General features: G+C 63.4%; 100 protein-coding genes, 2 pseudogenes and 1 riboswitch (1 of these 103 running past the window's edge). Of the genes and pseudogenes, 50 read left to right on the top strand and 52 right to left on the bottom strand.

Annotation, left to right across the window (positions count from 1 at the left end):
• The 5 genes in view from mdcE to mdcA are tightly spaced (at most 1 nt apart) and all read right to left on the bottom strand, a layout consistent with a single transcriptional unit that may run on beyond the window.
• Positions 1–687, bottom strand: the 5' portion of a protein-coding gene (gene mdcE, locus QQL85_RS21240; RefSeq protein ID WP_284356123.1) for a biotin-independent malonate decarboxylase subunit gamma. It extends 105 nt beyond the left edge of the window; 687 of the gene's 792 nt are visible here — the first part of the coding sequence; its start codon is at positions 685–687; its stop codon lies beyond the left edge, outside the window.
• On the bottom strand, positions 684–1,532 hold the full coding sequence (locus tag QQL85_RS21235; RefSeq protein ID WP_284356124.1) for a biotin-independent malonate decarboxylase subunit beta: 849 nt from the start codon (positions 1,530–1,532) through the stop codon (positions 684–686). Before QQL85_RS21235 ends, mdcE begins: the two co-directional genes overlap by 4 nt.
• On the bottom strand, positions 1,525–1,824 hold the full coding sequence (locus tag QQL85_RS21230; protein ID WP_016713945.1) for a malonate decarboxylase subunit delta: 300 nt from the start codon (positions 1,822–1,824) through the stop codon (positions 1,525–1,527). The genes QQL85_RS21235 and QQL85_RS21230 overlap by 8 nt, the downstream gene beginning before the upstream one ends.
• 1 nt (position 1,825) lies before the next feature.
• On the bottom strand, positions 1,826–2,782 hold the full coding sequence (locus tag QQL85_RS21225) for a triphosphoribosyl-dephospho-CoA synthase (RefSeq protein WP_284356125.1): 957 nt from the start codon (positions 2,780–2,782) through the stop codon (positions 1,826–1,828).
• The gene (mdcA, locus tag QQL85_RS21220; RefSeq protein ID WP_284356126.1) at positions 2,782–4,443 is read right to left on the bottom strand and encodes a malonate decarboxylase subunit alpha; all 1,662 of its coding nucleotides are present in this window, start codon (positions 4,441–4,443) and stop codon (positions 2,782–2,784) included. The genes QQL85_RS21225 and mdcA overlap by 1 nt, the downstream gene beginning before the upstream one ends.
• A gap of 259 nt (positions 4,444–4,702) precedes the next feature.
• Between mdcA and QQL85_RS21215 the strand changes: the two genes are divergently transcribed.
• Both QQL85_RS21215 and QQL85_RS21210 read left to right on the top strand, forming a co-directional pair.
• Entirely contained in the window at positions 4,703–5,773 is a 1,071-nt protein-coding gene (locus tag QQL85_RS21215; protein ID WP_284356127.1) for an enoyl-CoA hydratase/isomerase family protein, read from the top strand.
• 16 nt (positions 5,774–5,789) lie between these two features.
• Positions 5,790–6,941, top strand: coding sequence for an acyl-CoA dehydrogenase family protein (locus tag QQL85_RS21210; RefSeq protein WP_284356128.1), 1,152 nt, complete (start codon positions 5,790–5,792; stop codon positions 6,939–6,941).
• A gap of 171 nt (positions 6,942–7,112) precedes the next feature.
• On the opposite strand, the gene QQL85_RS21205 is transcribed toward QQL85_RS21210, so the two are convergent.
• Complete coding sequence (locus tag QQL85_RS21205) at positions 7,113–8,045, bottom strand: LysR family transcriptional regulator (protein ID WP_284356129.1); 933 nt, start codon at positions 8,043–8,045, stop codon at positions 7,113–7,115.
• A gap of 126 nt (positions 8,046–8,171) precedes the next feature.
• Here QQL85_RS21205 and QQL85_RS21200 point away from each other — a divergent pair, with 126 nt between their 5' ends.
• The gene (locus QQL85_RS21200) at positions 8,172–8,435 is read left to right on the top strand and encodes a DUF2790 domain-containing protein (RefSeq protein WP_284356130.1); all 264 of its coding nucleotides are present in this window, start codon (positions 8,172–8,174) and stop codon (positions 8,433–8,435) included.
• Position 8,436: 1 nt separating this feature from the next.
• Here QQL85_RS21200 and QQL85_RS21195 read toward each other — a convergent pair whose 3' ends face one another.
• Positions 8,437–9,129 (bottom strand): tRNA (adenine(22)-N(1))-methyltransferase, encoded by a 693-nt coding sequence (locus tag QQL85_RS21195; RefSeq protein WP_284356131.1) that lies wholly within the window; start codon positions 9,127–9,129, stop codon positions 8,437–8,439.
• Positions 9,130–9,266: 137 nt separating this feature from the next.
• Between QQL85_RS21195 and QQL85_RS21190 the strand changes: the two genes are divergently transcribed.
• The 3 genes from QQL85_RS21190 (at position 9,267) to QQL85_RS21180 (ending at position 12,618) form a co-directional block, all read left to right on the top strand.
• On the top strand, positions 9,267–9,647 hold the full coding sequence (locus tag QQL85_RS21190) for a RidA family protein (protein ID WP_284356132.1): 381 nt from the start codon (positions 9,267–9,269) through the stop codon (positions 9,645–9,647).
• 205 nt (positions 9,648–9,852) lie between these two features.
• Positions 9,853–11,853 (top strand): peptidase U32 family protein, encoded by a 2,001-nt coding sequence (locus tag QQL85_RS21185; protein WP_284356133.1) that lies wholly within the window; start codon positions 9,853–9,855, stop codon positions 11,851–11,853.
• Positions 11,854–12,060: 207 nt separating this feature from the next.
• A complete protein-coding gene (locus QQL85_RS21180) occupies positions 12,061–12,618 on the top strand; it encodes a TetR/AcrR family transcriptional regulator (protein WP_284356134.1) in 558 nt (185 codons plus the stop codon).
• Positions 12,619–12,725: 107 nt separating this feature from the next.
• Here the strand turns inward: QQL85_RS21180 and QQL85_RS21175 are convergent, their stop codons facing one another.
• The 4 genes from QQL85_RS21175 to QQL85_RS21160 all read right to left on the bottom strand — a co-directional run bounded on the left by QQL85_RS21175 (position 12,726) and on the right by QQL85_RS21160 (position 19,886).
• On the bottom strand, positions 12,726–14,129 hold the full coding sequence (locus QQL85_RS21175; RefSeq protein ID WP_284356135.1) for an efflux transporter outer membrane subunit: 1,404 nt from the start codon (positions 14,127–14,129) through the stop codon (positions 12,726–12,728).
• Positions 14,129–17,260 carry an efflux RND transporter permease subunit gene (locus QQL85_RS21170; protein ID WP_284356136.1) on the bottom strand — a complete coding sequence of 1,044 codons (3,132 nt, stop codon included), beginning with the start codon at positions 17,258–17,260 and terminating at the stop codon, positions 14,129–14,131. The genes QQL85_RS21175 and QQL85_RS21170 overlap by 1 nt, the downstream gene beginning before the upstream one ends.
• 15 nt (positions 17,261–17,275) lie before the next feature.
• Positions 17,276–18,418 (bottom strand): MexC family multidrug efflux RND transporter periplasmic adaptor subunit, encoded by a 1,143-nt coding sequence (locus tag QQL85_RS21165; RefSeq protein WP_284356137.1) that lies wholly within the window; start codon positions 18,416–18,418, stop codon positions 17,276–17,278.
• Between the two features lie 142 nt (positions 18,419–18,560).
• The gene (locus tag QQL85_RS21160) at positions 18,561–19,886 is read right to left on the bottom strand and encodes a sigma-54 dependent transcriptional regulator (protein WP_060496949.1); all 1,326 of its coding nucleotides are present in this window, start codon (positions 19,884–19,886) and stop codon (positions 18,561–18,563) included.
• A 343-nt stretch (positions 19,887–20,229) separates the two neighbouring features.
• Between QQL85_RS21160 and QQL85_RS21155 the strand changes: the two genes are divergently transcribed.
• Positions 20,230–20,496 (top strand): hypothetical protein, encoded by a 267-nt coding sequence (locus QQL85_RS21155; RefSeq protein WP_013972506.1) that lies wholly within the window; start codon positions 20,230–20,232, stop codon positions 20,494–20,496.
• Positions 20,497–20,602: 106 nt separating this feature from the next.
• Here the strand turns inward: QQL85_RS21155 and QQL85_RS21150 are convergent, their stop codons facing one another.
• The 4 genes from QQL85_RS21150 to cobW form a co-directional block, all read right to left on the bottom strand.
• Complete coding sequence (locus QQL85_RS21150; RefSeq protein ID WP_284356138.1) at positions 20,603–21,169, bottom strand: vWA domain-containing protein; 567 nt, start codon at positions 21,167–21,169, stop codon at positions 20,603–20,605.
• A gap of 101 nt (positions 21,170–21,270) precedes the next feature.
• Positions 21,271–22,281, bottom strand: a complete 1,011-nt coding sequence (locus tag QQL85_RS21145; protein ID WP_284356139.1) for an ATP-binding protein — start codon at positions 22,279–22,281, stop codon at positions 21,271–21,273.
• Between the two features lies 1 nt (position 22,282).
• Positions 22,283–26,044: a cobaltochelatase subunit CobN gene (cobN, locus tag QQL85_RS21140; protein ID WP_284356140.1), complete on the bottom strand. Its 3,762-nt coding sequence runs from the start codon at positions 26,042–26,044 to the stop codon at positions 22,283–22,285.
• 3 nt (positions 26,045–26,047) lie between these two features.
• Positions 26,048–27,115 carry a cobalamin biosynthesis protein CobW gene (gene cobW / locus QQL85_RS21135; RefSeq protein WP_284356141.1) on the bottom strand — a complete coding sequence of 356 codons (1,068 nt, stop codon included), beginning with the start codon at positions 27,113–27,115 and terminating at the stop codon, positions 26,048–26,050.
• Between the two features lie 100 nt (positions 27,116–27,215).
• Positions 27,216–27,429: riboswitch (cobalamin riboswitch) on the bottom strand.
• A gap of 101 nt (positions 27,430–27,530) precedes the next feature.
• Between cobW and QQL85_RS21130 the strand changes: the two genes are divergently transcribed.
• The 4 genes from QQL85_RS21130 to QQL85_RS21115 all read left to right on the top strand — a co-directional run bounded on the left by QQL85_RS21130 (position 27,531) and on the right by QQL85_RS21115 (position 31,321).
• A complete protein-coding gene (locus QQL85_RS21130; RefSeq protein ID WP_284356142.1) occupies positions 27,531–27,908 on the top strand; it encodes a glyoxalase superfamily protein in 378 nt (125 codons plus the stop codon).
• Positions 27,905–28,264 (top strand): hypothetical protein, encoded by a 360-nt coding sequence (locus QQL85_RS21125; protein ID WP_284356143.1) that lies wholly within the window; start codon positions 27,905–27,907, stop codon positions 28,262–28,264. The genes QQL85_RS21130 and QQL85_RS21125 overlap by 4 nt, the downstream gene beginning before the upstream one ends.
• Positions 28,265–28,587: 323 nt before the next feature.
• Positions 28,588–30,165 carry an ATP-binding cassette domain-containing protein gene (locus QQL85_RS21120; RefSeq protein WP_284356144.1) on the top strand — a complete coding sequence of 526 codons (1,578 nt, stop codon included), beginning with the start codon at positions 28,588–28,590 and terminating at the stop codon, positions 30,163–30,165.
• A 136-nt stretch (positions 30,166–30,301) separates the two neighbouring features.
• Positions 30,302–31,321 (top strand): branched-chain amino acid aminotransferase, encoded by a 1,020-nt coding sequence (locus QQL85_RS21115; RefSeq protein WP_284356145.1) that lies wholly within the window; start codon positions 30,302–30,304, stop codon positions 31,319–31,321.
• Between the two features lie 72 nt (positions 31,322–31,393).
• Here QQL85_RS21115 and QQL85_RS21110 read toward each other — a convergent pair whose 3' ends face one another.
• From QQL85_RS21110 to QQL85_RS21075, 8 genes are all read right to left on the bottom strand, one after another.
• Complete coding sequence (locus QQL85_RS21110; RefSeq protein WP_284356146.1) at positions 31,394–33,091, bottom strand: phosphoethanolamine transferase; 1,698 nt, start codon at positions 33,089–33,091, stop codon at positions 31,394–31,396.
• A gap of 33 nt (positions 33,092–33,124) precedes the next feature.
• A complete protein-coding gene (locus QQL85_RS21105) occupies positions 33,125–33,448 on the bottom strand; it encodes a hypothetical protein (RefSeq protein ID WP_284356147.1) in 324 nt (107 codons plus the stop codon).
• Between the two features lie 277 nt (positions 33,449–33,725).
• Positions 33,726–35,078, bottom strand: coding sequence for a sensor histidine kinase (locus QQL85_RS21100; protein WP_284356148.1), 1,353 nt, complete (start codon positions 35,076–35,078; stop codon positions 33,726–33,728).
• Complete coding sequence (locus tag QQL85_RS21095; protein ID WP_284356149.1) at positions 35,054–35,719, bottom strand: response regulator; 666 nt, start codon at positions 35,717–35,719, stop codon at positions 35,054–35,056. Before QQL85_RS21095 ends, QQL85_RS21100 begins: the two co-directional genes overlap by 25 nt.
• A gap of 67 nt (positions 35,720–35,786) precedes the next feature.
• Positions 35,787–36,206, bottom strand: a complete 420-nt coding sequence (locus QQL85_RS21090; RefSeq protein WP_284356150.1) for a hypothetical protein — start codon at positions 36,204–36,206, stop codon at positions 35,787–35,789.
• An 18-nt stretch (positions 36,207–36,224) separates the two neighbouring features.
• Positions 36,225–36,989, bottom strand: a complete 765-nt coding sequence (locus QQL85_RS21085; protein ID WP_284356151.1) for a COG4705 family protein — start codon at positions 36,987–36,989, stop codon at positions 36,225–36,227.
• A 117-nt stretch (positions 36,990–37,106) separates the two neighbouring features.
• Positions 37,107–39,167 carry a TonB-dependent receptor gene (locus QQL85_RS21080; protein WP_284356152.1) on the bottom strand — a complete coding sequence of 687 codons (2,061 nt, stop codon included), beginning with the start codon at positions 39,165–39,167 and terminating at the stop codon, positions 37,107–37,109.
• Positions 39,168–39,354: 187 nt separating this feature from the next.
• On the bottom strand, positions 39,355–39,795 hold the full coding sequence (locus QQL85_RS21075; protein WP_110742349.1) for a multidrug/biocide efflux PACE transporter: 441 nt from the start codon (positions 39,793–39,795) through the stop codon (positions 39,355–39,357).
• 92 nt (positions 39,796–39,887) lie between these two features.
• Between QQL85_RS21075 and QQL85_RS21070 the strand changes: the two genes are divergently transcribed.
• The 4 genes from QQL85_RS21070 to QQL85_RS21055 all read left to right on the top strand — a co-directional run bounded on the left by QQL85_RS21070 (position 39,888) and on the right by QQL85_RS21055 (position 45,837).
• A complete protein-coding gene (locus tag QQL85_RS21070; protein WP_284356153.1) occupies positions 39,888–40,742 on the top strand; it encodes a LysR family transcriptional regulator in 855 nt (284 codons plus the stop codon).
• Positions 40,743–40,888: 146 nt separating this feature from the next.
• Complete coding sequence (gene capB / locus QQL85_RS21065) at positions 40,889–42,634, top strand: caprolactamase subunit beta (RefSeq protein WP_284356154.1); 1,746 nt, start codon at positions 40,889–40,891, stop codon at positions 42,632–42,634.
• A 13-nt stretch (positions 42,635–42,647) separates the two neighbouring features.
• Positions 42,648–44,732: a caprolactamase subunit alpha gene (gene capA / locus QQL85_RS21060; RefSeq protein ID WP_284356155.1), complete on the top strand. Its 2,085-nt coding sequence runs from the start codon at positions 42,648–42,650 to the stop codon at positions 44,730–44,732.
• A 148-nt stretch (positions 44,733–44,880) separates the two neighbouring features.
• Entirely contained in the window at positions 44,881–45,837 is a 957-nt protein-coding gene (locus QQL85_RS21055; RefSeq protein WP_284356156.1) for a helix-turn-helix domain-containing protein, read from the top strand.
• Between the two features lie 33 nt (positions 45,838–45,870).
• On the opposite strand, the gene QQL85_RS21050 is transcribed toward QQL85_RS21055, so the two are convergent.
• From QQL85_RS21050 to QQL85_RS21040, 3 genes are all read right to left on the bottom strand, one after another.
• Positions 45,871–46,764, bottom strand: coding sequence for a DUF2950 domain-containing protein (locus QQL85_RS21050; RefSeq protein ID WP_284356157.1), 894 nt, complete (start codon positions 46,762–46,764; stop codon positions 45,871–45,873).
• Positions 46,761–48,140 (bottom strand): DUF3300 domain-containing protein, encoded by a 1,380-nt coding sequence (locus QQL85_RS21045; protein WP_284356158.1) that lies wholly within the window; start codon positions 48,138–48,140, stop codon positions 46,761–46,763. Before QQL85_RS21045 ends, QQL85_RS21050 begins: the two co-directional genes overlap by 4 nt.
• 149 nt (positions 48,141–48,289) lie before the next feature.
• Complete coding sequence (locus QQL85_RS21040) at positions 48,290–48,949, bottom strand: hypothetical protein (protein WP_284356159.1); 660 nt, start codon at positions 48,947–48,949, stop codon at positions 48,290–48,292.
• A 120-nt stretch (positions 48,950–49,069) separates the two neighbouring features.
• On the opposite strand from QQL85_RS21040, the gene QQL85_RS21035 reads away from it, so the two are divergent.
• Both QQL85_RS21035 and QQL85_RS26835 read left to right on the top strand, forming a co-directional pair.
• On the top strand, positions 49,070–49,321 hold the full coding sequence (locus QQL85_RS21035) for a hypothetical protein (RefSeq protein WP_284356160.1): 252 nt from the start codon (positions 49,070–49,072) through the stop codon (positions 49,319–49,321).
• A 49-nt stretch (positions 49,322–49,370) separates the two neighbouring features.
• A pseudogene (locus tag QQL85_RS26835) lies at positions 49,371–49,523 on the top strand (TorF family putative porin); the annotation flags it as partial.
• Here the strand turns inward: QQL85_RS26835 and QQL85_RS21030 are convergent.
• Both QQL85_RS21030 and QQL85_RS21025 read right to left on the bottom strand, forming a co-directional pair.
• Positions 49,520–50,392, bottom strand: coding sequence for a DMT family transporter (locus QQL85_RS21030; protein WP_284356161.1), 873 nt, complete (start codon positions 50,390–50,392; stop codon positions 49,520–49,522). The pseudogene QQL85_RS26835 and the gene QQL85_RS21030 sit on opposite strands and share 4 nt — an antisense overlap.
• A gap of 100 nt (positions 50,393–50,492) precedes the next feature.
• Positions 50,493–50,903: a RidA family protein gene (locus QQL85_RS21025; protein ID WP_284356162.1), complete on the bottom strand. Its 411-nt coding sequence runs from the start codon at positions 50,901–50,903 to the stop codon at positions 50,493–50,495.
• A 189-nt stretch (positions 50,904–51,092) separates the two neighbouring features.
• Between QQL85_RS21025 and QQL85_RS21020 the strand changes: the two genes are divergently transcribed.
• On the top strand, positions 51,093–51,419 hold the full coding sequence (locus QQL85_RS21020; RefSeq protein ID WP_284356163.1) for a hypothetical protein: 327 nt from the start codon (positions 51,093–51,095) through the stop codon (positions 51,417–51,419).
• 44 nt (positions 51,420–51,463) lie between these two features.
• Here the strand turns inward: QQL85_RS21020 and QQL85_RS21015 are convergent, their stop codons facing one another.
• The gene (locus QQL85_RS21015) at positions 51,464–51,676 is read right to left on the bottom strand and encodes a PLDc N-terminal domain-containing protein (RefSeq protein WP_105947535.1); all 213 of its coding nucleotides are present in this window, start codon (positions 51,674–51,676) and stop codon (positions 51,464–51,466) included.
• 214 nt (positions 51,677–51,890) lie between these two features.
• Between QQL85_RS21015 and QQL85_RS21010 the strand changes: the two genes are divergently transcribed.
• Entirely contained in the window at positions 51,891–52,898 is a 1,008-nt protein-coding gene (locus tag QQL85_RS21010; protein ID WP_284356164.1) for a GlxA family transcriptional regulator, read from the top strand.
• A 7-nt stretch (positions 52,899–52,905) separates the two neighbouring features.
• On the opposite strand, the gene QQL85_RS21005 is transcribed toward QQL85_RS21010, so the two are convergent.
• Both QQL85_RS21005 and QQL85_RS21000 read right to left on the bottom strand, forming a co-directional pair.
• The gene (locus QQL85_RS21005) at positions 52,906–53,577 is read right to left on the bottom strand and encodes a TetR/AcrR family transcriptional regulator (protein WP_284356165.1); all 672 of its coding nucleotides are present in this window, start codon (positions 53,575–53,577) and stop codon (positions 52,906–52,908) included.
• A gap of 138 nt (positions 53,578–53,715) precedes the next feature.
• Positions 53,716–54,597 (bottom strand): hypothetical protein, encoded by an 882-nt coding sequence (locus QQL85_RS21000; RefSeq protein WP_284356166.1) that lies wholly within the window; start codon positions 54,595–54,597, stop codon positions 53,716–53,718.
• A 196-nt stretch (positions 54,598–54,793) separates the two neighbouring features.
• Between QQL85_RS21000 and QQL85_RS20995 the strand changes: the two genes are divergently transcribed.
• From QQL85_RS20995 to QQL85_RS20975, 5 genes are all read left to right on the top strand, one after another.
• Positions 54,794–55,774: an aliphatic sulfonate ABC transporter substrate-binding protein gene (locus QQL85_RS20995; RefSeq protein ID WP_284356167.1), complete on the top strand. Its 981-nt coding sequence runs from the start codon at positions 54,794–54,796 to the stop codon at positions 55,772–55,774.
• 16 nt (positions 55,775–55,790) lie between these two features.
• Entirely contained in the window at positions 55,791–57,155 is a 1,365-nt protein-coding gene (locus tag QQL85_RS20990) for an LLM class flavin-dependent oxidoreductase (RefSeq protein ID WP_284356168.1), read from the top strand.
• 133 nt (positions 57,156–57,288) lie between these two features.
• Entirely contained in the window at positions 57,289–58,125 is an 837-nt protein-coding gene (locus QQL85_RS20985; protein WP_016499386.1) for a bifunctional allantoicase/(S)-ureidoglycine aminohydrolase, read from the top strand.
• 90 nt (positions 58,126–58,215) lie between these two features.
• The gene (locus QQL85_RS20980) at positions 58,216–58,815 is read left to right on the top strand and encodes an START domain-containing protein (RefSeq protein ID WP_284356169.1); all 600 of its coding nucleotides are present in this window, start codon (positions 58,216–58,218) and stop codon (positions 58,813–58,815) included.
• Positions 58,816–58,946: 131 nt separating this feature from the next.
• Positions 58,947–59,882, top strand: a complete 936-nt coding sequence (locus tag QQL85_RS20975) for a LysR substrate-binding domain-containing protein (RefSeq protein WP_284356170.1) — start codon at positions 58,947–58,949, stop codon at positions 59,880–59,882.
• 17 nt (positions 59,883–59,899) lie between these two features.
• Here the strand turns inward: QQL85_RS20975 and QQL85_RS20970 are convergent, their stop codons facing one another.
• Together QQL85_RS20970 and QQL85_RS20965 are read right to left on the bottom strand one after the other, a co-directional pair.
• Positions 59,900–61,318: an amino acid permease gene (locus QQL85_RS20970; protein ID WP_284356171.1), complete on the bottom strand. Its 1,419-nt coding sequence runs from the start codon at positions 61,316–61,318 to the stop codon at positions 59,900–59,902.
• A gap of 341 nt (positions 61,319–61,659) precedes the next feature.
• Entirely contained in the window at positions 61,660–62,082 is a 423-nt protein-coding gene (locus QQL85_RS20965) for an Lrp/AsnC family transcriptional regulator (RefSeq protein WP_012272037.1), read from the bottom strand.
• A 185-nt stretch (positions 62,083–62,267) separates the two neighbouring features.
• Between QQL85_RS20965 and QQL85_RS20960 the strand changes: the two genes are divergently transcribed.
• Positions 62,268–63,320 carry an ornithine cyclodeaminase gene (locus tag QQL85_RS20960; RefSeq protein WP_284356172.1) on the top strand — a complete coding sequence of 351 codons (1,053 nt, stop codon included), beginning with the start codon at positions 62,268–62,270 and terminating at the stop codon, positions 63,318–63,320.
• Between the two features lie 26 nt (positions 63,321–63,346).
• Positions 63,347–64,285: a citrulline utilization hydrolase CtlX gene (ctlX, locus tag QQL85_RS20955; protein WP_434482155.1), complete on the top strand. Its 939-nt coding sequence runs from the start codon at positions 63,347–63,349 to the stop codon at positions 64,283–64,285.
• 40 nt (positions 64,286–64,325) lie between these two features.
• Here ctlX and QQL85_RS20950 read toward each other — a convergent pair whose 3' ends face one another.
• The 3 genes from QQL85_RS20950 to pobA form a co-directional block, all read right to left on the bottom strand.
• Positions 64,326–65,207 carry a LysR substrate-binding domain-containing protein gene (locus QQL85_RS20950; RefSeq protein ID WP_284356173.1) on the bottom strand — a complete coding sequence of 294 codons (882 nt, stop codon included), beginning with the start codon at positions 65,205–65,207 and terminating at the stop codon, positions 64,326–64,328.
• 44 nt (positions 65,208–65,251) lie between these two features.
• Positions 65,252–67,042 (bottom strand): gamma-glutamyltransferase, encoded by a 1,791-nt coding sequence (ggt, locus tag QQL85_RS20945; RefSeq protein ID WP_284356174.1) that lies wholly within the window; start codon positions 67,040–67,042, stop codon positions 65,252–65,254.
• Positions 67,043–67,103: 61 nt separating this feature from the next.
• A complete protein-coding gene (gene pobA, locus QQL85_RS20940; protein WP_284356175.1) occupies positions 67,104–68,291 on the bottom strand; it encodes a 4-hydroxybenzoate 3-monooxygenase in 1,188 nt (395 codons plus the stop codon).
• Positions 68,292–68,465: 174 nt separating this feature from the next.
• On the opposite strand from pobA, the gene QQL85_RS20935 reads away from it, so the two are divergent.
• From QQL85_RS20935 to QQL85_RS20905, 7 genes are all read left to right on the top strand, one after another.
• A complete protein-coding gene (locus QQL85_RS20935) occupies positions 68,466–69,344 on the top strand; it encodes a helix-turn-helix domain-containing protein (RefSeq protein ID WP_284356176.1) in 879 nt (292 codons plus the stop codon).
• Between the two features lie 72 nt (positions 69,345–69,416).
• Entirely contained in the window at positions 69,417–69,815 is a 399-nt protein-coding gene (locus QQL85_RS20930) for a MerR family transcriptional regulator (RefSeq protein WP_019099730.1), read from the top strand.
• Between the two features lie 19 nt (positions 69,816–69,834).
• Complete coding sequence (locus QQL85_RS20925) at positions 69,835–70,734, top strand: hydroxymethylglutaryl-CoA lyase (RefSeq protein ID WP_284356177.1); 900 nt, start codon at positions 69,835–69,837, stop codon at positions 70,732–70,734.
• A 636-nt stretch (positions 70,735–71,370) separates the two neighbouring features.
• Entirely contained in the window at positions 71,371–71,610 is a 240-nt protein-coding gene (locus tag QQL85_RS20920; RefSeq protein WP_284356178.1) for a DUF3203 family protein, read from the top strand.
• Between the two features lie 121 nt (positions 71,611–71,731).
• A complete protein-coding gene (gene ccoG, locus QQL85_RS20915; protein ID WP_284356179.1) occupies positions 71,732–73,135 on the top strand; it encodes a cytochrome c oxidase accessory protein CcoG in 1,404 nt (467 codons plus the stop codon).
• A 50-nt stretch (positions 73,136–73,185) separates the two neighbouring features.
• Entirely contained in the window at positions 73,186–74,595 is a 1,410-nt protein-coding gene (mapR, locus tag QQL85_RS20910; RefSeq protein ID WP_284356180.1) for a GntR family transcriptional regulator MpaR, read from the top strand.
• 122 nt (positions 74,596–74,717) lie between these two features.
• The gene (locus QQL85_RS20905; RefSeq protein WP_284356181.1) at positions 74,718–76,784 is read left to right on the top strand and encodes a hybrid sensor histidine kinase/response regulator; all 2,067 of its coding nucleotides are present in this window, start codon (positions 74,718–74,720) and stop codon (positions 76,782–76,784) included.
• Positions 76,785–76,792: 8 nt separating this feature from the next.
• Here the strand turns inward: QQL85_RS20905 and QQL85_RS20900 are convergent.
• The 6 genes and pseudogenes from QQL85_RS20900 to QQL85_RS20875 form a co-directional block, all read right to left on the bottom strand.
• Positions 76,793–77,332 (bottom strand): annotated as a pseudogene (locus tag QQL85_RS20900) (SDR family oxidoreductase); the annotation flags it as partial.
• Between the two features lie 53 nt (positions 77,333–77,385).
• A complete protein-coding gene (locus QQL85_RS20895; RefSeq protein ID WP_284356182.1) occupies positions 77,386–78,921 on the bottom strand; it encodes a DHA2 family efflux MFS transporter permease subunit in 1,536 nt (511 codons plus the stop codon).
• Positions 78,918–80,111 (bottom strand): HlyD family efflux transporter periplasmic adaptor subunit, encoded by a 1,194-nt coding sequence (locus QQL85_RS20890; RefSeq protein ID WP_284356183.1) that lies wholly within the window; start codon positions 80,109–80,111, stop codon positions 78,918–78,920. Before QQL85_RS20890 ends, QQL85_RS20895 begins: the two co-directional genes overlap by 4 nt.
• 30 nt (positions 80,112–80,141) lie before the next feature.
• Positions 80,142–80,615 carry a MarR family winged helix-turn-helix transcriptional regulator gene (locus QQL85_RS20885; protein ID WP_284356184.1) on the bottom strand — a complete coding sequence of 158 codons (474 nt, stop codon included), beginning with the start codon at positions 80,613–80,615 and terminating at the stop codon, positions 80,142–80,144.
• A gap of 125 nt (positions 80,616–80,740) precedes the next feature.
• Positions 80,741–81,373, bottom strand: a complete 633-nt coding sequence (locus tag QQL85_RS20880) for a response regulator transcription factor (RefSeq protein WP_284356185.1) — start codon at positions 81,371–81,373, stop codon at positions 80,741–80,743.
• A gap of 9 nt (positions 81,374–81,382) precedes the next feature.
• Positions 81,383–82,789 (bottom strand): sensor histidine kinase, encoded by a 1,407-nt coding sequence (locus QQL85_RS20875; RefSeq protein ID WP_284356186.1) that lies wholly within the window; start codon positions 82,787–82,789, stop codon positions 81,383–81,385.
• Between the two features lie 195 nt (positions 82,790–82,984).
• Between QQL85_RS20875 and QQL85_RS20870 the strand changes: the two genes are divergently transcribed.
• From QQL85_RS20870 to QQL85_RS20860, 3 genes are all read left to right on the top strand, one after another.
• The gene (locus QQL85_RS20870; RefSeq protein WP_284356187.1) at positions 82,985–84,607 is read left to right on the top strand and encodes an acyl-CoA synthetase; all 1,623 of its coding nucleotides are present in this window, start codon (positions 82,985–82,987) and stop codon (positions 84,605–84,607) included.
• Positions 84,608–84,742: 135 nt separating this feature from the next.
• Positions 84,743–86,512, top strand: a complete 1,770-nt coding sequence (locus QQL85_RS20865) for an acyl-CoA dehydrogenase C-terminal domain-containing protein (protein WP_284356188.1) — start codon at positions 84,743–84,745, stop codon at positions 86,510–86,512.
• Between the two features lie 181 nt (positions 86,513–86,693).
• Positions 86,694–87,701: a FecR family protein gene (locus QQL85_RS20860; RefSeq protein ID WP_284356189.1), complete on the top strand. Its 1,008-nt coding sequence runs from the start codon at positions 86,694–86,696 to the stop codon at positions 87,699–87,701.
• Between the two features lie 13 nt (positions 87,702–87,714).
• Here QQL85_RS20860 and QQL85_RS20855 read toward each other — a convergent pair whose 3' ends face one another.
• Positions 87,715–89,034: a Na+/H+ antiporter family protein gene (locus QQL85_RS20855; protein WP_284356190.1), complete on the bottom strand. Its 1,320-nt coding sequence runs from the start codon at positions 89,032–89,034 to the stop codon at positions 87,715–87,717.
• A gap of 325 nt (positions 89,035–89,359) precedes the next feature.
• Here QQL85_RS20855 and QQL85_RS20850 point away from each other — a divergent pair, with 325 nt between their 5' ends.
• From QQL85_RS20850 to QQL85_RS20820, 7 genes are all read left to right on the top strand, one after another.
• On the top strand, positions 89,360–91,504 hold the full coding sequence (locus tag QQL85_RS20850; RefSeq protein WP_284356191.1) for a methyl-accepting chemotaxis protein: 2,145 nt from the start codon (positions 89,360–89,362) through the stop codon (positions 91,502–91,504).
• A 97-nt stretch (positions 91,505–91,601) separates the two neighbouring features.
• Positions 91,602–92,618 (top strand): ABC transporter substrate-binding protein, encoded by a 1,017-nt coding sequence (locus QQL85_RS20845; RefSeq protein ID WP_284356192.1) that lies wholly within the window; start codon positions 91,602–91,604, stop codon positions 92,616–92,618.
• The gene (locus QQL85_RS20840) at positions 92,615–93,463 is read left to right on the top strand and encodes an ABC transporter permease (protein WP_284356193.1); all 849 of its coding nucleotides are present in this window, start codon (positions 92,615–92,617) and stop codon (positions 93,461–93,463) included. Before QQL85_RS20845 ends, QQL85_RS20840 begins: the two co-directional genes overlap by 4 nt.
• Before the next feature lie 70 nt (positions 93,464–93,533).
• Positions 93,534–94,397, top strand: a complete 864-nt coding sequence (locus tag QQL85_RS20835; RefSeq protein ID WP_284356194.1) for a LysR family transcriptional regulator — start codon at positions 93,534–93,536, stop codon at positions 94,395–94,397.
• Positions 94,398–94,520: 123 nt separating this feature from the next.
• A complete protein-coding gene (locus QQL85_RS20830; protein WP_284356195.1) occupies positions 94,521–95,438 on the top strand; it encodes an AEC family transporter in 918 nt (305 codons plus the stop codon).
• A 34-nt stretch (positions 95,439–95,472) separates the two neighbouring features.
• A complete protein-coding gene (locus QQL85_RS20825) occupies positions 95,473–96,084 on the top strand; it encodes a cell wall hydrolase (protein ID WP_284356196.1) in 612 nt (203 codons plus the stop codon).
• Positions 96,085–96,291: 207 nt separating this feature from the next.
• Positions 96,292–97,143, top strand: a complete 852-nt coding sequence (locus tag QQL85_RS20820; protein ID WP_284356197.1) for a CAP domain-containing protein — start codon at positions 96,292–96,294, stop codon at positions 97,141–97,143.
• A gap of 58 nt (positions 97,144–97,201) precedes the next feature.
• On the opposite strand, the gene QQL85_RS20815 is transcribed toward QQL85_RS20820, so the two are convergent.
• Complete coding sequence (locus QQL85_RS20815) at positions 97,202–98,170, bottom strand: GlxA family transcriptional regulator (protein ID WP_284356198.1); 969 nt, start codon at positions 98,168–98,170, stop codon at positions 97,202–97,204.
• Positions 98,171–98,275: 105 nt separating this feature from the next.
• Between QQL85_RS20815 and QQL85_RS20810 the strand changes: the two genes are divergently transcribed.
• Complete coding sequence (locus tag QQL85_RS20810) at positions 98,276–98,887, top strand: LysE family translocator (protein ID WP_284356199.1); 612 nt, start codon at positions 98,276–98,278, stop codon at positions 98,885–98,887.
• Between the two features lie 9 nt (positions 98,888–98,896).
• Here QQL85_RS20810 and QQL85_RS20805 read toward each other — a convergent pair whose 3' ends face one another.
• Complete coding sequence (locus tag QQL85_RS20805; protein WP_284356200.1) at positions 98,897–100,096, bottom strand: MFS transporter; 1,200 nt, start codon at positions 100,094–100,096, stop codon at positions 98,897–98,899.
• A 111-nt stretch (positions 100,097–100,207) separates the two neighbouring features.
• Positions 100,208–101,107: a LysR family transcriptional regulator gene (locus QQL85_RS20800; protein WP_284356201.1), complete on the bottom strand. Its 900-nt coding sequence runs from the start codon at positions 101,105–101,107 to the stop codon at positions 100,208–100,210.
• A gap of 117 nt (positions 101,108–101,224) precedes the next feature.
• Here QQL85_RS20800 and QQL85_RS20795 point away from each other — a divergent pair, with 117 nt between their 5' ends.
• The 3 genes from QQL85_RS20795 (at position 101,225) to QQL85_RS20785 (ending at position 105,608) form a co-directional block, all read left to right on the top strand.
• A complete protein-coding gene (locus QQL85_RS20795) occupies positions 101,225–101,575 on the top strand; it encodes a cupin domain-containing protein (RefSeq protein ID WP_284356202.1) in 351 nt (116 codons plus the stop codon).
• A gap of 219 nt (positions 101,576–101,794) precedes the next feature.
• Positions 101,795–104,212 (top strand): glucose/quinate/shikimate family membrane-bound PQQ-dependent dehydrogenase, encoded by a 2,418-nt coding sequence (locus QQL85_RS20790; RefSeq protein ID WP_284356203.1) that lies wholly within the window; start codon positions 101,795–101,797, stop codon positions 104,210–104,212.
• 127 nt (positions 104,213–104,339) lie between these two features.
• Complete coding sequence (locus QQL85_RS20785; protein WP_284356204.1) at positions 104,340–105,608, top strand: carbohydrate porin; 1,269 nt, start codon at positions 104,340–104,342, stop codon at positions 105,606–105,608.
• A gap of 119 nt (positions 105,609–105,727) precedes the next feature.
• Here the strand turns inward: QQL85_RS20785 and argE are convergent, their stop codons facing one another.
• A complete protein-coding gene (gene argE, locus QQL85_RS20780; protein ID WP_284356205.1) occupies positions 105,728–106,888 on the bottom strand; it encodes an acetylornithine deacetylase in 1,161 nt (386 codons plus the stop codon).
• Complete coding sequence (locus tag QQL85_RS20775; protein ID WP_284356206.1) at positions 106,881–107,558, bottom strand: DUF1028 domain-containing protein; 678 nt, start codon at positions 107,556–107,558, stop codon at positions 106,881–106,883. Before QQL85_RS20775 ends, argE begins: the two co-directional genes overlap by 8 nt.
• Positions 107,559–107,861: 303 nt before the next feature.
• On the opposite strand from QQL85_RS20775, the gene QQL85_RS20770 reads away from it, so the two are divergent.
• Both QQL85_RS20770 and QQL85_RS20765 read left to right on the top strand, forming a co-directional pair.
• The gene (locus QQL85_RS20770; protein ID WP_284356207.1) at positions 107,862–109,181 is read left to right on the top strand and encodes a flavin-containing monooxygenase; all 1,320 of its coding nucleotides are present in this window, start codon (positions 107,862–107,864) and stop codon (positions 109,179–109,181) included.
• Positions 109,181–109,597, top strand: coding sequence for a RidA family protein (locus tag QQL85_RS20765; RefSeq protein ID WP_012271993.1), 417 nt, complete (start codon positions 109,181–109,183; stop codon positions 109,595–109,597). Before QQL85_RS20770 ends, QQL85_RS20765 begins: the two co-directional genes overlap by 1 nt.
• On the opposite strand, the gene QQL85_RS20760 is transcribed toward QQL85_RS20765, so the two are convergent.
• The 4 genes from QQL85_RS20760 to QQL85_RS20745 are packed head-to-tail and all read right to left on the bottom strand — an operon-like array spanning position 109,588 to position 113,369.
• Positions 109,588–110,418 carry a sugar phosphate isomerase/epimerase family protein gene (locus QQL85_RS20760; RefSeq protein ID WP_284356208.1) on the bottom strand — a complete coding sequence of 277 codons (831 nt, stop codon included), beginning with the start codon at positions 110,416–110,418 and terminating at the stop codon, positions 109,588–109,590. The genes QQL85_RS20765 and QQL85_RS20760 overlap by 10 nt on opposite strands.
• The gene (locus QQL85_RS20755; protein ID WP_284356209.1) at positions 110,415–111,155 is read right to left on the bottom strand and encodes an SDR family NAD(P)-dependent oxidoreductase; all 741 of its coding nucleotides are present in this window, start codon (positions 111,153–111,155) and stop codon (positions 110,415–110,417) included. Before QQL85_RS20755 ends, QQL85_RS20760 begins: the two co-directional genes overlap by 4 nt.
• Positions 111,152–112,501, bottom strand: coding sequence for an MFS transporter (locus QQL85_RS20750; RefSeq protein ID WP_284356210.1), 1,350 nt, complete (start codon positions 112,499–112,501; stop codon positions 111,152–111,154). Before QQL85_RS20750 ends, QQL85_RS20755 begins: the two co-directional genes overlap by 4 nt.
• Positions 112,502–112,541: 40 nt before the next feature.
• Positions 112,542–113,369, bottom strand: a complete 828-nt coding sequence (locus QQL85_RS20745; RefSeq protein ID WP_284356211.1) for an amidohydrolase family protein — start codon at positions 113,367–113,369, stop codon at positions 112,542–112,544.
• Positions 113,370–113,515: 146 nt separating this feature from the next.
• Between QQL85_RS20745 and QQL85_RS20740 the strand changes: the two genes are divergently transcribed.
• Entirely contained in the window at positions 113,516–114,454 is a 939-nt protein-coding gene (locus QQL85_RS20740; protein WP_284356212.1) for a LysR family transcriptional regulator, read from the top strand.
• Positions 114,455–114,629: the final 175 nt, after the last annotated feature.

The following is a 114,629-nucleotide window of genomic DNA, read 5'->3' as shown; positions in this document are numbered from 1 at the left end:
GCGTACGGCATCGGCCAGGCAAGCACGCACTTGCACGATGTCGGCAGCGCTCGGGGCTTCTGCGCTTTCCACCGTCAGGCGGCGCCACAACAAGCCAAGGGAGGCATAGCTGTTCAGGTCGTAGGCCATGGGTGGAACCTCGGCGGCCAGCGCTTCCAGCTGCTCGACGCTACGCAGGGTAATCCGCGCTGCTGCCGCCTTGCCCATGGCGTGTATCATCACCCCGGCATCGTCCAGAGCGATCAGACGCTGGGCCTGATAGCCATGAGCCAGGAAGGCACCGGACATGGCCTTGCCAACCAGCAAGCCGATCACCGGGTGCCCGGCCAGCCGCGCCTGGGCATAGGCCTGCACGGCACCGGCCAAGGCCTGGTGGATACCCAAGGCCTCCTCACGGCGGCCATAGGCCTGGCTGGGTACATCGATCACCGCGACAATGGCCCGCTTCTGCCCGTCGCGGTCAGCCTCCACCGCCTCGCTCACGGCCTTGGCCAGGCCCCAGCCTTCCAGCAGGCCGACCTCGCCCGAGCGTGCACGGGGGAACGGGTTTCCAGCATCTGGCACCACGGCGATGAAGCGCGCCAGGCGGTTGTCCAGTTCGCCATCGATCACCCGCAACGACGCGGGGTAACCAGGCAAAGCTTGCCCGCCGGCCAGGCCCGGCAGCCAGTTCAGGGCACGGTTCATTGGGCTTCTCCTTGATAAAGGGCGCGTACGGCAGCGGCATCCAGTTGCGGGCAGTCATCGCCCAGCCGGGCCAGCCTGTCGAGGAACCAGACATGCTGGTTGGCGCGATCTCTGGAAGGTGCCTCCAGCAGTTGCAGCAAGCGTTCGCGCAGCGCGTCGATGTCGTCGGCCACATAGCCGTCCACCAATCCGCTGGCATGGCGCTGCTCACCACCGCTCAGGCTCCAGATGAAGGGGCGATCCTTGGCGTCGTACTCGCCAATGCCGGCTTCCTGCTCGATCACTTGCGGGCCGTTGAGGCCCAGGCGGGCTTCGCGGGTGACCAGCAAGTGGCTGCACAGGCCGGCGGCGATGGACATGCCGCCAAAGCAGCCGACCGAACCTGCGATCACGCCGATCACAGGTTGCCAGGCCCGCAGTTCGACAATAGCGGCCTGAATCTCGGCAATGGCTGCCAGGCCCAGGTTGGCCTCTTGCAGGCGCACCCCGCCCGTTTCCAGTAGCAACACGGCGCACATGGGGATGCCGTTGCGGTTGTCTTCGATGGCCAGCTCCAGCGCACCGGCGATCTTTGCACCGCCCACCTCACCCATGCTGCCGCCTTGGAAACCACCTTCGATGGCAGCAACCACAGCATTGCGCCCGTTCAGCCGACCTTTGGCGATCACCACGCCATCATCAGCCTGGGGCACGATGCCTTGGCGCGGCAGCCAGGGTGACATCAGCCGGTCGAACGGCCCCAGCAGTTCACGGAAGCTGCCCGGATCGAGCATGGCGCGCGCACGCTGGCGGGCGCCCAGTTCGACAAAGCTGCGGCTCTGCAGCAAGCGTTCGGTGTCAGTCATGGGCAATCTCCTCGAAGCCTTGCTCAAGGCGTAGGCGCACCACACCAGGGGTGGCGCCAAAGTCATGGATGTCGATGTTCACGGCCGGCCAGGCGCGGCCCTCGAACAGGCGCTGGAACAGTTGCGCCCAGCGGGCAGCACTGCCGTTGACCGAGGTGACCACCTGGATCTGCAGGCTGCCGGCAGTGCCAGGTTCGATCAGCACCTCCAGGTCGCCGGAGCTGACGCAGCCCACCAGCGTGCGGCCACGGCCCGGTTCAGCGGCGGGGAATTGAAAATTCAGGGTTTCCATGTCACAGGCTCCCGGCTTTATCGAGGAACAGGCAGGCGGCCAGCAAATCGGCGGCGCCGCCCGGTGAGGCGTTCAGGTGCAGCAGGTGCTGGTCCAGCTCGCGCAGTTGCCGGCGCCCGGCCAGGGTGGCGCTGCCGCCTTCGGCCAGTACGGCCAGCGCGCCTTGCTGCACGGTGGCCAGACCGGATGGACCGCTACGCCAGAGCACGCAGGTGTCGCTGAGTACGGCCATGATCGCCAGCAGCGCGTCGAGCCGGGCGTGCTGCTCACTGGCACCGGCGGCGCGGCTACGTTGCAGTTGTGGCAGGCCGTGGCCGATGACGGCGGGGAAGCCTTGCTGCGCCTGCTCGCGGGCGCCGCCAGCGCCATAGCGGCGGCGGACCTGCTGGCCATGGCTGTCTTGCGGGGCCATGGCCGGGTCGTCCAGCAGTGCGAGGCGCCCGGCGCGGGCGGCCAGGGTGTTGGCGTCGGCCTGGGGGTCGAGAGCTGTGGCCGCTACCAGCAGGCCGAGTGCCCAGATGGCGCCGCGGTGGGTGTTGACCCCGCCAGTGGTGGCGAGCATGGCGACCTCGCCTTCGCGGCCGAGTTGGCCGAGCGAGGCGCGCAGGGGCTGGCTGATTTCACCGAAGGTTTGGGCGGCTTCGGCCATTTGCCGCAGGCATGGCCACAGTGACAGCGCCGAAGCGTGCATCAGGGACAGGGACATGTCGGGGTGGGCGCCGTTGCTGCGGCGGTCTACCAGGCCAGGTTTGGGGGACAGGTCGGCTTCGTCGATCAGGGCTTCTACGGCCAGGTCGGCCAGGTGATCTGCCACTGAGATTTCGGTTGCCTGAGCGGGCCTCTTCGCGGGCAACCCCGCTCCCACAGGGACCGCGCCAGCCTCGTGGGCGGCGGTAAACCTGTGGGAGCGAGCGTGCTCGCGAAGCGGCACATGCGGTTGCAAGTCGAGTGCGTTCATCACCAGCTCCTGAACCGTGCAGGCGGGTTGTAGAGGCCGCCGGACCACTCGACCAGGTCAGCAATGCTGCGTGCTGCCAGCAGTTCTCGGCTGGCATCGGTGCGGCGGATGCCGAGGTCTTCGGGCAAGGCGATCAGGCCCTGTTGGCGCATGCGCAGGGTGTCTTTCGGGTCGTGCCGCAAGCCGATGGCGGTGACCCCGGCCACGGCGGCGATCATCTGCTGGCGTTCTTCCAGGCTGCGGGCCTTGTACAGATAGGCAATGCCCTCCTCGGTCAGCAAGTGGGTGACGTCGTCGCCGTAGATCATCACCGGCGCCAGGGGCATGCCCGCTTTTTTGGCCACGTCCACGGCATCGAGGGTTTCCACGAAGGTGGGCTTGCCGCCTTCCTGGTAGGTCTCGACCATTTGCACCACCAGCTTGCGGCCGCGCTCCAGCAGGGTTTCCGGCACCGTCATGTCGAGCCAGGCCGGGGTCGCGTGGCGCCTGCCACGCGGGTCGTGGCCCATGTTTGGCGCACCGCCAAAGCCGGCCAGGCGACCACGCGTCACGGTCGAGGAATGGCCATCGCCATCCACTTGCAAGGTGGCACCAATGAACAGGTCGACGGCGTACTGCCCTGCCAGCTGGCACATCATGCGGTTGGAGCGCATCGAGCCATCGCGGCCAGTGAAGAACACGTCCGGGCGCTGGGCGATGTAGTCCTCCATGCCCAGCTCGGTGCCAAAGCAATGCACGCTTTGCACCCAGCCGGTCTCGATGGCCGGAATCAGGGTTGGGTGCGGGTTGAGCGTCCAGTTGCGGCAGACCTTGCCCTTCAGGCCCAAGGACTCGCCGTAGGTGGGCAGGATCAGCTCGATGGCGGCGGTATTGAAGCCAATGCCATGGTTCAGCGATTGCACCTGATGCTTTTCGTAGATGCCGCGAATGGCCATCATCGCCATCAGCACATGCACCGGTTTGATATGGCGCGGGTCACGGGTGAACAACGGTTCTATATAGAATGGCTGGTCGGCGACCACCACGAAATCGACCCACGATGCCGGGATGTCGACGCGTGGCAGATCATCCACGCGGTCCACCAACTGGTTGACCTGGGCAATGACGATACCGTCGCTGAACGCGGCCGGCTCAACCAGTGCCGGGGTGTCTTCGGTGCTGGGGCCGGTGTACAGGTTACCGTCGCGGTCGGCCATGAAGCCGGCCACCAGGGTGACGTTGGGGATCAGGTCGACCAACAGCCGCGAGTAAAGCTCGATGTAAGTGTGGATGGCGCCGACTTCGAGCAGGCCATCTTCCAGCAGTTGGCCGATGCGCAGGCTCTGCGGGCCGGCGAAGGAAAAGTCGAGCTTGCGGGCAATGCCGCGTTCGAACAGGTCCAGGTGCTCGGCGCGGCTGACGCTGGGCATGATCATGTGCAGGTCGTGCAGGCGCCCGGGGTCGACCTTGGCCAGCGCGCGTGAGAGAAAATCGGCCTGCTTCTGGTTGTTGCCTTCCAGTACCACCCGGTCACCGGGGGCCAACAACAACTCCAGCGCTTCGACGATACGTTCGGTGGGCAGCACCACGCCATCGGCGAGGTGGCGGACTCGGTCGAGACGGCGCTGCTTTTCGGCACGCCGGCGCGACCATTGCGGCGGTGGGTTCTGAGTTATTGTCATGGTGACTCCACAGGTTCGCTGTCGTGGAGGTCACCTTAGGGCCGGGTTGACCAACGGATCAATCAAGCTACGGGCGTGTTCGTTACGGTCAGCGTAATGAATGAAGGTGATGGTGACTGAAACTGCATACAGCAAAAATGCACGGTGCCCCTGCATAATTGTCGATTGTGCAAGGCAAATTCGCATGACAGGATCCTGCGATCCTCCAGCGAACTCCAGACTTCACTCGGAAAATCAATAACAAAGCAGGGAGAACGCAATGACTGCGCACGCTCAAACCTCGGCGACCGATCATGTACTGGCCGAGGTCCGCAACCAGGTCGGCCATCTGACACTCAACCGCCCCGCCGGCCTCAATGCCCTGACCCTGGACATGGTCCGTAGCCTGCGTCAGCACCTCGACCAGTGGGCCGAAGACCCGCATGTACGCGCCGTGGTACTGCGCGGCGAAGGCCCCAAAGGCTTCTGTGCCGGGGGCGATATCCGCTCGCTGCACGACAGCTTCAAAGCCGGCGACACGCTGCATGAAACCTTCTTCGTCGAGGAATACGCCCTCGACCTGATCATTCACCGCTACCACAAGCCGGTGCTGGTGCTGATGGACGGCTTCACCCTGGGTGGTGGCATGGGCCTGGCCCAGGGCTGCGACCTGCGTGTGGTCACAGAGCGCAGCCGGCTGGGCATGCCTGAAGTCGGCATCGGTTACTTCCCCGATGTGGGTGGCAGCTACTTCCTGTCGCGCATCCCCGGTGAGCTGGGCACCTACTTGGGCGTCAGCGGCGCACCAATCCAGGCGGCCGACGCGCTGTATTGCGGCCTGGCCGACTGGTACCTGGCCAGTGACCAGCTCGCTGCCCTCGACCAGGGCCTGGACCAGTTGCGCTTTGGTGACAACCCGCTCAAGGACTTGCAGAACTTGTTGGCCAAGCTTGGCACTCAGGCGCTTGACGATGCGCCGCTGGAAACACTGCGCCCGGTGATCGATCACTTCTTTGCCCTGCCCACCGTGCAAGCCATTGTGGAACAGCTGCGTGCGGTCAGCATCGGCGACAGCCATGCCTGGGCCATGGCCACCGCCGACCAGCTGGAAAGCCGCTCGCCGCTGGCGATGGCGGTTACGCTGGAGATGTTGCGCCGTGGCCGCCACCTGGGCCTGGACGACTGCTTCGCCATGGAACTGCACCTGGACCGCCAGTGGTTCCGGCACGGCGACATCATCGAAGGGGTGCGCGCCCTGATCATCGACAAGGACAAGCAGCCCCGCTGGAACCCGCCGACCCTGGCCGCGCTGCAGCAGCAGCGGGTTGACCAATTCTTCGAAGGCCTGTGAGCCCGGGAGTACACAGATGCAAGACCTGGAACTGAGCGAAGAACAAATCATGATCCGCGACATGGCCCGGGACTTTGCCCGTGGCGAGATCGCCCCACATGCCCAGGCCTGGGAAAAGGCCGGCTGGATCGACGATGGCGTGGTGCGCAAGATGGGCGAACTGGGCCTGCTGGGCATGGTGGTGCCCGAGGACTTCGGCGGCAGCTACACCGACTACGTCGCCTACGCCCTGGCCGTGGAGGAAATTGCTGCGGGCTGCGGCGCCACCGGGGCGATGATGAGCATTCACAACTCGGTAGGTTGCGGCCCGCTGCTGGCCTACGGGTCTGCCGAACAGCAAGAGCAATGGCTGCCACGCCTGGCCACCGGCGAGGTGATCGGCTGCTTCTGCCTGACCGAGCCGCAGGCCGGCTCCGAGGCGCACAACCTGCGCACCCGCGCCGAGTTGGTCAACGGCGAGTGGGTCATCAATGGCGCTAAACAATTCGTCAGCAATGCCCGCCGCGCCGGCTTGGCCATCGTCTTCGCGGTGACCGACCCGGAGCTGGGCAAGAAGGGTTTATCGGCGTTCCTGGTGCCCACCGACAACCCAGGGTTCAAGGTAGACCGCAGCGAGCACAAGATGGGCATCCGTGCCTCGGATACCTGCGCGGTTACCTTCGACAACTGCCGTATCCCCGCTGCCAATATCCTCGGCGAACGCGGCAAAGGCCTGGCCATTGCCCTGTCCAACCTGGAAGGCGGCCGCATCGGCATCGCCGCCCAGGCATTGGGCATTGCCCGTGCTGCGTTCGAGGCGGCGTTGGTGTACTCGCGTGACCGCGTGCAGTTCGGCAAGCCGATCAACGAGCACCAGAGCATCGCCAACCTGCTGGCTGACATGCAGGTGCAGGTGAACGCCGCACGTTTGCTGATCCTGCATGCCGCTCGCCTGCGCAGCGCCGGCAAGCCGTGCCTGTCGGAAGCGTCACAGGCCAAGCTGTTCGCGTCGGAAATGGCCGAGCGGGTGTGTTCGATGGCGATCCAGGTGCATGGCGGGTATGGCTACCTGGAGGATTACCCGGTGGAGCGGTACTACCGGGATGCGCGGATTACGCAGATTTATGAAGGGTCGAGCGAAATCCAGCGCATGCTGATTGCGCGGGAGTTGAAGCATTACCCGCTGTAGCTGAAAGGCAACACGGTCATTGTGGGAGCGGGCTTGCCCGCGAATCAGGCAACACGGTGGATGGCACCGGCAAAGCCGGTGTTCGCGGGCAAGCCCGCTCCCACAGGTACAGCGCAAGCTTTAGGTTTTGCGCAATCCTGTAGGCGACAGGCTTACGAAAGCGTCACTCGCCTACCGCCAATACCGCGCATCATCCACCACCTTCGCATGCCCCTCGAACAACGCCGGCAGCTGCTCCTTGAGGTAGTCGATCCACGTCCGCACCTTGGCATCCAGGTAGTGCCGTGACGGGTACATCGCATACAGCGCACTTTCGCGCAGGCGGTACGGCGCCAGCAGCCGGCACAAGCGCCCCTGCTCGATCGCCTGGCTGGCGGTATAGAACGGCAACAGGCCAATACCCATGCCCAACTCGCTGGCCACCAGCATGGCGTCGGCGACGTTCGTGGAGAAACTGTCGTTCGGCGCGATCACACACTGGTCAACCCCTTGCGGGAATACCCAGTCGCCTTCATACATCGGGTAGGCCATGCGCAGGCAGCGGTGGCTGTGCAAGTCTTCGGGGCGTTCTGGCACACCATAGGTTTCCAGGTAAGCGGGGGCCGCGCAGGGGATGCTGAAAATGTTGCCCAACGGCACGGCAATCAGCTGCGAATCCGGCAGCGCACCGTCCACGGTAATCACCACATCGTGTCCTTCAGCCAGCGGGTCGGGGTTGCGCTGGGACAGGGTCAATTCGATTACCACTTCCGGGCACAGCGCGTTGTAGCCCGCCACAAGCGGCATCAACAACAGACCCAGCCCGTGCGGGCAATGCAAGCGCAGTCGCCCGCGAGGCGTGAGGTGCGCGCCACGCGCCTCGCCCACCGCTTCTTCGGTCAGCAGCATGATCTGCCGCGCACGCTCAAGAAACCGCTCGCCCGCCTCGCTCATGCGCAGACGCCGGGTGGTGCGGTGCAGCAGGCGGGTCTGTAGCTGGTTTTCCAATTCCGCGACGATGCGCGAAACCTGCGCCGCAGAGATGTCCAGGGCATTGGCGGCCGCAGCGAAGCTGCCACATTCCACCACACGGGCGAAGGTACGCATGGCATGCAGCATGTCCATGAGGGTGTGCTCCTTGTTCAGTCTTATTCTTGCGTTACAGGCAGGAATCTATCACGGACTAGCCCATTTATTGTGGATGACCAATGAATACATCATGAGTCATACATTGAAGAACAGGAGCCTGCCATGAAACGTTCGATCGCTGTAATTGCCGTTGCCGCTGCCCTCGCCTCGTTCGGTGCCTTTGCCGATGCAGGCAACAGCCAACCGGTCAGCAGCAGCAACTACGCGTACGGCATGCCGCTGGATGTGGCCAAAGTGATCTCCATCACACCAGCCAGCAATGCCGCCGACTGCCAGGTGGGCACTGCGCACATGGTGTACGTCGACCATCAAGGCCAGAAACGCGAAGTGGACTACCGCGAAATGGGCAACTGTTCGCAGCAGTGAATCAGGCCAGCACCTGGGTGATCCAGGCCACCTGCAGATTGAAGTCGTCGATCTTTACCTGAGGCACCGCATCGCGGGCACGTTCGAAGTTGGCCAGGGTTTGCTGCTTCTGCTTGAGCATGCGCCGCCACTTGACCAGAAACGCCTCGCTTTTCTCCTGCATCAGCACTGGGCCGAAGTACAGCTGTTCCCCGGTGTACGCAGCCTCGCCCGGCTCGGCAACGATGATCTCGTAGTCGAAGCGGTTTTCCCGCAGCAGTTCTTCGCTGACGATGCGGTAACCGTTACCCACCAGCCATTCGCGCAGCTCGCGCTCAGCGCCATTGGGCTGCAGCACCAGGCGCGTGACGCCAGCCAGGCGCTGCTTGCCGGCCTCAAGGATCTCGCACATGGTTTCGCCACCCATGCCGCAGATGCTGACCACCGAAATACGGTCGCTGGGCTCTACCGCTGCCAGGCCATCGGCCAGGCGCACGGTGATGCGGCCTTCCAGGCCGTTCCTGCGCACTTTGCGCTGGGCCGACGCGAATGGCGTCTGTGCCACTTCACCCGCTACCCCGGCCTCGATCACGCCACGCAACATCAACGCCACCGGCAGGTAGCCATGGTCCGAGCCGATGTCGGCCAAGCGTGCGCCCTGCGGCACATGGGCTGCCACGCGCTCCAGGCGTCTGGACAAAGTCTGTTCGTTCAACGTAAGCCCCTGGCTTTGCAATAGGCCGCGATTCTGACGGCGAACGCCGCGCATTTCAAACACAGGGGCGCCCTCGACCCGCCCGCGCTGCTCGCGTAGGCTTGCACGTTTCCTTCCGTAGCAAGGCAAAACACACCATGGCAAACGCAGACATCATCTACACCCCGGACCCGGACGACGAGTCGATTTCGTCCGACGTCGCCGAGTACAACGGCGTACTGGTCACCACCCAGATCCCGACCCATGCCGACGGCAGCCTGGAACTGGGCGGTATCGTCGAGCAAAGCGAATGCACCCTGCAGGCGCTGAAAGTGGCGTTGGAGAAGGCCGGCAGCGGCATGGACCGCGTGCTGCACCTGACCATCTACCTGACCGACATGGCCGACCGTGCCGCGTTCAACGAGGTGTACCAGCGCTTCTTCAGCAAGCCATGGCCGGTGCGCGCCGCCGTGGGGGTAGCCTCCCTGGCGTTCGAAGGCATGCGCGTCGAAGTAACCGCAATGGCCGCCAAGCGCTGATCTACCTGCAAGGGCCCTATCGCCGGCAAGCCAGCTCCCACCTTGACGGCATCGGCCTCAAGCCATATGCAATCCCTGTGGGAGCTGGCTTGCCGGCGATAGGGCCGCTACAAGCAATACACCTCCCGGCACCCCGATGATGCCGCCAGCCCGTTTCGCCGCTACAATGCCCGCCTAAACCGTGACAGCCCGAAAATATAACGACATGTCCCTTCCAAAGAATCACCTGGAACTGCTCAGCCCTGCCCGTGACGTGGCCATCGCCCGTGAAGCGATCCTGCACGGCGCTGACGCCATCTACATCGGCGGCCCAAGCTTTGGTGCGCGCCACAACGCCTGCAACGAGGTCAGCGAGATCGCCGAACTGGTCGAGTTCGCCCGTCGCTACCATGCACGCGTGTTCACCACCATCAACACCATCCTCCACGACAACGAGCTGGAACCGGCACGCAAGCTGATCCACCAGCTGTACGACGCCGGTGTCGACGCGCTGATCGTGCAGGACCTGGGGGTGATGGAACTGGATATCCCGCCGATCGAGCTGCACGCCAGTACCCAGACAGACATCCGTACCCTGGAACGGGCCAAGTTCCTCGACCAGGCCGGCTTCTCGCAACTGGTGCTGGCCCGCGAGCTGAACCTGCAGCAAATTCGCGCCATCGCCGCCGAAACCGATGCTGCCATCGAGTTCTTCATCCACGGTGCGCTGTGTGTGGCCTTCTCCGGCCAGTGCAACATCTCCCACGCGCAAACCGGCCGCAGCGCCAACCGTGGCGACTGCTCGCAGGCCTGCCGCCTGCCCTACACCCTGAAGGATGACCAGGGCCGCGTGGTGGCGTTCGAGAAGCACCTGCTGTCGATGAAGGACAACAACCAGACCGCCAACCTGGCCGACCTGGTCGATGCCGGCGTGCGCTCGTTCAAGATCGAGGGCCGCTACAAGGACATGGGCTATGTGAAGAACATCACGGCCCACTACCGCAAAGAGCTCGACGCCATCCTCGAAGGCCGCCCGGCCTATGCCCGTGCATCCAGCGGCCGTACCGAGCACTTCTTCCTGCCCGACCCGGACAAGACCTTCCACCGCGGCAGCACCGACTACTTCGTCACTGACCGCAAGGTCGATATCGGCGCCTTCGACTCGCCAACCTTCACCGGTCTGCCGGTGGGCGTGGTGGAAAAGGTCGGCAAGCGTGACATGCAAGTGGTCACCGACGTACCGCTGACCAACGGCGACGGCCTCAACGTGCTGGTGAAGCGCGAAGTGGTGGGCTTCCGTGCCAACATCGCCGAACCACGCGGCGAGTTCGAGGAAGACGGCCACAAGCGTTACCGCTACCGCGTCGAGCCCAACGAAATGCCCGACGGCCTGCACAAGCTGCGGCCCAACCACCCGCTGTCGCGCAACCTCGACCACAACTGGCAGCAGGCCCTGCAACGCACCTCGTCCGAGCGGCGGGTTGGCGTAGAGTGGCATGCCGTGCTGCGCGAGCAGCGCCTGATGCTGACCCTGAGCAGTGAAGAGGGCGTGAGCGTGCAGGTGGCGCTGGATGGCCCGTTCGGCGCGGCCAACAAACCGCAGCAGGCGCTGGACCAGTTGCACGACCTGCTCGGTCAGCTGGGCACTACGATGTACCACGCCGACAGCATCCAGCTGGATGCCCCGCAGGCGTACTTCATCCCCAACTCGCAGCTCAAGGCCCTGCGCCGCGAAGCCATCGAGGCACTGACCGAAGCGCGGATCAAGGCGCACCCGCGTGGCGGGCGCAAGGCCGAGACCACGCCACCACCGGTGTACCCCGAGTCGCACCTGTCGTTCCTGGCCAACGTGTACAACCAGAAGGCCCGCGACTTCTACCACCGCCACGGCGTGCAACTGATCGACGCGGCCTACGAGGCCCATGAAGAGCACGGCGAAGTGCCGGTGATGATCACCAAGCATTGCCTGCGCTTCTCCTTCAACCTGTGCCCCAAGCAGGCCAAGGGCGTAACCGGCGTGCGCACCAAGGTGGCACCGATGCAGCTGATCCAGGGTGACGAAGTGCTGACCCTGAAGTTCGACTGCAAACCGTGCGAAATGCATGTGGTCGGCAAGATGAAGAGCCACATCATCGACCTGCCGACGCCAGGCAGCGCGGTGGCCCAGGTGGTAGGGCATATCAGCCCGGAAGACCTGCTGAAAACCATCCCGCGCGGGCCGCATTGATCTTCGATCTGTACGGGCCTCTTCGCGGCTAAAGCCGCTCCCACAGGGAAATCACAGCATTTGAAGCGGTGAAAATCCCTGTAGGAGCGGCTTTAGCCGCGAAAGGGCCCGGAAAGATACAAAAAGGTCTCATATGAGACCTTTCCACTTGATCCCCCACCTGATTTCTGCACAATAATTGCCATGCGACCCACGCGAGGCATAGCGATGCACCCCACTCCCCACGACGAACGCCTGCTCAAGGCCCTCGCCCACGCCATTGTGGTCCACCCACGCGCCACCCTGAAGGAGCTGGCCGAAACCGCCGGTGTCAGTAAAGCCACCCTGCATCGCTTCTGCGGCACCCGCGACAACCTGGTGACCCTGCTTGAAAACCACGGCGAACAGGTGCTCAACCAGGTGATCGACAATGCCGCCCTGCACACGGCCGAGCCCTTGGCCGCCGTGCGGCACCTGATTGCCGAACACCTCAAGCACCGCGAAATGCTGGTGTTCCTGATGTTCCAGTACCGCCCCGACACCTTGCTGGGCGACAGCGAAGACCGCCGCTGGCTCGCCTACACCCAGGCGATGGATGCGTTTTTCCTGCGCGCGCAGCAGATGGGCGTGCTGCGTATCGACATCAGCGCGGCCGTGTTTACCGAGATGTTTATCACCCAGATCTACGGCATGGTCGATGCCGAGCGGCGTGGGCGTGCCGCCAGTGCCAATTCGGCACAGGCGTTGGAGCAGCTGTTCCTGCAAGGTGCGCTGGCCAGGCCCTGAAAGCCAAGGTGGCACGGGCCCTGAGCGGCCTCAAGCGCAAAAAAAGGCCCCTGAGCACAAGTCCCAGGGGCCAAAACGGTTGGATCATCCAACCAAAGGAGCCGTTGTCAGCCGCGCTCAGGCCACCCACCGCCCAGGGCACGGAACAGGTCCACCAGCGCCAGCTGCCGCTGCGTACTCACCTCGATGAACGCCGCCTCGTTCACAAAATCACTACGCTGCGCATCCAGGTAGCGCAGGTGGCTATCGATCCCGCCCTCGTAACGCGCCTTGGCCAGGGCCAGGGTGGCACGGCTGGTGTCGGCCAGGGTTCGCCGCGCCACTTCCTCGCGGCGCAGGGTATCGGTGGCCGCCAGGGCATCTGCCACTTCACGAAACGCCTGCTGAATTGTCCCTTCGTACGCGGCTACTGCCGAATCCTTGCGCGCTTCGGCCAGGCTCAACCCCGCCCGGTTGCGCCCGGCATCGAAGATGGGCAGCGACACCTGAGGCATGAAGCTCCAACTGCGCGAACCGCCGTCAAACAGCCCAGACACCTGGGTACTCGACGTCCCCAGGCTGCCGGTGAGGCTGATACGCGGGAAGAACGCCGCCCGCGCCGCGCCAATGTCGGCATTGCGCGCCCGCAGGCGGTGCTCGGCGGCGAGGATGTCCGGCCGCCGCTCAAGCAGCGCCGAGGGCGCACCGGGGACGATGTCCTGCAGTACGCTCGGCGCGGCCTGGCGCTCGGTCGGCAACGCCTTGGTCAGCTCACGGTTGCCCACCAGCAGCACGAGCGCGTTATAGGCCTGGCGTTGCTGGCGCAGATTGCTCTCCTGCTCGGCGCGGGATTGCTCGACCAGGCCAAGCGCCTCCTGATGGTCCAGGGCCGTGGCGGCACCTGCGGTACGACGCTGGCCAATCAGCGCGAGCGAGTCCTCGCGGCTGGCCAGGGTCTGCCGGGTCAGCGCCAGGCGCCGCTCGCTGCCGTCGAGGCTCAGGTAGGCCTGACTTACCTCGGCAATCAAGGCGATGCGCGCCGCACGGCCAGCTTCTTCGGTAGCCAGGTATTGCTCCAGCGCCGCATCACTCAGGCTCTTCACCCGGCCAAACAGGTCGACTTCGTATTCAGGCAGCGACAGCCCGACCTGATATGTACTGGCAACCCCTTCGCCCCCCTCACTGGCCAGCGTGGCAGGCTGGTGCTGGCGGTTACCTGAAGCCACGCCGCTCAACCCCGGCATGCGCTCAGCACGCTGGATGCGGTATTGCGCCCGCGCCTGGTCAATGTCCAGCAGGGACTGACGCAGCGAGCGGTTGTTGTCCAACGCCGCGCTCACCAGCTGGCGCAACGTCGGGTCAACGATAAACGCCTGCCAGTCCAGCTGGCCCACCTGCTGCCCCGGAAGGTGGGCGGCATCGCGCCACTGGCTGGCCACCGGCGCCTCGGGCCGCTGGTAGGTGGGTGCCAGGGAACAACCGCTGGCCAGCACCGCCAGGGTGAAGGGTACTAACAGATTACGCAGGGCCATCACTCCAGCACCTCGGCAGGTTGGGCCTGCTGCGCTGGCTTGCGCTTGAGCCGCGACAGCACCCAGACAAAACAGATCGGCACGAACACCACCCCCAACAACGTCGCGCTAAGCATGCCGCCAATCACCCCGGTGCCAATCGCCCGCTGGCTGGCGGCACCGGCACCACTGGCGATGGCCAGGGGCACCACGCCGAGAATGAACGCCATCGACGTCATCACGATTGGCCGGAAGCGCAGGCGTGCAGCCTCGATGGCAGCGTCACGCAGGCTGTAGCCCTTCTCCCAAAGCTCTTTGGCGAACTCGACGATCAGGATGGCGTTCTTCGCTGCCAGGCCGATGATGGTGATCAAGCCGACCTTGAAATACACGTCGTTGGGCATGCCGGTGACCATTACCGCCAGCACAGCCCCCAGCGCACCGATCGGCACGATGAGCATCACCGTCAGCGGGATCGCCCAGCTTTCGTACAGCGCCACCAGCAGCAGAAACACCACCAGGATGGCCAAGGCGAACAGGCTGCTGGCCTGGCCACTGGAAACCTTTTCCTGGTACGACAGGCCCGTCCAGGCGTAGCCGATCCCCGGCGGCAGCTCGCTGACCAGGCGCTCCATCTCGGCCATGGCCTGGCCGGTGCTGTAGCCCGCTGCGGCATCACCGGAAATACGGATGGACGGGTAGCCGTTGTACCGCACGATCTGTACCGGACCTTCTTCCCAGTGGGTGCTGACAAAGCTGCTGAACGGCACCTGCTGGCCATCGGCGTTGGGGGCGTACAGGCGCAGTACGCTTTCTGGCGTCATGCGCTCGCCCTGCTCGGCCTGCACCACCACCCGCTGTTGCCGGCCGGCGTTGGTGAAGTCGTTGATCACCGCCGAGCCAAAGGCAGTGGCCAGGGTGTTGTTGATGGTTTCGAAGGTGACGCCCAAGGCGCGGGCCTTCTCCCGATCAATGTCAACCCGCAGCTGCGGGGCCTCGGCCAAGCCTTCCATCATCGCGTAGAGGATGATCGGGTTGCCGTTGGCCTCACCAAGCACCTTGTCACGCGCCGCCAGCAAGGCGTCACGGCCAAGGCCGCCTCGGTCGAGCAGGCGCAAGGCAAAACCACCCGCGTTACCCAGGCCATCGATGGGTGGCGGGTTGACCGCCATGATCGCGCCATCGCCGTAACCGGCGAACTGAGCATTGATCGCTTGGGTTTCGGCGTCCACCGATTGCGCGGCGCTGCGCACAGACCAGTCCTTGTAGGTGGGGAACGCCAGGGCGGCATTTTCACCCATGCCCGAGAAACTGAAACCACTGACCATGAACGCCGACGCCAGTGCCTCACGCGACATCAGGAACTGCTCCAGGGCTTGCCCGGTCGCGTCGGTGCGCACACGGCTGGCCCCCGGCGGCAATTGCACGTCAACAATCGCATAGCCCTGGTCTTCCACCGGCACGAAGGATTCCGGCAGGCGCAGGTAGCAGTAACCGAGCACTGCCAATAGGCCAGCATACACCAGCATGTAGCGGCCGGCACGGCGCACCAGCGCATTGTTCATCACCGAGTAGCGTTCGGTCAGCCGCGCAAAGCCACGGTTGAAAGCACCGAAGAAGCCACCCTTCTCATGGTGCCCGGGTGCCACCGGCTTGAGCAACGTAGCGCACAAGGCAGGTGTGAAGGTAAGCGCGAGAAAGCCCGAGAACAGGATCGACACCGCCAGCGACAGAGAAAACTGCTGGTAGATCACCCCCACCGAGCCGGACATGAACGCCAACGGCATGAACACCGCCGACAGCACCAGGGTGATGCCGATGATCGCGCCAGACACCTGCCCCATGGCCTTGACGGTGGCGTCGGCCGGCGACAGCCCCTCCTCGGCCATGATCCGCTCAACGTTCTCCACCACCACGATGGCGTCATCGACCAGGATGCCAATGGCCAGCACCATGCCGAACATGGTCATCATGTTCACCGAGAAGCCCAGCAGCTTCATCACCATCAGCGTACCCAGCAGGCACACCGGCACCACGATCGACGGGATCAGCGTGTAACGGATGTTCTGCAGGAACAGGAACATCACCAGGAACACCAGCACCATGGCTTCGAGCAAGGTGTGGATGACCTTCTCGATGGCCACGTCGACAAACCGCGAGGTGTCGTAGGGCACCGAATACTCGACACCTTCGGGGAAGAACGCGCTTAGCTCGGCCAGGCGCTCCTTGACCCGCTCGGCGGTTTTCAGGGCATTGGCACCCGGTGCCAGCTGCACGGCGCCAGCCACCGCCGGCTTGCCATTCAGGCGCGAGGAAAAGTTGTAGCTTTCCATGCCCACTTCCAGGCGGGCGACGTCGGCCAGGCGCACCAGCGAACCGTCCGGGTTGGCGCGCAGCACCACACGGCCGAATGCCTGTGGGTCGTCCAGCGTGCCGTGCACCGCCAGGGTGGCGGTCAGTTCCTGCTGGCTGCTGCCTGGCGCGCTGCCAAAGCTGCCGGCCGGCACCTGCACGTTCTGGCCGCGGATGGCATTGCTCACGTCATCGATAGACAGCCCGTAGCCCACCAGTTTCTGTGGGTCGACCCACACGCGCATGGCCGCTTCTGACGAGAAGAACTGCAACTTGCCCACGCCCGGTACCCGACGCAGCTCGTTGTTGATATTGCGCGCAGCGTAGTCACCCAGCGCCGTGGTGTCGGCCTGGCCTGCGCCATCCTTGTAGCTGAGGGCATAGATCAGCAAAAAGCCGGCGCTGGTCTGCTCTACCTGGATGCCTTGGGTGATCACCGCCTGCGGCATGCGCGCTTCGGCCTTTTTCAGACGGTTCTGCACATCGACCTGGGCCAGCTCCGGGTCGGTACCCGGCTCAAAAGTGACCACCACTTCGGCCATGCCGTTGGAGTTGTTGGTGGACTCGAAATACAGCAGGTTCCTGGCGCCGTTCAGCGACTCTTCGATGATGCTGGTGACCGAATCCACCAGCACCTTGGCCGACGCCCCCGGGTAGGTGGCGGTAATGGTGATTTGTGGCGGCGCCACGTTGGGGTACTGGGCCACCGGCAGCGTAGGGATTACCAACAGCCCGGCCAGCGAAATGAACAGCGCCACGACCCAGGCGAAGTTCGGCCGTTTGATGAAGAACTTGGACATCGCGTTACCCTCGCCTCAACGCACTGCGGCTTGTTGCGCCGGGGCCGGTGTTACCGGCATGCCCGGGGCCAGGCCAGCAGGGCTGCCTACGATCACCTGGTCACCTGGGCGCAGGCCCTCGGTAACCTGCCAACGGGCGCCGTGCATGGCGCCGGTGCGTACACTGCGTGCTTCGGCAACCCCACCAATGCCCACCAGCATTACCCGCGCCTCGCCGTCGTTACCGCGCTGGATGGCGCGCTGCGGCACCAGAATGGCCTGGTTGTCGGTGCCTTGGGGGGTGCGCACGCGCACATACATGCCCGGCAGCAGGATGCCGTCAGCATTGTCGAAGCGACCGCGCAGGGTGACCTGGCCGGTGCCGCGGTCCACGGCGATGTCGGTGAACATCAGCGCGCCCTGGCGCTCGTAGTCGGTGCCTTCCACCCGGGCCGTCAGGGCCTGCTGGTCACCGGCGGCCAGCGCGCCGTCCTTCAGCGCCTGGCGCAAGCGCAGGGCATCGGCAGCGGACTGGGTGAAATCGACGTAGATCGGGTGCAGTTGCTGCACGCGCGCCATCAGCGTGGCATCGCCCTGCCCGACCAGCGCACCTTCGGTGACCAGTGCCCGGCCGATACGGCCAGAGATCGGCGCCTTGACCGTGGCGTAGCCCAGGTTCAGGCGCGCAGTCTCGACATCGGCCTGGGCCGAACGCACGGCGGCCTGGCCACTGCGCAGGTCGGCGCTGGCGGTGTCGAAGTCCTGCTGGCTGACCGCCTCGATCTTTACCAGCGGCTCATAGCGGCGCACCCGTGCCTGGGCTTCGAGCATCACCGACCGGGCCCGTGCCAGATCGGCTTCGGCGCGGGCCAGTGCGGCCTTGAATGGCGCCGGATCGATCTGGAACAGCACGTCGCCAGCCTTGACATCGGCGCCCTCCTCAAAGCGCTTGTGCAGAACGATGCCGGCTACCCGGGCGCGCACCTCGGCCACCCGCATGGGTTCGACCCGGCCCGGCAGGGTTGCCGCCAGGGTCAGTGGTTCGCTGGCGACCGTAACGGTCTGCACCGGAAAGGCCGTTTGGGCCGCAGACGGCGGCGCTTTTGCATCGCCGCAGCCGGCCAGGACGACTGCCGCCGCCAGGCAGCTGGCCATTCCTATTGCACGCAAGTTGCTCATGATTCACCCGAGCTTGAGATGGAAAAACGGCCCGGATGATAGGAGGGATAATCAAATGAGTCAATTTTGTCTCATTTGATACTTTGTTAATAATTGTGAAACCTGAAATTCGCGCGAAACGCATTGAAGATCCTGTCTTCAGTCAGCGAATCTGATGCTTGTGCAACAGCCGGTAGAACGTCGGCCGTGAAATCCCCAGCACCTTGGCCGCCACACTCAGGTTGTCACTGTGCCGGTTCAGCACATCGCACAGTGCCTGGCGTTCGGCCCGGTGCTTGTACTCTTCCAGCGTACCCAGCGGCTGTTGCTCCTGGTCGAGCAGCTGCAGCCCCAGGTCCTGCGCCTCGATCTGCCGCCCTTCGGCCAGCACCAGGCCACGGCGCACGCGGTTGGCCAGCTCGCGCACATTGCCCGGCCAGTCATGCCGGCCCATCGCCGCCAGGGCGTGGTCGCTGAACGAGCGCGGCCGGCGCCCGGTCTCCAGGCTGTAGAAATGAGCAAAGTGGCTGGCCAGCATCGAGAGGTCGCCATGCCGGTCGCGCAACGGCGCGGTCACCACCTGCAGCACGTTCAGGCGGTAATACAGGTCTTCGCGAAAGCGCCCTTGCTCGATGGCCCGTTCCAGGTCCACATGGGTGGCCGCAAGCACCCGCACATCCACCGGAATCGGCTGGCTACCGCCCACCCGCTCGATGTGCTTTTCCTGCAGAAAACGCAGCAGGTTGGCCTGCAACTCCAGCGGCAAGTCACCGATTTCATCGAGAAACAACGTGCCCCCATGGGCCGCTTCGATGCGCCCGGCCTTGCGCTGGTGCGCACCGGTGAAGGCGCCCTTCTCATGGCCGAACAGTTCGGACTGGATCAGGTGCTCGGGAATAGCCCCGCAGTTGATGGCAACGAAGGGCTGCTCGCTGCGTTGCGACTGGCGGTGCAGGGTGCGCGCCACCAGTTCCTTGCCGGTACCGCTTTCACCTCGGATCAGCACCGGCGACTCGGTGGGCGCCAGTTTGCCCAGCAATTTGCGTAGCTCACGGATCGGCCGGCTTTCGCCGAGCAGTTCGTGGGTGGCCTCATCCACCTTCACCGCCCCTTTGCCACGCAAGCGCGCCATGCCGAACGCTCGGCCAAGGGTGACCTGCACGCGGGAAACGTCGAATGGCAGGGTGTGGAAGTCGAAGAACCATTCGCAGACAAAATCGCCCACGGCCGGCATGCGCAGTTGTTCGGCACTGAGCACGGCAATCCATTCGGTATTGCTGCGTTTGATCATGTCCTTGACCGCATCAGGGTGCCTGAGGTGCGAAGCCTGCAAGCGCAACAGGCCAACATCACAAGGATGGTCCAACGCCCCCCCGAGCACGCAGCTGTCCACATCCCAGCCTGCGCTGCGCAGGCCAGGCAACAATCGGTGGCAGTCGTCGCAGGGGTCGACGATAAGCAAACGGCGTTGAGCGGCAAGCTGTTGCATAACCGATCCTTGGCGCCAGTTTTTGGTTTTATGAAGTAAAACAGCAAGTTGTGGCGCCCGATTAACAGTAGCAACGAAGTTGACGGTTCCCAGTACCGTCTGTCTGCCGACGCATTTTTTTACAAAGTGTCACGCGAATTTTCGCGCTTTATTGACATCACATGGGGGCGCAGGCAAGAACGGACTCGACCCTGACAAAAAAATTTACATCCTTTGTGTGACTTGCCCCCGGACAACGAGCATCAGTACACATAACCCCGCGCTGCACTTCGCGATAATGTGAGGCGACTTTGAAGCAACGCGGACTTAACTTCGATGTTTGGGACCATAGAGAGACCGAACCATGAATGCCCCGCTCCGTGTCAACGAAGCACTGCTGATTGCCGACCACGCCTTCGAACCTTTCCAGTGCGTAGCCTGGGATGCACCCAACGGTACTGGTGAGCTGAGCCTGGCAGTGATCGACCGGACCAGCACCCGCATCGGCAGCAAGCAAGTGTCCTCGCGTATCTATTCCGACCCGGCCCAGTGGGCCAGCCTGATCGAGGAAGTGCGCGCCGAACTGTGCGAGAAAGGCTACGACCTGCAACCGTGGTCGATGCCGAAGTAATATCACCTGGCAATCCAAGTGCGTGCAACGCCACGCACTTGTTCGAATATAAAGTTGCTGTTCAGGCAACTTTTTCTGTGGCGACATAGTGTCGCGCCCATACTGTTCAGCCCAGGACGTTGAATTGTTGCAAGTGCTGGTAATCGGCCTGCAACTGTTCAGCCAGACGCTGTGCTCGCCCAAGACGAACAGGTGCAAGCTCCATATCCACCAACAACGTCGCACAGGGCATGGGCTCTACTGCATTCCAGTGCTGCAGGCGACCATCGGTAAATATCAGGCAACGCACGGCCTCAGCCGGGTGAGCGCGCTGCCGCGCTTTTAGCCAGTGCCGGGCCTGTTCCAGTGCGGCGATCAAGGGTGTACCGCCACCGGCACCCAAGGCTTGTAGCCAGGGTTGCAAGGCGGCCGAGGCCTTCAAGCCGTGGCGCTGCCACTGTGGCGTGCGCCCGCTGGCGGTAAGCAGCGCAAGCCGTGCGCGCTGGCGGTAGGCTTGGTCGAACAGCGCGGCCAGCAGCCCTTTGGTCTGCGCCAGCGCCTGATGACGACGGGTGGAGGCCGAAGCATCGACGATCACCAGCCACAGCTCTGCGGGCCTGGCCTGGCGTTGCTGCCAGCAAAGGTCCTGGCGCAACCGTGGACGCCCCTTGAGCAAGGTCGGCAGCCAGGCCACCCGGCCGGCCGCCGCACTGCGCGCCCGGCCACGGCTGGCACCGTTCTGCTTGCCTGCGCCCGCTTTGGCATCCGTCCCTTTGGCGGGTCGTTGGGGGATGCTCAGGGCTTTTTTGCCCAGCTCGGCACCTCGCGGCGGGCACCGCTGGCCACCGGCTGCGCCGGCAACGCCCCCCAGTCGCCCTGCCCGCCCTGTTCGCCTGGGTTGCTGGTACCCGGCTGATCAGGCTGTTGCGGCGCCGATGGCGGATTGGCCTGGGGCGCCACTTGGCGGCGATGGCGCAAGGCAAACTCGGCCACCGCTTCGACATCCGTTTCTTCGATAGCCGCACCACCGCGCCAGGCGCAGTGGGCGCGCGCAGCACGTAGCCACACCAGGTCCGCGCGCAGGCCGTCGACCCCGGCGGCATAGCAGCGTTCAGTGATCCACGAAAGCGCCTGATCGTCCAGGGCTATGCCGGTCAAGGCCTGGCGCGCCGCCTGGCAGCGTTCGCGCAGCTGCGCCTGGGCCGTAGCCCATTGCGCGCAAAAGGCCTGCGGGTCGCTGTCGAAGGCCAGGCGACGCCGAATGATCTGCTGGCGCGCTACGGGTTCAGGCAAGCCTTCCAGGGCCACGTTCAGGCCAAAACGGTCGAGCAACTGCGGGCGCAGTTCGCCCTCTTCCGGGTTCATGGTGCCGATCAGTACGAAACGGGCACTGTGCCGGTGCGAGATGCCGTCACGCTCGATACGGTTGGTGCCACTGGCCGCCACGTCGAGCAGCAGGTCGACCAGGGTGTCAGGCAGCAGGTTGACCTCATCGACATACAGCACGCCACCGTCGGCCTGGGCCAGCACGCCCGGAGAGAACTGCGCTTTGCCCTGCCCCAGCGCGGCATCCAGGTCGAGGGTGCCGACCAGCCGTTCCTCGCTGGCACCCAGCGGCAGGGTGACGAACGGGCCCTCGCCTAGCAGGTCGGCCAAGCCACGCGCCAACGTACTCTTGGCCATGCCGCGTGGCCCTTCGATCAGCACACCACCGATTTTCGGGTCGATGGCCGTCAGGCACAGCGCCAGTTTGAGGTCGTCTGCACCGACCACCGCGGCCAGCGGGAATTGTACGGGTTCACTCATTTCAAGCCTGTTCCTCGCCGTCGAGCAGTTGCTCCTCAAGGGCTTCGCGATACTCACCCGGCGCTTGCCACAGGCCCCGCTGCTGGGCCTCCAACAGGCGCTCGGTCAGGTCGCGCAGGGCCTCGGGGTTGTGCTCGCGCATGAAGTCGCGGGTCGCCGGGTCGAGCACATAGGCATCGGCGAGCCCCTGGTAATGATGGTCGTCGATCAGGTGCGTGGTGGCATCAAAGGCGAACAGGTTGTCGACCGTCGCCGCCATCTCGAAGGCGCCCTTGTAACCGTGCCGCTTGGCCCCGTCGATCCACTTCGGGTTCAGCGCACGAGCGCGGATGACCCGGTTCAACTCTTCCTTGAGGGTGCGGATGCGTGGCCGGTCAGCCTGGCTATGGTCACCGTGGTAGCTGGCCACTGCCGAGCCGGACAACGTTTCCGACGCGGCCAGCATGCCGCCCTGGAACTGGTAGTAATCGTTCGAATCGAGCAGGTCGTGCTCGTGGTTGTCCTGGTTCTGCAGCACCGCCTGCACCTTGGCCAGGCGGTGGGCGAACTGGGCGCGGGCCGGGGTGCCGTCGTCGCTGGCTCCGTAGGCGTAACCGCCATGATTGAGGTAGACCTCGGCCAAGTCGTCGCGGCTGTTCCACAGGCGCCCGTCGATGGCGTTCTGCACCCCGGCACCATAAGCACCGGGCTTGGCCCCGAACACCCGCCAGCCCGCCTGGCGCGCGGCCTGCTCGGCGCCCACGCCTTGCGCTTGCAGCGTGGCACGCTCACTGCGTACGCGGGCGGCCAGGGGGTTGAGGTCGTCGGGTTCATCCAGCGCGGCCACTGCCTGCACGGCGGCATCGAACAGGCGAATAAGGTTGCCGAACGCATCACGGAAGAAACCGGAAACGCGCAAGGTCACATCCACGCGTGGGCGGTCCAGCAGGCTCAGCGGCAGGATTTCGAAGTCGTCGACACGCTGGCTGCCAGTGGCCCACACTGGCCGCACGCCCATCAATGCCATGGCCTGAGCGATGTCGTCGCCGCCTGTACGCATGGTCGCCGTGCCCCACACCGACAGGCCGAGCTGGCGCAGGTGGTCGCCGTGGTCCTGCAGGTGCCGCTCCAGGATCAGGTTGGCCGAGGCGAAGCCCAGGCGCCAGGCCGTGGTGGTGGGCAGGTTGCGCACGTCCACGGTGTAGAAGTTGCGGCCGGTGGGCAGCACGTCGAGGCGCCCTCGGCTGGGCGCTCCGCTAGGGCCGGCCGGTACGAAGCGACCGGCAAGCGCCGCCAGCAGGCCGTTCATTTCAGCGGCGCCGCAGGCATCCAGATTGGGGGCTACCGCTTCACACAAGGCCTGCACCACGTCATGCACCGGCTGCCATTCGCTCTGGTCAGATAACGGTGCATTGCCTTCCAGTGCCTGCCCGATCACTTGCAGCGCCAACAATTCAAGGCGCTCACGGGTATCCCCACTCGTACGCCAAGGGTCGCAGCTCATGGCCTGCAACTGCTCTGGGCGTGCGCCCTGCCACAGTTGCCCAAGCTCGCAATCGAGCGGGTCGAAGCCTGGCACCAAGGCCTTGGCCAAGGCGCGCAACAGGCTGGCATTGCCGCCACGACCGTCGCCCCGCTCGACCCGCAGCAGCGCCAGCAAGGTATCCAGGCGCAGCCGCCCTTCAGGCGACTGGCCGAACACATGCAGGCCATCGCGAATCTGCGATTCCTTCAGGTCGCACAGGTAGGTGTCCAGGCGCGGCAGCCAGACAGCGGCATCGTCCAGCTGGCCTTCCAGCTGCAGCTCGCGGTCGATGTGGTTGGCCTTGACCAGCTCCAGAATGTCGCGCTGCAACTCGCGCGCGCGCCGTGGGTCGAGCATCTGTGCTTCATAGAATTCGTCGGCCAGTTGCTCCAGGTGGCGCAGCGGCCCATAGGTTTCGGCACGGGTCAGCGGCGGCATCAGGTGATCGATAATCACCGCCTGCGTTCGGCGCTTGGCCTGGGCCCCCTCGCCCGGGTCGTTGACGATGAACGGGTAGATGTTTGGCAGTGGACCGAGCAAGGCATCCGGCCAACACTGCGCCGACAAGCCGACGCCCTTGCCGGGCAGCCATTCGAGGTTGCCGTGCTTGCCGACGTGAATCACCGCGTCGGCGGCAAAGGCATGGCGCAGCCAGAAATGAAATGCCAGGTAGCCATGCGGCGGCACCAGATCGGGGTCGTGGTAGACCGCGCTCGGGTCTACTTGGTAGCCCCGGGCCGGCTGAATGCCGACAAACGTCAGGCCATAACGCAGGCCGGCCACCATCAGCCGACCGCTGCGGTACATCGGGTCCTGCTCGGGCGGCCCCCAGCGTTCCAGCACGGCCTGGCGGTTGGCCTCGGGCAGGCGCTCGAAGGCGGCTTGATAGTCGGCCAGGCTCAGACTCTGGGCGCAGGGGCGCAGGTCGAGGTGGTCAAGGTCGTTGGTTACGCCGCCAAGCAGTTGGTGGATCAGTTGTGTGCCACTGCTCGGCAATTCGGCCAGCGGATAGCCCTCGGCCTGCAGCGCCTTGAGAATGTTCAAGGCGGCGGCAGGCGTGTCCAGGCCAACGCCGTTGCCAATGCGGCCATCGCGGGTCGGGTAGTTGGCCAACACGAGGGCCACGCGCTTCTGGGCATTGGGCAAGCGTGCCAGCTCGACCCAGCGTCGGGCCAGCTCGGCGACGAAGTCCATACGTTCGGGGTGGGCGCGGTAGCACACCACGTCGGACTGGCTGCGCTCACTGCGCCAGGCCATGTCCTTGAAACTGACCGGTCGGGTGATGATGCGCCCGTCCAGTTCGGGCAAGGCAATGTGCATGGCCAGGTCGCGCGCGCCCAGGCCCTGCTCGCTGGCTTCCCAGCCCGGCTGGTTGTCCTGCGCGCAAATGGCCTGCAACACCGGGATGTCGCGGCGGAACGGGCGCAGGTTGGGGCGTTCTGGGCTGGACAGGGCAAAGCCTGTGGTGTTGACCAGCACCTCGGCGCCGACCTCGTCCAGCCAGGTTTCGACCTGCTCCAGGCAGGCGCTTTCCTTGAGGCTGGCCACCGCGATCGGCAACGGGTTCAGCCCGGCGGCCTGAAGGCGCTGGCAGAACACGTCGATGAATGCGGTGTTGGCGGCCTGCAGGTGCGAGCGGTAGAACAGCAGCGGCGCCACCGGGTGCTCGGGGTGCCAGTGCGGGTACCAGTCTTCCAGCGTGGCGCTGCCCTTGGCCGGGTGGTACACCGCCGTGCGCGGCAAGGGCTGCGGCTCGTCCCAGGCATAGTCACGGCCCAGCCAGTGACTGGCCAGGCAGTTGAACAAGTTGATGGCGTTGGCCTTGCCGCCCTGGCGCAAGTAGTGCCAGAGGCGCTCGGCCTGCTCGCCCCTGACGGTGCCCAGGCCGGTCAGCTCGGGGTCCGGGCGGTCGTCGCCCGGCACCAGAATCAGCTGCACGCCACGCGCGGCCAGCTCAACCAGTTGCTCGACGCCATAACGCCAATAGCCGACGCCGCCGTGCAGCGACACCAGGATGACCTTGGCATGGCGCAACACCTGGTCGACATACAGGTCGACCGAGGCGTGGTTCTGCACCTGCATCGGGTTGGCCAGGCGCAGGCTGGGGAAATCGTCTGGCAATTGCTCGGCAGTATCGGCGAGCAAGGCCAGGTGTGAATCGCCGCTGCAGAGAATCACCAGCTCGGCGGGTGTCTGGCCGAGGTCGGCAATACTGTCATCCGGCACGAAGCCGCCGGGCTGGGTCCGCAGCAGGTGCATGGGTCAGGCGCCCAGGGCCTGGCGCAGGCGCGCTTCCAGCAGGGCAGCGTCAAGGTCCTGGCCGATCAGCACCAGGCGGGTGATGCGCGGCTCGTCAGCACGCCAGGCGCGGTCGAAGTGCTTGTCGAAACGGGTACCCACGCCTTGCACCAGCAGGCGCATCGGCTTGCCCGGGATGGCGGCAAAGCCTTTGGCACGCAGGACGCCGAACTCCACCACCAACTGGGTCAGGGCGTCGAGCAGCAGGCTTTCGTCGGCTTCTGGCAGGTCGATGGAGATGGAGTCGAAGGCATCGTGGTCATGATCGTCATGGTCGTCACCGTCGTGGTGCGAGTCATGGTGGGTACGGCGGCCATCGATGTGAGCTTCGGACTCCGCGCCCACGCCCAGCAGCACGTCTAGTGGCAGTTTGCCGCTACTGGCTTCGATCACCTTGACGGCCAGCGGCAGCTCTTCGGCCACTTCAGCACGGACCTTGGCCAGGCCTTCGGCGTCGATCAGGTCAGCCTTGTTCAGTACCACCAGGTCGGCGCTGGCCAACTGGTCGGCGAACAGTTCGTGCAGTGGCGATTCATGGTCCAGGTTGGGGTCAAGCTTGCGCTGGGCATCGACCTGGTCTGGGTAGGCGGCAAAGGTGCCGGCGGCCACGGCCGGGCTGTCGACCACAGTGATGACCGCATCGACGGTGCAGGCGTTGCGGATTTCTGGCCACTGGAAGGCTTGCACCAGCGGTTTGGGCAGGGCCAGGCCGCTGGTTTCGATCAGGATGTGGTCCAGGTCGCCACGGCGCGCCACCAGCTCGCGCATCACCGGGAAGAACTCTTCCTGTACGGTGCAGCACAGGCAGCCGTTGGCCAACTCGTAGACGCGGCCGCTGGCTTCTTCTTCAGTGCAACCGATGCTGCACTGCTTGAGGATTTCGCCGTCGATGCCCAGCTCGCCGAACTCGTTGACGATGACCGCGATGCGGCGGCCCTGGGCGTTGTCGAGCATGTGGCGCAGCAAGGTGGTCTTGCCCGAGCCGAGGAAGCCGGTGACGATGGTGACGGGGAGCTTGGCCAGTGTTTTCATGTCGCATTGCCCTTGGCAGTGTGGCGCGGGCATGCAGGACGACAACCGCGGACCAAGACGGCCGGGCTTGTTCGCCACCGGATCACCCCGCCCGGTTTAAAGTCGAAAACGTGACGAGGCAGGTCTCCTGGCTCGCACCGTTCCATAGGCCTGACAAACAGCAGGCGGTGGCGGGATGACGCCTTCCCGCGCGCAGGCGCAGTGGCTGTGTCGATCCGTTGTCGGTGCTTACAGTTGCGGGGGCAGCCGCGGCTTGTACCGCGTTCCCGTCTTAGCTCCGGCCTGGCCGAAGAACCTCGAAGTGGCAAGGCTACGCAGTGGCTGGCGGGTGGTCAACCGTTGCGCAGCGCTGGCTGACCACAAGGCATGTAACTGCGCTACAGTGGCGCCTTCATCCACGGTCAAGGACGCCCCCATGCAGCTCGCCCCCGCCATACCGGTACTGCGCATCTTCTCGGTCGACAAGGCCAAGGAGTTCTACCTCGATTTCCTCGGTTTCAGCCTGGACTGGGAGCACCGCTTCAGCCCGGACCTACCCCTGTATGTGCAGATTCACCGCGACGGGCTGATTTTGCACCTTTCAGAGCACCACGGTGATGCCTGCCCCGGCTCCACCGTGTTCGCCCGCATCGACGATCTGCGCGCGCTGGAGCGTGAACTGCAGGATAAACAGTACGGCTACGCCCGCCCCGAAGCCGAGCGCCTGGACTGGGGCCTGCAGATGCAGGTGTATGACCCGTTTGGCAACCGCCTGCGTTTTTGCCAGCAGATCGATGACGAGGCCAACCCTTGAAAGCGTTGGGCAAGCGCGAAATGGCCCGGCTGGAGCGGGAACTGGTGGCGTGCCTGACCGAAGCCTGCGAAACCGCCAAGGCGGAAATCATCGGTTTCAGCTGGCTTACCCACCGGCTCGATCCCGAGGACTTTCCGGGCAGCCTGCGCATTACATGGGTGTTCGAGCAAGAGGCCGACAAAACCGCTGCCGTGGCAGGCGACGCGAAGGCACGCATGCTGGCGCTGACCAGCCAAGCGTTGAAGCAGGCGGAAATACAACTGGATCACCCTGCCTGGCATGTGCGCTTCGACAGTGAAGAGGCCTGCGCGCGCGGCCACGCCGGCGACTGGGGTAGGCGCTTGGCTGGGCGTTAAACCGAGTAAAGCACCCGCAAGCACTGCATTACCCTGTGGGAGCGGGCTTGCCCGCGAAGCATGCGACGCGGTGTATGGCACCGGCTTCGCCGGTGTTCGCGGCGGTTCGACGCCTCGACAAGCCCGCTCCCACAGGATCCGAGGCGCGCTCACGGGCGACGACCAATACTCAAGCTTTACCCGTAACCTCCAGTTCGTTAGGCTCTACATTCCCCAACAAAGAGGTGTTCGTCCAATGCGCCATTGATGCCGCCGTCCTTCCGACGGCCAGTCTTCAGCCTCCGGTTCGCTCCGGAGATGTCGCGGCATTTGTGGAGTTGTGCATGACGAACACGTCAATCCTGACGCTGGACAGCGTCTCCCTGACCTTGCCTGATGGCAGGCAGCTGTTTACCGACCTCAACGAAACCTTTGACCGCCGCCGCACTGGCCTGGTCGGGCGCAATGGTGTGGGCAAGAGTTTGCTCGGTCAGATTCTGGCCGGCCAGCACGAACCGAGCAGCGGCCATTGTCGACGCCTTGGCCGTATTCACCTGCTGAACCAGCAGGTGATCGAGCAGAGCGCCACGGTTGCCGACCTGGCCCAGGCCGGCACGCTGATCGCAGCGCTGGAGCGTATCGAGCAAGGCAGCATCGCCCCCCAGGATTTCGACACCGTTGGCGAGCGCTGGGATATCCGCGAGCAATTGCAGGCGCACCTGCAGCGCCACGGTCTGGGCCAACTCGGCTGGCACCAGCCCGCCAACAGCCTGAGCGGTGGCCAGGCCATGCGCGTGGCGCTGATTGGCGCGTGGCTGAGCAATGCCGACTACCTGATTCTCGACGAACCCAGCAATCACCTGGACAGCGAAGCCCGCGCCCAGCTGCTGGGCATGATCGAAGCCTGGGACCGGGGCCTGCTGGTGATCAGCCACGACCGCAGCCTGCTGGCGCACCTGGTGCGTATCGTCGAGCTATCCAGCCTGGGGTTGCAGGCCTATGGCGGCAATTACAGCTTCTATACAGAACAAAAGGCCAGCCAGACGACCCAGGCCCAGCAGCAACTCGCCCGGTTGAAGCAGGCACAGCAACGCCAGGCCCGTGAACTGCAACGCCAGCGCGAAGACCTGGAGCGCCATCAGGCCCGGGCCGGACGCCAGGCCAGACACGCCAATCAGGCCAGGATTCTGGTCGATCGTCAGCAGGAGCGCAGCCAGGTCACGGCGGGCAAGCAGCGCCGCGACCACGGCGAAGCCCGGCAGGCCCTGCATGACCAAGTGCGCGATGCCGCCCGCAGGGTCGAGCAGGACAGCGCCATTACCCTGCATGCCCCCACACCTCAGCGCCATGCAGGCCGCGAAGTGCTGGCCCTCCAGGCGCTTCGCCTGCCGCGTGGCACCCGCAAACCGCTCGACCTGCGCGTATGCCTGGGCCAGCGGGTGGGTTTGGTCGGTGCCAATGGCAGCGGCAAGTCCACCCTGCTCAGGCTGCTGAACGGGGAATTACCGGCATCGCCCGACAACGTGCGCCTCACGGGCGAGACGGCCCTGCTCGACCAGCATTGCAGCACGCTATGCGGCCACAGCAGTGTGCTCGACCACCTGGGCAAGGCCAACCCGGCAATGGCCCAGGGTGAATTACGCAGCCGCCTGGCGCAGCTTGGGCTGGATGCGGCCCGTATCGAACTGCCCAGCAGCCTGCTCAGCGGCGGAGAACGGATGAAGGCGGCACTGGCCGCCGTGCTGTACCGCGAAAGGCCGCTCGACCTGTTACTGCTGGACGAACCCGGCAACCATCTGGACCTGCCGTCACTGGCAGCACTGGAGCGCATGCTCGGGCAGTTTGGCGGGGCGCTCATGGTGGCATCCCATGATGCAGTACTGCTGCAAAACCTGGCGCTGGATGAGTACCTGCAGTTGTAGATGCCGAAAAAAATGCATCGCAGGCTATCAATTCGTGACTGGCCGTTCCCGATCTGCCACGGATGTATTATGGTGGCGTGGTGCGCATATAACAGCAGCCCGAGCGATCGGGCACTTGCAAGACAATGAGGGTGTCATGAGCAACGAAAGCATTAATTGGGACAAGCTGGGTTTCGACTACATCAAGACCGACAAACGCTACCTGTCCGTATGGCGCAATGGCGAGTGGGACAAGGGCACCCTGACCGAAGACAACGTACTGCACATCAGTGAGGGTTCCACTGCCCTGCACTACGGCCAGCAGTGCTTCGAGGGCCTGAAGGCCTACCGTTGCAAGGACGGCTCGATCAACCTGTTCCGCCCGGACCAGAACGCCGCCCGTATGCAGCGCAGCTGCGCCCGCCTGCTGATGCCGCATGTGCCCACCGATGTGTTCATCGAAGCGTGCAAGCAAGTGGTCAAGGCCAACGAAAAGTTCGTGCCGCCGCACGGCAAAGGCGCCCTCTACCTGCGCCCGTTCGTGATCGGCACCGGCGACAACATTGGCGTGCGCACCGCCCCCGAGTTCATCTTCTCGGTATTCGCCATCCCGGTTGGCTCGTACTTCAAGGGCGGCATGAAGCCGCACAACTTCCAGATCTCCAGCTTCGACCGTGCCGCCCCACAAGGCACCGGTGCGGCCAAGGTCGGTGGCAACTACGCCGCCAGCCTGCAGCCAGGCGCTGAAGCCAAGAAGGCCAACTTCGCCGACGCCATCTACCTCGACCCGCTGACCCACACCAAAATCGAAGAAGTCGGTTCGGCCAACTTCTTCGGCATCACCGCCAACAACGAGTTCGTTACGCCGAAGTCGGCCTCGGTGCTGCCAGGCATCACCCGCCTGTCGCTGATGGAACTGGCGCAATCGCGCCTGGGCCTGACCGTGATCGAAGGCGATGTCGAAATCGACAACCTGAGCCGCTTCATTGAAGCCGGCGCTTGCGGTACTGCAGCGGTGATCACCCCGATCGGTGGTATCGAGTACAACGGCAAGCTGCATGTGTTCCACGACCTGGAAAAGGTTGGCCCGGTTACCCAAAAGCTCTACAACGAGCTGACCGGTATCCAGAGCGGTGACGTTGAAGCACCGGCAGGCTGGATCGTCAAAGTCGCCTGAGGCGCTTAAGCGGTATGAAAAACGGGGCATGCCAGCAATGGCATGCCCCGTTTTCTTGCCTGCTTACCTGAGTCACTGTTCCGCAACCGGGCCACTGGCAGGCAGCTCACCCGTCAAATGGCCAGCCTGGCATGGCTGAAACATGTCGAGTTGCTCGCGATAAGCGCTGGTTTGCACATCCATCAAGCCCAGAACGGAATGGAACAGGTTGTCATGGGACAACGGTTCGGCACTGCGCTGTGCCATGCAGGCGTAAGAAATTCCACGGCGCACGGCCATCTGCGCAGAGAGCCAGAGCACCATGGGAACGTGGGTCTGCTCCTGAGGCGCCATGGCGTAAGGCAGCCCATGCAGGTACACACCTTTTTCCCCCAGTGACTCACCGTGGTCCGATACATACAGCATCGCGCTGTCGAAGCGTGAAGTATTACGCTTGAGCACATCAATCACTTGCGCCAGCACATGGTCGGAATAAAGCAGTGTGTTGTCATAGGCATTGCGTATCGCCTGGTCTTCACACTGGTCTAGCTGATTGTCACTGCAAACCGGGGTAAAACGCTGGAACGCTGCGGGGTAACGCTTGTAATACGCGGGCCCATGGCTGCCCTTCATGTGCAACACCACAACCGTGTTCTCGTTGCGTTGGTCCAGGTAGCCTTGAAGCCCCGAGAGCAACACCTCATCAAAACACTCCCCCGTTGCACAATGTTGGGCGATATCCGCATGGGAGACATCCTCATTCGGAACACGATCACAGGCACCTTTGCAACCGGAGTTGTTGTCACGCCACAGCACGTTGACGCCGGCACGCTGCAGTATATCCAGCAGCCCTTCTCGCCGGTCGGCATATTTATTGTTCCAGGCCTCGCGCCCAAGGTCCTGGAACATGCAGGGCACAGAAATGGCAGTGGCCGTGCCGCATGAACTGACATTGCCAAAGCTCAGGACCTGCCGGGCCGCCAGCTCAGGGTTGGTTTCACGCGTGTATCCGTTGAGCGAAAAGTTCATCGCCCTGGCCGTCTCACCGACGACCAGAACCAGCAACTTCTTGCGCCCTGTTGCATCCACTTCGACACGTTGCTGCGCGTCGGTGCCAACCTGCACGAATGCCATGGGTTTGGCGAAAGCACGTTTGCTGTAGCTGTGCACAGCACCCAGTACGTTCGAGGGCACCAGTATCAGGCGAACTTCCCGGTTGTTATGTAGCAGCGACGCATAGGATTGATACTGCGTGGCCAGGATAACGCCAATCAATGCGATCACCACCCCCAGGCTGCACAAGCGCCAGGCAGCCTGCTTGCGCCAATTGGGGCGGGCAAGTGGCAAACGGTAGAGGACGATGATCGGCAAGACCGCCGTAGCCAGCAACCACACAAGCAGCCCAGGGCTTAGCAAGTCGCGAGCTTCTGCCACATCAGTCTGAAACAGGTTCATCAACATGCCGGCATCTATGACAACGCCGTAGCGGGAGACAAAGTAGCTTGCCACTGAGGCGACACCGATCAGCACCGCGATCATGGGCCGCAACAAGCGCCCCCAGCACAACGCCCAGAGGATGATGAAGTGCCATCCCACCACGAAAAGCGGCAAGCTGAGCAAGAACAACGGATTGCCGTTTTCAAAACCGTCAATCGCCCGCCACACGGTCGACCAGAATACCGAGTTTACGGCCAACGTCATCCACAGTGCAGTCAGCAGTAACACCCATACAGGATTGATTTGCACTTTCAATTTCGGACCATTCTCAACTTCGGCCACGTCCTTTTTCATAAAGCGCCACCACTCCCTTAACGCATTTTATTTTTAGCAATGAGATGAAAGCATTCGTCTGCGAACAGCCACACAGACTTTGTGAATAAAAAAAGCCCCCCACGGGAATAGAAGCCCGACACACAGCATTGCCAGCAGCAAGGTATTGCGCTCTAGCAACCGCCCGTAATCCAACGCGGCGCAGGACAGCACCAGCCCCAGAGCCAGCAACGTCAGTGCATCGGCCTTGGCCGCATAGCGTCGTGCTGTGTGGCGGCTCGGAAAGTAACCGGCCAGCCAAAGAAATACCCATGTAACAATGGACGCCATGAATACCAGAAGAAAAAGCAAGCGATAACTAAACATGGCTTCAGGCATGGTCTTTTCTCCGCGCGCTCAAGCGCGCTGGTTATTATTTATCGACCTGCGTATAAAAAACGCGTGAAAAAAAACGTGCTCACATCATGGTGATGTATAGGCTAGGATAACTTCGAGCAGGCGGGTGGACTAAGCGCAAAGGATGAGCAGCGGAAGAGGTAAGTATTAGTCTAACTAAGGTATTCACGAGCAGGCACTCCTTGTGCTGACCCTTCCCTGGCTAAGAACCTTAATCTAGCAGCTTTCCAGCGATTGGGAGGGCCTACAACCGACAGTGTCAGTTACTATTGCATGCCCAATGTAAACAAACGCGCCAGCCCTTGCGGCTGGCTTCATCGGTGTACCCCACCTTCACTTCCCCTCCGGAGCGTTGCACGATGGTTTGCACAATTGACAGCCCCAGGCCAGCACCCTCCTCGGTGGTATCAACGCCGCGATAGAAGGGGTCGAAGACGCGCCCCCACTCTGCTGGGGCAATGCCTGGCCCATCGTCACGCACACACAGCATCACCTGGCCAGCGCCCTGCTCCACATGCAGATCTACATGGCCTGCTACTGGGGTATGGCGAATGGCATTCTCAACCAGGTTCTTGATGACGGCCCTCAATTCAATTTCTCGCATGGGCAAGTAGACATCTTCACCTTCCAGGCCGATGTCGATCTGTTTCTGTTCGGCCAATGGCAGCAGGTCCTCCAGCACCAGCCGGCAGGCTTCATGCACTGACACAGCCCCTGGCGGCATATCGCCAAGCTGAGCACTTGCCAGCGCCAACAGTTGTTCGATGAGCTTGCGGCTCCTGCCGATGCCCAGGCGCAGTTGGGCCACTTGTGCCTGGGCGCGCGGTGACAGCGTTTCGGGCTCAAGGCCTTCGGCCTGAAGCGAGAGCGCAGTAAGGGGGGTACGCAGTTCGTGGGCCGCATCGGCGACAAAACGCTTCTGGCTTTCAAGGGTTCGCGCCACCCGCGCCAGCAGCCGGTTTATCGCCTGTACGAATGGGCGTATCTCGTTGGCCAGCATACGCTCATCGATGGGGCGTAAATCCTGCTCATCCCGGGTATCCAGCATTGTCGCCAATGCCCCGACAGGCCTGAACAGCTCGCGAATCAAGTTGGACACCACGAGCAGCAAGATGGGGAACAGCATGGCAAATGGCAACAATGCGCGCCACGCGCTCTCGCGGGCATCGCGGTTGCGGCTGTCAATTTCCTGCGCCACGGCAAAGCGCTTACCGGACTGATCTTTACTCACCAATACGCGAAAGGGCTCATTGCCTACGGTGACAGTAGACAAGCCGTCGGCCACAGCGCCCGGCAAGGGCAAAGGCAGCTGGCTGTCATCCACATGGCTGACCGCGAGGCCATCGGACAGATACTGGATGACAATACGGGTTTCTTCATCGTCGCCCGCCGCAGGCTGCAGGCTGGCCGGGTAATGAAATGCCAGGCCTTGACGCATATACAAGGCAGCAACCTGGCGCAGGCTGTTGTCCTGCAGTTCCAGCGCCTCATCGTAGGCCGAGAAGTAGCTGAATGCCCCACTCAACGTCGCCACCAGCAGAATCGCAACCGACAACGCCACCGACAGGCGCAGTTGCAGGGACTGACTCAGCCGTCTTTTGAAACCCTCCATCCCAGCCCCCTGATATTACTGATCACATCCTTGCCCAGTTTGCGTCGCAATGCATGGATGATGAACTCCACGGCATTGCTTTCCACCTCGTTCCCCCAGCCGTACAGCCGGTCTTCAAGCTCGCCACGCGACAAAATCGCCCCTGGGCGAATCAGCAAGGCCTGGAGCAAGGCAAATTCGCGGTTGGAGAGCTGGACCGGCTGCTCATCCAGGACGCGAGCGCATTTGCTGACCGGATCCAGGCTGAGTGTGCCGTTACCCAGCTGTGGCGCCGCACGGCCTCCTTTACGGCGCATCACGGCGCGCATCCTGGCAAGCAGCTCTGCCATTTCGAAAGGTTTTTGCAGAAAGTCATCCGCCCCGCCATCCAACCCACGCACGCGGTCATCCAGCCCCGAGCGTGCGGTAATGATCAGCAGCGGCACTGGGTTGTCGGCGGCCCGCAGACGTTGCAGCAATTGCAGGCCATCTTGCCCAGGCAACCCCAGGTCGAGCAGCACTTGGTCATAGGGCTGCGTGCGCAAGGCCGCTTCGGCCGCCAGCCCGTCCGCCACCCAATCCACGGCATAACCCGCCGCCGCCAGCGCGTCCTGCAGTGCCTGGGCGATCATGGCGTCATCCTCGACCAGTAAAACGCGCATTGGCTTCCCCGATGTGAGCATGTGAGGGAACAATAGCCAAGTGCAAGGCCATTGCCACCTGCGTGCTTCAGCCTTGTCGCTGCCCTTGCAAGCTGTCGAATGCTTTCATGAGGGTGTCCATGGCAGCCTTGCAGTCGCTTTGTTGGGGTTGGCCGGCGCGCAGTGCGTCCAACGCCCGATCAATCGCTTTGTCCAGAACATGCCAGTCGCTTGCGGCGCGTGGTTTGATGCCGGCTTCGGCGTCATCCCAGCTTTTTTCCAGGTCCTTGATACGTGCCTTGGCCGCTGGCAGGTCCTGTGCGTCGACCTTGGCCGCCACATCCTCGGCAATGGCCCGGAATGCGCTCAGGTCACCCAACCGGGTCGGCGCGTGAACGCCTGAGGCTACGCGTTGCGCTTCATCTGGCTTGGAACACCCTTGGGCCAGCAGGACACCCGCCGCACAGGCGATAGCCGCCATGGTTTTGCTAAAACGGTTCGAAATCATGGGTAACGACCTCAATTATCAACGGGCGAGTCGCTTGGACTGTTCGGCACTGAACTGGGCAGCAGCGACCAGGATGAAGATGACACAAAGGAAAATCGCACTGGTCCAGGTAGCACCCATACCGAGCCCACCATAATCATGGGACTGAGTCAGCAAGTCGCCCAAGGAGGCCCCTAACGGCCGCGTCAGAATGTAGGCCACCCAGAAAACCAGGACCGTGTTGCCCCCCAGGCGCCAGACGACCAGGCACACAGCAATGAGCGCTGCAAAGATCACCGTGCCGATATCAAAACCAAGCCCAAGCGCCTCGGTTGCGAGATCACCGCCTGCAGTGCCCAGTGCGAAGGTACAAAGCACAGTGCTCCAATAGAAAAACTCGCGCCTGGGCGTCACGATTTCGCGTATGGAAAGGTTGCGTTCCACCGCGTACCAGACCGCAAAATTGGCCGCCAGCAGCACCGAGAAAACAGCCGTGCTGGCGTAAAGGCTGACGTCCAGTTCGTCCGTCAGGATGTCGGTAATCTGGGTACCCAGGATGCTCACCAGCACCACGCAAAGCCAGTAGATCCAGGGCTCACATGTGCGTTTGCGCACCTGCAAGGCCAGCGCACCCGCTAGCAGCACGGCCATTACCGCACTGGTGATGACCAGCCCCCAACCGATGTCGACGGCAAGGAAGTCGGCGAAGGTCTCGCCGACCGTGGTGGACATGATTTTGATCACCCAGAAGGACAGCGTCACTTCTGGTACTTTGTTGAGCCAACCTTTGCTTGAAAGATTCATCGGGCGTAACTCCTCAGGTCCCGTCAGGGGGCTGAGCGGGAGGTTACGGATGAATACTTAGATGAGCCTGAGCGTTGCAAACGGGGCGCGAGCGCGTGTTGCCTCGCGCCCAGAGCCTTACAGGTCGTAACGCAGGGCCAGGCCGACAGTGCGAGGCGCACCGACGTCGAGAATGTCGCCGCTACGGTTGTTGGTGATGTATTCCTTATCGAAGGCATTCTTCACGAAACCAGACACCGAAATGTTGCGAGTGACCTTGTACTCGGTGTTGAAGTTGACCAACCAGTAGTTGTCGCTACGGCGCTCGTCAAGGACGTGGCCAGCAGCATCGAACTCATACTCCGAAGGCGCGGTGCTCTGGTAGACGACATCGGTGTTCAAGCTCAGGCGGTCGTTCCAGCGGTAGGTGCCGCCCAACGACACCTTGTATTTGGGCGAATAGAGGAAGTCTTCACCGCTCATGTCACGACCATCGCCGGTGACGAAGTCCTTGTACTTGCCTGCTGTCACGGCAGCCCCCAGGTTCAGGGTCAGCTGTTCGCTGAAATCCTTTTCGACAAAGACCTCCAGGCCTTTGATATCGCTGCTCCCGGCATTGAAGATGTGGGCGAACTGGGTATCCGGGTCAAGCACACTGACCTGCTGGTCCTTCCAGTCGGTGTAATACAGGTTGGCCCGTGCTCGCAGGCTCTTGTCGAGGAACGCGCCACGGTAAGACAGCTCGTAGTTGGTGGTGTATTCCGGGTCGTAAGCCTCGTGGCCGCCACCGGCCCGCACGTTCACGCCACCGCCGCGGTAGCCCTTCTGTACCATCAAGCCCATGTACTGGTCTGCGGCCAGCTCATAGTCGATACCGAGTTTGGGAAGCACGGCATCGAACGACTTGCTCACCTTGCCAGTGCTGGAGAAGTCGTCCTGGTCGATGTCGGTGTCATTGGTTTCGTGGTCGTAGCGCAGCCCTGTAATCAGCGTCCAGCGCGGGACGAACGTCCAGTTGATCTCGCCGAATACGGCCTTGTTCTCGATTTTGGTGTCGCCTTTGGCGGTACCGAACAGTTCGTCGTCGAACAACAAGCGATCATGGAAGTTGTTGGTGTTGTGGCCGTAATAGGCCCCGACGAAGCTCTTCACGGTCTCCGACGCGTAGTTCAGCCGCAGTTCCTGACTGAATAAATCTCCGTCCTGCTTGCGCAGAATGACCTGGTTATCGATAGCCGTCTGATCGAAGTCCAACCGCGCACTGTAATCAGAGCTTGTATTGGCCGTCAGGCTGGTCAGCGACCAGTTGTCATCCAGGCGATAATCGACCTTCGCGCTTACGGTGTCCTGCTTGAGGTCGTCGAACGCCTGGGTGTTGGACGACATCTTGTAATAACGCACCCGGTCGTTCTCGCGCACCACCGAATTGTCGCCCTGACGATGTTCGTTGTGTGCATAGGTCAGCAGCACTTCCAGGTCTTCATTGGGCAGGATCAGCACCTTGCCGCGACCGTTGGTCGAACGGTTGGGGTTGGCATCGTCATTGCGCGCGACGTTGTCGATATAGCCATCGCCTTCGGTGTAATCCAGGGCGATACGCCCAGCGATCTTGCCATCGACGATCGCCCCGCCACCGGCCACAGCGGCACCACGTTCGCCGTAGTTGCCGACACTGGTTTGCGCCGAGAAGCTTGGCGTGAAGGTCGGGTTGCGGGTCTGGATGACCACCGCACCGGCCAATGAGTTGCGGCCTTGGGTGGTCGATTGCGGGCCGAGGAACACCTCCACCTGCTCGGCGTCCCAGATGTGCGTCGGGGTGAACGTCAATGCACGGTTCGGCTGCACGGCACCGTCTACGAATACGGATACCGCGCCATTGAGCGTGGCCGGCCCCTGGTCGTCGAAGCCTGAAACCGGCACCCCACGAATCCCCCAGTTTTCGTTACCGGCCTGCGTGTACACCCCCGGTGTGCGGGCGAATACATCGGCCAGGTCTTGGTCGGCCTTCTCACGCAGTTGCTGCTCGGTCACCACAACCACGCTGGACTGTGTCTGCTCCAGGGTACGGTTTATTTTTTCCCCCGTGACCGTGATCGGTGTCAACTCCACGGCGCCGGTCGAGTCGTCTGCCCATGCGCTGTTAGATAAGCAGACCGCCGAACCTACCGCCCACGCGATTGCATTTTTCTTGAATTCCACGCCCAGCTCCCTTGCGACAGATTTTTATGGTTTTTCTTGCGTTCTGAACGCTGCATTTCTGCAATTCGGCGGGAGTCTAATGCAAAAAAAATAACAAATAAATACGAATGATAGAGCCTCTCATTAACATCAGGCGTGATACCACTCAAGCGCGAAAAAACAGGTAATGAATGCGCGAGGTTCGTGCTCACCTAGACAATGCGGCACTGCGGCGCTGCATCACCAGGTGCCGGGCTTTGTCGAACGCCCAGTTGTACAGCACGGTGTAGGGCAGGATGATCACGAAGAAGCCCAGCTCCACCATGAACGCCTGCAACAGCGAGATATCCAGCATCCACGCCGCCACCGGCAAGCACCACACCACCAGCCCTGCCTCAAAGCCCAAACCGTGCACAAAACGCGCACTGGCCTTCCAGTGGATACGCTCGGTCTGCACCCAGCGATCGACCAGCGCGTTGTAAACCATGTTCCACAGCATGGCGATTACCGACAGGGTGACCGCCAAGGCCCCCGCCGTCGCCAGCGATTTACCCATTACCCAGGACAACAGCGGCGCGCACAACAACACCGCGAACACTTCGTAGCCAACGGCGTGAACCAGGCGTTCGGTGAAAGACACGTTTTTCATTGCAAAATCCATCCATTGCGTGAGTCGTGCTTTCTATTTTCTTTGGTAAAACTGATACTCGCGACATAGCTACCATCGGTTTTATCAATACTATGCGCTACTCACCCGAAGCTCTGGTTGCCTTTGTCGAAGCCGCGTCGCTGGGTTCGTTTTCCGCAGCGGCGCGCAAATTGCGCAAAAGCCAGTCCACCGTCAGCATTGCCATTGCCAATTTCGAGGCTGATATCGGCTGCCCACTGTTCGACCGGGGTGGCCGCCACCCCACGCTGAATGAGGCAGGCCGACAGGTGCTGAGCCATGTGGAGGCCATTCTTGATGCCAGCGCACAGCTCGATGCCTTGGCGGTGCGGCTGGCGGAAAACGTGGAGCCACTGGTGTCGGTGGTGATGTCGGACAGCTACAGCGTCACCTTTCAGGGCGCGGTAATGGCCCGCTTCGCCCAGCAGTACCCGCACACCGAACTGCGCTGCGGCCCGGCGGAGGACGCTGATGTGATCGACATGATCCAGCAGGGTATGGCCCATGTCGGCATTCTTGCCACGCAGCCCAGCTACCCCGCCGACGTTGCCGTGGCCCGCTTGCCCGAGCAGGCAGAGTTCGGCGTGTATGTGGCCAGCGGGCACCCACTGGCGGGCCTTGAGAGGGTGCAAACGAAACACCTGGAAAACGCGCGGCAGCTGTACATCAAGACCTATGCCCCCAGCCTGCACCATGGCCGCGGCCAGGCTTGGTCCGCACCCGATTACCTGACCCTGCTGGAGTTCGCCGTGCGCGGGTTTGGCTGGGCCGAGCTGCCGAGGGCGCTGGTGGCACGGTTTGGCACTGAGTTGGTGGAGTTGCAGCTAGCGGGTTACCCGCGCCGTGTCGATATGGATGTGGCCTGGTCGAGCCGACGGGCGTTGGGGCCGGCGGGGCAATGGCTGGTACGGCAGATGCTGGGGCGGTAGCCCTCCTTCGCACCCCTTGTGCACCAAAACGCAAGATCCAGTACACCCAACGACAAGCCTTCCTCCCACCCTCCCGCGTAGCCTGTCACCACGCGCCGCCCCGCTGCGGCACGCACCCAAAGCACAAGAACAAACGTTGGTGACCTATGCAGACAGTAGATCCGATCACCCTTGCGGTTGTCCGGGGTGCGCTGGAAACAGCGCAACGCGAAATGACCCTGACCCTGGAAAAGACCGGCCGGTCCAGTGTGTTCAACCTGGCCCATGACTATTCCAACTCGCTGTTCGACCACCTGCCGGAAATGATCCTGCAGGGCCAGGACATCCCCATTCACCTAGGCTCGCTGATTCCGGCCATGAAGTGCGTGGCCGAATTCTTTGGCGACGACATCGCCGAGGGCGATGTGATCTACCACAACGACCCGGCCTACAAGGGCAGCCATATTCTCGACTGCTGCATGTACAAACCGGTGTACTACCAAGGTGAGCTGGTGTTCTGGACCGTGTGCAAGGGCCACCTGACCGACATCGGCGGCCCGGTGCCGGCCGGCTACAACCCCGATGCCAAGGAGATCTACGCCGAGGGCCTGCGTATTCCACCCGTCAAGCTGTGGGAAAAAGGCAAACGCCGCGAAGACGTGATCAACTTCATGCTCACCAACATGCGCGCACGCCCCTACCAGGAAGGCGACCTCAATGCCCAGTACGGCGCCTGCAAAGTGGGCGAGCGGCACTTGCTGGAGCTGCTCGACAAGTACGGCGTGGCCCAGGTGCGTGCCTGCATCGCCGAGCTGAAGAACATGGCCGACCGGCACATGCGCGCACTGTTGCGCGACGTGCCGGACGGTGACTACAGCGGCACCGCCGTGCTCGAAGATGCCGGCCATGGCCTGGGCGAGCTGGCCATCACCGCCCATGTGCAGATTCGCGGTGACCAGGCCCATGTGCGCATCGAAAGCCCGCCACAAGTGCCCTACTTCATCAACTCCTACGAGGGCAACTCGGTGTCGGGCGTGTACCTGGGGCTGATGATGTTCGCCCAGGTAGCGCCGCCCTACAACGAAGGCCTTTACCGCTGCGTCACGGTCGATGTCGGGCCCAAGGGTACCCTGTGCAACGCCGAAGAACCGGCACCTCACGTCAACTGCACCACCACGCCGATGGAAACCTTGGCCGATGCCGTGCGTACTGCGCTGGAGCAAGCCTCGCCACAACGGGTAACGGCCTCCTGGGGGCATACCAGCGGCATCAACATCGCCGGCCACGACCCGCGCAATGGCAACAGCGAGTATGTGACCATGGTGCTGGCCTCGATCATTGCCGGTGCCGGTGCCAACAAGGTGATGGATGGCTGGCACGCCTGCGGCCCGCTGTGCTGTTTCGGCGCGCTGATGAGCGGCGACATCGAGCTGCTCGAACATGCCTACCCGGTGCTCATCCACCGTTACAGCCTGATGGCCGACAGTGGCGGCGCTGGCGAATTTCGCGGTGGTTCGGGCACCCGGCTGGAGATCGAGCCGCTGGACCACGCCATGACCGTGGTCGGCTTCGGCGAAGGCCGGCAACTGCCCACCGCCGGTGCCGCCGGGGCACGCAATGCCCTGCTGGCGCCCAAACTGGGCCGGTTGATCCACCGCCACGCCGATGGCAGCGAAGACCACTACACGCAAAACCCGATGCTCACCCTGCAGCCCGGCGAACGCATCATCAACATCAACCCGGGTGGCGGTGGTTATGGCGACCCGCTGCGCCGCCCCATTGCCGCCGTACTGCAAGACCTGCGCAACGGCCTGGTCTCGCCCCAGGGCGCCGCCCTGGAGTACGGCGTGGTCGTCGATCCCGACGGCCAGCTGGATGAACCCGCAACCCGCCTTGCCCGCGCCCCGCACTGACCGGAGACCCATCATGCGCAACCAATATCGCCTGGGCATCGACGCCGGCGGCACCTTCACTGATTTCATCCTGGCCGACCGCGACGGCGGCGTGCAGCTGTTCAAGGCCCCGTCCACACCGCAGGACGGCACCCTGGCCATTCGTGCCGGCCTGGCGCAGATCGCTGACGCCACCGGCCGCAGCCCGGCCGAGCTGATCGCCCACTGTGACCTGTGCATCAACGGCACTACCGTGGCCCTCAACGCGCTGATCGAGCGCACCGGGGTCAAGGTTGGCCTGCTCTGCACCGAAGGCCATGAGGACAGCCTGGAAATCCGCCTGGGGCACAAGGAAGAGGGCCACCGCTACGACGCCCATTACCCGCCGGCACACATGCTTGCCCCACGCCACCTGCGCCGCCCGATCGGTGGCCGTATCCTCGGCGATGGCCGAGAGCACAGCCCGCTGGACGAACGCGCCATCCACGCCGCCATCGACTACTTCCGTGCCGAAGGCGTAGAGGCCGTGGCCATTTCCTTCCTGTGGTCGGTGCGCAACCCCAGCCACGAGCAGCGTGCCGCCGAGCTGGTGCGGGCAGCCCTGCCCGGGGTGTTCGTCTGCACGGGCTGCGAGGTGTTCCCGCAGATTCGCGAGTACACCCGCACCTCCACCACGGTGGTCAACGCCTACCTCAGCCCGGTGATGGCGCGCTATGTGGCGCGCATCGACAGCCTGTTCCACGAGCTTGGCGCACAGCAGCCTGTGCGCTACTTCCAGTCCAACGGTGGCCTGGCGCCAGGGCACCTGATGCGTGAGCGCGCGGTCAATGCCATCAACTCCGGCCCCGCCTCGGCGCCACAGGCGGGGCTGGCGGTGGCGCGGCCGTTCGGTATCGACAACGTCATTACCGTGGACATGGGCGGCACGTCGTTCGACATCACCCTGACCAACGCCGGGCGCACCAACTTCAGCAAGGACGTGGACTTCCTGCGTCAGCGCATCGGCGTGCCGATGATCCAGGTGGAAACGCTAGGTGCTGGCGGCGGCTCCATCGCCCACCTGGACGAGTTCGGCATGCTGCAGGTCGGCCCGCGCAGTGCCGGCGCCATGCCGGGGCCGGTGTGCTATGGCAAAGGTGGTACCGAGCCCACGGTAACCGACGCCAACCTGGCGCTGGGCTACCTTCCGGATGGTGCATTGCTGGGCGGCAGCATTCGCCTGAACCGCCAGGCAGCACTGGATGCCATTCGCAGCAAAATCGCCGAGCCACTGGGCATCAGTGTGGAGCGTGCCGCATTCGGCATCACCACATTGGTCAACCTGAACATGGTCAACGGCATTCGCCGCGTGTCCATCGAACGCGGCCACGACCCACGCGACTTCGCCCTGATCGGCGCAGGCGGTGCGGCGGGCATGCATGTGGTGCGCCTGGCCGAGGAAATCGGCATGCAGACCGTGTTGATCCCCAAGGTGGCATCGGGCTTGTGTGCATTCGGCCAGATCCTGTCCGACGTGCGTTACGACCAGCTCACCAGCCTGTCGATGCGCCTGGACGCCGGGCATGTAAACCTGGCACAGCTCAACCAGGCCCTCGCCGAATTGCGCCAGCAAGGCTTGGCCAACCTGCGCGAAGACGGCTTTGGCGACCAGGCCAGCAGCTGCCACTACACCCTGGAAATGCGCTACCTGGGGCAGATCCATGAATGCAGCGTGGAGCTGGTGCAGCATGCCCTGGATGACGCGGGCCTGGCCGCGCTGATCAGCCGCTTCCACAGCCGCCACCAGACCCTGTACTCGTACAGCGAGCCCGACAGCCCGGTGGAACTGGTAAACCTGGAGTGCTCGGTGATCGGCCACCTGCCGCGCCCACCGCAGCCTGAGCTACAGGGCCCGGCCGAGCCACCGGCAGCTATCCCGGAAAGCGTCCGCCCGATGCTGTTCAGTGCCGACGGTGAATGGCAGCCCACGGCAGTGTTCAACGGCAACCGCCTGCTGCCGGGGCAGACCGTGCAGGGCCCCTGCGTGATCGAGGAAGACACCACCAACATCGTCCTGCCACCTGGCTGGCTGGCGCGCCTGGAGCCTTCGGCCACTTACCTGGTGACACGCGGGGCTTGATCAAACGGTCGGCATGCGCCGATCATGGGCCTGAAAGCCGCCTGGCAGCCTCGCGCTGCCGGGCGGTTTGCACAATAACAAGAGCTGCTTGAGTAGCTTGCCTGCAGTTCCTTTTTTCAATGCTGCCCTCTTTGAAAAAGGACCCACCATGCCCACAGAACTCTCGACCCACGGCTGGGCGCAGCCGGAGCGCCAGGCGCGCTGGGCCGAAGCCATCAGTGACACTTATTTCCCGTTGAGCCTGGCGTTTGCCGCCGAGCAGCCGTTCGATGGCCACCTGCAACGCTGGAGCACGCCCAGCACACCGCTCAGCCTGTCACGTCTGCGCTCCAGCAAGCTGGGCTATTCACGCAGCAAGGCCCATATTGGCCAGGACCATGAAGCGTTCTATCTGGTGACCGTACCGCGCAGCTGCGAAGTGCACTTCGAACAGGACGGCCACCCGCTCAGCTGCAGCCCGGGCGGATTCATCGTCGAGCGCGGCGACGCACCCTACCGCTTCCATTACGGCGCACAGAACGACCTGTGGGTGCTCAAACTGCCCGAGCGGGCACTCAAGGCCAACCTGCTGGGGCACAGACGCTACACCCGGCATTGCTTCGATGCCAGCCAGGGCCTGGGGCGTATCTTCGTCGAGCAGCTGGACCTGTGCGCCCGCCATTTCGATGCCAGCCCTGCGGCTGCCCGGCATTTACTGCTGGAACAGGCCTCGGCCACCCTGCTGCTGGCCCTGCAACAGGACGAACGCGTCCTCGGCAGCGAAGGCAGTAACCTCAGCGCCCTGCACCTGACGCGGGTCGAGCAGCATGTGCTGCAACACCTGGGGGACCCCGAACTCACACCACAAACCATCGCCAGCGCCTGCGGGCTGTCGTTGCGTTACCTGCACAAGCTGTTCGCGATCACGCCCTATACCCTTGGCGAGTGGGTACGCCTGCAGCGCCTGGAGGCCGTGTACCGGCAACTGCGCGACCCGCATTGCCACCTGGCCATTGGCGAACTGGCGTTCCGCTGGGGCTTTGCCGACCAAGCGCAGTTCACCCGTGCGTTTCGCCAAAAATATGGGTGTACCGCGCGGGAGGTCAGGGCTGCGTGTACGCACTGAACGGTGTGAGCGGCAGTCACTGCGCGACTGGGATCAGTCTCCGGCCGCCACGTCCACCACCTTCCAGCTGTCATCCGGGTCAAAGCGCTTCATCTCCTTGGCCAGCCTGTCCCCATGTGGCCCGAGGTCTTTCTCGAACACCTGGCCGTCATGGCTGATCATGAAGCTCATCACCCCGGTGTCGTCGTACTTGGCCGGCCACGCGACCATGGCAAAACCGCGGCTCATCTGGTTGCCGATCAGGTAGCTGTAAGCACCACCAGGGGCGGAGGGGCCTTGTGCGTCGAGGATGCGGAAATGGTAGCCATACCAGGCATCGCCAACCACATCCTGGCCGAACAGTGGGCCCAGCGGGCTTACCTCGTCGTCGCCATCATCCTCCCAGTACAGCCCGTCATGCTTGCCGGGCTCGCTGAAAATCTTCTGTGCGTATTCCAGCGCACCATTACCGTTGTGGTCCTGAGTGGCGTAGTCCATTTGCGCGTCGTGATAGGCCAGCAGCGACTGCAATACCCCCAGTTCGTTGCGACCGATGCGCCGGGCACGGATTTCGGCGCTGCCGGCCTTGAGGTCAAACCTCCAGCCCTGGCTGCTTTTGGTCAGCGGAATGGGCAAGGTCCAGTGATCACTGCCCACCGCCAGGATGGCCTTGCTCTCGCCTGCCATGTCGATACTGTGCTGCGCACGATACTGCTCCAGGAAGGTGTCCACGTCACTGCGCTGTACACCACCACGCGGTATGTAGGTGCGCCAATCATCACCCAGCAACTGGGCCAGTCGGGCTTCATCAGCCTTTTCCGCGCCCAGCGCCGCAACGAAGGACTCCACAGCCTTCTCCGGCGTCGGAAAGGTTTCTTGAGCAGCCGCCAAGCAGGACCAGGCCAAGCTTGCAATAAACAGCAACCCTGCAAAAGCTGGACGGTTCATCGACGGCCACCTCCGCCGCGACGCATGGGCGCACTGGGCCGGGAGATCTGGTGTCCAGCGGCACGTGAGGTGTTCGGGCGCTGAGCGAAGGACTGGCTCGTGCGACCACGGTTAGCCTGCATGTTGGTACGCGAAGGCGAGCGCACGCCATCGAACGCATTGTTACGCGCCCGGCCGGCGGTATTGGAGGGCCGGTTCTGGGCCACTTGTCGGGCTTGGGCTGTTCGGGGCTCCTGCCGGCGGTCGGCGACCCTCGGGTTGTCGGCACGCGATTGCATACGGTTACCCACTGCGTTGCCCGTCTGCGCCTCGCGCATTTGCTGACGCGCCTGGCGATTGCTGGTGGCAGGCCGTTCGATACCGGCCCGGTCCATCGAAGCCCTGGCCTTGTCCCGTGCCTGGGCGCGCTGTACGTCGTCGCCACGGAAGGCTGTGCGCTGGCTGGCACCGTCCAACTGACGACCATACTGCTGGCGGCTGCGGGCATCACGGTAAGGGACGCCATCGCGGTTGGCCGCGTTGTGCTGCCATTTGTTCTGGTTGTTGGTGATGCGGTTGTTGGCGTTGATGTTGTTGTAACGGTTGACGTCGATATCGATGTCATTGTTGCCCCAGTCACAGTCACCCCATAGCGAGGCCACAATCGCCACGCCGGTCCCGAAAGCCAGGCCGGCCACCAGCGCGGAACCGGGGTAGTACATGGGTGGCGGTGGGTAGTAAACAGGCGGCGAGGCCGGGTAGGCCCAGGTGCCATAGACAGTGGTCGGGTTGTAGCTGGGCACATACACCACCTGCGGGTCGGCCGGCTGGATGATGATAGTGGACGGCGGACTGCTGGCAGCCGGTGTCGCCGGGGCGGCCTGCACGGTCACGTTCTGGTACTGGTTGCTTTGCAGGTTGCCGGCAGCCTGCGCCTGGTGGCGCAGGCGCTGCACAGCGCTCATGACATCGTCGGGCTGCGCCAGGAAGGCGTCACCCAGGCGCTGCACCCACACCGCGTCCTGGCCCAGGGTCGCCAGCAACTGCGGGAAAGCCACCAGCGCTTGCACACTCGGGTCCCAGGGCTGCTTCGCCACTTGTTTGACCGCGTCGTCACCCGAGGCTTTGGGGTTGGCCTTGGACCAGGTCACCGCTTCACTCACCTGCCCCGGGTAGGTGGCCGCCATCAGTACCTGGGCGAGCAGCGCATCGGGATACAAGGCAACCGGTGCCAGCATCTGGTCCAGTTGCTCCTGGGTGAACACTGAGTCCTTGGCCGCGACCGTGTCGGCTTGCGGGGCTGGGTCGGGCGCGGGCACGTCTTGCGCCAGCGCCGGGCCGGATGCCGCGTGCAGGCACAGAAGCGCCGACAGGAAAGCAAACAATGGCATACGCATCGCTTTTCCCCATGAGGTCAGATCGCGTGGGTTAAGGGTAGCAATGACGATGCTTTTGACCAGAAGTGGGGCGCAAACTTTTCGCGCTCCAAGGGAGGATGAACTGCTACTTCTGGCGCTATGGCCCCTCCAGGGCTGTGACGGGCTGCTCACCCCCCCAAAGCAATGATCGCCAGGATCAACAACGCCCCGACGCCCGCCAGTACCACACCCGTCAACTGGGTGCGGCCACCCGAGTAGCGTGCCAGCAGCCAGCCCGCCAGGTAAAGCATGGCCAGGGCGACAAGGTGCGACACACGGATCGCTGTGGCGGTGGTGTCGATCAGCAAGAACGGGATGACCATCGGGAACGTCGCCAGCACCACCAACAGGAACGTGGCCAAGGCGGCTTTGACATCATCCAGGCCCAGGCGTGGCGGCATCGGACGGGCGACATCGCGCAGCATACGCGCACGCAGCATCTCGAGCCCATCTTCATCCAGTGCCAGGCTGACGCGTTCGGGCAGCGCATCGTCAATCAACCTGCGCCCCTGGCTGCTTTGCGCAGCCTGCAGGCGGGCCAGCAAGGTACGGCTGCGGGTGCGCTCGGTCCAGGTGCGTAACAGGTAGATGACCGCATCGGCCAGGCCCCAGGCCAGGTTGCAGCCGAACGCGGCAACCAGCATCAGCCGCGCATCTTCGCGCCCTGCCGTGGCCACACTCAGCGAGCCAATGAAGGTCATGGCCATCAACAAGCCGAAGATGACTTCAGTAATGCGGTCGATCGGCTCCAGAACGCCCCATTTACGCGGTTGTTCATCTCGCCCCATCACGCTCTCCCCTCCGTCGATAGTCACTATCGAGAATGGCAATTTCTACCCGGCGCCGTGGCCGAATAACCTTGCTCCATCGACTCGCCGCCCACGACCCTGGCCCCTGGAGCTACCCCAATGAACACCCTGGCCCGCCTGCTGACCGCCACCTTTGCCGTTTTATCCATCGCTGTCATCAGCGGCTGTGCCACCCACCCTGAATTGCGCCCGTATACTGCCGAGGAAACTCGCCAACTGCAGCTGGAGTCGTTGCAGCGCCGGGGCCTTTCCCTGGACGACTACGAGCAGCAACGGCGGGTGATCCAGCGTGCCGGCAACCTGCCAGTGGTAACCGAAGCCGCCGATGCAGACCGTTCGACCAAAAGCTGAGTGGCGCAGGCATACGAGGTGGGGTTGATCCATTATAGTCAGCCGAATATCGCTGGAGCTGTCGCGGCCCTGACTTGGCATCGACCTGAACCTGATCTACCGCAACTCCAACCTCAGTGGCGGCGGTTGCGATGCGTATTCGGGCATCAACACCTATTGCGACAGCGTGGTCACGCTCAAAGCGCAGCGCCGTTTCTTCTAACGGCGCGGTGCAAGCGCCAGGGCGATACCGCCCAGCACCACCGCACACGCGGTCAGCAAGCGCAATGACAAAGGCTCGCCAATCAGGACAACGCCACCCAGCGCGGCAATCACCGGCACACTGAGTTGCAGGGTCGCGGCCTGTTGCGCACTGACCTGCCTGACCACGCCATACCACACGGCGTAGCCGGCGCCAGAAGCCAGCACACCGGAGCCCAATGCATACAACAAGCCGAGCGAGGTGAGGTGCGGGCCGGCCCCCAGCAATAGCATCGGTAACAGCAGCACCAGGCAAGGCAGGCTGCGGGTAAAATTGCCGGCGGTATCGGCCAACGGCCTGGGGGAGCCTTTGCCCAGCAGTGTGTAAACACCCCAGGCCACGCCGGACAATGCCATCAGCAAGGCACTGGCCAACGGCGGCGCAGCGGCGCCGGGTAACAGCAGCACCAGCAGGCCAGCAAACGCGATCAGCATGCCCAGCAGCATACGCGCCGTGATGTGTTCGCCCTTGTACCAGGCAAAGCCGAACATGGTGATTTGCACAGCGCCGAACAGCAGCAGCGCACCGGCTCCTGCCCCCAGTTGCAGGTAGGCGGCAGAGAACAGGAACGCGTACAGGAACAGGGCCAGGCCGCCACGCCAGCTACCGCCCATGGCCAACGCCGGTTTGCGCAGGCGGATGAGCAGCAGCAGGAACAATGCACCACTGGCCAGACGCACAACGGTGAAAGACGCCGGGTCGATCGCCCCATCCTTCAGCGCCAGCCGGCAGAACACCGAATTGGCGGCGAAGGCCACCAGGCTGAAAAGTGCAGGCCAGAGCCAGGCTTTAGCCCTGCGGTCGGTAAGCGCGGTGGTGCCGGTGCTCATGGTGTGGTCACCTTTGAGGGTTCATTGTCGTTATAGCGGCCCTGCTTGTACCGATATACAACAAAGTGTTTCCACGGCGCCAGCGCCGCTTGACCCAGCGCTACAGCGCTGCCACAGCCTCGATTTCCACCAGCATGCCGTCCAGCGCCAGCCGGGGCACCGGGATCAGGGTGCAGGTCGGTTTCATGTGGGGGCCCCATGCGCTGTCCGCCTCCGCTACCCATTGGCGCAGGCGCGCTTCGGAATGTTCCACAATCAGCAGGGTCAGCTTGAACACCTGGGCCAGGCTGGCGCCTTTCGACACCAACGCCAGCTCCAGGTTGGCCAGCGCCTGGCGGGCCTGTTCGGCAAACAGGGGCGACAGCTGGCCATCGCTGCCCTCTCCGCCCTGGCCGGCGATGAACAACAGTCGGCTGCCGGCGCGTACCTCGGCGACGTGGGAATAGGCATTGCCACTGGGATCGTAAAGGCCCTCAGGGTTGCTCAACTGGAACACGGTTGGATGGGTCACGGCATGCCCTCGATCGGATGAAAGAGTGGCGGAGTATCGGACCTTAAGTTAACTCGAGGTCAAGCACAGCGTAGGACGTTTCGCACAGAAGGCGAACTGATGTGAACCACGCGTCTGTTTGCGCGGCAGTCGTCTCGCGCTAGATTGCTAGCCCCGGCATGGAGGCCTGTACCCAACAAGGAAAAGCGCATGAGTAATTTTGATTTCCAGCTGGCCTATACCATCAAACCGCACAACCCCGCCCGCGATGAAGCCGATGCCGCGCAAGCGCGCCTGCACCTACGCGAAAAGCTCGGCCTGGACACCGTTGAGCACATTGAGACCACCTTGCTCGGGATGGTCGCACTCAAGGGCTCCACCCTCGCAGACCGCAAGCGTGAAGCTAAAAAGCTGATTCATGAGCATATTCATAAAGGGCTCGAGGAACTGCGTGTGCTGTCTACCGTGAAGTTCTATGGCTGCCTGATGGTGGATGGGCTGGGCCCCGCCATACGCTTCGACATCCTGCCCAAGTGAGCCTCGCAGGCATCAGGCGCCCCCGCGCCTGATGCCGGACACCGTCATTTTTCCTGCAGTACCGCCCTGCCCTTCACCGCCCGCGGCCCGCGCCATGCCCAGAACAGCAACCCGGGAAATGGCGCGTACACCACGAAGACGACCCACAGCATCTTGCGTTCAGCGCGCCGGTCACTGCCGATGATGTGCCAGATGGCCCACACCTCCAGCAGGATGACGAAGGCTGCGATGATGATCCAGATCGTTCCGATTTCCATGAGCGCTCTCCCATTTGGCATGTAATGGGTTGGGTTTCAGCAAGCGCCGAGGGTTCAGATTGATTTGACACCGCCGTGAAGGTCGGCGCTTCGCAACCTTCACCGCAAGCGATTGCCTGAACACGACCTGAAATACGACACGCCCACCCGGGAGATTGTCTTTCCCCCGGCCAGCCGCCACACTCTGCGGGCCAGCCAGGAAGCGGAGACCAGAGTGCCCACGCCACGTCAGTTCAGCAAGAAGACCAGTACCAGCAACATGCTGCGGCTGAAATCCACCAGCGCCAATGCTCAGGCCCCGTACAGGGTCGACTTCGTCCTGCTCGAACATTTCTCGATGGCCAGCTTTACCGTCGCGATGGATGTGCTGGTCACCGCCAACCTGCTGCGGGCCGACAGCTTCCAGTTCACCCCATTGTCACTGGACGGAGACCGGGTACTCAGCGACCTGGGACTGGAGCTGGTAGCCACCGAGCTGTCCGCCGAGGCGCTGAAGGAGCTGGACTTGCTGGTGATCTGCGGCGGCCTGCGCACGCCACTGAAGTACCCGGAGCTCGACCGCCTGCTGGGCGACAGCGCCGCCCACGGCATGGCTTTGGGCGGCCTGTGGAACGGCGCCTGGTTCCTTGGCCGCGCTGGGGTGCTGGACGACTACGGTTGCAGCATCCACCCCGAGCAGCGCGCCAGCCTGTCCGAGCGCAGCCCGCAAACCCGCATCACCCCGGCCAGCTTTACCCTCGACCGCGACCGCCTCAGCGCCGCCAGCCCCAATGGTGCCATGGAGCTGATGCTGGGCCTGGTGCGCCGGCTGTATGGTGATGGCCTGGCAGAAGGCGTGGAGGAAATCCTGTCATTCTCCGGAGCGCGCTACCGTCAGGTCGGGCCGGGGGCGAAAAAATCCATGAGCCTGCACCTGCGCACCATCGTCGAACTGATGGAAAACAACCTGGAGGAAACCCTCAGCCTCGACCAACTGGCCGCCTACAGCGGGCGCTCGCGGCGGCAGATCGACCGGCTGTTCCAGGCCCAGCTGGGCACGTCGCCGCGCCGCTACTACATGGAGCTGCGCATCACCAAAAGCCGCCGTCTGCTGCAGTACTCCGACCTGTCGGTCATGGAAGTGGCAGTGGCCTGCGGGTTTGTTTCGGTGTCGCACTTCAGCAAGTGCTATGCGGCGTACTTCGGCTACCCGCCATCGCGGGAGCAGCGGCTCGGCGAGTAAGCGCCGCTCAGGCGCGTATATAACGCAGCACGGCGTCGCAGATCATGGCTTTGTGGCGCAGCTTGATCTCGTCATCAGACAGGTCGATCTGGAAGATTTCGCCAAAGGTATGGCGGTTCGACACCCGGTAGAAGCAGAACGCGCTCATCAGCATGTGCAGGTCGATCACTTCGATACCGCCACGGAAAACCCCTTCCTGCACACCACGGCGCAGGGTGTTGCCCAAGGCTTCGAGCACCAGGCTGCTCATTTCGCGAATGGCCGGAGACTGCTTGACGTACTCGCCATAGTGGATGTTTTCAGTGCAGATGATGCGCACGAAATCGACGTTGCGGTCGTGGTGATCGAAGGTGAACTCCACCAGCCGACGGATCGCCTGCTCGGCCGGCAGCGACTCCAGGTCAAGGCTTTGCTCGGTCTTGCGGATATCGCCATACAGCTTGATCAGGCACTCGCAGTACAACTGCTCCTTGCTGCCGAAGTAGTAGTAGATCATGCGCTTGGAGGTGGCAGTGCGCTCGGCAATGGCGTCGACACGAGCGCCGGCCAGCCCTTGCTGGACGAACTCGTTGATGGCCGCCTGGAGGATGTCCTCGCGCGTTTTCTCGGGGTTGTTCTTGCGCGTTCTGCGCACCCCTTCGGTTTCAGGCTGGCCGAGGCCAACTACGGAATCACTCATACCCACTCACAGGCTATTTATTGGAATGAGGGGGATTATCCGTGAGCGCGGCCATGCAGGGAAGCGCGCTGTTGGTCGGGTAGCCATAAAGCTTCACGGGTGGCTGGCCTTGAAGTCTTTCACTGCAACCCGCTGGCATCACTCCCGTTGGGCAGTATTGCGCTCCAGCGGCGGGGTCAGGTGCAGCACGCGGTTGCGCCCACCTTCGGCCAGCAGGTAACCGCCTTTGCCATCCGCCACGATCGACTGCGGCGCTTTGAGGAAGGTCAGCACGGTGTGCTGAACGCCGTCAGCATCAACGCGCAGCAGCCGCGCACGGTGGGTGTTGTCTTCGCTGATCCACAAACCGCGCGAGTCACAGTACAGGAACGTCGGGTTGCGCAGGCCTTCGACCACCACCTGGTCGTTGCCATCGTCGGACAAGGCACGGACCTTGCCATTGGCCTTTTCGGTGTAGAGCAAACGGCCTTCGCAACGGGTGAGCCCTTCGGTTTCGGTGAGGCCGGAGCGCAGCACAGTGAGCTGACCGCTGCTCCAGTCATAGCGCATCAAGCGGCCATTGCCCTTTCGGTCTTCGATGGCATACAGGTGGTCGCCGTCATTCCACAAGCCTTGCACACTTTCGCCGTCGAACAGGTGGGTCACCTGACCATCGCGGGCGAGGCTGACAGGTGCCTGGCCGCCTTCCTGACTGAACACCCAACCCCCTTGAGCCGCCACCATGCCGTCGGGCTTGGACAGGTTATCGATCACCACTACCCGGTCGCCAGTCGCGGTGATTTTGAGGATGCTGCCACGGCCATCATCCAGCTCGCGGCTGACCAGCAGGCTGCCATCGGCTTGCGGCAGCAGCGAGGCGGCTTTGGTCACATCGCGGTGCAGTACCTCGACATCCCAGCCTGAGGCAGCCTGAACCGGGTAGAAGCTCTGCCAGGCGAAAAAGCCCAAGGTGGCGGTAAGCAGGCCGGTGGTGGCAGTCAGGGCGATGCGGGTGCTGCGCTTGCGCAGGATGTGCGGCATGTAGGGCTCCTCGGGAATGTCCGGATGCTAGCAAGCGAATGTGAAAAAAATGTCGAACGATTGCAAACCGTTACAAAACAAAAGGATATAAAAATAACAAAACAATCTAACGAAACGGAATATAAAAATTGAAAGCCAAACGCCACCTCCTTAGTCTGGGCACATCGATTACCCCCCAGATTCAAGGAGTAACCCCATGCCCATCCGTGCCTTCTCCCCCCTGCGCCGTCTGTTGATCGGCGGCCTGTTGGCCAGTGTCGCCAGCGCCCTGCTGCCTGGGTCGCAGGCCCTTGCCGACGACGACAAGACCTTGCGCATCGGCTACCAGAAGTTCAACAGCATCAACATCCTCAAAGGCAGCGGCGCCCTGGAAAAGGCCCTGGCGCCGCAAGGCGTGAAAGTCAGCTGGCACGAATTTGCCGCCGGCCCGCAGTTGCTCGAAGCACTGAGCACGGGTGCCATCGACCTGGGCCACGCCGCCGACGCCCCGTCAGTGTTCGCCCAGGCCGCAGGCAAACCGGTGGTGTACCTGGCCGCCGAACAACCTTACCCACGCGGCATCGGCCTGGTGGTGCGCGAGCAGGACCACCTGGCCAGCGTGCAGGACCTGAAAGGCAAGCGCGTGGCCACCGGCCGCGGCTGGAACGCGCAGTACCTCCTGGCCGTGGCCCTGGAGCAGGCAGGCCTTACCTACAAGGACATCACCCCCGCCTACGTCAACAACGCCGCCGATGCCGTGGCTGCCCTGCAGTCCGGCAGTGTCCAGGCCGTAACCCTGTGGGACCCGTTCCTCGCCGCAGCCGAAAGCCAGCCGGGCCTGAAGAACCTGCGAGACGGCAGCGGCCTGTCCAACAACCGCACCTTCTACCTGTCCACCGCCAGCTATGCCGACCAGCACCGCGCGCTGCTGAAAACCTTCTTCAGCGAACTGGGCAAGGTCAGCCAGTGGGCCAACGCCAAGCCTGCCGAGGTCGCCGCGCTGCTGGCCCCGCAACTGGGCATCAGTGCCAACGTGCTGGAAGTGGCCAGCGAGCGCCGTAACTACAACGCCGTAGCCATCACCCCACAGATCGTCGCCGAACAACAGAAACTGGCCGACACCTTCCAGGGCCTGGGCCTGATTCCACACAAGCTGCAGGTAGCCGATGCGGTCTACCCGGCTTCCGTGTTGCCTTGAGCGGAGCGCAGCCACCATGCCCCGCCCGATCCGCTTCAACGCTTTCAGCATGAACGCCGCCAGCCACCAGTCCCCCGGTCTGTGGCGCCATCCACGCAACACCAGTGTAGCGTTCAACCGCCTGAGCTACTGGACCGACCTGGCCCGCCTGTTGGAGCGCGGCCTGTTCGACGCCCTGTTCATTGCCGATGTGCTGGGTATTTACGACGTGTACCAGGGCGGGCCCGAAGCCGCCTTGCGCGGTGGCGTACAGGTGCCGGTCAACGACCCGCTACTGCTGGTGCCGGCCATGGCCGGGGTTACCGAGCACTTGGGGTTCGGCGTTACCTTCTCGCTGACCTACGAACACCCCTACCCGTTCGCCCGGCGCATGTCCACGCTCGACCACCTGAGCAATGGCCGGGTCGGCTGGAATATCGTCACCGGCTACCTCGACAGCGCTGCACGCAACCTCGGCCTGGCCCGCCAACTGGGCCATGACCAGCGCTACGACTTGGCCGAGGAATACCTGCAGGTACTTTACAAGCTGTGGGAAAAGAGCTGGGACGATGACGCCGTACTGCTGGAGCGCGACAGCGGGCGCTACATCGAGCCAACCCGCGTGCACCCCATCAACCATCACGGTGAACACTTCCAGGTGCCCGGCATGCACCTGTGCCAGCCGTCACCGCAGCGCACGCCGGTGCTGTTCCAGGCCGGCGCTTCGGCACGCGGCCAGCAGTTTGCCGCGCGCCACGCCGAATGCGTGTTCATCAGCGGCCCGACGCCCACGGTGTTGCGCCGCTACGCCGACGGCATTCGCCAGGCCAGCGAGGCCGCCGGCCGAGGCCGTGATGAAGTGCTGATCTATGCCCAGGCGCTGTTGATCGTCGCCCCCACCCGGGAAGAGGCCGAGGCCCGCTTCACGCAATACCGTCGCTATGTCGACCTGGACGCCGCCCTGGCACTGTTGTCAGGCTGGACCGGCATCGACTTTGCCGGCCTCGACCCCGACGCGCTGATCGAGTACGTCGAAAATGATGCAGGCCGCGCAGCCCTGGCGGCCTTTACCGCCGCCGACCCGAACCGCCGCTGGACCGTTCGCGAGGCCGCCGAGTTCGTTGGCCTGGGCGGTCGCGGACCGGTGCTGATCGGCACAGCCAGCGAGGTTGCCGAGCAGCTTGAAAGCTGGCTGGACCAAACCGGCATCGATGGCTTCAACCTGACGTATGCCGTGCAGCCAGACGACCTGGCCAATGTCGTCGATTTGCTGGTGCCCGAGCTGCAACGCCGTGGCCGCTACCCGTCGAGTTATGCCGAAGGCACCCTGCGCCACAAACTCTTCGGCCAAGGTGACTACCTGCCGGAACGACACGCTGGGCGCCAGGTCGACATTCAGTGATCAAATACCGGGTATTCCAACATTTAATTTGTGGATGGCATGCGCTCGACCCTATTCTGTCGACACATCCCCTGCGCCGCACCGGCCGGTGCGGTTCACGGCATGGGGAGAGAACAACAAGTCGAGATCGTCCATGTCGAACCATTCGTACTTCGCCCCCCACGGTGGGCACCCAGCTCAAACCGAGCTGCTGACTGACCGTGCCATGTTCACCGAAGCCTATGCCGTCATCCCTAAAGGCGTGATGCGTGACATCGTCACCAGCCACCTGCCGTTCTGGGACAAGATGCGCATGTGGGTCATTGCCCGCCCGCTGACCGGTTTTGCCGAAACCTTCTCCCAGTACATTGTCGAACTGGCGCCGGAAGGCGGCAGCGAGCGCCCAGAGCTGGACCCGAACGCCGAAGCCGTGGTGTTCATCGTCGAAGGCGAGCTGGACATCACCGTCGAAGGCAAGCACCACACCCTGGTACCGGGCGGCTACGCCTTCCTGGCCCCGGGCGCCGAGTGGAGCCTGCGCAACAACAGCAAGTCCAACGTCACCTTCCACTGGCTGCGCAAGCACTACCAGAAAGTTGAAGGCCTGGACGTACCGGAATCCTTCGTCACCCACCGTGACAATGCCACCGTCATCGAAATGCCGGGCACCGAAGGCCGCTGGAAAACCACGCGCTTCGTCGACATGGCCGACATGCGCCACGACATGCATGTGAACATCGTTACCTTCCAGCCGGGCGGTGTGATTCCGTTCGCTGAAACCCATGTGATGGAACACGGCCTGTATGTGCTGGAAGGCAAGGCGGTGTATCGCCTGAACCAGGACTGGGTCGAAGTGGAAGCTGGCGACTTCATGTGGCTGCGTGCCTTCTGCCCGCAAGCCTGCTACGCCGGCGGCCCAGGCAACTTCAGCTACCTGCTGTACAAAGACGTGAACCGTCATGTGCACCTGACGCTGAACCCTAAGCGCTAAGCTCAGGCTGATGCCCGCGAGCCCGCCAACCTGGCGGGCTTTCTGTTTGCCGCGCATACTCAAACACCCACCTTCCGCACGGTACCGGCCATGAACCGCTGCCTGCTGCTCGCCGCCCTGTTGCTATGCACCCCTGCCCCGGCCGCCGATGACTGGAACCTCGCCTACGACCGCGAGGGCATCCGCGTGTATCTCAGTGGCGTAGCCGATTCGCCTTACCAACAATTTCGTGGTGTGAGCACCATGAAAGCCAGCGTGCGCACGCTCACTGACCTGCAGGAGAACCTGCGGGTGGCCTGCAAGTGGCTGTATGCCTGCGACCAGATGCGCCTGCTGGACGTGGACGGTGCCAATACCTGGGTGTACCTGACCACCAACCTGCCCTGGCCGACCATGCCACGCGACATTGTGCTGAAGGTGACCAGCGAACGCCTGGATGACGGCACGCTGCTGCGTCACCTGAGCGCCGAGCCCGACAAGATTCCCAAGGTTGACGGCCTGATCCGGGTGCAGCATCTGAACGGCGAGTGGCGGATGAAACCACTGGGTGAGCGCGAGACAGAGGTGACGTACCAGTTGCAGGCCGACCCGGCCGGCGATGTGCCGGGATGGTTGGCCAACCGCTTTGTGGTGGATGCGCCGGTGGTGACGCTGCGCACATTACGGGCTGTTGCTGAGCGCCAGCCTTGAGATGTCACCAGGCCTGCGCGGGCCGCTCCTACAACTGACCGCGTTAACGCTTGAGCTACCGCCATCGCGCTTTTTCTGCCACTGTGCCCGCGCGGCGCGGACCAGCGCGTCGCGCCTTGCCAGGACGTCGCATGAAAACACAAGAAAACGGCAACACGCACAAGGGCTATCGGCGCATCATTCCTTCAATGACTGCACTGCTCGAATTCGAGGCGGTAGCCCGTCACAACAGTTTCACCCTGGCCGCCCAGGAACTGGGGGTCACGCAGGCGGCTGTCAGCAAGCAAGTCAGGCAACTCGAGGAAAACCTCGGCCGCCAACTGTTCCAGCGCCTGCATCGCGGCATTCGCCTGACCAGTGAAGGCCAGGCGCTGTTCACAGTGATTTCCGAGTCCATGCAGAAGATCGCCTCGGTGTTCGACCGCCTCAGCGACGGCGACAGCGAGCAGGAGCTGGTGCTCAGTTCCACCGCCACTTTCTCCCAATTACGCGTGATGCCGCGCCTGGGCCGCTTGCGCAGCGCCCTGCCCCAGGTGCGCCTGCGCCTGGCCACGCAGATGTTTACCGGCGACCTGCGCAACCACGATGTCGACCTGCTGGTGCGCTTTGGCAATGGCCGCTGGGAAGATGGCATCGCCCTGCACTTGTTCGATGAAGAGATATTCCCGGTGTGCTCCCCGGCCTGGCTGGCACGCAACCCGCTACCTGAGTCGCTGGAGGCGCTGTACCGTGCCGACCTGCTGGATGCCGATGCCACCACCGAAGGCTGGATGACCTGGCCCACCTGGTTCCGCGCGCTGGGTGGCAACCCGCCAAAGCTGCAATACAACCTGCGCTGCCAGCTGTACACCGACACCATCCAGGGGGCATTGCACGGGCATGGAGTGGCATTGGGCTGGGGGCGGATGCTCGATCATCTGCTCGCGTCCGGCGAACTGGTGCGTTTGACCGAGCTTGTGGTGCGGCCTCGCGAGGCCTATTACCTGGTCGTGCCTCATGGGCGCACCACCACCCCGACGATCCTGGGGCTGGTGGACTGGCTGCGTGACCATCAGCCAGCCACCTGAACAAGAGACCCGAAACCCTAGGTGGCGCTAACGGTCTGTGGTACAGCGCACGCCTTGGCCCGGCGTCGGTAGGCCAGCAACAGGCCCGCATACCACAGCGGCATGATGTACAACGCAGTGCGGGTATCAGGTTCCAGCGCCAGCAGGCACAGCACGAAGACCAGGAACAGCTGCGACAGCGCGGCAGTGACCTTGCCGCCTGGCAGCTTGAACGTCGACTGCGCATGCGCCTGCGGGTTTTGCCGACGGTAGGCGAAGTAGGACAGCAGGATCAGCGACCAGGTGACGATGATCATCACCGCAGAAATGGTCGACACCAGGGTAAACACCGTCATCACTTCCGGAATGACGAACAGCAGCGTCAGTGCTATCGCCATGCACACCCCCGAAAACACCAACGCACGCACCGGGGTACCCGAGCCGGACAACCGCCCGAACGCCACTGGCGCCTGCTGCTGGTGCGACAGGCCGTAGAGCATCCGCGAACCCGAGTAGATGCCACTGTTGGCCGACGAGGCGGCGGAGGTCAGCACCACGAAGTTGATGATGCCAGCGGCAGCCGGCAACCCGCCCAGCAGGAACAACTCAACGAACGGGCTGCGATTAGCCGGCACGTTGGCCCAGGAAATGACGCTGATGATGCATACCAAAGAACAGATGTAGAACAGCAGGATGCGCACAGGAATGGTGTTGATGGCCTTGGGCAAGGTCTTTTCCGGATCTTTGGCCTCTGCCGCCGCGGTGCCGATCAGCTCGGTGCCGACGAAGGAGAAAATGGCAATCTGGAAACCGGCGAGAAAGCCCAGGATGCCATGCGGCATGACCACGCCCGGCGCCACCAGGTGGCTGAACGAGGCGGTTACCCCGGTCGGCGAAGTGTAGGACGTAGCGATCATGACCAAGCCGGCCACTACCAGCAGCACGATGGCCACGATCTTGATAAGGCCGAACCAGAACTCCACCTCGCCAAACGCCTTCACCGCCAGCATGTTCAGCCCAAGCAACAGGAACATGGTGGCGAATGCAGGTAGCCAGGTGGGCACGTCCGGGTACCAGTACTGCACGAACCCTGCCACGACCACCACATCGCCCACTGCCGCTACCACCCAGCTGAGCCAGTACGACCAGCTGAGTATGTAGCCGGCCCGTGGCCCCAGGTAGTTGTGCACCAGGTCGGCGAACGACTCCATCTGCAGGTTGGCCAGCAGCATTTCGCCCATGGCCCGCATGATGCAGAACACAAAAAAGCCGATGATGGCATACACCAGGATGATCGAAGTGCCGGACAGCGCAATGATCTTGCCCGAGCCCATGAACAACCCAGTACCAATTGCGCCACTGATCGAAATAAGCTGTATGTGCCGGTTTTCCAGCCGTCGTTTGAGCACTCGGCCATCGTCCGGCGCGGTGCTTTGCGCGTTGCACGTTTGATGCATAATCGACCTCTTATTCTTTTTTTGTAAAACTTCCACGCCCCGCGCCGCACCAAATAAATTGGCACTGAAGTGCAGGTTACATGTCGTTGAAAATAATGAAAGCGCAGGGAATGACAAAGATTGAAACTAACGCCCGATGCAACTTCTCAGCGGACTTTCTTATTCTTGAACGCACCTCGATAGTGCGCCTGAAACGGTCCCGCGAAAGCCGTTTCATTTTGCCAGCGGCCACGGTCAAGCGGAACGCTACAGAATGCACACCGCCAACGGGATTTTGTGCAGTGTGAAAAGCCCGGGTGACAGTTTGCGCAATGCGCCTGTCAAAACGCCTGACCCACCAGTCACATCTTGTAGGTCGAGAGCAGGATGCTGGTCTCGGTATTCTCGATGTGCGGGATCGACCGAATGGTGTTCAGCGCCCGGTCGAACGCTTCGAGGGTGTCGGCGCGCAGCTCTGCCATCAGGTCCCAGCGGCCATTGGTGGTATGAATGGCCACCACGTTGGGATGCCCGCGCAGCGCGTGCTTGACCTCTGCGGCGTGGTGGCCGCTGATGCCGATGCTGGTGATTGCCCGCACGCCCTGCTCCAACGCATCGGAGCGCAGGCGTACCGTGTAGCCAATGATCACGCCCTGCTCTTCGAGCCGGGTAATGCGGTTTTGCACGGTTGCCCGGGCCACCTTGAGCTTCTTCGCCAGGGTCAACACTGGGGTACGTGCATTGTCGCGTAACAGCGCAATCAGTTCCCGATCGATCGTATCCATAACGCCTGCCAAATAATCAGATTGCTACTTTGGGGTAGCAGATTGTCTAGAAAGTTGATGAAACTGGCAACCTGCATTCTTCCGATTGACGCAACCTTTCATCAAAATGTTCACGCCACTTCAACAATCTTAAGCGTGCACCCTGCAGTGACCGGGGTGACAGCGCAATAACAAGGTGCAAGAGCATGACGTATTTCATTGATGTTCCAACCATGTCGGACTTGGTACATGACATTGGCGTAGCGCCGTTCATGGGTGAACTGGCGGAGGCCATACGTGAAGACTTCAAGCGTTGGCAGGAGTTTGACAAGTCCGCGCGTGTTGCCAGCCATTCGGAAGTGGGCGTGATCGAACTGATGCCGGTCGCCGACAACAGCCGCTATGCCTTCAAATACGTCAACGGCCACCCGGCCAATACTGCGCGTAACCTGCACACGGTGATGGCCTTTGGCGTACTCGCCGATGTCGACACCGGTTACCCGGTGCTGCTGTCCGAACTGACCATCGCCACCGCCCTGCGCACCGCCGCCACCTCGCTGATGGCCGCACAGGCACTGGCCCGGCCGAACTCGCGCAAGATGGCGCTGATTGGCAACGGCGCACAAAGCGAATTCCAGGCGCTTGCCTTCCATAAGCACCTGGGTATCGAAGAAATTGCCGCCTACGACACCGACCCGCTGGCTACCGCCAAGCTGATCGCCAACCTCAAGGAATACAGCGGCCTCACGATCCGCCGGGCCGGCTCGGTAGCCGAAGCCGTGAAAGGCGCGGATATCGTCACCACAGTCACCGCCGACAAGGCCTACGCCACCATCATCACCCCCGACATGCTCGAACCCGGCATGCACCTGAATGCCGTGGGTGGCGACTGCCCAGGCAAGACCGAGCTGCACGCTGATGTACTGCGCAAGGCCCGCGTATTCGTCGAGTACGAACCACAAACCCGTATTGAAGGTGACATCCAGCAACTGCCGGCGGACTTCCCTGTCGTCGACCTGTGGCGTGTACTGCGCGGCGAAACCGAGGGCCGTCAGAGCGACAGCCAGATCACCGTGTTCGACTCGGTGGGCTTCGCCCTGGAAGACTACACCGTACTACGGTATGTATTACAGCAAGCCGAAAAACGCGGTTTGGGCTCGAAAATCGACCTGGTGCCGTGGGTGGAAGACGATCCGAAAGACCTGTTCAGCCACACGCGTGGCCGCGCTGCCAAAAACCGCATCCGACGCGTTGCCTAACCCAGCTCTTGAACCGGTATATCCACATGGCATTTCCAACGCGTTCGATTCAAGCCCCGGCAGCAGTGGTCATGGTCAGGCCACATGCGTTCACCCCCAACCCGGAAACCGCAGCCGACAACTCGTTCCAGCGCAGCAGCCCCGACATCGCGGCGCAGGCCTTGGCCGATGTGGCACGCGATGAAGTCACCCAGGCCGCTGGCAAGCTGGAAGCCGAAGGGGTGCGCGTGCACCTGTTCGACGACTTTGGCGAGCACAACACCCCGGACTCGGTATTCCCCAACAACTGGTTCTCCACCCACCCAGGGGGGCATATCGCGATTTACTCGATGTACTCGCGCAACCGCCGCCGCGAACGACGTGCGGATGTGATCGAGATGCTCAAGCATGAGTACCGGGTGCAGGATGTGATCGACTATTCCGGGCTGGAGCAGGACGAGCTGTTCCTTGAAGGGACCGGCGCCATGGTGTTCGACCACCTGTCTCGGGTGGCCTACACCGCGCGCTCCAACCGCGCTGACCCGATTGCCCTCGAGCGCTTCAGCACGCATTTCAACTTCGAGCCGATGGTGTTCGACACGGCCGACGAGCAAGGTACGCCGATCTACCACACCAACGTGCTGATGTGCGTGGCGACCGAGTTCGCGCTGGTGGGCTTTGAGACCTTCACCAACAAGGCGCGGGCTGAGGAAGTGCGGATGCGGCTGATCGAGTCGGGCCGTGATGTGATTGACCTGAGCAACCAACAGATCAGCCAGTTTGCCGGTAACGCCATCGAGCTGTCCGGGCGTGACGGGCGTATTCTGGCGCTATCACGCAAGGCCTTCGACAGCCTGACCGATGAGCAGCGCCAGCGCATCGAGCGCTCGGCACGGCTGGTGCCGCTGGATGTGCCGACCATCGAGATGGCCGGTGGCTCGGTGCGCTGCATGATTGCGGGCATTCACCTGTCGCCCAGAAGCTAGCGTCGATGCTGCGATGGGCCGCAAGGCGGCCCCAATAGCGTCAGATTCCGCCGCCTGCCAGCAGTTGCGTCATCACCTCGGCCAACGCCTTGATCATCACATCCGCCGTCGGCCGATGCACGATGACGATTTCGTAACTGTCGACCTCTGGCAGCCCTTGCCCCACACCCAGCACCCGATGTTCAGCCGTTGCCGCCCTTGGCGGCAGCAGGCTGATGCCCATGCCATCGGCGACCGCAGCCTGGATACCGCTGAGGCTGGAACTGGTGAAACTGATGCGCCAGCGCCGCCCCATGCCTTCGATGGCGTTGATCATGTCTTCGCGGTACAGGCCGCGTGGGGGGAAGGTCACCAGCGGGATCGGGTCCAGCTCGAAGGCAGGCGTACGCGCACTGTCGATCCATTGCAGGCGCTCGGGCCAACAGGCCACGCCCTCGCGGGTGTTGCGCCGCTGTTTGAGCAGTACCAGGTCGAGCTCACCGTTGTCGTAAGCCTGGCTGAGGTCGCGACACAGGCCACTGGTGACTTCCAGCTTCACTTGCGGATGCAGACGGCTGAAGGCCGATAGCGCATTGGTGGTACGCCCGCCAACGAAGTCCTCGGGCACGCCAAGTCGCACGGTGATGCCCACCATCGCCCCAGCCAAAGCCTCGAGCATCTGGTCGTTCAAGGCCAGCATGTGCCGGGCATAGCCGAGCAAGGTTTGCCCGGCGTCGGTGGGCAGCACATCGCGGTTGCCACGCACCAGCAAACGGTGGCCGACCATGTCTTCAAGGCGGCGTACCTTCTGGCTGATGGTCGATTGGGTCGAGTGCAGGCGGGCGGCAGCGGTGGTGAAGCTGCCGCAATCGGCCACCACCACAATGGCGCGCAGCAGGTCGAGGTCGAACAGAGCCCTATTCGATTTCACGCTAATGGACATCTTGGTATTCAACTGCTGAATGACAAGACTCCGTTCTATCACGGCTAATCGCCAAGGGCCACACCTTCACGCCGCGGGTCGGCCCCGCCCGACCAACCCGCGCCACTGCGTTGGATGATCTGCATGCCGCTGGTCATGGTCATGGGTGTTACCTCGTGCCCCCAGGCCGCCAGCTGGCGGATCAGGGCCGGGCTGGTCAGCCCTGCTTCCACCTCGGTGCCAGCATTCCGGCTGCCAAAGTTGGGCAGCCCTGCGGCCTGTTGCGGGTCGAGCTGCCAATCCAGCAAGCCAACCAAAGCCTTGTTCACATAGCCGATGATCTGCGAGCCGCCTGGTGAACCCAGGCTGGCCACCAGATCGCCCGAGGTTCGCGAGAACACCAGGGTTGGCGCCATGGCCGACAGCGGTCGCTTACCCGGCTGCACCCGGTTGGCCACGGGTTTGCCGTGCTCCTGCGCAATGAACGAGAAGTCAGTGAGGTGGTTGTTGAGCAGGAAGCCCTTGACCATCAGGTGCGAACCGAACGCCGCCTCCACCGACGTGGTCATCGCCAAGGCCTGGCCGCTGCCATCCACCGCGCTGAGGTGCGAGGTGGAAATGCGCAATGGCGAGCGATCTGGGGCCAGGGCCAAGTCGGCGCCCTGGGGTTGGCCCGGGCGAGCGCGCTTCATGCTGTGCTCGCCAATCTGCGCTGCACGGCTGGCCAGGTAGTGGGGGGCGGTCAGGGCCTTGACCGGGACCGGGACATAATCGCTGTCGGCCAGGTATTGGGCGCGGTCGGCATAAGCCAGGCGCTCGGCCTCGGCGATCAGGTGCACGGCCAGTGGTGATGCCTCCAGGCCAGCCGGGGATGCCTTCGCAAGCGGGCGCAACGCTGCCAGATCGCGCTGTGGCGTGGCGCGCTGCACGGCGTCGAGAATGCCCAAGGTCTGCAACACCGTCACCCCGCCCGAAGACGGCGGCGGCATGCCGCAGATGCGCCACGCCTTGTAAGGGCCGCATACCGGCTCGCGCGCTTTGGCCTGGTACTGCTGCAAGTCCTGCAACGAGAGGTAACCGGCATTGGCATGGCTGCGCACCTTGGCCACGATCGCTTCGGCAATCTCGCCGGTATAGAACGCGTCAGGGCCTTGCGCGGCAATCTGGTCGAAGGCATCTGCAAGTTCGGGGTTACGCAGGATCGTTCCCACCGCCAGCGGCCTGCCCTGCTCATTCAGGAAGTAGCGGGCCATGGCCGGTGACCGGACAATGAACGGGTCACCGGCCAGCAGGGTGTGAAGACGCTCGGACACCGGGAAACCGTTGCGAGCCAGCGCGATGGCCGGCGCAAACAGATCGCGCCAGGGCAGCTTGCCGTGCTGATCGTGGGCCAGTTTCAGGGCGCGTAGAACACCCGGCACACCCACCGAACGCCCACCAATCTGCGCCGCCCTGAAGGGCATCGGCTTGCCGTCGGCTTGCAGGAATAGCCCTTCCGTCACAGCTGCCGGCGCTGCCTCGCGGCCATCGAACGCTTGCACGCGTTTGCCGTCCCAATAGAGGATGAACGCCCCGCCGCCAATACCGCTGGATTGAGGTTCGACCAGGGTCAGCACCATCTGCATCGCGATGGCCGCGTCGATGGCACTGCCACCGGCGCGCAGTACCTGCCGCCCCGCCTCGCTGGCCAGCGGATTGGCTGCGGCAACCATGTGACGGCTGGCCTGCACCGGCTGCAGGCCGGTGCGGTAGCCGGAGGCCAGTTCGGGAGGCGCGGGCAGCACCTGGTCGGCACAGGCCCAGCCACTGGCGGCTGCCAGGCAAAGGGCGCTGATCAGGGGCGCGGAGAAATACATCGGCATGCTTCCTGAGAACTTCAAAAGCCCCGAAGATACAGTGTCGTACCCCTGAAAAAAACTAAGCCACCTCCTCGAATGGCAGCCCCACATAGTTCTCGGCGATGTTCACCAACCCCGCTGGCGAGGTCAGAAAGTACTCGCGGTCGGCCTCCTGCATCTTCTGGTCCCAGGCGTCTTTGTGGCTACCAAAGTCGTGCAGCAACTGGGTCATGAACCAGCTGAAGCGCTCGCCTTTCCACACACGGCGCAGGGCCAGCGGGGAATACTGCTGCAGCAGGTCGGTGCGCCCTTCGCGGTAAACCTTGACCAGAATGCGATACAGGTAGTTCACGTCCGACGCCGCCAGGTTCAGGCCCTTGGCACCGGTAGGCGGAACGATGTGCGCGGCATCACCGACCAGGAACAGGTGGCCATACTGCATCGGTTCGACCACCAGGCTGCGCAGCGGCGCGATGCTTTTCTCCAGCGCCGGGCCGGTGACCAGGCGCGCGGCCACGTCTTCGGGCAGTCGCGCTTTAAGCTCATCCCAGAAGCGCTCGTCGGACCACGCCTCCACCTGCTCTTCCAGCGGTACTTGCAGGTAGTAGCGGCTGCGGGTTTGCGAACGCTGGCTGCACAACACGAAACCGCGCGCGTGGTGGGCGTAGATAAGCTCGTGGTTAACCGGCGGCGTATCCGACAACAAGCCCAGCCAGCCAAACGGATAGACCCGCTCGTACTGTTTCAACACACCTTCGGGAATGCTCTGCCGCGACACACCATGGAAGCCGTCACAACCGGCGATGTAGTCGCAGTCCAGCCGGTGCACCTGGCCCTCTTTCTCGTAGGTCAGGTAAGGCTTCTCGCCCTTCAGTTCATGCGGCTGGACGTTGCTGGCTGAATAGATGATCGGCGCACCACTGGCTTCACGGGCCTGCATCAGGTCACGGGTCACTTCGGTCTGCCCATACACCATGACGGTCTTGCCACCCGTCAAGGCTTTCAGGTCCAGCCGTTGACGGCGACCACCCACCAGCAACTCCACACCTTCGTGCACCAGGCCCTCACGGTCCATGCGCTCGGCCACACCGGCTTCGCGCAGCAGGTCGACAGTGCCTTGCTCCAGCACCCCGGCGCGGATGCGGCCAAGTATGTATTCGGGCGCCTGGCGCTCGACGATGACGTTATCGATGCCGGCCTTGTGCAGCAGTTGGCCCAGCAGCAGGCCAGACGGACCTGCACCAATAATTGCAACCTGAGTTTTCATTGTTGTTGTCTCTGTTCGTACGATGCCGGCCCAGGACTGGCAGTGAGGCGGCATCGGCTGTTAGGGTTTACCCTTGCATTTTTACTGGCAAAAAACGCGACTGAAGTGTGCTATTCCATGCAAAACCTGCACTTTTATAAAAAACGTTCGATTAGCGGACAGGTCACTCCCCCGATGAAATCCACCCTCCCCGGCGTCCCGTTGTTCAAGCTGTATGGCGAAAACCAGGCCTGGCCCGGCACCGACTTGCTGCACTGCGAGTCGATCCCCGCACGCAGCCGCCTGCACCACTGGGAGATCAAGCCGCACCAGCATGCCGAGCTGTTCCAGTTGCTGTATGTACAGCGCGGCCAGGCCCAGGTGGAAATCGAGGGGTTGCGCAGCGCCATCGACGAGGCGGCGATCCAGGTGGTACCGCCGATGACCGTGCATGGCTTTCGTTTCAGCGCCGATATCCAGGGCTATGTGCTTACCTTCGGCACCGCGCTGGTGGCGAACCTGGAACAGCGCCTGGGCATGCCACTGGCGGTGCTGGCGCAACCTGCGTGCTACCCGCTTGGGCATGACCGCGTGCACCTGCGCAGCCTGATCGACACCTTGCAGCGGGAGTACCAGGGCAATGCCCCGGCGCGCGCGGCCATGCTCGAAGCATTGGTGACCGCGCTGATGGTGTGGATCAATCGCCGCCAGCAGCTGGGGCAAGCGCCGCGTAACCGGGATGAACGTGACCGGCAGTTGCTGGGGCAGTACCTGCGGCTGGTCGAGGCGCATTACCGTGAGCACCTGTCGGTAGAGGCGTTTGCCGCGCGGCTGAACGTTCCAAGCCTGCAACTGAACCAGCTGTGCAGGGCCTTGAGCGGGCAGACGGCGTTGCAGGTGGTGCACCAGCGGTTGCTGCTGGAGGCGCGGCGTAACCTGATTTATACGCGGATGAGTATCGGGCAGTTGTCGGATAGCCTGGGATTCACCGACCCGACGTACTTTGCCCGGTGGTTCAAGCGGTTGACTGGGGAGACGCCTAACGGGTACCGGCGCGCGGCGCAGCCGGACTGATTGCGGCAGGCTGCTTGACGTAAACGTCAACCTGCCTTCAGGATACCCGCATACCCCACGCCGAGCCCCAGCATGAGCACCCAGACCTACAGCATCTCCGACCTGTCCCGCGAGCTGGACATCACCACCCGGGCCATCCGCTTCTATGAAGAGCAGGGCCTGCTGAGCCCCGAACGCCGTGGCCTGGAGCGAATCTATTCGGCCCGCGACAAGGTCAGCCTCAAGCTCATCCTGCGCGGCAAGCGCATCGGTTTCTCACTGGCCGAGTGCCGCGAGCTGATCGAGCTGTACGACCCCACCAGCGGCAACCTTAAACAGCTCAACAGCATGCTGGCGAAAATCGCCGAACGCCGCGCCCAGCTGGAGCAGCAGATGCTCGACATTCACCAGATGCAACTGGAACTGGACACCGCCCAGGAGCGTTGCGAACAAGCCCTGGCCGCCACCTTGAACAACAAAGACAACCGCTGAACGCCACAGGAAACCCGCCATGTCCTTGCCCAAACACGTCCGCCTGGTCGAAGTCGGCCCCCGCGACGGCCTGCAGAACGAAGCCCAGCCCATCAGCGTTGCCGACAAGGTGCGCCTGGTCAACGACCTTACCGAAGCAGGCCTTGCCTATATAGAAGTGGGCAGCTTCGTCTCGCCCAAGTGGGTGCCGCAAATGGCCGGCTCTGCCGAGGTGTTCGCCGGTATCCACCAGCGACCGGGTGTTACCTACGCAGCGCTGGCGCCGAACCTGCGTGGTTTCGAGGACGCGCTGGCGGCCGGGGTGAAGGAGGTGGCGGTGTTCGCTGCCGCCTCCGAAGCGTTCTCGCAGCGCAACATCAACTGTTCGATCAGCGACAGTCTCAAGCGCTTCGAACCGATCATGGAAGCTGCGCGCAGCCAGGGTGTACGCGTGCGCGGCTATGTATCGTGCGTACTCGGCTGCCCTTATGAAGGCAAGGTCAGCGCCGAACAGGTCGCCCAGGTGGCCCGCGCACTGCACGACATGGGCTGCTACGAAGTGTCGCTGGGTGACACTATCGGCACCGGCACTGCCGGCGATACCCGGCGCCTGTTCGAGGTGGTCTCTGCCCAGGTGCCGCGCGAGCAACTGGCCGGGCACTTCCACGACACCTATGGCCAGGCCCTGGCTAACGTCTATGCCAGCCTGCTCGAAGGCATCAGCGTGTTCGACAGCTCGGTGGCCGGGCTGGGTGGCTGCCCTTACGCCAAGGGTGCTACCGGCAACATCGCCAGCGAAGATGTGGTGTACCTGCTGCAAGGGCTGGGTATTGAAACAGGCATCGACCTCGACCGGCTGATCGCCGCTGGCCAGCGCATCAGCAGCGTGCTGGGCCGCGCCAATGGGTCGCGGGTAGCACGGGCGCGCAGCGCGCAATAAGTCATACGGGTGTCACACAGGTGTGGGTGAAGTGTTACCGCCCCCACGTTTCACAGCAAAAAATCGGGTAACAGGGAAACAAATCGGCAGAATTTCAGGCCGAGCGATTTAGAGTAAAATAGCTAAACTGCTGATTTTAAAGGGTTTTTAAAAGTTGGCACGCACCCTGCTATATCTCTGGTACAAGAACAATAAAAATGTGACACCCAATAAAAACAACAGGTAACGGCTCTGACATAACAAGAACAACACGGCAGAGGCGTAGCAAGCAGATTTTTTTGGAGTAGACACGCTTTTCAGGGGTACGCCCCGCGGTCTGGCACAGAACAATAAAACTACCTTGAGGTAGCGGCAGCCAGGTTCGGATCAGCCATGATGAAAGCAGGTCAGCGCTCAAAAAAATACGTTTGCTCTTGACCCCGCATGGGGGTCACCCGCTACACCAGGACAGGCTGACAAAAACAACAAAAGGCCAGTCCCAATAATAAAAAAAGAGCAAGCAACAACGCTTTGAGGGGAGCTTCGGCTCCCCTCAGTGCTTCTCGCCCCCCTCCTTCCTTCTCCTTTCAGCCTTCTGATGCAGCAACCCGCCTTGCATTGTGGTCCACCCTGTAACCCTGCAAGGAGGACAACACCATGCCAGTAGAAATCGACGAAACCACCCGCCGCTGCACCCTGATCGGCGAGAACCAGCGCATCGAGGGCGATGGCCCTGATATCGAAATCGTCACCGACGAGCACCTGCGCATGTCAGTGGCCCTACTCGCAGGCCAGCGCGTACCCATCACCGAAGCCGAGGCCGATGCGCTGACCGTGGCGGGTGCGGTGGATAGCCGCAGGCATCTGAAGGCCAGCGTGCCAGGCTCGGTAATCTAAGGCTTGGCGGCTGAAGGCGGGCAATCTGATATGGTTTTTATCGCAAAATCTGAGCCTGTGCTGATAACAGCCTCAGGGCCATAGTGCTCATGCCTGATTGAGGCCTGATGAGCACCGAGCCATGAACAATAGAATCCCTTTCACAGAGATCGCCCCCACCCCAGCCAGCTTCCGACCGCGACACGCCGACAGCGGCATTCACACCCGCAGCTTCACCGGGCTGTACCGCAACCTGCGCATCGGCTTTGCTGGCGCTCTGTTCGTGCTGTTCTTCGGCACCGCCTGGCTGAACTGGAACGGCCGCCAGGCCGTGTTGTGGGACCTGGCCAACAGCAAATTCCACATCTTTGGCGCGACCTTCTGGCCACAGGACTTCATCCTGTTGTCAGCGCTGCTGATCATCTGCGCCTTCGGCCTGTTCGCCATCACCGTGTACGCCGGCCGCGTGTGGTGTGGCTACAGCTGCCCGCAGAGCACCTGGACGTGGCTGTTCATGTGGTGCGAAAAGGTCACCGAAGGTGACCGCAACCAGCGCATCAAGCTGGCCGCCGCGCCCTGGAGCCTGAACAAACTGGGGCGCCGCACACTGAAACACAGCCTGTGGTTGGTCATCGGTATCCTCACCGGGCTGACCTTCGTCGGCTACTTCACCCCGATTCGCCCGCTGGCCGCTGAACTGCTCACGTTGCAACTGGGCGGCGTGGCGCTGTTCTGGGTGCTGTTCTTCACCGCCGCCACTTACATCAATGCCGGCCTGCTGCGTGAAGCGGTGTGCCTGCACATGTGCCCGTATGCGCGCTTCCAGAGCGTGATGTTCGACAAGGACACCCTGGCGGTCGCCTATGACCCACGGCGCGGTGAAGCCCGTGGCCCGCGCAAGAAGGGCAGCGACGTCCAGGCCCAAGGCCTGGGGGACTGCATCGACTGTACGCTGTGCGTGCAGGTGTGCCCCACGGGCATTGATATCCGCGATGGCTTGCAGATGGCGTGCATCGGTTGCGCAGCGTGCATCGACGCCTGTGACGGGGTGATGGACAAGATGGGCTACGCGCGTGGCCTGATTGGCTACAAGTCCGAGCACAGCCTGCAAGGCGGTACCACTCACTGGCTGCGCCCCCGCCTGCTTGGCTACGCCGCCGCGCTGGTGGTAATGATCGCGGCGCTGGTGGTGGCCTTGCAGTTGCGCCCGATGGTTTCGCTGGATGTGATCAAGGACCGTGGCCTGTTCCGCGAGAATGCCCAAGGCCAGATCGAGAACATCTACCTGCTCAAGGTCATCAACAAGACCGAACGCACCCAGCATTATGAGCTGCGCCTGCTGGACGCCGACGGCTTCACCTTGCAAGGCAACACGGCATTGGTCATCCCGGCAGGCGAAATGAGTGAGCTGCCGGTGTCGGTGGCAATGCTCGCCGAGCGCCCGACCAGCAGCTCGCAAACGCTCAGCTTCGAAATCAGCGAGCGTGACGAACCCGCCATCCGCAGCGTGGCCCACAGCCGCTTCGTCGCCCCCATGAACCGTTGATCCCTTACACTGACGCCACCTTGCCTGCCAGGCTTCGACAGAAGGCCAGAATGAAACGCTACGAACGCTTTGCCGACGACATTGCCGAACTGATCCGCTCCGGGGTACTGGGCCCCGGCCAGCGTGTGCCTTCGGTGCGTTACGCCAGCCAGACCCACGGGGTCAGCCCTTCCACCGTGTTCCAGGCTTATTACCTGCTGGAGCGGCGCGGGCTGATCCGCGCCCGGCCGCGCTCAGGGTATTTTGTCAACGCCCACGCCCCGCGCCAGTTTAGCGAGCCACAGGCGTTGCAGCCGGTCAGCGAATCGACCGATGTGGACGTCAGCGCCTTGGTGTTTTCGATCCTCGACTCGATCAAGGACCCCAACACCATACCGTTCGGCTCAGCCTTCCCCAGCCCCGAACTGTTCCCGCTGCAACGCCTGTCGCGCTCGCTGGCCAGTGCCAGCCGCAGCATGGACCCGCGCATGGTGGTGACCGACCTGTCGCCCGGCAACCCGCAACTGCGCCGGCAGATTGCCCTGCGCTACATGGTCGGCGGGCTGATGCTGCCCATGGAAGAACTGCTGATCACCAACGGCGCACTGGAAGCCCTGAACCTGTGCCTGCAGGCAGTGACCCAGCCCGGCGACCTGGTAGCCATCGAAGCCCCCGCCTTCTATGCCTGTTTGCAGGTGCTGGAACGGCTCAAGCTCAAGGCCGTGGAAATTCCGGTACACCCGCGCGAAGGCATGGACCTGGGCGTACTGGCACAAACGCTGGAGAAACACCCGATCAAGGCCGTGTGGTGCATGACCAACTTCCAGAACCCTGTGGGCGCCAGCATGCCGGAAGCCAAGAAACAGGCCCTGGTGGAATTGCTCGCGCGCCATGAGGTGCCGTTGATCGAAGACGACGTGTACGCCGAGCTGTATTACTCGCAACAGGCGCCCAAACCGGCCAAGGCCTTCGACACCCAGGGCCTGGTCATGCACTGCGGCTCGTTCGCCAAAAGCCTGGCACCGGGCTACCGCATCGGCTGGGTCGCCGCCGGGCGCTTTGCACAGAAGATCGAGCGGCTGAAACTGATGACCTCGCTGTGTGCCTCGATGCCGGCCCAGGCAGCGATCGCCGACTACCTGCAGCACGGCGGCTACGACCGCCACCTGCGCAAGTTGCGCTACGCACTGGAAGGCCAGCAGGCCAACATGCTGGCGGCCATCGCTCGCCACTTCCCGGCGCAGACACGCGTCAGCCAGCCCTCCGGCGGCTACTTCCTGTGGCTGGAGCTGCCCGAGCAGATGGACGCGCTCAAACTGTTTCACATGGCCCTGGCGCAAGGCATCAGTATCGCCCCCGGGCCGATCTTCTCGCCCACCCGGCGCTTCGGCAACTGCATCCGCCTGAATTATGGAAGCCCCTGGCATGACGGCGCCGAACGGGCCATGGAAACCCTCGGGCGGATCATCCGCTCTTTCTGATCATCGAACGCCCGGCGGCCGAACGACGGCGGCCGGGCATCGCCCGTCAACTGCGCTGACCCGCTATTCGCGTGCAGGTGAACACGCTAAAGTCAGAGCCTCCCCTTTTGTCGGACGTCGGCATGCCCTCCCGCGACCTGCTCTCACTGCGCCAACAAGTCGAAGCCCTCCAGCGGCAGAACGCGCAGCTGGAATCTCAGCTTGCCAGCCTCCAGGACCACGATCAGAACTTCTATCGTTCGCTGTTCGACACCATGGACGAAGGCTTCTGCATCATCGAGTTCTGCGACGGCCCACACGGCCCGCTCAGTGATTATGTGCATGTGCTGGCCAACGCGGCCTATGCAAAGCACGCCGGCATCCCCAACGTGGTCGGGCAGAAGCTGCGCGAGATGGTGCCCGATGAGGCCGATGATTGGGTCGCCCGGTATGGTGCGGTACTGCACACAGGCGAACCCCTGCATTTCGAGCAAGAGCTGGTCGCTACCGGCCATGTGCTGTCCGTCACCACCTTTCGCGTCGAGCCTGCCGAGAAACGCCAGGTAGCCGTGCTGTTCAAGGACGTCACCGAGCGCCGGCAGGCAGAGCAAGCGCTGCAGCGCCTGAACGAAGAACTTGAACAACGGGTGAGTGCTGCGCTGGCAGAGCGACGGCTGTTTGCCGAGTTGGTCGATCACAGCGTGGTCAATGTGCATGTGGTCGACACGCAAATGCGCTGGCTGGCAGTCAACCGCCAGGCGAAGCATGATTTTCAGTTACTGTTCGGTCGCACACCTGAAGTCGGCGATTACTTGCCTGACTTGATGGGTGATGAGCCCGACGACCAGGCGCTGAGCCTGTCCATGTGGCGGCGTGCCCTGGCGGGCGAGCAGTTCGTCGAGATCGGTACCTTTGGCAAAGCGCCCAAGCAGCGCCACTTCGAACTGCGCTTCAACGCTTTGCGTGACCCGGAGGGCAACATACAAGGTGCTTTCCTGTTTGCTTATGACATCAGCGAACGGGTGCAGGAACAGGAGCGCCTGGCCAACGCCGAAGAGGCTCTGCGCCAGGCGCAAAAGATGGAGGCCGTGGGCCAGCTCAGCGGCGGCATCGCCCACGACTTCAACAACCTGCTGGGCGGCATTCTGGGTGCCCAGGAGCTGATGCGCCAACGCCTGGACCAGTCACGCTTCGACGCACTGGAACCGTTGCTGAAGCTCTCCAGCGGCTCGGCGCAACTGGCCTCTTCGCTGGTGCACCGGCTGCTGGCGTTCTCCCGCCAGCAGACCCTGCAGCCCTGCTCAACGCACATGGCAACGTTGGTGGCTGGCATGGAAGAGCTGCTGCGCCGCACCATCGGGCCGGCCATCACCCTGAGCAGCCGGTTTGCCAGCGAACTGTGGCCGACGTTCATCGACCCACCACAACTGGAAAGCGCCCTGCTCAACGTCTGCATCAACGCCCGTGACGCCATGCCTGCGGGCGGCGTGATCGATATCATCGGCGACAACCTGCAACTTGACGCGGTACAGGCCCTGGCGCTGGAACTGCCACCCGGCGAATACGTGCGGCTGAGCATCATCGACAACGGCAATGGCATGTCGGCGGAGGTGGCCAAGCGCGCCGTCGACCCGTTCTTTACCACCAAGCCCATGGGCCAGGGCACAGGCCTGGGCTTGTCGATGACCTACGGGTTCGTGCGCCAGTCGGGTGGGCAACTGCGTGTTCTGTCGACGCTGGGTGAAGGCACGCGCATCGAGCTGCTGCTGCCCCGCCACTACGAGCAACCCAAGGCACCAGCCCCCAAACCGCCGCGCACGGTACTGGAAAAAGGCAGTACGCCGGCGCGGCGTATCCTGTTGATCGAAGACCAGACGGCCTTGCGCCTGGTGGTCTGTGAAGTGCTGGAAGAACTGGGCTACCAGGTCGACGCGTTCGAGAACGGCCCTACTGCTCTCGCCCACCTGCAACGCGGCGAACGTCCGGACCTTCTGCTGAGCGATATCGGCCTGCCCGGCGGCCTGAATGGCCGCCAAGTGGCCGAACGTTGCCGCGAACGCTACCCCGAGCTGAAGGTACTGTTCATCACCGGCTACGACGAAAGCGCGGCGCTCAGTGACGGCCAGCTGCTACACGGTACGCTGGTGCTAACCAAGCCGTTTGAACTGGAGGTGCTGGCCGAGCGGGTACACAGCCTGCTTGAGGGCTGACGGGCCATTCAGCGCCCGCCGCTCAGGTCGATGAAACTGCCGGTGGAATAGGACGCTTTGTCTGAAAGCAGCCAGAGGATAGCCTCGGCCACTTCTTCAGGGCGCCCACCGCGGCCCATGGGCAAGCCAGGTTCTAGCTTGCTGACGCGGTCCGGATCGCCGGACAGCGCATGGAAGCCGGTGTGAATGTAGCCCGGGCGTACGCCATTGACCCGCACACCCTCGCCAGCCACCTCTTTGGCCAGGCCAATGGTGAAGGTATCGAGCGCGCCCTTGGAGGCGGCATAGTCGACGTACTCGTTGGGCGAACCCAGGCGCGCGGCCATCGATGACACGTTGACGATGGCCCCGCCCTGCCCGCCATGCCGCCGTGCCATGCGCAGCAGGGCGTGCTTGGCGCAGAGCATGGGGCCAACGACATTGGTTTTCATGACCTTGAGCAGGCGGAACTCGGACATATCCTCGACCCGACTTTGCTGGCCGATGGTGCCGGCGTTGTTGACCAGTGCGGTGACCGGGCCGAGCTCTTCGTCGACGCGCTGGAACAGCTAACACCGCCCCGCTCTCAAGCTTGATCTTGCTTTTGCCCTATTAGCCCGGCTCAATGCCCCGCCGACGCCGGCCCCGCCTTGGCCGTAAACGGCGGCTTGGCAAACCACACCAGCAAGATCAACGCGGCAAACACCCAGGTCATCAAGGTGAAGTAATCCACCGTCGACATCATGTACGCCTGCCCGTTGAGTATCTGCTCAAGTTGCGCATAGCTCTGCGGGTTAGCCCCACCCAGTTGCTCCAGCGTATGCCGCGTAGCCGGGTCGAACTGGCTGATGTTCTCGCTCAGGTATGCATGGTGCTGGTCCGCCCGACGAATCCAGATCCAGGTCGTCAACGACGCCGCAAAACTCCCCCCCAGCGTACGCAGGAAGGTCGCCAGCCCCGAACCATCGGCGATCTGGTGCGGCGGCAGGTCAGACAGCAGGATGCTCAAGGTCGGCATGAAGAACAACGCCACGCCAATGCCCATGAACAGCTGCACCAAGGCCACATGCTGGAAGTCCACTTCACTGGTGAACCCCGCACGCATGTAGCAGCTGGTACCGATCGCCAGGAACGCCAGCCCTGCCAGCACACGCAGGTCGAAGCGGTGTGCATACTTGCCCACGAACGGTGACATGATCACCGGCAGCAACCCGATCGGCGCCACCGCCAGGCCCGCCCAGGTAGCGGTGTAGCCCATCTGCGTCTGCAACCATTGCGGCAGGATCAGGTTGATGCCGAAGAACCCCGCATACCCCCCGACCAGCACGATGGTGCCGACACGGAAGTTGCGGTGCACGAACAGGCGCAGGTTCACCACCGGGTGGCGGTCGGTCAGTTCCCAGATCACGAACACCGCCAGGAACACCAGCGAAATCAGGCTGCCCACGATGATGAACGACGACTCGAACCAGTCCAGGTCATTGCCTTTGTCCAGCACCACCTGCAACGCGCCGACACCGATGATCAGCGTGAGCAGGCCAATGTAATCCATCGGCTGGCGGCTGGTGACCACTGGCCGGCTGCGCATCTGCTGGCGCACCACGGCGGCGGCGAACAGGCCGATGGGCACGTTGATGAAGAAGATCCACGGCCAACTGTAGCTGTCAGTAATCCAGCCCCCCAGGATCGGCCCGGCAATCGGCGCCACCACCGTGACCATCGCCAGTAACGCCAGGGCCATCCCTCGCTTGGCCGGGGGGTAGACGGCAATCAGCAAGGTCTGGGTCATCGGGTACAACGGCCCGGCGACTACGCCCTGCAATATCCGGAAACCGACCAGCTCCGGCATCGACTGGGCGATACCGCACAGGAACGAAGCCAGCACGAACAGCAGCGTGGCCCAGATGAACAGTTTCACTTCGCCAAACCGCCGGCTCAACCAACCGGTCAGCGGCAAGGCAATGGCGTTGCTCACTGCAAAAGAAGTGATAACCCAGGTGCCCTGCTCGTAACTCACCCCCAGGTTGCCGGAAATGGTCGGCAACGCCACGTTGGCGATGGTGGTGTCGAGCACCTGCATGAACGTCGCCAGCGACAGGCCGATGGTGGTCAGCAGCAGGCTCGGCGGCGTGAACTGGGCAGCGGCGTTGTTGCTCATCGCTGGGCCGTCTTGCCGGTTGCGCTGTTTTCGTGAATCAGCCGGGCGATCAGGTTATCAGCCTCGACCAGCTGGCGGTCATACACCTGGGTGGTGTAGCTGGCCTGCTGCGGCGGCTGCTGGGCCAGGGCCGGACCGCTCTGGTCGTGCAGGTCGACTTCCACCACGGTGGACAAGCCGATACGCAGCGGGTGGTCCTTGAGCTGATCGGGGCTCAGGTGAATACGCACCGGTACCCGTTGCACGATCTTGATCCAGTTACCGGTGGCGTTTTGCGCCGGCAGCAAGGCAAAGGCGCTGCCGGTACCGGCGCCAAGGCTGTCGACCGTGCCGCTGTACTTGACCTCGCTGCCATACAGGTCGGCGCTGATCTGCACCGGCTGGCCGATGCGCATGTCACGCAGCTGGGTTTCCTTGAAGTTGGCGTCGATCCACACCTGATCCAGCGGGATCACCGCCATGGTCGCGGTGCCCGGTTGCAGGCGCTGGCCCAGTTGCACGGTGCGCTTGGCAACGTAGCCGGTCACCGGTGCCACCAAGGTGGTACGGGCATGATCCAAGTAGGCCTGACGCAGGTCGGCAGCAGCGGCCATCACCTCGGGGTGCGAGGACACCACGGTGTCATCTACCAGCGCGCTGCTGGTGTTGAGTTGCTGGCGGGCACTGTTGACGGCGGCCTGGGCCACGCTTAAGTCATCACGGGCATGGGACAGTTCTTCTGCGGCAATCGCACCGCTGTCGGCCAGCACCTTGCGCCGGTTGAAGTCCTGCTGTGCCTTGCGCAGCTCGGCCTCGCGGGTTTCCAGCTGGGCCTTGAGCGAGTCGACATTGCTGTACAAGCCGCGCACCTGCCGCACACTACGCGCCAGCTTGGCTTCGGCAGACTGCAGCGCCACCTCGCTGTCGGCCGGGTCGAATTGCAGCAACACCTGGCCGGCATGGACCAGGTCGCCATCATCGGCGCCGATACTGGTAACCGTGCCGGTGACCAGTGGGGTGATCTCCACCACGTTGCCGTTGACGTAGGCATCGTCGGTACTTTCGTGCCAACGGCCGACCAAGCTATACCAGGCCCAGGTAGCGGCACCGGCAAGGCTCAGCAGCAACAGCAGGCCAAGCAGCCAGGCCTTGCGCTTGTGCGACGGCTCGGGCGCGGCGGAGGGAGTCGGGGTGTCTGCGGGAGTGGCCATGACAATACCTTGGATAATTCGTGACAGGGTTCAACGGTCGCCAAAGCGGCGGATCGTCAACGGGTCGCCAGCACCGAGCAGGACCTTGGCCAGCAAGGCTTCCAGGGTCTTGAGCTCTTCGGGGTCCAGCACGCCGCACAACTCGTTCATGGCGGCAGCACCGATCTCCGGCAGGCGGTCGGCCAGGCGCTGGCCATCGGTGGTGAGCGCCAGGCGCACCTGGCGGCGGTCGTCGGCGCAGCGGTTGCGCACGATCAGTTCCTTCTGCTCGAGGCGGTCGAGCATGCGGGTCATCGAACCGCTGTCCAGGCCCAGGTAGCGGCACAGCTCGGCCGGGGTATCTACCTGGTACTGGGTGACGATGATCAACACCTTGAACTGCGCGGCGGTGACGCCCTCGGATTCGAGGTGCCAGTCGAGAATGCGGTCCTTCAGGATCGCCGCGCGGCCGAGCAGCATGCCGATGGCGCAGGTCTGGAAGTTTTCGGGGGAGAAATGGGCCATCGGCGACTGCTCGGTTAATTGTGTGAAAATATTACTGCCTAGGCAGTGAATGTCAAAGCTTTGATTAGGTAGCTATGTAAAATTTCATGATCTGGCCTTCAGGGCGATCCCTGTGGGCGCTGTTATTACGGAGCCCGCAGACCGAGTGCCTCTACCGCCCCGCAGGCAATCGCCATGCCCACCAGTTCTGCCAAGCTGCCCGCCTGCAAGCGCTTCATCACCCGCCCCCGGTACAGGTCCACGGTCTTTACGCTGATGCCCAACTGCTCGGCAATCTCTCGGTTATTCAACCCCTGGGCCAGCGGCACGAACACGTCACGCTCACGCGGCGTCAGGCCGTCGATACGCGCCTGAACCTGGGCAAGCGCCTGGTCGCCCTGCCGCGCCCGCGCGGCATGCTCCAGCGCGGCCTGCACACTGTCGAGCAGCAACTGGTCGTTGTAAGGCTTTTCGATGAAGTCGCAGGCGCCAGCCTTGAACGCGCGCACCACGATCGGCACATCGGCATGGCCGCTGACGAAGATCACCGGCAGCGCCAGGCCGCGCTCGCGCATCGCCTGCTGCACTGCAAGCCCGCCCAGCCCCGGCATGCGCACATCCAGCAGCACGCAGGCAGGCCCATCGTCGACGCAGGCATCGAGGAATGCCTGCCCACTGGCAAACGGCAACGCCTGCAAACCTACCGATTCCAGCAGCCAGATCGTAGAGTCGCGCATCCCTTGGTCGTCATCGACCACATACACTTTTGCTTGCACCATCAACGCCCCTTATCCCCTGCTGACCGCCAGGCGGCAGCACAATACCAGACCGCCGTTGTCACCCACCCGCGCCCACAGGCTGCCGCCAAAGCCTTCGATCAGGCTGCGGCTCATGCTCAAGCCCAAGCCCAGGCCATCGGCCTTGGTGGTGGCGAACGGCGTGAAGATTTCATCCAGGCGCTCGGGCGCTACGCCCGGCCCCTGGTCAGCCACCTCGACCAGCACACCGTCGCCATCACGCACAGCGCCGAGCAGGATACGTGACGGCCGTTCGTCATGCTGCTCGCGATTGGCATCGATGGCATTGCGCAACAGGTTGAGCAGCACCTGTTCCAGCAACACCCGGTCGGCATATACCAAGGGCAGTTGCACGCTCATGCGCAGTTCGACCACCACCTGGTCGCGCGCCGCCTCCCAGGCGCAGAGGCGCATGGCTTCGCCGGCCACATCGGCCAGGTCCAGGGCCTGCAGGCGCCGTGGCCCCTTGCGCAGGAAGGCGCGCAGGCGGCGGATCACCTCAGCGGCGTGGGTGGCCTGTTCGCTGATGCGCTGCAGCCCCTGCCCTACACGCTCACGGGCCTGCGGGTCGCGTTCAATGCTCGACAAGTAGCGCAAACTGGCGTTGGCGTAATTGACCACCGCGGCCAAGGGCTGATTGATCTCGTGGGCAATGCCCGAGGCCAGTTCGCCCAAGGTGGCCAACCGGGCGCTGTGCGCCAGGCTTTCCTGGGCCTCGATACGCAAGGTGATGTCGCGGGACACGCTGACCACTTCCACCACCGTGCCGGTGTAGGTTTCGCGGATGGCCCGGCTGGCGATTTCGAACCAGCGGTAGCCGCCCGCAGCCAGGCGTACCCGGCAGGTCATGGTGTGGTAGCCGTCCTGGTCCAGGGCTGCGGCGGCCTGACGCAGCACCTGGCGGCGCTCGCGCGGGTGCAACAAGGTATGCACGGCCATGCCGCGCAGTTGTTCGGGCCACAGGCCAAGTAGACGGAAGGCCGCCGGTGAGGCATCGAGAAATCGACCATCGGGGCTGTGCCGGGAAATCAGGTCGGTGGTGTTCTCGATGATCAGCCGATACAGGCGCCGGGCGCGGCTGGCTTCGCGGGCGCCCTGGCGCTCTTCGCTGGCCTCACGACAGCGGCCCAGCACCTGCTGGCCCTGGTCATCCGGAATGAAAGACCACAGCACAGTGCGCTCACCCACCTGCACCTCGACATCGGCGATCGCCCGATGCTGGCGCAGGCAGGCACGCACCAGGGCCGCGCAGTTGGCCGGCAACCAACTGGCCAGCGCTGGGCCTTCATCGACCCAGGCCTGCAGCGCGGGGTTGAGCGCCAGCGGCGTGGCATCGCCCGCCAGCAACACGCTGGGTTGAGGGTCTTTGGCAAGCAACGGATAAGCAGTCTTGTCCACGGTAAGCGGCTCGTTGTTATAGTAGTTTTACTATATTGCTATAGTCGATATTCCTACTACCATAGCGACTCGCGTAAAACTGCGACAGAGGAAGGCGGCCTACCGTACGCCTTTCCGCACCCTGAACAGAGCTAACAATCAGCCACCGGGGGCCAAGCGCACAGGCTGCGTCTGCCTCCCTTACAGGATTACCGCATGTCGATCTATGCCCAGGGCCTGATGCCCGCTGCCGTCAACCATGTCGCCCTCACCCCGCTGAGCTTCATCGAACGCACCGCTGCCGTGTACGGCCAATATCCAGCCGTGATCCACGGTGCCATCCGCCGCAACTGGCAAGAAACCTACCAACGCTGCCGGCGCCTGGCCAGCGCGCTGGTGGGCCGTGGCATAGGCCGTGGCGACACCGTGGCGGTGATGCTGCCCAACACCCCGGCCATGCTCGAAGCCCACTTTGGCGTGCCCATGACCGGTGCCGTGCTCAATACCTTGAACGTACGCCTGGACGCCGAGGCCATTGCCTTCATGCTGCAGCACGGCGAGGCCAAGGTGCTGATTACCGACCGCGAGTTCCATGCGGTCATTGAAGCCGCCCTGGCGCTGCTCGAACACCCGCCTTTGGTAGTGGATGTGGATGACCCCGAGTACGGCGAAGGCCGTGCGGTCAGCGAGCTGGACTACGAGGCCCTGCTCGCCGAAGGCGACCCGGAATTTGCCTGGGAATGGCCGGATGACGAGTGGCAGGCCATTTCGCTCAACTACACCTCCGGCACCACCGGCAACCCCAAGGGCGTGGTCTACCACCACCGCGGCGCCTACCTCAACGCCTTGGGCAACCAGATGACCTGGGCCATGGGCCACCGCCCGGTGTACCTGTGGACCCTGCCGATGTTCCACTGCAACGGCTGGTGCTACCCCTGGACCATCACCGCCCTGGCGGGCACCCATGTGTTCTTGCGCCGGGTCGACCCGCAGAAGATCCTGACCCTGATCCGCGAACACCAGGTCAGCCACCTGTGCGGCGCACCCATCGTGCTCAACGCCCTGGTCAACATGCCCGAGGCCGCCAAGGCCGCAATAGAGCACCCGGTACAGGCCATGGTCGCCGGTGCTGCACCACCGGCCAAGGTGATCGGCGCCGTGGAGGAGATGGGCATCCAGGTGACTCATACCTACGGCCTGACCGAAGTCTACGGTCCGGTCACCGTGTGCGCCTGGCATGACGAGTGGGACGAACTGACACTGGAAGAACGCGCGCGCATCAAGTCTCGCCAAGGTGTGCGTTATCCGACCCTCGACGGCCTGATGGTCGCCGACCCGCAAACCCTTGAGCCGGTGCCGCGCGATGGCAACACGCTGGGCGAGATCTTCATGCGCGGCAACACGGTGATGAAGGGCTACCTGAAAAACCCCGAAGCCACCGCCGAGGCCTTCCGGGGCGGTTGGTTCCACACAGGCGACCTGGCGGTGTGGCATGCCGACGGTTATGTGGAGATCAAGGACCGGCTCAAGGACATCATCATTTCGGGTGGCGAGAACATCTCCACCATCGAGGTCGAGGACGCCCTGTACAAGCACCCGGCAGTGCTTGAGGCCGCCGTGGTGGCGCGCCCGGATGAAAAGTGGGGAGAGACGCCGTGCGCGTTCGTTGCCCTGAAACCAGGCCGGGAAGACACCCGTGAAGCCGACATCACCGGCTGGTGCCGCGAGCACCTGGCCGGGTTCAAGGTGCCCAAAACCGTGGTGTTTGGCGAATTGCCCAAAACCTCCACCGGCAAGATCCAGAAGTACGTGCTGCGCGACCGGGCCAAAGCCCTCTGAACGCGTAGCGGCCTCTTCGCGGGCAAGTCCACTCCCACAGGCACTGCGCAAGGCTCGAAGCTGGCGCGATCTCTGTGGGAGCGGGCTTGCCCGCGAAGAGGCCCGCCCAGACTTTCATTCTTCCATGAGCACACGATGACCACCTACTCCGCCCCCCTGCGCGACATGCGCTTTATCCTGCATGACGTGTTCAACGCCCCGACCATCTGGGCCCGCCTGCCCGCACTGGCCGAGCGTATCGACGCCGACACCGCCGACGCCATCCTCGAAGAAGCAGCCAAAGTCACCGGCCAGCTGATTGCCCCGCTCAGCCGCAACGGCGACGAGCAAGGCGTGCACTTCGAAGCAGGCCAGGTCACCACGCCAGACGGTTTCCGCGATGCCTGGCACACCTACCGCGAAGGCGGCTGGGTTGGCCTGGGTGGCAACCCTGAATATGGCGGCATGGGCATGCCGAAAATGCTTGGCGTGCTGTTTGAAGAAATGCTCTACGCCGCCGATTGCAGTTTCAGCCTGTACTCGGCCTTGAGCGCTGGCAGCTGCCTGGCCATCGATGCCCACGCCAGCAAGTCGCTCAAGGCCACTTACCTGCCGCCCCTGTACGAAGGCCGCTGGGCGGGCACCATGTGCCTGACCGAGCCCCATGCCGGCACCGACCTGGGGTTGATCCGCACGCGTGCCGAACCCCAGGCCGATGGCAGCTATCACATCAGCGGCAGCAAGATTTTCATTACCGGCGGTGAGCAAGACCTGACCGAGAACATCGTCCACCTGGTGCTTGCCAAGCTGCCGGACGCGCCGACCGGAGCCAAGGGTATTTCGCTGTTCCTGGTGCCCAAGTACCTGGTAGACGCCGATGGCCGCCTGGGCGCGCGCAACGCGGCCTGTTGCGGCTCGATCGAGCACAAGATGGGCATCAAGGCCTCTGCCACCTGCGTGATGAACTTCGACGGTGCCGAGGGCTATCTGGTGGGCGAGCCGAACAAGGGGCTGGCGGCGATGTTCACCATGATGAACTACGAGCGCCTGTCCATCGGCATCCAGGGCATCGGCTGCGCCGAAGCCTCGTACCAGAGCGCCGCCCGTTACGCCAACGAGCGCCTGCAAAGCCGCGCCGCCAGTGGCCCGCAGGCACAGGAAAAGGCTGCCGACCCCATCATCCACCATGGCGATGTAAGGCGCATGTTGCTGACCATGCGCACCCTCACCGAAGGTGGCCGGGCGTTTGCCGCCTATGTTGGTCAGCAACTGGACCTGGCGCGATATGCCGAAGACGCCGGCGAGCGTGAGCATGCCCAGTGCCTGGTGGCGCTGTTGACGCCGGTGGCCAAGGCCTTCTTCACCGACAATGGCTTGGAAAGCTGCGTGCTCGGCCAGCAGGTGTATGGCGGTCATGGCTACATCCGTGAATGGGGGCAGGAGCAGCGGGTACGCGATGTGCGCATCGCGCAGATCTATGAAGGCACCAATGGCATCCAGGCCCTCGACTTGCTCGGGCGCAAAGTACTGGCCGATGGCGGGCAGGCACTGGCCAGTTTTGCCGCCGAAGTGCGGGCCTTCAGCGTGGATGCGCCGTTGTACCGCGAAGCCCTGCAGGCAAGCCTGGCGCGGTTGGAGGCGACCAGTGCGTGGTTGCGGGCGCGTGCCGCTGAGGATGCCAACCTGGTCAGTGCGGTGGCAGTGGAGTACCTGCAACTGTTCGGGCTGACGGCGTATGCCTACATGTGGGCGCGGATGGCGGCGGCGGCGTTGGCCAGGCATGACGAGGATGCTGACTTCCATGGGGCCAAGTTGGCGTGTGCGGCGTTCTTCTTCCAGCGTGTCTTGCCACGCGGACTTGGGCTTGAAGCGAGCATTCGGGCAGGCAGTACCAGTCTTTATGCAATAACAGCCGAGCAGTTCTAAGCACTGGGGGCGCTTCACGCCCCCAGGGTTTCAGCCCGCTTTTTGTGCGCGAAGGGTTCTCAAACGTAGAAAAACCATTGCAAATCCGACGAAAAACCGTCACAACTGATAGTCATTCGCCATTACGCCGGTTCTCGGGAGCCCTCTAGCGAGGGTAGAATGCGCAAAACCCGGAGCCGCAATGAACCACGACCGCCTCAACCCCAGCCCAGACGATGCCATCACTGACGCCGCCGCGCATTGGTGTATGCGCCTGCACGCCGAAGATTGCACGGCTGGCGAGCGCGAGGCATTCGCCCGCTGGCTGGCGGCGGATCCTCGGCATGCCGAGGAATACGAGGCGATGCTGGAAATCTGGCAGACCGCCGACCTGTTGCCCCGCAACGCCACCGTCGTCGAGTTCAACCCGCCCGCCCGCCAACCGGCGCGCCCGCGCAGCTGGCGTCCGCTGGCATCTGCCGCCGCTATCGCCCTGGCCGTGCTGCCGCTGGCCGGCTGGGTGGGCTGGGAACAAGGCTGGCTGCCCAACCACTACCAGCACTTCGAAGCGGGTGACCGCATGCAGACCGTGGAGTTGAGCGACGGCAGCACGGTGCAGCTCAACCTCAATACCGAGCTGACCTACCTCAACTACAAGGACCAGCGCCAGGTCACGCTCAAGCGTGGCGAGGCGTTCTTCAAGGTGCAGCACGACAGCAGCCACCCGTTCATCGTGCATGCCGGCCGTGGCCAGACCCGCGTCACCGGCACCCAGTTCAACGTGTGGAAGTACCAGGACCAGGTCAAGGTCACCCTGGTGGAGGGTTCGGTGCTGGTGACCAGTGACGGCAGTGCCGGCGGCTACCGCCTCGGCCCAGGCATGCAGGCCAGCTACCACAAAGGCGACTTCGAGCCACAGCTGGAACAGAGCGATGACTTCGGCAACAGCCTGGCCTGGCGCAGCGGCAAGCTGGTGCTCGACAACCTGAGCCTGGAACAGGCGCTGCCAGTGATCAACCGCTACCTCGACGCGCCGCTGCTACTGGCCGATGCCAGCACTGGCCGCATCCGTATCAGCGGCATCTACAACACCCGCGAGGTGGGGCGCCTGGTCAACAACTTGCCCAAGGTGCTGCCGGTCTACCTGACCCGCAGCAAGGACGGCAGCACCGTGCTCAACCGCATCTCGCCGCCGCCCGACAAGGGCTGACACCCTCCCCGCTTTACAAGGTCATTGCTGCCAACCAGCCGAACGCCAGCAGCGGCAGGTTGTAGTGGATGAAGGTCGGTACCACGGTGTCCCAGATATGGTGGTGCTGGCCATCCACGTTCAGGCCCGAGGTTGGGCCCAGGGTCGAGTCCGAAGCCGGCGAACCGGCATCGCCCAAGGCACCCGCAGTACCGACGATGCACACGGTGGCCACTGGGTCGAAACCCAGTTGCACGCACAGCGGCACGAAGATCGCGGCCAGGATCGGCACAGTAGAGAACGACGAACCGATACCCATGGTCACCAGCAGGCCCACCAGCAGCATCAGCAAGGCACCGATGCCCTTGCTATGGTCGATCCACTGCGCCGAGGTTTCCACCAGGCTTTTCACTTCACCCGTGGCCTTCATCACATCGGCAAAGCCCGAGGCGGCAATCATGATGAAGCCGATCATGGCCATCATCTTCATGCCTTCGGTGAACAGGTCGTCGGTGTCCTTCCACTTGACGATGCCCGACAGCGAGAAGATCAGGAAGCCGACCATGGCACCGATGATCATCGAGTCCAGCAACAGCTGGACGATAAACGCTGCGGCAATGGCCAGCCCCGCCACCAGCAGTGTCAGTGGGTTGTACTGCACGCTCACCTGCTCCACCTGCTCGATGCGCGCCAGGTCGTAGTCACGCTTCTTGCGGTAGCTGATGAACACCGCCATCAGCAGGCCGGCGAGCATGCCCGCAGCCGGGATAGCCATGGCGTGGGTGACATTGACGCCACTCACATCGACCCCGGCACGGGCGACGTTGGCCAGCAGGATTTCGTTGAGGAAGATGTTGCCAAAGCCCACCGGCAGGAACATGTATGGGGTAATCAGGCCGAACGTGATCACGCAGGCGATCAGCCGGCGGTCGATGCGCAGCCGGGTCAGCACATACAGCAGCGGCGGCACCAGCAGCGGAATGAAGGCGATATGGATGGGCAGGATATTCTGCGACGACACCGCCACCACCAGCATCAGGCCGATCATCAACCATTTCACTTTGCCGCCATTGGTGTGGCCCTGGCGATCGATCATGGCCAGGGCGCGGTCAGCCAGCGCATGCGCCAGCCCGGACTTGGCGATGGCCACGGCAAAAGCACCCAGCAGCGCATAGGACAAGGCCACCGTAGCACCACCGCCCAGCCCGCCGTTGAAGGCCTTGAGCGTACCTTCGATCCCCAGACCTCCGACCAGCCCACCGACCAGGGCGCCAATGATCAGGGCGATGACCACATGCACGCGGGACAGGCTGAGTATCAGCATGATGCCGACTGCGGCGATCACTGCATTCATGGTTGGCTTACCTCATTACGACAGAAAAAAAGCGCGAACTCTGAAGCAGTGGGCAGCAGATGTCAAAAGCGCCATGTTGCGGCGCATTACCACTGCCTCGCCTGCACCATGCTTGCAGGCGCAACGCATTCCCTGTGGGAGCGGGTTCACCCGCGAAGAATCCAACTCGGTCTATGGCACCGGCTACGCCGGTGTTCGCGGGTGAACCCGCTCCCACAGGACCGCGAGCAGATCAAGAAAATTAAATTGAACGTTTGAATAAAGAAAAAAACGCGCCCGCCGACACAGTCGCTAGCCACACTCTTATTACAAGGGATCCGCCCCCATGCCTTTGCGACAACTTTCCATCCAGTGGAAGATCACCCTGCTCGCCGGTCTCTGCCTGGCCGGCATCGTCACCTTGCTTGTCGGCCTGTCGCTGTACCGCATGGACCACAGCTCGGACTTGGTCAAGGCCAGCAGCATGCAAATGCTGACCGAAGCGGCGCAGTCGCGCATCGAGTCGCAGGGTGAGGTGCAGGCCCTGAATATCCGCCGCCAGTTCATGGATGCCTACCAGTATGGTGCTGGCTTCGCCCGCCAAGTGCTGTTCCTGCGCGAGCAGGCGGAAAAGCGCTATCTCGACGCCCTCGACTTGCGCGAGGACATGACTCGCCAAGTGCGCGCCGCCCTGCAGGCCAACCCCGACCTGCTCGGCCTGTCGCTGGTGTTCGAGCCCAACGCACTGGACAGCAAGGACAGCCTGTTCGCCGGCAAGGCGGAACTGGGCAGCAACGAAACCGGGCGTTTTGCCCTGTACTGGTCGCAACCGCGCGCCGGCCAGCTGACCGCCATGGCGCTGCCCGAGCATGACATGGCCAACACCGAGATCGGCCCCAGCGGCCAGCCGGCCAACACCTGGTGGGTGTGCCCACGTACATCCGGCAAGGTGTGCGTGGTGGAGCCCTACTTCTACGAGATTGATGGCCAACAGGTGCTGATGACCAGCATCGTCTTCCCGCTGGCAGTCAACGGCAAGACCATTGCCACCCTGTCCATCGACATCAACCTCAACAGCCTGCAGGCCCTGAGCCAGGAAGCAAGCCGTAGCCTGTACGAAGGCCGCACCACGGTCGGCATCCTCAGCCCGGTCGGCCTGCTGGCCGGCTATAGCGCCGATGCCAGCAAGCTGGCTCAGCGTTTCGATCAGGTGGACCCGGCCAAGGGCGCCGAGCTGGTGCGCAAGCTGGCCGATGGCAAGATGACCATCCTGCACGACCAGCAACGCCTGAAAGTGCTGGCCGCGTTCCGGCCGATCCCCGACGCCCAGCCTTGGGGCGTGCTGCTGGATGTACCGGAAAACGCCCTGACAGGGCCCGCCGAAAAACTGAAGCAGGAACTGGACGCGCTGAATACCAGCGGCACCCTGCTTGAGCTGGGCCTGGGCCTGGCTGCAGCGATTGCCGGTCTGCTGATGGTGTGGCTCATGGCCCGTGGCGTTACCCGGCCTATCCTTGGCGTGGCCGCCATGCTCAAGGACATTGCCAGCGGCGAAGGTGACCTGACCCGCCGCCTGACCTACCAGAAGCAGGACGAGTTGGGCGAACTGGCCGGCTGGTTCAACCGCTTCCTCGACAAGCTGCAACCGACCATCGCCGAGGTCAAACGCTCGGTGCAGGCCGCCCGCGGCACCGCCGACCAGTCCTCGGCCATTGCCAGTGAAACCAGCGCCGGCATGGAACAGCAGTACCGCCAGGTCGACCAGGTGGCCACCGCCTCGCACGAAATGAGCGCCACGGCCCAGGACGTGGCCCGCAGCGCGGCCCAGGCCGCGCAAGCTGCCCGCGACGCCGACCAGGCCACCCGTGAAGGCCTGGCGGTGATCGACCGCACCACCACCCGCATCGATGCCCTGGCCGCCAACATGAGCGACGCCATGGCCGAGGTCCAGGGCCTGGCGCAAAACAGCGAGAAGATCGGTTCGGTGCTGGAGGTGATCCGCTCGATTGCCGAGCAGACCAACCTGCTGGCCCTCAACGCCGCCATCGAGGCAGCCCGTGCGGGTGAAGCCGGCCGTGGCTTTGCCGTGGTTGCCGATGAAGTACGCAACCTGGCCCGGCGCACCCAGGAATCGGTGGAAGAAACCCGCCAGGTGATCGAGGCCTTGCAGGATGGCACCCGCGAAGTGGTCGGCACCATGGACAACAGCCACCGCCAGGCCCAGGGCGGTGTCGAACAGGTTGGCCAGGCCGTGACGGCGTTGCAGCGTATCGGCCAGGCGGTAACCGTGATCTCCGACATGAACCTGCAGATCGCCTCGGCCGCCGAGGAGCAAAGCGCAGTGGCCGAGGAGATCAACAACAACGTGGCAACCATTCGCGATGTCACCGAATCGCTGTCGGGGCAGGCCAACGAGTCGGCGCGGGTCAGCCAGTCGCTGAACAGCCTGGCCAACCAGCAGCAGGCGCTGATGGACCAATTCCGCGTCTGAGGCAATCGGGGCCACCCCGTGTGGCCCTGAATTCCACCAAAACCTCGTCGTCTACACTTGCCTCCACGCCCAAGGCGCGGCAAACGACGAGGTCTGGATGAAGAAGATTCCAACACTGCTGGCCGGCCTGCTGCTCGCCGTAGGCCTGGCATGCACTGGCAATGCCGCTCCGGCAGAGCAACGCCCGCCGATCCATTTTGGTGCCATTGGCTGGGAAAGCGGCGCCCTCACCACCGAAATCCTGCGCCTGATCGTGGAACGCGGTTACGGCTACCCTACAGACACCCTCCCCGGCAGCACGGTCAGCATGGAGGTGGCCCTGGCCCGCAACGACCTGCAAGTGATTGCCGAAGAGTGGGCCGGACGCAGCCCCGCGTGGGTCAAAGCCGAGCAGGCAGGCCAGGTATTCGCACTGGGTGATACGGTGAAGCATGCCGAAGAAGGCTGGTGGGTGCCGGCGTATGTGATCGAGGGCGACGCCGCTCGCAAACTGGAGCCCATGGCGCCCGAATTGCGCAATGTCGAAGACCTCAAGCGTTACCCGCAGGTATTTCGTGACCCCGAGTCACCCGACAAAGGTCGCTTCCTGAACAGCCCCAGCGGCTGGACCTCGGAAACAGTGAACAGCCAGAAACTCAAGGCCTATGGCCTGAACGATCTGTACACCAACTTCCGCAGCGGATCCGGGGCGGCGATGGATGCCGAAATCGGCTCAGCCATCCGCCGTGGCCAGCCGGTGTTGTTCTACTACTGGAACCCGACCCCATTGATGGGGCGCTACAAGCTCATACGGCTTGAGGAACCACCGTTCGATGCCCAGGCCTGGGCCACCCTCACCGATGCCAGCCACCCCAACCCGCAGGGCAGCCGTTCGCTGCCGGCGAAGTTGTCGATTGGCGTGTCCAAAGCCTTTCGTGAAGGCTACCCGGACCTGGTGGCGGTGTTCGAACAGGTCGACTTGCCGATCGACCGGCTCAACAAGGCGCTGGCCGACATGAGCGAAAAACGCACGCCACCGCGCGAAGCCGCCCTCGCCTTCCTGCGTGACAACCGCGAGGTGTGGAAAGCCTGGCTGCCTGCGGACGTGACTGCCAAGGTCGAGGCCGGCCTGTGAGCAATGGCTTTCCCCAAGCTCTGCAATTTTCCTTCGCCGACAGCGTCAACCGGCTGGTCGACTGGTTGGTAATGAACTACGGCGACCACTTGCGCACCTTCTCGGACCAGCTGCTGCAATTGCTGGTCGGCCTTGAAAACCTGCTACGTCTGCTGCCCTGGTGGCTGCTGTTGCTGCTGGTTGGCGTGCTGGCCTGGCACGCTAGCCGCAGCCTGCTGCGCAGCGCGGTGCTGGTGGCGCTGCTGGCCCTGATCGGCATGCTCGGGCTGTGGGACAAGCTGCTGCAAACCTTGGCCCTGGTGCTGGTGAGTACCGGCCTGTGTGTGCTGGTGGGCGTACCGCTGGGCATCCTGCTGGCGTCCCGCCCCCTGGCGAAGCGCCTGCTGTTGCCGGTACTGGATGTGATGCAGACGTTGCCCGCCTTCGTTTACCTGATTCCGGTGCTGATGCTGTTCGGCCTGGGCAAGGTGCCCGCCGTGTTCGCCACACTGATCTACGCCCTGCCACCCCTGGTACGGTTAACCGAACTGGGACTGAGCCAGATCGACCCCTCGCTGCTGCAGGCGGCGCACGGCCTGGGGGCCAGCCGCTGGCAACGCTTGAGGCGTATCGCCCTGCCGCTGGCGCTGCCGAGCATCATGGCTGGGCTGAACCAGTCGGTGATGATGGCCCTGTCGATGGTGGTGGTGGCGTCGATGATCGGCGCCCGCGGGCTGGGCGAGGATGTGCTGGCGGGGATCCAGACATTGAATGTGGGGCAAGGCGTGGAGGCCGGGTTGGCAATTGTCGCGTTGGCCATGGTGATTGACCGGATCAGCCAGGCGTATGGGCGCAACGTGCGCTGAGCAGTGTTGCCGGCGATAGGGCCGGGCCTGACAATACAGCTCTGTCAGCTTGAAACCGGACCTCATCCGCATGTCCCTCAAAGCCCTGCGCACCCTGGTAACCATTGCCCGCCACGGCACCTTCGCCCGCGCCGCCGACCTGCTCAGCCTCACTCCGTCAGCGGTGAGCCTGCACATCAAAACCCTTGAGGACGAAATGCAGGTGGCCTTGTTCGACCGCAGCCGCAGGCAGGTGGTGCTGACCGAGGCCGGCCAGTTGGCGGTGGCGCGTGCCGAGAGCATTCTGGCTGCCTATGACGAACTGGCCGACGCCCTGGCCAGCGGCCCGAGCCTGCGTGGCCGACTGCGCCTGGGGGCAATCCATACCGTGCTGGCGCGGCGCCTGCCCAAAGCGCTGGTATGGATCAAAACCCATCATCCGCAATTGCACATCAGCGTGGCGTCAGGGATGTCGGCGGAACTGGCGCGGCGCGTGGAGGACGGCGAACTCGATGCAGCGATTACCACCGAACCGGTCAGCCCCTACCCGCAAAGCCTCGACTTCACACCGTTGTTCGAGGACCGCTTCTGGGCCATCGCCAGCCCAGAGCTGGCCGGGCACAGCGTGCCCGAACTGCTGGCCAGCCAACCGTTCCTGCGCTTTGACAAACGCGCCTGGGCCGGGCGACAGATCGAGCAGGAATTGCGCCGGCAGCATTTGCAGGTAAGCGAACAGATGGAACTGGACAGCCAGGAGGCCCTGGCACGCATGGCCGTCATGGGCCTGGGCGTGGCGATCATCCCCATGGCGGACGACGACCTGCAACGCCTGCCGCCCGCCACCTGCCTGCCGTTTGGCGAACCGCAACTGACCCGGCGTGTGGTGTTGCTGGAGCATGAGAAAAGCCAGCGGCGGCATTTGAGTGCGGTGTTGAAGACTGCCTTGGAAGCGTAAGCGCCAACAGGGCTGACGCTTCAACAATGCATTTTTTCTCAATGGTCAGTGCAGAAAACAACGTTTTTACAAACCCTTTCTCACCCGTAGTCTGTGCGCGTACCCGACCACGGAACGTCGACCATGCTCCAATTGCTGCTGACCACCCTGTTACCGATCATCCTGTTGATTGCCTTGGGCACGTTCCTGCGCCTGCGCGGTTTTCTGGCCGAAAACTTCTGGCCCGGTGCCGAACGCCTGAGCTATTACATACTGCTACCCTCGCTGTTCCTGCACGGCCTGGCCACCGCCAACCTCAATGGTGTACCCGTGCTGGGCATGGTCGGCGTGCTGATGCTCTCAACCCTGGCCGGGGCCCTATTGCTGGTGTTGTACCAGGGCGCCGTGAGCCACGACGGCGCTGACTTCACCTCGGTTTTCCAGGGCGGTATCCGCTTCAACAACTACATTGGCGCCACCCTGGCCGCCGGTATCTACGGCAGTGCTGGCATTGCCCTGGCGGCGGTGGCCAATGCCGCCATCGTGCCCCTGGTCAACCTGCTGTGCGTGCTGGTATTTGCCCGCTTCAGCGCCCGCCACAGCTCGCCGGCCACCGTGCTGCGGGCAATCTTCGCCAACCCGCTGATCGTCGGTTGCGCTGGCGGCCTGCTGCTGCGGGTGACGGGGCTAGGCTTGCCGCCCGGCATCGAACCCACGGTCAAGGCGCTGGGCCAGGCCGCGCTGCCGATGGGCCTGCTGTGTGTTGGCGCGGCACTCGGTGGTGCCAGCCTGGGCCAGCAGGTGCGTCCGCTGATGGCGGCCTCGGTGTTCAAGTTCCTGGTCATGCCGCTGACCACCTGGGGCTTGTGCCGCCTGGTTGGCCTGAGTGGCCAGGCCGCAGTCGTGGCGGTGTTGTTCCAGGCCTTGCCCACCGCCTCGTCGTCCTATGTGATGGCCCGGCAAATGGGCGGCAATGCCCCATTGATGGCCACCATCATTGCCCTGCAGACCGTAGCAGCCGCCGCCACCCTGCCTTTGGTACTAATGCTTACGCTTGGCTAGACTGGGATTCAGCCCCCCTTTCGGAAACTTGCCCATGCGCCTTGCCTGGATAGTCATCGGCTTGACCTCGACCCTGCTGGCAGGCCCCTTGCACGCGGCCGACACGGCCAAGGCCGCAGTGGCTGAAGACAAGGCCGAAGTACTGGAAGAGAAGGTGGTAAACGATGCGCCGCCGCCGAAAAAAACCGAAAAACTGACCCCAAGCGAAACCCAGGCCGTGGACCCGGCCGGCCAGGCACCGCTGGACGACAGCATCACCTGCCTGGCCCGGACCATCTACTGGGAGGCCAAAGGCGCCGATGCCGAAGACATGTCCGCAGTCGCGAGCGTGGTGCTCAACCGGCTGGGTCACGACGGCTTCCCCGATACCATCTGCGGTGTGGTCAAGCAGGGTGTGGAGACCAAAGCCTGCCAGTTTTCCTGGTGGTGCGACGGGCGCCCGGACCAGGTCGAGGAGGCGCAGCGCTATGATGTGGCCAAGGAGATCGCGCGCCAGGCACTCAACCAACAATTGAAAGACCCCACCGGCGGTGCACTGTACTTCCACGACCGCACCGTGCACCCCGACTGGGCCAAGGCCTACCGCAAGACAGCGCAGACCACACATTTCCTGTTCTACAAGCCTAACCAGGCGCTGGCCCGTTGATCCCAAAACCGCTTACAGGTCCAGCTGGATACGAATGATTACCAAGTGGTCGCACTTTTCCGCCGACCAGTGGTCTACTCCCTCTTTTGCCGCCCGCAACGATTGCCGGCGTTTTCATTGCTTTGCACCCGCCAGGGGCCAAACGCCCCGGGCTTGTGTAGGATGAGCAGCGCATACCACGACGCTGCCAGTCATAGGGAGATCCACATGCGCGTCCTGTCATCCGTTGCCGCCTTGTCGCTGGGCCTGGTCGTCTCGACCGGAGCACTGGCTGTCACCGGCGAAGAGGCGCAACTGATCGATTCGATCAATGTCTACCGCAGCCAGGCCCAGCCCTGCGGTGGTGGGGCGTCGCTGGAGCTGCCGCCGCTCAACAGCGACACCCGCCTGGCGCTGTCGCCAGAAGGCACCCGAGACCTGCAGCAGGCCATGACCCGTGCCGCCTACCCCATGGTCAACGTCCAGGCCATCAGCCTTTCAGGCCCACGCGATGCACGCGCAGCCATGCATGCCATCGAAGAAAGCTTCTGCCAGGTGGTGCTCGACCCGCAGTTCGTCGATATCGGCGTCAGCCAGGAAGGCCGCGACTGGCGTATCGTGCTGGCCCGGCCACTGCTCAGCGGTCGCCTGGGTGACTGGCAGGCCGAGGGGCAGAAGGTGCTGCAGGAAATCAACGCCGCGCGCAAGGTGCCGCGCCAATGCGGCGGCCAGCCGTTTGCCGCAGCCCCCGCATTGAGCTGGAGCACGGTACTGGCCGGCGTCGCCGCCAACCACACGCGGGCCATGGCCAACCAGAACTTCTTCGACCACATCGACAAGGAAGGCCGTACCCCCGGTGACCGGGCGGAACTGGCCGGCTACCTGTACCAGCAGATTGGAGAGAACATTGCGGCCGGGCGTGATACTGCGCACAAGGTGGTCGAGGGCTGGCTGGACAGCCCAGGGCATTGCGCCACCCTGATGAACCCGGACTTCCGTGAAATGGGGGCGGCTTATGCGGTGGACCCGAAGAGTGATGCGGGGATCTACTGGACGGGGTTGTTCGGGACACCGCAGTAAAACCGCTGGAATCGGGGCCGCGAAGCGGCCCCAATGGTTTAGCTGACAGGCATCAGGCCTACTGCTTGCCTGTCCGTAACTCAAAGGCCGTACACCCAAACCGCCGTCGTACGCATTTGCCCAGGTAACTGGCATCGCCCAACCCTACTTCATCGGCAATCTGCGCCAGGCTGTGGCTGGAATTGAGCAAGCGCCAACGCGCCTGCTGCAAGCGCATTTCCAGCCACCAGGCCTTGGCGCTCATGCCATGGCTGGCCTGAAACTGCCGGTCCAGCTGGCGTCGGCTAATGCCAAGCTCAGCAGCAAGCTGTTCCACCGCCAACGGCGAGCCCAAGTGATGGCGCATCAACGCTTGTGCCCGCTGCACCTGCCGGCCCTGCCCAGCGCCCACTTCCAGCGAGCGTAGCGCATGGCGGCTGTCGCGGGTTTCGTCCACCAGCATGTCGGCCAGCCCTTTAAGCGCCCGGGTTCGTCCGCAGGCTTGTGACAACAGCGCCACCGCCAGGTCGATGGCCGCAGTGCCACCCGCGCAGGTGATACGGTCTCCGTCAATGCAATACAGCTGCTCGCGCAGCACCTGCAACTGAGGGAACGCTGCGCGGAACTCAGCTTCATGACGCCAGTGCACCACCACCTTGTGCCCCCGCAACAGCCCACACGCGGCCAACAGGAAGGCGCCGTTATCGACCCCCACCAACTTGACCCCGGCTTTGCCGGCCCGCCTCAGCAAGGCTTGGTAGCGCGGTGCCAAGGCGGCAGTAGCCATGGCATTGCGACCGCCGAATACGACCAGGTAGTCAAAACTGTCCAGTTCGACCTGGCCTGCATCAGCCGCGACCTGCACCACCGCGCCACTGCTCGATGGCACCGGGTCGAGGGTGAGTCCAACCACTGTCCAGCTGCAGTAGCGCTGCTGGCTATAGTCCTCGTCGTCGGCGCTGAAGCGCAGCTTGTCGAGGAAGGCGCCGAACGGCAGCAGGGCAAAGTCTGGTAACGGCAAGATCAGCAAGCGGATATCAGGCAGCATGGCGATGCGTCCAGAAAAGACTGTTCAATGTCCAGATACTACCCTTCGCAGAGGCACTTTGCGCCATACACTGACGCCCTTCATACCCACAAGGCATTTACGCAAATGGCACTCGACACCTGGCTCATCTATCTGCTGGCCAGCATCGGTTTATCACTGACCCCAGGCCCAAACAGCCTACTGGCCCTGACCCATGGCGCCCTGTATGGCGCGCGCCGCACGTTGTTCACGATTGTTGGCGGGGTCTTCGGCTTCAGCGCCGTCATCGCCCTGGCGATGTTCGGCCTCAGCGCCTTGCTGCAAACCTCGGCCTCGGTGCTGAGCGTGCTGAAGTGGGTGGGCGGCGCTTACCTGATCTGGTTGGGTATCCAATTGTGGCGCAGCCCGGCGCTGCACCTGGAGTTGACCGCGCGCAGCATGCGGCTTGGCAATGCCGGCCTGTTCCGCCAAGGCCTGTTGTCGGCCATGGCCAACCCCAAGGTGCTGCTCTTCTATGGGGCCTTCCTGCCGCAGTTCATCGACCCCCAACGCGGGCTGATGCTGCAGTTCGTGGTGATGGCGGCGACCTTTGCCAGCGTCGAGTTCCTGGTCGAGTACCTGCTGGCGCGGTTGGCGTTTCGTATTCGGCCTTGGCTGGCCAAGGGGGGTAAAGGTTTCAACCGTTGCTGCGGCAGCCTGTTTGCCTTGATAGGTGTAGCGCTGCCGCTTGGCCGATAACACCGCGTATCAGTTACCCCGGACCTTGAACAAGAACACCAGTAATGCCAGCCCGGGCAAGCCTGCTCCCACCAGCGCCACACCCTGCCAGCCGAACTGGCTGAACACAGCGCTGGCCACTGCAGAACCCAGTGCCCCGCCCAGGAAGATGCTGGTCATGTACACCGCGTTCAACCGCCCGCGGCTGGCCGGGTCCAACGCGTAGACTTCACGCTGGCCGATGACCATGTTCATCTGCACCGCAAAGTCCAGCAGCACACCGGTAAGGCCCAGGCCTATCACGCTGTAACCCGGCGCCGTCAGCCCCAGCAACAGGGCCGCCGGTGCCAGCAGCAACGCCAGCAGCGAGCCGGACCGGGCGTGCCCGGCATCGGCCAGGCGGCCAGCCAAGGGCGCGGCAACGGCCCCGACCGCGCCCACCAGGGCGAACACGGCGATCTGGCTTTGCGACAGACCATGCTCACCCGCCAGCGCCATGGGCACCGCCGTCCAGTAAAGGCTGAACGCTGCGAACATCAGTGCCTGGTACAACGAACGCTGGCGCAGCAGCGGATAGCGTCGCAAGAGGGTGAGCAGCGACAGCATCAACCCTGCATAACTGGCCTTGTGCTCGGGCCGCCGCTGCGGCAGCGTCAGCGCCAGCAGCAGGATGATCGCCAGCATCACCCCGGCGGCACCAATGAACACGGCGCGCCAGCCGAAGTGGTCAGCCACCAGGCTGGACAACGGTCGCGCCAGCAAGATACCCAGCAACAACCCGCCCATGATGTTGCCGACCACCCGGCCACGCTGCTGTTCCGGCGCCAGGTGCGCTGCCAGCGGGATCAGCATCTGCACCGCCACCGAACTGAAACCGATCAGCAGCGCATAGCCTAGAAAAAGCGGGCCTTGGCCACTGCTACTGGTCCCCGCCAACAGCAGGCTGACGCAAGCCAGCACGGCGGTGGCGACCATCAACCGGCGATTTTCCAGCAGGTCGGCCAGCGGCACCAGCAACAGCAGGCCCAAGGCGTAACCCAACTGGGTGAGCGACACGATCAGGCTGGCATGTTCGGTGGACAGCCCAAGGTCCGGCGCGATCAAGCCAACAATGGGCTGGGCATAGTAGATGTTGGCGACGATCGCGCCACAGCAGAACGCCAGCAGCACGACCAAGGCCCGGCTAAGGCCGGTGGCTGCAGGCTGCACGGTGGCAAGGGAGGGGTTCATGCGAGGTTCCTCGGCAAACGGTGGAATATGCCGGCTACCTTACTCAGACGCACCCGCGCAGAGAATCCGGCCCTGGCGCAACGCGGTTTTGCACACGGCGCAATGCCAGGCCTACTGACTCAACAAATCTTCGCAAAAATCGATGAACGCATTCACCCGCCGCGAACCACGGTGATTGGGCAGGTACAGGGCGTTGATGCTGTTGTTGGCCATGCCTGGGCTGACCTGCCAGTCGGGGAACACCCGCTGCAGGCGCCCCGCTAGCACATCCTCGCGCACCAGCCAGTCGGCCAGTAGCGCGATGCCGCTGCCCGCCAACGCGGTTTCGCGCAACATGTCGGCATTGGCGCTGCGCAACGGCCCGGTTACGTCCAGCGCCAGGCTGTCCGGCCCTCGCGCAAGGCGCCAGGGCCGCGCTTTTTGCCCATAGCGAAAGCGCAGGCAGGCGTGCTCCAGCAACTGCCGAGGGTGCTGCAGCGGTTCACGACCGGCCAGATAAACCGGGCTGGCCACCAGCCAACGCTCGAAGCGACCGAGTTGGCGGCACACCAGTTCGTCATTGGGCGAAGGGTCGCCCAGGCGGATAGACACGTCATAACGCCCGTCCAGCAAATCATCCAGCCGGTCGCTGAGGTCGATGTCCAGCTCCAGCGCCGGGTGCCGCGCCAGGAACGGCCCCAGGTGCGGGGCGATGACCCGCCTGCCGAACTCCACCGGCAGGCACAGCCGCAAGACACCGACAGGCTCTTCGCCACGGTCGGCAACCGTGGCATCGGCCTCGTCCAGCGCCTCGAAAATGCCCCGGGCGCGCTCATAGTAACGGGCGCCGGCCTCGGTCAGGCTGACCTGGCGCGTCGAGCGGTTGAGCAACGTGGCGCCCAAGGCCGTTTCCAGGGCGTCGACCAGGCGCGTTACCGACGATGTCGCCAGCCCAAGCCTGCGCGCAGCGGCAGAAAAGCCCTGGGCATCGACGGTGGCCACGAACATCTTCATCGCCAGGAGTTTGTCCATCTGCTGCCCGTCTTCCAAAACTCAGAAACTTCTTACAAACCGCGGGGCGGGTCAAGCAGCGCGCTGCGCGGTGATTGCGTCCATAGTGGAGCCACTCCCCTTCAAGCGAGGCTTCCCATGACACCCAGCAACCTGCTGACTGCCCTGCCACCCTGTGACCCCACCCGTGCCGAATGTGTAGACGAACTACTGAGCCGCCCTGGCTTGCGCGTGGAGCGTATCGTCTCCAGCGGCCAGGCCAGCCCGCCCGGGTTCTGGTACGACCAGGCCGAGGGCGAGTGGATCGTGCTGCTCAGTGGTAGTGCGGCCCTGCGTTTCGAACACGAGCAGCACACGCGTCTTCTGGCACCGGGCGATTGCCTGGACATTCCACCGCACTGCCGTCACCGCGTGGAATGGACTGCCCCCGGTACAGCCACTGTCTGGCTCGCCGTTTTTTACAGCAGCAGCGCACCTTGGCCCGTGTGACCACGGCCAAATTCCAACTCGACCAAAGTATGAATGCATATTTATTAACCAACATGAACATATCGTTTAATGCATTTTTCAGCACATGTTCTAGGCTTTTAGCCACACCTTCGCAAGTTCAGCCCTGCGACAATCAGCCTCACAAAATTATGTACCAACTTGTTAATTAGCAAGCTAAGGGCTTAGACTGCGCGCATTCCACCTGCTGAGATCCCTGGCATGAACGAAACACCGCGCGCCTCTGGCGCCACAAACATCCTCCTGGTCGGCCTGGGCGTGATCATCGCCCTGCTCGGCCTCCTCCTGGCTGCTGGCGGCATCAAGCTGGCCGGCCTGGGCGGATCCTGGTACTTCCTGATCGGCGGCCTGGCCATGGCCATCGCCGGTATTCTCATCGCCCGCCGCAAGAAGGCCGGTGCCTGGCTGTATGCGGCATTCCTGGCCGGCACTGCCATCTGGGCGCTGGTCGATGCCGGCCTGGTGTTCTGGCCGCTGTTCTCGCGCCTGTTCATGTTCGGCGCAATCGGCATGGTGGTGGCGTTGGTCTACCCGCTGCTGGCGCGTGCCAACGGCGCCAGTGCTGGCCGCAGTGCCTACGGTGTTGCCGGCGTCATGGCCGTGGTGCTGGTGATCGCTGCCGGCAACATGTTCGTTGCCCACCCAAGCGTTGCCCCAACCGGCAAAGGCCCAGGTATGACCCCGGTCGAAGCTGGCAAGGAGCAAAAAGACTGGGCCCACTACGGCAATACCGAAGGTGGCAGCCGCTTCGCCGCGCTGGACCAGATCAACCGCGACAACGTCAACAAGCTGAAAGTGGCGTGGACCTACCACACCGGCGACGTGGCCATCAGTGACGGCAACGGTGCCGAAGATCAGCTGACCCCGCTGCAGATCGGCAACAAAGTGTTCATCTGCACCCCGCACAACAACCTGATCGCCCTCGATGCCGACACCGGCAAAGAGCTGTGGAAAAACGAAATCAACGCCCAGTCCAAGGTCTGGCAGCGTTGCCGTGGCATGGCCTACTTCGATTCCACTGCTGCCATCGCCCAGCCAACCCAGCCGAACAGCTCGCCGATCGCCGGCGGTAGCGTACCGGCCGGGGCCAACTGCCAGCGTCGCCTGCTGACCAACACCATCGACGGCCGCCTGATTGCCGTCGACGCCGACAACGGCGAGTTCTGCCAGGGCTTTGGCAACAACGGCCAGGTCAACCTGATGACTGGCCTGGGTAACGTGCCGGACTCCTACTACCAGCTGTCTTCCGCGCCGCTGATGGCCGGTACCACCGTGGTAGTCGGCGGCCGCGTTGCCGACAACGTCCAGACCGACATGCCAGGCGGCGTGATTCGTGGTTTCGACGTGATCACGGGTGAAATGCGCTGGGCCTTCGACCCGGGCAACCCGGAAGATCGCCAGGCCCCGCAGGGCGACAGTACCTATGTGCGCAGCACCCCGAACAGCTGGGCGCCGATGTCCTATGACCCGGCCATGAACACCGTATTCCTGCCGATGGGCTCTTCGTCCACCGACATCTATGGCGTTGAGCGCAGCAAGCTGGACCACACCTACGGCGCGTCGGTACTGGCCCTGGACGCCACCACCGGCAACCAGAAGTGGGTATTCCAGACCGTTCACAACGACCTGTGGGACTTCGACCTGCCGATGCAGCCAAGCCTGATCGACTTCACCAAGGACGACGGCCAGTCGGTACCTGCGGTGGTGATCGGCACCAAGGCCGGGCAGATCTATGTACTCGACCGCGCCACCGGCAAGCCGCTGACCCAGGTCGACGAAGTACCGGTCAAGCCAAGCAACATCCCGAACGAGCCGTACTCTCCAACCCAGCCGAAGTCGGTGGGCATGCCGCAGATCGGCTCGCAAACCCTGACCGAATCGGACATGTGGGGCGCTACTCCGTATGACCAGTTGCTGTGCCGCATCGACTTCAAGAAAATGCGCTACGACGGCCTGTACACCGCGCCGGGCACCGACCTGTCACTGAGCTTCCCGGGTTCGCTGGGTGGCATGAACTGGGGCAGCATCTCTACCGACCCGGTGCATGGTTTCATTTTCGTCAACGACATGCGCCTGGGCCTGTGGATCCAGATGATCCCGTCGCAGAACAAGGGTGGCGCGGCTTCTGGTGGCGAAGCACTGAACACTGGCATGGGCGCTGTACCGCTCAAGGGCACCCCGTATGCCGTGAACAAGAACCGCTTCCTGTCGGTCGCCGGCATTCCGTGCCAGGCACCGCCGTTCGGCACCCTGACCGCCATCGACATGAAGACCCGCCAGGTGGCCTGGCAGGTACCGGTGGGCACTGTCGAGGACACCGGCCCGCTCGGCATCCGTATGCACCTGCCGATCAAGATCGGCCTGCCGACCCTGGGCGGCACCCTGTCGACCCAAGGCGGCCTGGTGTTCATCGCCGGCACCCAGGACTTCTACCTGCGCGCCTACGACAGCAGCAACGGTAACGAAATCTGGAAGGCCCGCCTGCCAGTGGGCAGTCAGGGCGGCCCGATGACCTACGTCTCGCCGAAGACCGGCAAGCAGTATGTGGTGATCACCGCTGGCGGTGCGCGCCAGTCGACTGACCGTGGCGACTATGTGATCTCTTACGCACTGCCGTAAGACCGCGTCGCCTGCTTCGCGGGCAAGCCCGCTCCCACAGGATACTCACTGCCCTTACGAACTGTGCAGTCCTTGTGGGAGCGGGCTTGCCCGCGAATGGCCCTCAAAAATCATCCGAGATTTAGCAATGCCATCCGCAATCCGCATCACCCCCACCCTGCTGCTGGCCCTGGCCAGCACCACCGCCCTGGCCGACGGCGACCTGATGACCCGCAGCACCCTGACCGGTGATTGGGGCGGCCTGCGTCACCAGCTGGAAGACGACGGCGTCAAGTTCACCGGCGACTACAGCGGCGAAACCGCTTACAACGCCCACGGTGGCCTGCACCGCTCGGCGCGTTATTCGCAGAACCTGAAGCTGGGCGTGCAGTTCGACCTGTCGAAACTGTACGGCCTGGACAACGGCGGCAAGGTCCAGCTGACCATCAACGACCGTCGCGGCAACAGCGCCTCGGAAGACCTGGTAGGCAACCGCCTGCCGATCCAGGAGAACTTCGGTGGCCTGTATACCCGCCTGACCGAGCTGAGCTACGAGCGCACCCTGTTCACTCCGGCACTCAACGTCAAGCTGGGCTACATGGCCATGGGCAACGACCTGGGCGGCCTGGACAGCGGTATCCTGTGCAACTTCATGAACGCCGGTTTCTGCGGTCACCCGCTGAACATGTCGGGCGGCAGTGGCTGGACCAACTACCCCAACGCCCACCTGGGCGTGCGGGTGAAGTACGACCTGTCACCTGCCTGGCAGTTGCGCGTGGCGGCGTTCAACGTCGACCCCGAAAGCAACGGCAACTCCAGCCGTGCCTGGCACCTGGGCCCCAAGCACACCACCGGCACCGTGGTACCGGTAGAGCTGGTGTACAAGCTACAGGGTGAACTGCCCGGCGAGTACAAGCTGGGTTACTACTACGACAGCTCCGACGTGAAGCGCATCGGCAGCGATGATGAAGTGTCCGGCCGTGGCGGCCACTACCTGCTGATCGACCAGGCAGTGTGGAACGACCACGCTTCGCCAGGCCGCAGCCTGCATGCCTTCGGCCAGTACTCGGCGTCGAGCAAGGCTGCCTCGCCGTTCACCAAGTGGTATGGCGCCGGCGTGGTGTTGTACAAGCCGTTCGAAGGCCGCCCGAAGGACACCGTGGCACTGGGTTACGGCCGTGCCGTGCCCAACCCGCGTAGCCGCGATGTGCTGGAAGATGCCGCCTTCAATGCTGGCCAGCAGTTCCCCGACATCGACAGTGCCGAGCAGTTGATCGAGCTGAGCTATGGCTACCAGGCCACGCCGTGGCTGAACCTGCGCCCGGATGTGCAATACATCATCGAGCCAGGGGCGTTCTCCGGGAAGGACATCGACAACGCGCTGGTTGTAGGCTTGCAGGTCAAGGCAACCTTCTAATCCGCCGGGGCCGCGCTGCGGCCCATTCGCGGGTAAACCCGCTCCCACAGGCCCCCGCCAATCTCAGGACCTGTGCAGTACCTGTGGGAGCGGGTTTACCCGCGAAGAAGCCAGCATAATTAATCCTGCTTTAAGTAATCCACCAGCCTGAGCAGCATGGCATCACAGCCCTGCAACTGCTCGACACTGACAAACTCATCCGGCTTGTGCCCTTGGTCCATGCTGCCTGGCCCGCACACCACGGTCGGGATACCCGCCTGGTCGAACAACCCGCCTTCGGTACCAAACGCCACGGTACCGAATTCATCAGTACCACTGAGCAACGCCACCAACTGCGCCGCTTCACCGTCGGCAGGCGTCGCCAGCCCCGGATACGCACTCAACGGCTCCAGTCGAATGTCGCTGGCTGCATTGACCTTGCGCATGCGCGGCAACAACTCAGCCTGCGCATAGGTCTGCAACTGGTCAGCCACAGCCTGCGCCTCAAACCCCGGCAAGGCCCGCACTTCGAAATCGAATTCGCACTCCGCTGGCACGATGTTCAGCGCCCTGCCGCCTTTGATTACCCCGGTCTGCACCGTGGAGAACGGCGGATCGAAGCGCTCGTCGTGATGCTCCGGCAAAGCCAGTGCATCACCGATATCACCCAGCTTGCCGATCAGTTTCGCCGCATATTCGATGGCATTCACCCCATACGGCGCATACGCCGAGTGGCAGGCCGCGCCATGTATCTGGCAGCGCATCGCCAGCTTGCCCTTGTGCCCCAGCACCGGCTTGAGTTCGGTGGGTTCGCCAATCAGGCACAGGCGCGGCTTGTACGGGCGCTGCTCAAGCGCAGCCAGCATCGAGCGCACACCCAGGCAGCCGACTTCCTCGTCATAGGAAAACGCCAGGTGCACAGGCATGCGCAACGGCTGGGCGAGGAACGCCGGCACGGCGGCCAGCACCGACGCGATAAAGCCTTTCATGTCAGCCGTGCCGCGACCATACAGACGCCCCTGACGTTCACTCAGGGCAAACGGCTCGACCGTCCAGGCCTGGCCATCCACCGGGACCACATCGGTGTGGCCCGATAGCACCACACCGCCAACATCCTGGGGGCCAATGGTGGCGAACAGGTTGGCCTTGGTGCCCTCCGGGTTGTGGAACAGCTCGCACTCCACCCCCAGCTCGGCCAGGTAATCGCGGATGAAGCCGATCAACTCAAGGTTGGAGTCCCGGCTGACCGTGGCAAAGCCGATCAGCCGGGCCAGCAGCGCGCGGCTGGCAAATTCACTCATCGCCCGGCACCCCATAGCTGGGTGCAGCGGTCGGGTTGAGGGCACGGGTGACGTAATCCTGCATCTGTGGGCGATAGGCCTGCCACAGGCCGTCGAGCACGCCGATCGGGTCGCTGTCGGCCCAGTCCACGCGCAAGTCAACCAACGGCCAGGTCAACTCGCCGGCAATCTTCAGCGCCGCCGAGTGCACCGGCCCAGCTTCACCACCTGCAGCCATTGCCGCGTGCATGGCTGCCAGCAAGCGGTCGGCCAGGTGCCCGCCGGCCTGCTCGAAGGCCGCTACCATGGCTTCGGTCACCTGGGCCGAGGACAACAGGTTACCCGCCGCCGCGCACTGCTCACCGGCCACGGCGTTGTGCGTGCCCAATGCCTCGCGACCGGTAAACAGCGCCACCTGGCCTTGGCTGTCGATCACGGTGACCTGGCGGTACTCGCTCCAGCCATTGGCGCTGAGCACCCGGTCCAGCGCTGCGGCGGGTGGCAACTGGCCCTGTTCCAGGGCATCGAGAATCTGCGGGCCCAGCGCCGGCAAGGTGATGTTCTGGGTGGAAACGGCGCCAACACCGGCACGCACCCAAGGGCAGCGGGCACCTACGGCAATGCTCGACGAACTGATGGCGATGCCGACCTGGCCGGTTTCCTGGCAGCGGCCGATGATGGAGAAGGTCATGGTAATGCTCCTGTTGTCCTGTGCGATGCAGGGCATTCTGGGCGCAACCTTCTGGCCCACGAAACCAACATTTTCCTGTGCCTTGAGCAGGAAAAAACTAAGCCTGCAAATCAGCTTGAGAAACACCATCAAATCGACCTAAAGCCACGCTACAGGCCAGGTAAATCAGGGCCTTCGCCGTTTTATCGGCAAGCACCAGCTAAATACTATTTTCGCCATTTGCGTCGCATCCCTAGTCTGGCCCCAGGCAACGGCGGTCCTCCAAACCGACCTGACAAAAACCGCCTGAACAAGGGCTCGGACATGACACTGAACAACCTCGAAATCGACACCCTCGTCGTCGGCGCCGGCCAGGCCGGCGTGGCCATGAGCGAACACCTCAACAAGCTTGGCGTGCCGCACCTGGTGCTGGAGCGCAACCGCATAGCCGAGGCCTGGCGCACCGGCCGCTGGGACTCGCTGGTCGCCAACGGCCCGGTCTGGCACGACCGCTTCCCCGGCCTGGCATTCAACCTCGACGCCGACGCTTTCGCTGGCAAAGAGCAGGTGGCCGACTACTTCGAGCAGTATGTGCGCAAGTACAACCTGCCAGTGCGCACCGGTATCGAAGTGAAGCGCGTAGTGCGTAACAGCGACCGCCCCGGCTTCACCATCGAGACCAACGAAGGCGTGATTCGCGCCAACCGCGTGGTCGCCGCCACCGGCCCGTTCCAGAAGCCAGTGATTCCGGCCATCGCGCCGAAAGACAGCAACATGCACCAGATCCACTCCGCCGCTTACTACAACCCTGAGCAACTGCCAGAAGGTGCGGTGCTGGTGGTCGGTGCCGGCTCCTCTGGCGTGCAAATCGCCGAAGAACTGATGCGTGCAGGCCGCCAGGTGTACCTGTCGGTCGGTGCCCACGACCGCCCGCCTCGTGCCTACCGTAACCGCGACTTCTGCTGGTGGCTGGGTGTGCTGGGTGAATGGGACGCCGAAATCGCCAAGCCCGGTCGCGAGCATGTGACCATTGCCGTCAGCGGCGCCCGTGGCGGCCACACCGTGGACTTCCGTGCCCTCGCCCATCAAGGCATGACCCTGGTCGGCCTGACTCAGTCGTTCGAAAACGGCGTGGCGCGCTTCCAGGACAACCTGGTGGAGAACATCAACCGCGGCGATGAAAACTACCTGGCCTTGCTGGATGCCGCCGATGCCTACATCGAACGCAACGGCCTGGACCTGCCGGAAGAGCCCGAAGCCCGCACGCGCCTGGCCGACCCGGCCTGCATGAGCAGCCCGCTGCGGGAACTGGACCTGGCCCAGGCCGGTGTCACCAGCATCATCTGGGCCACCGGCTATGGCGTGGACTTCAGCTGGTTGCAAGTGGACACCTTCGACGCCAACGGCAAGCCCCAGCACCAGCGTGGCGTAGCCCGCGAACCGGGCGTGTACTTCCTCGGCCTGCCGTGGCTGTCGCGCCGTGGTTCTTCGTTCATCTGGGGTGTGTGGCACGACGCCAAGCACGTCGCCGGCCATATCGCCACCCAACGCACCTATACCGCCTACCGCGACCGCGACCAGCGCGAGGCGGATGCGCAGCAAGCCAACACCCTCAGCAACGTCAGCACCCTCGGAGCCCACTGATGCCTACCCATACCCGCATCCGCATGTTCAACACCAAGGAAACCTACCCCAACCAGACCCTGGACAATGACCTGTGCCAGGCCGTGCGGGCCGGTAACACCATTTATGTGCGCGGCCAGGTCGGCACCGACTTCGAAGGCAAGCTGGTGGGCCTGGGTAACCCCCAGGCGCAGACCGAGCAGGCGATGAAGAACGTCAAGCAGCTGCTTGAAGAAGCCGGCTCGGACCTTTCGCACATCGTCAAGACCACCACCTACATCACCGACCCGCGCTTCCGCGAGCCGGTGTACAAGGAAGTGGGCAAGTGGCTCAAAGGTGTGTTCCCAATCTCCACCGGGCTGGTGGTGGCCGGGTTGGCCCAAGCCGAGTGGCTGATGGAGATCGACGTGATCGCCGTGGTACCGGATCAGGAATGACCGGCAACCTGTACGGCAGGTGACAATAGTCGCTTGCCGTGCAGCCAGTCGTGGGTTGCCCGCGCCGCCGCTTGCAGCCGCTGTTCTACAGGTATGCCGGCGGACGGCACTTCCACGCTGATGCTCACGTCACCCGACAACGCCGCCAGCAATGGTGCCAGCGGCAGTTGCCCTTGGCCCGGCAGCAAGCGACCCTCGCGTGCTTCCTGGATGATCAGCGCATCCGCCGGCGCCTGTAGGGGTGCATCGCACAACTGCACGGCTCGCAGCAGATGTGGGTTGATTGGCGCGATCTCAGCCACCTGGCCACCTGAGCGGAACAGGTGCAAGGCATCGACCAGCACACCCCCGTTGTCCTGCCCCGCCCCCGTCACCACCGCGCACGCCTGTTGCAAGGTCGCCACCGGCCGCCAGCGCATGAACTCCAGGTCCACACGCAGGCCATAGCCACGCGCCAGCTCGCACAGCGCTGCAAAGTTGCCGGTCAGCCGCGCAACATCCTCATCGTCCCCGGACACTGTCAGGCTTGCCGCCCCCAGTTCGGCACCTGCGGCCAACAGGGCCTGGTAATCAGCAACCTGGGTTCGAGCCGTGAGCGAGACGAACTCGATGTCAGAGACATGCATACCTTCCCCTGCCATCACTGCTCGCAGTTCACGCATGGCTTGGCTACCCGCCGCAACCGGATAGGCCAGTGCATCCGCCATCACCGGGTGCAGGCGTAGCCCCACCGCACTGAAGCCGGCGCGGCGCGCCTCGCGTACCAGCCTCGTCGGCGCCAACTCCAGCGCCGTCAGGTGCGCCACGCCCAGGCCATTCAATAGGTCGCCCTCCCGCCACTGAGGTCGAACACAAAGCCGGTGGTAAAGCTGCATTCGGGCCCGGCGATCCAGCTGACCATGTTGGCGATCTCTTCGGCCTTGAGGAAGCGACCCATGGGGATCTTAGCCTTGCTTGCGGCGATGTGCTCAGCAGTCATCTCGGCCATCAGCGGCGTCTCGACCATGGCCGGTGCCACGCAGTTGAGCAGCACGCCATCCTGTGCCAGCTCCTTGGCCGCCGCCTTGGTGAAGGCAATGACCCCGGCCTTGGCGGCGGAGTAAGCCGAGATGTACTGCACACCATCTTTGCCGGCCATGGAGGCGATATTGACGATGCGCCCGTAGCCGTTTTCACGCATGTGCGGGATGGCGGTGCGGCAGCAATAGAACACACCGTTCAGGTCGATGGCGATAACCTTGTCCCAGGCCTCTGGCGGGTATTCCCACGATGCCACCACCGGGCCATTGATGCCGGCATTGTTGACCAGGATCTGTACTTGCCCAAGGCGCGCCAGCGCCTCGGCGAATGCCGCCTCCACCGAGGCCAGCGACGACACGTCGACCGCCTGGCGCAGCACCGGCTCGAAGCCGTTTTCCACGCTGTCCCAGCCATCGACAGCGAGGTCCCAGATCACCACCTGGGCGCCGGCGCTATGCAGGCGCTGGGCGATCGCCAGGCCGATGCCACGCATGCCACCAGTGACGATTGCAGTCTGGCCTTGCAGGTACTGGCTCATTGTTTTGCTCCATTTTCGACAGAAGGAATTTCCGGCAAGCGACGCAGGTCGCTGACCATGAACAGGTAGCACAGCGCCCCCAGCACGGTGATCGACGACACGAACGCCAGGGCCCAGACGAACGAGCCGGTGAGCGAAACGATAATGCCGATGGTCAAGGGCGTGACGATGCCCGCCGCGTTGGCGAACAGGTTGAACAGGCCGCCACTTAGGCCCAGCAGCCCTTTGGGGGCGATGTCTGACACGATCATCCAGGCCAGCGCCGACATGCCCTGGGCGAAATAGGCGATGCACAGGATGGTGATGACCAGCGCGTCAGACTCGACGTAGTTGGCCAGCACGATCACCGAGGCAGTGAGCAGCCCGGCGATCACCGGCAGCTTGCGGGCCACGTTCAGCGAGTAGCCACGGCGCAGCAAGGCGTCTGACAACCAGCCCCCCACCAGCGTACCCAGCGAGGCGGCAATGAACGGCAGCACCGCGACCCAGCCGACCTTCAGCCAGGGCATGTGCCGCTCGGTCACCAGGTAGGTGGGGAACCAGGTGAGGAAAAACACGTTGGTGGAGTTGCAGGCGAACTGGCCCAGGCAGATGCCCAGCATGTTGCGATGCTTGAGCAGCGCCGGGATCTGCGACCAGCGGAACACCGTGGCTTTCTGCCCGCCATCGACCACCCCGCCACCCGCTGCGATGTAGTCCAGTTCGGCTTGGTTGGCCGTGGTGGACTGGTGCGGCTCATGGTATTTGCGCCACCAGACCAAGCCATAGAGGATGCCCATCAGGCCCACGGCCATCAGCAAAAAGCGCCAACCATAGGCGTGCAGTACCCAGAACAGCAGCGGCGTCAGGAACGCCAGGCCGGTGTACTCGGCAAAGGTGTAGATACCGGTTGCCCTGGCCCGCTCACTCTGCGGGAACCAGGTGGCCACTACCCGGCTGTTGGTGGGGAAACACGGTGCCTCGGTCACCCCCACCAGAAAGCGCATGCCCAGCAGCGACAGGAAGCCCTGGGCCAGCCCTTGCAGACCGGTGAACAGCGACCACAGGGTCAGTGCCAGCCAGTAGGTGAGCTTGGTGCCCAGCCGGTCGATGAGAATGCCACCCGGGATCTGCGCAGCGGCGTAGGTCCACGAAAAAGCAGAAAAGATCACCCCCATCATCGCCGCGTTCAGGCCCAGGTCGGCACTGATGCTGGGCGCTGCGATGCCCATCACGCTGCGGTCGAGGTAGTTGATCATGGTGCCGCCAGAAATCAGCGCCAGAATCATGAAACGGGTACGGGTTCGTTGCTGCGCGCGCGCCGGGGTGTCGAACACCCCGAGGCTGGCGTTCTGTTCAGTGTTCATGACGGTTGCTCTCTTGTTATTGGAATGGCAAAACCAGGTTCTAGGCGAACCCGAACAGACGTCGTGGGGTGTCCCACATCACTGCCTGGCGCAGCCGGGCATCCGGCATCAGGCGCTCGGCCAGTTTCAGCAACGGGCCGTAGTCCACCCGCGAGCGCTGACGAATGAACGGCCAATCCGAACCCCACACACAGGCATCCGCACCGAAGGCTTCGAGCAGGGCGTGCACATAGGCACGGCTTTGCTCCAGCAATGCATCGGCTGCCGCGAACTTCTGCATGCCTGACAGCTTGACGCTGGCGCGGCCACTGTCAGCCAGCCGCAACAGCGCCTGGAAGCCTGGTTGCTGCACGCCAGCCGCCACGTCCGGCCGGCCGCAATGGTCGATCAGCAAGCGTGTACGCGACCCCTGAAGCAGGCTGCGCAGTTCAAGCAGTTGGTCTTCGCACACCTGCACCTGGGCGAACAGGCCGAGCTCGGCCAGCTTGCCGAACAGGCCATCAACGTCCTTGAGGCTGGCCACCCCGTACAACGCGGGGTTGAAGGCGATGCCGACCACCCCCTGCGCCTGCAGCGCAGCCAGCGCATCGAGGTGGATACCCGTCTCGACCACCGCCACGCCCTTGAACCGGCCCTGCCCGGTGGCCAGGGCATGCAGCAGGCAGCGGTTGTCGGTGTGGTAGCCGCTGTTGGGGCCCACCAGCAAGGCATGTTGCACACCGTAGGTGTCCATCACCCGGGTGAACTGTTCCTGGGTGGCGACTTCCTGGCCGGAGGGCGCATAGGGTGCGTCGGGGTGGTAAGGGAAACGGGCGGGGTCAAACAAATGGTTATGGCAATCGATCTTAGGTTCGTCAAAGATGTTCACGCAGCACTCCCGGCAGCGCCACTGCGCTTGCCTTCAGATCTTGTTATTGTGCGCCGCAAGGGCAATTTGGCTGGGTTCAAGATACTGCGTGGCCGGGTTTGACGCTCATACCCAGATGGCAAAAACCATAACCGAAGGTAATAGATATGCTGCTTGGCAACGAAGGCGCAGACGCAAGCCCCATGGTGTTCAAGCTGCGGCACATGGAAGTGTTCCGTGCCGTGATGCTGACCGGCTCGATCAGCGCGGCGGCCAAGCTGCTGTATGTGTCGCAGCCAGCTGTCAGCAAGCTGATCCAGTACATCGAAGGGCGTTTGAGCTACCGCCTGTTCGAGCGCATCAACAACCGCCTGGTGCCCACGGCTGAGGCACAGGTGCTGTTCCGCGAAGTCGAGCGGGTGTACCAGGCAGCGCTGGAGGTCAACGAATGCGCCCTGTCACTGGGCGCAGGCGGCCACCGCAAGCTGCGCATCTCGTGCAGCGCGTCGTTGTCGACGGTGGTCATCCCGATTGCCCTGGCCCAGCTCAAGCGTGAAGCGCCTTCGCTGAACATCGAGTGGCAAACCTCGCTGATGGGCGAGATGCCCAACCAGATCCTGTCGAAAAAGGTCGACCTGTCGATTGCCGCCCTGCCCGTGGTACACGATCACCTGCATTCACAGCCCTTCATGCGCGGGCGCATGGTGGTGGTGATGCCACCCGACCACGCGTTGGCCGGGCATACCTCGCTGACCTTGCAACAACTGGAAGGCCATCCGCTGCTGCTGTTCAGGCCCGACATGCCGTTTGGCAAACTGCTGGCCGAGCACATCGAGCGGCACGGCGCACAGTTGCCGTCACTGTTGTCGTTCACCAATGCCAACGAGGCGGTGGCGCTGGTCAAGCAAGGCATGGGCATCAGCGTGATCGACGAGTTCGTGGCGCAAGACAGCGGCCTGGCGGTGGTGCCGCTGGCGGACGAGATTCACTTCGACATCAGCTTTGTCTATTCGCGCTTCGAACCGCCGTCGCATGCGGCGATGCATTTGATGCGGGTGTTGCAGGGGCAGGCGCAGAAGCTGGGGCGGGCGATTGCGCCGAACTGACACAAGTGTTGGGGCTAACACGCCCCTGTGGGAGCGGGCTTGCCCGCGAACACCGGCGGAGCCGGTGCCATCCACCGAGTTGCCTGCTTCGCGGGCAAGCCCGCTTGTATGGTTAGACTTGAAGGGGTGGTGGGACTAAATGCCCGATTCTGACTGTTCACAGCAGTACAGACCG

It is taken from the genome of Pseudomonas putida (assembly GCF_030159595.1).
Lineage (GTDB): Bacteria > Pseudomonadota > Gammaproteobacteria > Pseudomonadales > Pseudomonadaceae > Aquipseudomonas > Aquipseudomonas putida_AC.
Note: the sequence above shows the minus strand (reverse complement) of the source record. Positions and strands in the feature narration are given on the sequence as shown.

Coding starts and splice junctions, on each gene's coding strand:
- QQL85_RS21235 (WP_284356124.1), bottom strand. CDS start 1,532: ATGACTGACACCGAACGCTTGCTGCAGAGCCGCAGCTTTGTCGAACTG.
- QQL85_RS21230 (WP_016713945.1), bottom strand. CDS start 1,824: ATGGAAACCCTGAATTTTCAATTCCCCGCCGCTGAACCGGGCCGTGGC.
- QQL85_RS21225 (WP_284356125.1), bottom strand. CDS start 2,782: ATGAACGCACTCGACTTGCAACCGCATGTGCCGCTTCGCGAGCACGCT.
- mdcA (WP_284356126.1), bottom strand. CDS start 4,443: ATGACAATAACTCAGAACCCACCGCCGCAATGGTCGCGCCGGCGTGCC.
- QQL85_RS21215 (WP_284356127.1), top strand. CDS start 4,703: ATGACTGCGCACGCTCAAACCTCGGCGACCGATCATGTACTGGCCGAG.
- QQL85_RS21210 (WP_284356128.1), top strand. CDS start 5,790: ATGCAAGACCTGGAACTGAGCGAAGAACAAATCATGATCCGCGACATG.
- QQL85_RS21205 (WP_284356129.1), bottom strand. CDS start 8,045: ATGGACATGCTGCATGCCATGCGTACCTTCGCCCGTGTGGTGGAATGT.
- QQL85_RS21200 (WP_284356130.1), top strand. CDS start 8,172: ATGAAACGTTCGATCGCTGTAATTGCCGTTGCCGCTGCCCTCGCCTCG.
- QQL85_RS21190 (WP_284356132.1), top strand. CDS start 9,267: ATGGCAAACGCAGACATCATCTACACCCCGGACCCGGACGACGAGTCG.
- QQL85_RS21185 (WP_284356133.1), top strand. CDS start 9,853: ATGTCCCTTCCAAAGAATCACCTGGAACTGCTCAGCCCTGCCCGTGAC.
- QQL85_RS21180 (WP_284356134.1), top strand. CDS start 12,061: ATGCACCCCACTCCCCACGACGAACGCCTGCTCAAGGCCCTCGCCCAC.
- QQL85_RS21175 (WP_284356135.1), bottom strand. CDS start 14,129: ATGGCCCTGCGTAATCTGTTAGTACCCTTCACCCTGGCGGTGCTGGCC.
- QQL85_RS21170 (WP_284356136.1), bottom strand. CDS start 17,260: ATGTCCAAGTTCTTCATCAAACGGCCGAACTTCGCCTGGGTCGTGGCG.
- QQL85_RS21165 (WP_284356137.1), bottom strand. CDS start 18,418: ATGAGCAACTTGCGTGCAATAGGAATGGCCAGCTGCCTGGCGGCGGCA.
- QQL85_RS21160 (WP_060496949.1), bottom strand. CDS start 19,886: ATGCAACAGCTTGCCGCTCAACGCCGTTTGCTTATCGTCGACCCCTGC.
- QQL85_RS21155 (WP_013972506.1), top strand. CDS start 20,230: ATGAATGCCCCGCTCCGTGTCAACGAAGCACTGCTGATTGCCGACCAC.
- QQL85_RS21145 (WP_284356139.1), bottom strand. CDS start 22,281: ATGAGTGAACCCGTACAATTCCCGCTGGCCGCGGTGGTCGGTGCAGAC.
- cobN (WP_284356140.1), bottom strand. CDS start 26,044: ATGCACCTGCTGCGGACCCAGCCCGGCGGCTTCGTGCCGGATGACAGT.
- cobW (WP_284356141.1), bottom strand. CDS start 27,115: ATGAAAACACTGGCCAAGCTCCCCGTCACCATCGTCACCGGCTTCCTC.
- QQL85_RS21130 (WP_284356142.1), top strand. CDS start 27,531: ATGCAGCTCGCCCCCGCCATACCGGTACTGCGCATCTTCTCGGTCGAC.
- QQL85_RS21120 (WP_284356144.1), top strand. CDS start 28,588: ATGACGAACACGTCAATCCTGACGCTGGACAGCGTCTCCCTGACCTTG.
- QQL85_RS21115 (WP_284356145.1), top strand. CDS start 30,302: ATGAGCAACGAAAGCATTAATTGGGACAAGCTGGGTTTCGACTACATC.
- QQL85_RS21110 (WP_284356146.1), bottom strand. CDS start 33,091: ATGAAAAAGGACGTGGCCGAAGTTGAGAATGGTCCGAAATTGAAAGTG.
- QQL85_RS21105 (WP_284356147.1), bottom strand. CDS start 33,448: ATGCCTGAAGCCATGTTTAGTTATCGCTTGCTTTTTCTTCTGGTATTC.
- QQL85_RS21100 (WP_284356148.1), bottom strand. CDS start 35,078: ATGGAGGGTTTCAAAAGACGGCTGAGTCAGTCCCTGCAACTGCGCCTG.
- QQL85_RS21095 (WP_284356149.1), bottom strand. CDS start 35,719: ATGCGCGTTTTACTGGTCGAGGATGACGCCATGATCGCCCAGGCACTG.
- QQL85_RS21090 (WP_284356150.1), bottom strand. CDS start 36,206: ATGATTTCGAACCGTTTTAGCAAAACCATGGCGGCTATCGCCTGTGCG.
- QQL85_RS21085 (WP_284356151.1), bottom strand. CDS start 36,989: ATGAATCTTTCAAGCAAAGGTTGGCTCAACAAAGTACCAGAAGTGACG.
- QQL85_RS21075 (WP_110742349.1), bottom strand. CDS start 39,795: ATGAAAAACGTGTCTTTCACCGAACGCCTGGTTCACGCCGTTGGCTAC.
- QQL85_RS21070 (WP_284356153.1), top strand. CDS start 39,888: ATGCGCTACTCACCCGAAGCTCTGGTTGCCTTTGTCGAAGCCGCGTCG.
- capB (WP_284356154.1), top strand. CDS start 40,889: ATGCAGACAGTAGATCCGATCACCCTTGCGGTTGTCCGGGGTGCGCTG.
- capA (WP_284356155.1), top strand. CDS start 42,648: ATGCGCAACCAATATCGCCTGGGCATCGACGCCGGCGGCACCTTCACT.
- QQL85_RS21055 (WP_284356156.1), top strand. CDS start 44,881: ATGCCCACAGAACTCTCGACCCACGGCTGGGCGCAGCCGGAGCGCCAG.
- QQL85_RS21050 (WP_284356157.1), bottom strand. CDS start 46,764: ATGAACCGTCCAGCTTTTGCAGGGTTGCTGTTTATTGCAAGCTTGGCC.
- QQL85_RS21045 (WP_284356158.1), bottom strand. CDS start 48,140: ATGCGTATGCCATTGTTTGCTTTCCTGTCGGCGCTTCTGTGCCTGCAC.
- QQL85_RS21040 (WP_284356159.1), bottom strand. CDS start 48,949: ATGGGGCGAGATGAACAACCGCGTAAATGGGGCGTTCTGGAGCCGATC.
- QQL85_RS21035 (WP_284356160.1), top strand. CDS start 49,070: ATGAACACCCTGGCCCGCCTGCTGACCGCCACCTTTGCCGTTTTATCC.
- QQL85_RS21030 (WP_284356161.1), bottom strand. CDS start 50,392: ATGAGCACCGGCACCACCGCGCTTACCGACCGCAGGGCTAAAGCCTGG.
- QQL85_RS21020 (WP_284356163.1), top strand. CDS start 51,093: ATGAGTAATTTTGATTTCCAGCTGGCCTATACCATCAAACCGCACAAC.
- QQL85_RS21015 (WP_105947535.1), bottom strand. CDS start 51,676: ATGGAAATCGGAACGATCTGGATCATCATCGCAGCCTTCGTCATCCTG.
- QQL85_RS21005 (WP_284356165.1), bottom strand. CDS start 53,577: ATGAGTGATTCCGTAGTTGGCCTCGGCCAGCCTGAAACCGAAGGGGTG.
- QQL85_RS21000 (WP_284356166.1), bottom strand. CDS start 54,597: ATGCCGCACATCCTGCGCAAGCGCAGCACCCGCATCGCCCTGACTGCC.
- QQL85_RS20995 (WP_284356167.1), top strand. CDS start 54,794: ATGCCCATCCGTGCCTTCTCCCCCCTGCGCCGTCTGTTGATCGGCGGC.
- QQL85_RS20990 (WP_284356168.1), top strand. CDS start 55,791: ATGCCCCGCCCGATCCGCTTCAACGCTTTCAGCATGAACGCCGCCAGC.
- QQL85_RS20985 (WP_016499386.1), top strand. CDS start 57,289: ATGTCGAACCATTCGTACTTCGCCCCCCACGGTGGGCACCCAGCTCAA.
- QQL85_RS20980 (WP_284356169.1), top strand. CDS start 58,216: ATGAACCGCTGCCTGCTGCTCGCCGCCCTGTTGCTATGCACCCCTGCC.
- QQL85_RS20975 (WP_284356170.1), top strand. CDS start 58,947: ATGAAAACACAAGAAAACGGCAACACGCACAAGGGCTATCGGCGCATC.
- QQL85_RS20970 (WP_284356171.1), bottom strand. CDS start 61,318: ATGCATCAAACGTGCAACGCGCAAAGCACCGCGCCGGACGATGGCCGA.
- QQL85_RS20965 (WP_012272037.1), bottom strand. CDS start 62,082: ATGGATACGATCGATCGGGAACTGATTGCGCTGTTACGCGACAATGCA.
- QQL85_RS20960 (WP_284356172.1), top strand. CDS start 62,268: ATGACGTATTTCATTGATGTTCCAACCATGTCGGACTTGGTACATGAC.
- ctlX (WP_434482155.1), top strand. CDS start 63,347: ATGGCATTTCCAACGCGTTCGATTCAAGCCCCGGCAGCAGTGGTCATG.
- QQL85_RS20950 (WP_284356173.1), bottom strand. CDS start 65,207: ATGTCCATTAGCGTGAAATCGAATAGGGCTCTGTTCGACCTCGACCTG.
- ggt (WP_284356174.1), bottom strand. CDS start 67,042: ATGTATTTCTCCGCGCCCCTGATCAGCGCCCTTTGCCTGGCAGCCGCC.
- pobA (WP_284356175.1), bottom strand. CDS start 68,291: ATGAAAACTCAGGTTGCAATTATTGGTGCAGGTCCGTCTGGCCTGCTG.
- QQL85_RS20935 (WP_284356176.1), top strand. CDS start 68,466: ATGAAATCCACCCTCCCCGGCGTCCCGTTGTTCAAGCTGTATGGCGAA.
- QQL85_RS20930 (WP_019099730.1), top strand. CDS start 69,417: ATGAGCACCCAGACCTACAGCATCTCCGACCTGTCCCGCGAGCTGGAC.
- QQL85_RS20925 (WP_284356177.1), top strand. CDS start 69,835: ATGTCCTTGCCCAAACACGTCCGCCTGGTCGAAGTCGGCCCCCGCGAC.
- QQL85_RS20920 (WP_284356178.1), top strand. CDS start 71,371: ATGCCAGTAGAAATCGACGAAACCACCCGCCGCTGCACCCTGATCGGC.
- ccoG (WP_284356179.1), top strand. CDS start 71,732: ATGAACAATAGAATCCCTTTCACAGAGATCGCCCCCACCCCAGCCAGC.
- mapR (WP_284356180.1), top strand. CDS start 73,186: ATGAAACGCTACGAACGCTTTGCCGACGACATTGCCGAACTGATCCGC.
- QQL85_RS20905 (WP_284356181.1), top strand. CDS start 74,718: ATGCCCTCCCGCGACCTGCTCTCACTGCGCCAACAAGTCGAAGCCCTC.
- QQL85_RS20895 (WP_284356182.1), bottom strand. CDS start 78,921: ATGAGCAACAACGCCGCTGCCCAGTTCACGCCGCCGAGCCTGCTGCTG.
- QQL85_RS20890 (WP_284356183.1), bottom strand. CDS start 80,111: ATGGCCACTCCCGCAGACACCCCGACTCCCTCCGCCGCGCCCGAGCCG.
- QQL85_RS20885 (WP_284356184.1), bottom strand. CDS start 80,615: ATGGCCCATTTCTCCCCCGAAAACTTCCAGACCTGCGCCATCGGCATG.
- QQL85_RS20880 (WP_284356185.1), bottom strand. CDS start 81,373: ATGGTGCAAGCAAAAGTGTATGTGGTCGATGACGACCAAGGGATGCGC.
- QQL85_RS20870 (WP_284356187.1), top strand. CDS start 82,985: ATGTCGATCTATGCCCAGGGCCTGATGCCCGCTGCCGTCAACCATGTC.
- QQL85_RS20865 (WP_284356188.1), top strand. CDS start 84,743: ATGACCACCTACTCCGCCCCCCTGCGCGACATGCGCTTTATCCTGCAT.
- QQL85_RS20860 (WP_284356189.1), top strand. CDS start 86,694: ATGAACCACGACCGCCTCAACCCCAGCCCAGACGATGCCATCACTGAC.
- QQL85_RS20855 (WP_284356190.1), bottom strand. CDS start 89,034: ATGAATGCAGTGATCGCCGCAGTCGGCATCATGCTGATACTCAGCCTG.
- QQL85_RS20850 (WP_284356191.1), top strand. CDS start 89,360: ATGCCTTTGCGACAACTTTCCATCCAGTGGAAGATCACCCTGCTCGCC.
- QQL85_RS20845 (WP_284356192.1), top strand. CDS start 91,602: ATGAAGAAGATTCCAACACTGCTGGCCGGCCTGCTGCTCGCCGTAGGC.
- QQL85_RS20835 (WP_284356194.1), top strand. CDS start 93,534: ATGTCCCTCAAAGCCCTGCGCACCCTGGTAACCATTGCCCGCCACGGC.
- QQL85_RS20830 (WP_284356195.1), top strand. CDS start 94,521: ATGCTCCAATTGCTGCTGACCACCCTGTTACCGATCATCCTGTTGATT.
- QQL85_RS20825 (WP_284356196.1), top strand. CDS start 95,473: ATGCGCCTTGCCTGGATAGTCATCGGCTTGACCTCGACCCTGCTGGCA.
- QQL85_RS20820 (WP_284356197.1), top strand. CDS start 96,292: ATGCGCGTCCTGTCATCCGTTGCCGCCTTGTCGCTGGGCCTGGTCGTC.
- QQL85_RS20815 (WP_284356198.1), bottom strand. CDS start 98,170: ATGCTGCCTGATATCCGCTTGCTGATCTTGCCGTTACCAGACTTTGCC.
- QQL85_RS20810 (WP_284356199.1), top strand. CDS start 98,276: ATGGCACTCGACACCTGGCTCATCTATCTGCTGGCCAGCATCGGTTTA.
- QQL85_RS20805 (WP_284356200.1), bottom strand. CDS start 100,096: ATGAACCCCTCCCTTGCCACCGTGCAGCCTGCAGCCACCGGCCTTAGC.
- QQL85_RS20800 (WP_284356201.1), bottom strand. CDS start 101,107: ATGGACAAACTCCTGGCGATGAAGATGTTCGTGGCCACCGTCGATGCC.
- QQL85_RS20795 (WP_284356202.1), top strand. CDS start 101,225: ATGACACCCAGCAACCTGCTGACTGCCCTGCCACCCTGTGACCCCACC.
- QQL85_RS20790 (WP_284356203.1), top strand. CDS start 101,795: ATGAACGAAACACCGCGCGCCTCTGGCGCCACAAACATCCTCCTGGTC.
- QQL85_RS20785 (WP_284356204.1), top strand. CDS start 104,340: ATGCCATCCGCAATCCGCATCACCCCCACCCTGCTGCTGGCCCTGGCC.
- argE (WP_284356205.1), bottom strand. CDS start 106,888: ATGAGTGAATTTGCCAGCCGCGCGCTGCTGGCCCGGCTGATCGGCTTT.
- QQL85_RS20775 (WP_284356206.1), bottom strand. CDS start 107,558: ATGACCTTCTCCATCATCGGCCGCTGCCAGGAAACCGGCCAGGTCGGC.
- QQL85_RS20770 (WP_284356207.1), top strand. CDS start 107,862: ATGACACTGAACAACCTCGAAATCGACACCCTCGTCGTCGGCGCCGGC.
- QQL85_RS20765 (WP_012271993.1), top strand. CDS start 109,181: ATGCCTACCCATACCCGCATCCGCATGTTCAACACCAAGGAAACCTAC.
- QQL85_RS20755 (WP_284356209.1), bottom strand. CDS start 111,155: ATGAGCCAGTACCTGCAAGGCCAGACTGCAATCGTCACTGGTGGCATG.
- QQL85_RS20750 (WP_284356210.1), bottom strand. CDS start 112,501: ATGAACACTGAACAGAACGCCAGCCTCGGGGTGTTCGACACCCCGGCG.
- QQL85_RS20740 (WP_284356212.1), top strand. CDS start 113,516: ATGCTGCTTGGCAACGAAGGCGCAGACGCAAGCCCCATGGTGTTCAAG.